This is a genomic window from Bradyrhizobium elkanii WSM2783, assembly GCF_000472865.1.
GTDB classification, from domain to species: Bacteria; Pseudomonadota; Alphaproteobacteria; order Rhizobiales; family Xanthobacteraceae; genus Bradyrhizobium; species Bradyrhizobium elkanii_A.
Genome location: NZ_AXAP01000001.1, coordinates 57,672 through 173,014, shown reverse-complemented (window position 1 = coordinate 173,014; position 115,343 = coordinate 57,672). Strand labels below are relative to the sequence as shown.

General features: G+C 61.6%; 88 protein-coding genes, 5 pseudogenes and 1 riboswitch (2 of these 94 cut by a window edge). Of the genes and pseudogenes, 42 read left to right on the top strand and 51 right to left on the bottom strand.

Annotation, left to right across the window (positions count from 1 at the left end; translation table 11 throughout):
* The 6 genes in view from YY7_RS64730 to YY7_RS0100730 are tightly spaced (at most 55 nt apart) and all read right to left on the bottom strand, a layout consistent with a single transcriptional unit that may run on beyond the window.
* Positions 1–219, bottom strand: partial view of a dihydroxyacetone kinase subunit DhaK gene (locus tag YY7_RS64730; protein ID WP_349642643.1) — the 5' portion only. It extends 117 nt beyond the left edge of the window; 219 of the gene's 336 nt are visible here — the first part of the coding sequence; its start codon is at positions 217–219; the stop codon falls past the left edge of the window.
* A gap of 27 nt (positions 220–246) precedes the next feature.
* Positions 247–1,296, bottom strand: coding sequence for an ABC transporter ATP-binding protein (locus YY7_RS0100750; protein WP_028161556.1), 1,050 nt, complete (start codon positions 1,294–1,296; stop codon positions 247–249).
* Between the two features lie 35 nt (positions 1,297–1,331).
* The gene (locus YY7_RS0100745) at positions 1,332–2,171 is read right to left on the bottom strand and encodes a carbohydrate ABC transporter permease (RefSeq protein WP_028161555.1); all 840 of its coding nucleotides are present in this window, start codon (positions 2,169–2,171) and stop codon (positions 1,332–1,334) included.
* Positions 2,161–3,120 carry a carbohydrate ABC transporter permease gene (locus YY7_RS0100740; protein WP_080663507.1) on the bottom strand — a complete coding sequence of 320 codons (960 nt, stop codon included), beginning with the start codon at positions 3,118–3,120 and terminating at the stop codon, positions 2,161–2,163. Before YY7_RS0100740 ends, YY7_RS0100745 begins: the two co-directional genes overlap by 11 nt.
* Positions 3,120–4,520, bottom strand: a complete 1,401-nt coding sequence (locus tag YY7_RS0100735) for an ABC transporter substrate-binding protein (protein WP_051396416.1) — start codon at positions 4,518–4,520, stop codon at positions 3,120–3,122. The genes YY7_RS0100740 and YY7_RS0100735 overlap by 1 nt, the downstream gene beginning before the upstream one ends.
* Positions 4,521–4,575: 55 nt before the next feature.
* Complete coding sequence (locus YY7_RS0100730; protein WP_028161552.1) at positions 4,576–5,475, bottom strand: dihydrodipicolinate synthase family protein; 900 nt, start codon at positions 5,473–5,475, stop codon at positions 4,576–4,578.
* A 228-nt stretch (positions 5,476–5,703) separates the two neighbouring features.
* Between YY7_RS0100730 and YY7_RS62525 the strand changes: the two genes are divergently transcribed.
* Positions 5,704–6,012 carry a helix-turn-helix domain-containing protein gene (locus YY7_RS62525; protein WP_051396415.1) on the top strand — a complete coding sequence of 103 codons (309 nt, stop codon included), beginning with the start codon at positions 5,704–5,706 and terminating at the stop codon, positions 6,010–6,012.
* Positions 5,970–6,509 (top strand): IclR family transcriptional regulator, encoded by a 540-nt coding sequence (locus YY7_RS50185; protein ID WP_051396414.1) that lies wholly within the window; start codon positions 5,970–5,972, stop codon positions 6,507–6,509. Before YY7_RS62525 ends, YY7_RS50185 begins: the two co-directional genes overlap by 43 nt.
* Before the next feature lie 127 nt (positions 6,510–6,636).
* Here YY7_RS50185 and YY7_RS0100720 read toward each other — a convergent pair whose 3' ends face one another.
* The 4 genes from YY7_RS0100720 to YY7_RS50180 form a co-directional block, all read right to left on the bottom strand.
* Positions 6,637–7,659 carry a dehydratase gene (locus tag YY7_RS0100720; protein WP_028161551.1) on the bottom strand — a complete coding sequence of 341 codons (1,023 nt, stop codon included), beginning with the start codon at positions 7,657–7,659 and terminating at the stop codon, positions 6,637–6,639.
* 109 nt (positions 7,660–7,768) lie between these two features.
* Entirely contained in the window at positions 7,769–8,776 is a 1,008-nt protein-coding gene (locus YY7_RS0100715) for a substrate-binding domain-containing protein (RefSeq protein ID WP_196237197.1), read from the bottom strand.
* 23 nt (positions 8,777–8,799) lie between these two features.
* Positions 8,800–9,789 carry an ABC transporter permease gene (locus YY7_RS0100710; protein WP_028161549.1) on the bottom strand — a complete coding sequence of 330 codons (990 nt, stop codon included), beginning with the start codon at positions 9,787–9,789 and terminating at the stop codon, positions 8,800–8,802.
* Positions 9,786–10,523: an ATP-binding cassette domain-containing protein gene (locus YY7_RS50180; RefSeq protein WP_196237196.1), complete on the bottom strand. Its 738-nt coding sequence runs from the start codon at positions 10,521–10,523 to the stop codon at positions 9,786–9,788. The genes YY7_RS0100710 and YY7_RS50180 overlap by 4 nt, the downstream gene beginning before the upstream one ends.
* A 79-nt stretch (positions 10,524–10,602) precedes the next feature.
* On the opposite strand from YY7_RS50180, the gene YY7_RS0100700 reads away from it, so the two are divergent.
* The 4 genes from YY7_RS0100700 (at position 10,603) to YY7_RS0100685 (ending at position 15,718) form a co-directional block, all read left to right on the top strand.
* Positions 10,603–11,034 (top strand): hypothetical protein, encoded by a 432-nt coding sequence (locus tag YY7_RS0100700; RefSeq protein WP_155254979.1) that lies wholly within the window; start codon positions 10,603–10,605, stop codon positions 11,032–11,034.
* Positions 11,035–11,060: 26 nt separating this feature from the next.
* A riboswitch (cobalamin riboswitch) is annotated at positions 11,061–11,261 on the top strand.
* Between the two features lie 250 nt (positions 11,262–11,511).
* Positions 11,512–13,662 carry a TonB-dependent receptor gene (locus YY7_RS0100695; RefSeq protein ID WP_245287138.1) on the top strand — a complete coding sequence of 717 codons (2,151 nt, stop codon included), beginning with the start codon at positions 11,512–11,514 and terminating at the stop codon, positions 13,660–13,662.
* 2 nt (positions 13,663–13,664) lie between these two features.
* Positions 13,665–15,113, top strand: a complete 1,449-nt coding sequence (locus tag YY7_RS0100690) for a PepSY domain-containing protein (RefSeq protein WP_028161546.1) — start codon at positions 13,665–13,667, stop codon at positions 15,111–15,113.
* A 134-nt stretch (positions 15,114–15,247) separates the two neighbouring features.
* Positions 15,248–15,718 (top strand): MarR family winged helix-turn-helix transcriptional regulator, encoded by a 471-nt coding sequence (locus YY7_RS0100685; protein WP_051396411.1) that lies wholly within the window; start codon positions 15,248–15,250, stop codon positions 15,716–15,718.
* A gap of 120 nt (positions 15,719–15,838) precedes the next feature.
* On the opposite strand, the gene YY7_RS0100680 is transcribed toward YY7_RS0100685, so the two are convergent.
* Complete coding sequence (locus YY7_RS0100680) at positions 15,839–17,443, bottom strand: porin (RefSeq protein WP_028161544.1); 1,605 nt, start codon at positions 17,441–17,443, stop codon at positions 15,839–15,841.
* Positions 17,444–18,102: 659 nt separating this feature from the next.
* On the opposite strand from YY7_RS0100680, the gene YY7_RS0100675 reads away from it, so the two are divergent.
* The 8 genes from YY7_RS0100675 (at position 18,103) to YY7_RS50160 (ending at position 29,282) form a co-directional block, all read left to right on the top strand.
* Positions 18,103–18,393 (top strand): hypothetical protein, encoded by a 291-nt coding sequence (locus YY7_RS0100675; protein WP_155254978.1) that lies wholly within the window; start codon positions 18,103–18,105, stop codon positions 18,391–18,393.
* 843 nt (positions 18,394–19,236) lie between these two features.
* Positions 19,237–20,244 (top strand): AraC family transcriptional regulator, encoded by a 1,008-nt coding sequence (locus tag YY7_RS57650; RefSeq protein ID WP_080663506.1) that lies wholly within the window; start codon positions 19,237–19,239, stop codon positions 20,242–20,244.
* Between the two features lie 161 nt (positions 20,245–20,405).
* Positions 20,406–21,272 (top strand): AraC family transcriptional regulator, encoded by an 867-nt coding sequence (locus YY7_RS57645; RefSeq protein WP_196237195.1) that lies wholly within the window; start codon positions 20,406–20,408, stop codon positions 21,270–21,272.
* Positions 21,273–21,438: 166 nt separating this feature from the next.
* Positions 21,439–22,182: a S1 family peptidase gene (locus YY7_RS0100650; protein WP_028161539.1), complete on the top strand. Its 744-nt coding sequence runs from the start codon at positions 21,439–21,441 to the stop codon at positions 22,180–22,182.
* Positions 22,183–22,465: 283 nt separating this feature from the next.
* Entirely contained in the window at positions 22,466–23,410 is a 945-nt protein-coding gene (locus tag YY7_RS57640) for a helix-turn-helix transcriptional regulator (RefSeq protein WP_155254977.1), read from the top strand.
* Positions 23,411–23,801: 391 nt separating this feature from the next.
* Positions 23,802–25,466 (top strand): arylsulfatase, encoded by a 1,665-nt coding sequence (locus tag YY7_RS0100640; RefSeq protein WP_155254976.1) that lies wholly within the window; start codon positions 23,802–23,804, stop codon positions 25,464–25,466.
* A gap of 228 nt (positions 25,467–25,694) precedes the next feature.
* Positions 25,695–26,753, top strand: coding sequence for an HAD family hydrolase (locus YY7_RS0100630; RefSeq protein WP_028161536.1), 1,059 nt, complete (start codon positions 25,695–25,697; stop codon positions 26,751–26,753).
* 207 nt (positions 26,754–26,960) lie between these two features.
* Positions 26,961–29,282, top strand: a complete 2,322-nt coding sequence (locus YY7_RS50160) for a tetratricopeptide repeat protein (protein ID WP_080663503.1) — start codon at positions 26,961–26,963, stop codon at positions 29,280–29,282.
* Between the two features lie 65 nt (positions 29,283–29,347).
* On the opposite strand, the gene YY7_RS50155 is transcribed toward YY7_RS50160, so the two are convergent.
* Positions 29,348–30,046, bottom strand: coding sequence for an enoyl-CoA hydratase-related protein (locus YY7_RS50155; protein ID WP_051396410.1), 699 nt, complete (start codon positions 30,044–30,046; stop codon positions 29,348–29,350).
* Between YY7_RS50155 and YY7_RS50150 the strand changes: the two genes are divergently transcribed.
* Both YY7_RS50150 and YY7_RS0100610 read left to right on the top strand, forming a co-directional pair.
* Positions 30,045–30,944, top strand: a complete 900-nt coding sequence (locus YY7_RS50150) for an aminotransferase class I/II-fold pyridoxal phosphate-dependent enzyme (protein ID WP_051396409.1) — start codon at positions 30,045–30,047, stop codon at positions 30,942–30,944. The two genes, YY7_RS50155 and YY7_RS50150, sit on opposite strands and share 2 nt — an antisense overlap.
* The gene (locus tag YY7_RS0100610; protein ID WP_028161535.1) at positions 30,941–31,321 is read left to right on the top strand and encodes a RidA family protein; all 381 of its coding nucleotides are present in this window, start codon (positions 30,941–30,943) and stop codon (positions 31,319–31,321) included. The genes YY7_RS50150 and YY7_RS0100610 overlap by 4 nt, the downstream gene beginning before the upstream one ends.
* A gap of 30 nt (positions 31,322–31,351) precedes the next feature.
* Here YY7_RS0100610 and YY7_RS0100605 read toward each other — a convergent pair whose 3' ends face one another.
* Positions 31,352–31,738, bottom strand: a complete 387-nt coding sequence (locus YY7_RS0100605) for a hypothetical protein (protein ID WP_155254975.1) — start codon at positions 31,736–31,738, stop codon at positions 31,352–31,354.
* Between the two features lie 653 nt (positions 31,739–32,391).
* Between YY7_RS0100605 and YY7_RS0100595 the strand changes: the two genes are divergently transcribed.
* The gene (locus tag YY7_RS0100595) at positions 32,392–34,953 is read left to right on the top strand and encodes an ATP-binding protein (protein ID WP_028161533.1); all 2,562 of its coding nucleotides are present in this window, start codon (positions 32,392–32,394) and stop codon (positions 34,951–34,953) included.
* Between the two features lie 43 nt (positions 34,954–34,996).
* Here YY7_RS0100595 and YY7_RS0100590 read toward each other — a convergent pair whose 3' ends face one another.
* Positions 34,997–35,746: a GntR family transcriptional regulator gene (locus YY7_RS0100590; protein WP_028161532.1), complete on the bottom strand. Its 750-nt coding sequence runs from the start codon at positions 35,744–35,746 to the stop codon at positions 34,997–34,999.
* Positions 35,747–35,887: 141 nt separating this feature from the next.
* On the opposite strand from YY7_RS0100590, the gene YY7_RS0100585 reads away from it, so the two are divergent.
* From YY7_RS0100585 to YY7_RS0100575, 3 genes are all read left to right on the top strand, one after another.
* On the top strand, positions 35,888–37,255 hold the full coding sequence (locus YY7_RS0100585) for a class-II fumarase/aspartase family protein (protein WP_028161531.1): 1,368 nt from the start codon (positions 35,888–35,890) through the stop codon (positions 37,253–37,255).
* A 90-nt stretch (positions 37,256–37,345) separates the two neighbouring features.
* Positions 37,346–38,659: a cation:dicarboxylate symporter family transporter gene (locus tag YY7_RS0100580; protein WP_051396442.1), complete on the top strand. Its 1,314-nt coding sequence runs from the start codon at positions 37,346–37,348 to the stop codon at positions 38,657–38,659.
* Between the two features lie 52 nt (positions 38,660–38,711).
* Positions 38,712–40,115 carry a class II fumarate hydratase gene (locus YY7_RS0100575; RefSeq protein WP_028161529.1) on the top strand — a complete coding sequence of 468 codons (1,404 nt, stop codon included), beginning with the start codon at positions 38,712–38,714 and terminating at the stop codon, positions 40,113–40,115.
* Between the two features lie 235 nt (positions 40,116–40,350).
* Here the strand turns inward: YY7_RS0100575 and YY7_RS0100570 are convergent, their stop codons facing one another.
* Together YY7_RS0100570 and nagA are read right to left on the bottom strand one after the other, a co-directional pair.
* Entirely contained in the window at positions 40,351–41,553 is a 1,203-nt protein-coding gene (locus YY7_RS0100570) for an aspartate kinase (protein WP_028161528.1), read from the bottom strand.
* A complete protein-coding gene (gene nagA / locus YY7_RS0100565) occupies positions 41,554–42,738 on the bottom strand; it encodes an N-acetylglucosamine-6-phosphate deacetylase (protein WP_028161527.1) in 1,185 nt (394 codons plus the stop codon).
* Between the two features lie 118 nt (positions 42,739–42,856).
* Between nagA and YY7_RS0100560 the strand changes: the two genes are divergently transcribed.
* The 3 genes from YY7_RS0100560 to YY7_RS0100550 are packed head-to-tail and all read left to right on the top strand — an operon-like array spanning position 42,857 to position 45,778.
* Positions 42,857–43,780, top strand: coding sequence for a BadF/BadG/BcrA/BcrD ATPase family protein (locus YY7_RS0100560; protein ID WP_028161526.1), 924 nt, complete (start codon positions 42,857–42,859; stop codon positions 43,778–43,780).
* A gap of 19 nt (positions 43,781–43,799) precedes the next feature.
* Positions 43,800–44,768, top strand: coding sequence for an N-acetylmuramic acid 6-phosphate etherase (locus YY7_RS0100555; protein ID WP_028161525.1), 969 nt, complete (start codon positions 43,800–43,802; stop codon positions 44,766–44,768).
* On the top strand, positions 44,765–45,778 hold the full coding sequence (locus YY7_RS0100550) for an SIS domain-containing protein (protein WP_245287137.1): 1,014 nt from the start codon (positions 44,765–44,767) through the stop codon (positions 45,776–45,778). Before YY7_RS0100555 ends, YY7_RS0100550 begins: the two co-directional genes overlap by 4 nt.
* A 112-nt stretch (positions 45,779–45,890) precedes the next feature.
* On the opposite strand, the gene YY7_RS50145 is transcribed toward YY7_RS0100550, so the two are convergent.
* Positions 45,891–47,459, bottom strand: coding sequence for an MFS transporter (locus YY7_RS50145; protein ID WP_035688728.1), 1,569 nt, complete (start codon positions 47,457–47,459; stop codon positions 45,891–45,893).
* 172 nt (positions 47,460–47,631) lie between these two features.
* On the opposite strand from YY7_RS50145, the gene YY7_RS0100540 reads away from it, so the two are divergent.
* The 3 genes and pseudogenes from YY7_RS0100540 to YY7_RS64945 all read left to right on the top strand — a co-directional run.
* Complete coding sequence (locus YY7_RS0100540; protein ID WP_028161523.1) at positions 47,632–48,489, top strand: LysR family transcriptional regulator; 858 nt, start codon at positions 47,632–47,634, stop codon at positions 48,487–48,489.
* Positions 48,490–48,901: 412 nt separating this feature from the next.
* Positions 48,902–52,063, top strand: a pseudogene (locus tag YY7_RS64950) (N,N-dimethylformamidase beta subunit family domain-containing protein); the annotation flags it as partial.
* Positions 52,064–52,504: 441 nt separating this feature from the next.
* Positions 52,505–54,622 (top strand): annotated as a pseudogene (locus tag YY7_RS64945) (DUF4082 domain-containing protein); the annotation flags it as partial.
* 65 nt (positions 54,623–54,687) lie between these two features.
* Here YY7_RS64945 and YY7_RS50135 read toward each other — a convergent pair.
* The 10 genes and pseudogenes from YY7_RS50135 to YY7_RS0100485 form a co-directional block, all read right to left on the bottom strand.
* Positions 54,688–56,888, bottom strand: a pseudogene (locus YY7_RS50135) (molybdopterin-dependent oxidoreductase).
* Between the two features lie 51 nt (positions 56,889–56,939).
* Positions 56,940–57,407: pseudogene (locus YY7_RS64940) on the bottom strand (aldehyde dehydrogenase family protein); the annotation flags it as partial.
* A 27-nt stretch (positions 57,408–57,434) separates the two neighbouring features.
* Entirely contained in the window at positions 57,435–59,495 is a 2,061-nt protein-coding gene (locus YY7_RS0100520) for a hydantoinase/oxoprolinase family protein (protein ID WP_028161522.1), read from the bottom strand.
* A 2-nt stretch (positions 59,496–59,497) separates the two neighbouring features.
* Positions 59,498–61,168: a hydantoinase B/oxoprolinase family protein gene (locus YY7_RS0100515; RefSeq protein ID WP_028161521.1), complete on the bottom strand. Its 1,671-nt coding sequence runs from the start codon at positions 61,166–61,168 to the stop codon at positions 59,498–59,500.
* Positions 61,169–61,262: 94 nt separating this feature from the next.
* Positions 61,263–62,579 (bottom strand): aspartate aminotransferase family protein, encoded by a 1,317-nt coding sequence (locus tag YY7_RS0100510; RefSeq protein WP_028161520.1) that lies wholly within the window; start codon positions 62,577–62,579, stop codon positions 61,263–61,265.
* 24 nt (positions 62,580–62,603) lie between these two features.
* Entirely contained in the window at positions 62,604–63,311 is a 708-nt protein-coding gene (locus YY7_RS0100505) for an ABC transporter ATP-binding protein (protein ID WP_028161519.1), read from the bottom strand.
* A complete protein-coding gene (locus YY7_RS0100500; RefSeq protein ID WP_028161518.1) occupies positions 63,298–64,035 on the bottom strand; it encodes an ABC transporter ATP-binding protein in 738 nt (245 codons plus the stop codon). The genes YY7_RS0100505 and YY7_RS0100500 overlap by 14 nt, the downstream gene beginning before the upstream one ends.
* A complete protein-coding gene (locus YY7_RS0100495) occupies positions 64,032–65,018 on the bottom strand; it encodes a branched-chain amino acid ABC transporter permease (protein WP_051396407.1) in 987 nt (328 codons plus the stop codon). The genes YY7_RS0100500 and YY7_RS0100495 overlap by 4 nt, the downstream gene beginning before the upstream one ends.
* A 3-nt stretch (positions 65,019–65,021) precedes the next feature.
* Positions 65,022–65,897, bottom strand: a complete 876-nt coding sequence (locus tag YY7_RS0100490) for a branched-chain amino acid ABC transporter permease (protein WP_028161516.1) — start codon at positions 65,895–65,897, stop codon at positions 65,022–65,024.
* Positions 65,898–66,028: 131 nt separating this feature from the next.
* Positions 66,029–67,180: an ABC transporter substrate-binding protein gene (locus YY7_RS0100485; RefSeq protein WP_080663501.1), complete on the bottom strand. Its 1,152-nt coding sequence runs from the start codon at positions 67,178–67,180 to the stop codon at positions 66,029–66,031.
* Between the two features lie 190 nt (positions 67,181–67,370).
* On the opposite strand from YY7_RS0100485, the gene YY7_RS50125 reads away from it, so the two are divergent.
* Positions 67,371–68,177, top strand: a complete 807-nt coding sequence (locus YY7_RS50125) for an IclR family transcriptional regulator (protein WP_051396406.1) — start codon at positions 67,371–67,373, stop codon at positions 68,175–68,177.
* A gap of 324 nt (positions 68,178–68,501) precedes the next feature.
* Here the strand turns inward: YY7_RS50125 and YY7_RS0100475 are convergent, their stop codons facing one another.
* Genes YY7_RS0100475 through YY7_RS0100445 form a run of 7 tightly spaced genes read right to left on the bottom strand, consistent with a single transcriptional unit; the run spans position 68,502 to position 74,861 of the window.
* On the bottom strand, positions 68,502–69,467 hold the full coding sequence (locus tag YY7_RS0100475) for a dihydrodipicolinate synthase family protein (protein WP_028161514.1): 966 nt from the start codon (positions 69,465–69,467) through the stop codon (positions 68,502–68,504).
* 29 nt (positions 69,468–69,496) lie between these two features.
* Positions 69,497–70,204 (bottom strand): ABC transporter ATP-binding protein, encoded by a 708-nt coding sequence (locus YY7_RS0100470; RefSeq protein ID WP_028161513.1) that lies wholly within the window; start codon positions 70,202–70,204, stop codon positions 69,497–69,499.
* Complete coding sequence (locus YY7_RS0100465) at positions 70,197–70,919, bottom strand: ABC transporter ATP-binding protein (protein ID WP_028161512.1); 723 nt, start codon at positions 70,917–70,919, stop codon at positions 70,197–70,199. The genes YY7_RS0100470 and YY7_RS0100465 overlap by 8 nt, the downstream gene beginning before the upstream one ends.
* The gene (locus YY7_RS50120) at positions 70,916–71,818 is read right to left on the bottom strand and encodes a branched-chain amino acid ABC transporter permease (protein ID WP_035688722.1); all 903 of its coding nucleotides are present in this window, start codon (positions 71,816–71,818) and stop codon (positions 70,916–70,918) included. Before YY7_RS50120 ends, YY7_RS0100465 begins: the two co-directional genes overlap by 4 nt.
* A 17-nt stretch (positions 71,819–71,835) precedes the next feature.
* The gene (locus YY7_RS0100455; protein WP_028161511.1) at positions 71,836–72,717 is read right to left on the bottom strand and encodes a branched-chain amino acid ABC transporter permease; all 882 of its coding nucleotides are present in this window, start codon (positions 72,715–72,717) and stop codon (positions 71,836–71,838) included.
* Positions 72,718–72,765: 48 nt separating this feature from the next.
* Positions 72,766–73,944: an ABC transporter substrate-binding protein gene (locus YY7_RS0100450; RefSeq protein WP_196237194.1), complete on the bottom strand. Its 1,179-nt coding sequence runs from the start codon at positions 73,942–73,944 to the stop codon at positions 72,766–72,768.
* 23 nt (positions 73,945–73,967) lie between these two features.
* Positions 73,968–74,861, bottom strand: coding sequence for an amidohydrolase family protein (locus YY7_RS0100445; RefSeq protein ID WP_035688720.1), 894 nt, complete (start codon positions 74,859–74,861; stop codon positions 73,968–73,970).
* A gap of 118 nt (positions 74,862–74,979) precedes the next feature.
* On the opposite strand from YY7_RS0100445, the gene YY7_RS50115 reads away from it, so the two are divergent.
* Positions 74,980–75,678: a GntR family transcriptional regulator gene (locus YY7_RS50115; RefSeq protein WP_051396405.1), complete on the top strand. Its 699-nt coding sequence runs from the start codon at positions 74,980–74,982 to the stop codon at positions 75,676–75,678.
* An 89-nt stretch (positions 75,679–75,767) separates the two neighbouring features.
* On the opposite strand, the gene YY7_RS0100435 is transcribed toward YY7_RS50115, so the two are convergent.
* The 7 genes from YY7_RS0100435 to YY7_RS0100405 all read right to left on the bottom strand — a co-directional run bounded on the left by YY7_RS0100435 (position 75,768) and on the right by YY7_RS0100405 (position 83,322).
* Positions 75,768–77,192 (bottom strand): amidase, encoded by a 1,425-nt coding sequence (locus tag YY7_RS0100435; protein ID WP_051396404.1) that lies wholly within the window; start codon positions 77,190–77,192, stop codon positions 75,768–75,770.
* An 87-nt stretch (positions 77,193–77,279) separates the two neighbouring features.
* Positions 77,280–77,990, bottom strand: a complete 711-nt coding sequence (locus tag YY7_RS0100430; protein ID WP_028161507.1) for an ABC transporter ATP-binding protein — start codon at positions 77,988–77,990, stop codon at positions 77,280–77,282.
* Positions 77,980–78,735 carry an ABC transporter ATP-binding protein gene (locus tag YY7_RS0100425; protein ID WP_035688713.1) on the bottom strand — a complete coding sequence of 252 codons (756 nt, stop codon included), beginning with the start codon at positions 78,733–78,735 and terminating at the stop codon, positions 77,980–77,982. The genes YY7_RS0100430 and YY7_RS0100425 overlap by 11 nt, the downstream gene beginning before the upstream one ends.
* Positions 78,729–79,784, bottom strand: coding sequence for a branched-chain amino acid ABC transporter permease (locus YY7_RS0100420; RefSeq protein WP_051396402.1), 1,056 nt, complete (start codon positions 79,782–79,784; stop codon positions 78,729–78,731). Before YY7_RS0100420 ends, YY7_RS0100425 begins: the two co-directional genes overlap by 7 nt.
* 30 nt (positions 79,785–79,814) lie before the next feature.
* Positions 79,815–80,675: a branched-chain amino acid ABC transporter permease gene (locus YY7_RS0100415; protein WP_028161504.1), complete on the bottom strand. Its 861-nt coding sequence runs from the start codon at positions 80,673–80,675 to the stop codon at positions 79,815–79,817.
* A 38-nt stretch (positions 80,676–80,713) separates the two neighbouring features.
* Positions 80,714–81,928, bottom strand: a complete 1,215-nt coding sequence (locus YY7_RS0100410) for an ABC transporter substrate-binding protein (RefSeq protein ID WP_080663496.1) — start codon at positions 81,926–81,928, stop codon at positions 80,714–80,716.
* 17 nt (positions 81,929–81,945) lie between these two features.
* The gene (locus YY7_RS0100405) at positions 81,946–83,322 is read right to left on the bottom strand and encodes an aspartate aminotransferase family protein (protein ID WP_051396401.1); all 1,377 of its coding nucleotides are present in this window, start codon (positions 83,320–83,322) and stop codon (positions 81,946–81,948) included.
* Between the two features lie 102 nt (positions 83,323–83,424).
* Between YY7_RS0100405 and YY7_RS0100400 the strand changes: the two genes are divergently transcribed.
* A complete protein-coding gene (locus tag YY7_RS0100400) occupies positions 83,425–84,021 on the top strand; it encodes a TetR/AcrR family transcriptional regulator (protein WP_028161501.1) in 597 nt (198 codons plus the stop codon).
* 396 nt (positions 84,022–84,417) lie between these two features.
* Here YY7_RS0100400 and YY7_RS0100395 read toward each other — a convergent pair whose 3' ends face one another.
* The 4 genes from YY7_RS0100395 to YY7_RS50110 all read right to left on the bottom strand — a co-directional run bounded on the left by YY7_RS0100395 (position 84,418) and on the right by YY7_RS50110 (position 88,509).
* Complete coding sequence (locus YY7_RS0100395) at positions 84,418–85,479, bottom strand: Gfo/Idh/MocA family protein (RefSeq protein ID WP_028161500.1); 1,062 nt, start codon at positions 85,477–85,479, stop codon at positions 84,418–84,420.
* A 208-nt stretch (positions 85,480–85,687) separates the two neighbouring features.
* Positions 85,688–87,100 (bottom strand): pyruvate kinase, encoded by a 1,413-nt coding sequence (gene pyk / locus YY7_RS0100390; RefSeq protein WP_433994482.1) that lies wholly within the window; start codon positions 87,098–87,100, stop codon positions 85,688–85,690.
* 164 nt (positions 87,101–87,264) lie between these two features.
* Positions 87,265–87,390, bottom strand: coding sequence for a hypothetical protein (locus YY7_RS64935; RefSeq protein WP_080663494.1), 126 nt, complete (start codon positions 87,388–87,390; stop codon positions 87,265–87,267).
* Positions 87,391–87,534: 144 nt separating this feature from the next.
* Positions 87,535–88,509, bottom strand: a complete 975-nt coding sequence (locus tag YY7_RS50110; protein WP_035688711.1) for a 1-phosphofructokinase family hexose kinase — start codon at positions 88,507–88,509, stop codon at positions 87,535–87,537.
* A 62-nt stretch (positions 88,510–88,571) separates the two neighbouring features.
* Between YY7_RS50110 and glk the strand changes: the two genes are divergently transcribed.
* The 3 genes and pseudogenes from glk to YY7_RS0100375 all read left to right on the top strand — a co-directional run bounded on the left by glk (position 88,572) and on the right by YY7_RS0100375 (position 92,843).
* The gene (glk, locus tag YY7_RS0100380) at positions 88,572–89,516 is read left to right on the top strand and encodes a glucokinase (RefSeq protein WP_210164673.1); all 945 of its coding nucleotides are present in this window, start codon (positions 88,572–88,574) and stop codon (positions 89,514–89,516) included.
* 48 nt (positions 89,517–89,564) lie between these two features.
* Positions 89,565–90,161: pseudogene (locus YY7_RS64930) on the top strand (HAD family hydrolase); the annotation flags it as partial.
* 162 nt (positions 90,162–90,323) lie between these two features.
* Positions 90,324–92,843 carry a glycoside hydrolase family 65 protein gene (locus YY7_RS0100375; RefSeq protein ID WP_245287135.1) on the top strand — a complete coding sequence of 840 codons (2,520 nt, stop codon included), beginning with the start codon at positions 90,324–90,326 and terminating at the stop codon, positions 92,841–92,843.
* Positions 92,844–92,873: 30 nt separating this feature from the next.
* Here the strand turns inward: YY7_RS0100375 and YY7_RS0100370 are convergent, their stop codons facing one another.
* Both YY7_RS0100370 and YY7_RS50105 read right to left on the bottom strand, forming a co-directional pair.
* Positions 92,874–93,884, bottom strand: coding sequence for a hydroxyacid dehydrogenase (locus YY7_RS0100370; protein WP_028161496.1), 1,011 nt, complete (start codon positions 93,882–93,884; stop codon positions 92,874–92,876).
* Between the two features lie 129 nt (positions 93,885–94,013).
* Entirely contained in the window at positions 94,014–95,519 is a 1,506-nt protein-coding gene (locus YY7_RS50105) for an L-lactate permease (RefSeq protein ID WP_035688707.1), read from the bottom strand.
* 342 nt (positions 95,520–95,861) lie between these two features.
* Between YY7_RS50105 and gap the strand changes: the two genes are divergently transcribed.
* Complete coding sequence (gene gap / locus YY7_RS0100360) at positions 95,862–96,869, top strand: type I glyceraldehyde-3-phosphate dehydrogenase (RefSeq protein ID WP_028161495.1); 1,008 nt, start codon at positions 95,862–95,864, stop codon at positions 96,867–96,869.
* Between the two features lie 296 nt (positions 96,870–97,165).
* On the opposite strand, the gene YY7_RS50100 is transcribed toward gap, so the two are convergent.
* Entirely contained in the window at positions 97,166–98,869 is a 1,704-nt protein-coding gene (locus YY7_RS50100) for a long-chain-fatty-acid--CoA ligase (protein ID WP_051396400.1), read from the bottom strand.
* Between the two features lie 503 nt (positions 98,870–99,372).
* Here YY7_RS50100 and YY7_RS0100350 point away from each other — a divergent pair.
* Positions 99,373–100,686, top strand: a complete 1,314-nt coding sequence (locus YY7_RS0100350; RefSeq protein ID WP_196237192.1) for an acyltransferase family protein — start codon at positions 99,373–99,375, stop codon at positions 100,684–100,686.
* A gap of 379 nt (positions 100,687–101,065) precedes the next feature.
* On the opposite strand, the gene YY7_RS62875 is transcribed toward YY7_RS0100350, so the two are convergent.
* The 3 genes from YY7_RS62875 to YY7_RS0100335 all read right to left on the bottom strand — a co-directional run bounded on the left by YY7_RS62875 (position 101,066) and on the right by YY7_RS0100335 (position 109,687).
* The gene (locus YY7_RS62875; protein ID WP_245287157.1) at positions 101,066–101,902 is read right to left on the bottom strand and encodes an autotransporter outer membrane beta-barrel domain-containing protein; all 837 of its coding nucleotides are present in this window, start codon (positions 101,900–101,902) and stop codon (positions 101,066–101,068) included.
* Between the two features lie 1,748 nt (positions 101,903–103,650).
* Positions 103,651–107,250, bottom strand: a complete 3,600-nt coding sequence (locus YY7_RS62870; RefSeq protein WP_245287134.1) for a hypothetical protein — start codon at positions 107,248–107,250, stop codon at positions 103,651–103,653.
* 373 nt (positions 107,251–107,623) lie between these two features.
* Positions 107,624–109,687: a sensor histidine kinase gene (locus YY7_RS0100335; RefSeq protein ID WP_028161491.1), complete on the bottom strand. Its 2,064-nt coding sequence runs from the start codon at positions 109,685–109,687 to the stop codon at positions 107,624–107,626.
* A 162-nt stretch (positions 109,688–109,849) separates the two neighbouring features.
* On the opposite strand from YY7_RS0100335, the gene YY7_RS60000 reads away from it, so the two are divergent.
* The 8 genes from YY7_RS60000 to YY7_RS50095 form a co-directional block, all read left to right on the top strand.
* The gene (locus YY7_RS60000; protein WP_028161490.1) at positions 109,850–110,536 is read left to right on the top strand and encodes a response regulator transcription factor; all 687 of its coding nucleotides are present in this window, start codon (positions 109,850–109,852) and stop codon (positions 110,534–110,536) included.
* A 687-nt stretch (positions 110,537–111,223) separates the two neighbouring features.
* Positions 111,224–111,517, top strand: coding sequence for a DUF3551 domain-containing protein (locus YY7_RS59995; RefSeq protein ID WP_155254970.1), 294 nt, complete (start codon positions 111,224–111,226; stop codon positions 111,515–111,517).
* Positions 111,518–111,555: 38 nt separating this feature from the next.
* Complete coding sequence (locus tag YY7_RS0100320; protein WP_028161488.1) at positions 111,556–112,065, top strand: Na+/H+ antiporter subunit E; 510 nt, start codon at positions 111,556–111,558, stop codon at positions 112,063–112,065.
* Complete coding sequence (locus YY7_RS0100315; RefSeq protein ID WP_028161487.1) at positions 112,058–112,348, top strand: monovalent cation/H+ antiporter complex subunit F; 291 nt, start codon at positions 112,058–112,060, stop codon at positions 112,346–112,348. The genes YY7_RS0100320 and YY7_RS0100315 overlap by 8 nt, the downstream gene beginning before the upstream one ends.
* Positions 112,345–112,638: a monovalent cation/H(+) antiporter subunit G gene (locus YY7_RS0100310; RefSeq protein WP_028161486.1), complete on the top strand. Its 294-nt coding sequence runs from the start codon at positions 112,345–112,347 to the stop codon at positions 112,636–112,638. Before YY7_RS0100315 ends, YY7_RS0100310 begins: the two co-directional genes overlap by 4 nt.
* On the top strand, positions 112,635–113,582 hold the full coding sequence (locus YY7_RS0100305) for an MnhB domain-containing protein (protein WP_028161485.1): 948 nt from the start codon (positions 112,635–112,637) through the stop codon (positions 113,580–113,582). Before YY7_RS0100310 ends, YY7_RS0100305 begins: the two co-directional genes overlap by 4 nt.
* Entirely contained in the window at positions 113,579–113,920 is a 342-nt protein-coding gene (locus YY7_RS0100300; RefSeq protein ID WP_028161484.1) for an NADH-quinone oxidoreductase subunit K, read from the top strand. The genes YY7_RS0100305 and YY7_RS0100300 overlap by 4 nt, the downstream gene beginning before the upstream one ends.
* Positions 113,920–115,343: the 5' portion of a complex I subunit 5 family protein gene (locus tag YY7_RS50095; protein ID WP_051396398.1), read on the top strand. 418 nt of this gene lie beyond the right edge of the window; 1,424 of the gene's 1,842 nt are visible here — the first part of the coding sequence; its start codon is at positions 113,920–113,922; its stop codon lies beyond the right edge, outside the window. Before YY7_RS0100300 ends, YY7_RS50095 begins: the two co-directional genes overlap by 1 nt.

The window sequence follows — 115,343 nt, the reverse complement described above, 5'->3', positions numbered from 1 at the left end:
GCAGGTGTCGAGCAGCCCCTTGCCGACATAACCGGTGAAGAGCGGCAGATGCCCCGAGCCTCCGCCCGAGGCGATGCCGACCTTCCCCTGACGCGCGCCTTCCGCCCGGCGCACCACGCGCCTTGCCTCTCCGCCCAGAGCAAGCGAGGGATGGGCCGCCACGAGGCCGGCAAGCATCTCGTCAACATAGTCCGAGGGTGAGTTGATGATTTTCTTCATGAGAAGCCCTCCTGGAATGGCACAAGGTCAGTTGGCGATACGCGCTTCGGTCCCGGGATCGAACAGATGAATGACGGGGTCGAACGCCAGCTTGATGACGTCCCCTACAGCAGCCGTGATGCGCTCCCGGACAACGGCCGTGACTGGCGTCGTGCCGACACGAAGCTGCAGCACCGTCTCGGCACCGGTCGGCTCTATCAGCAATATGGTCCCGTCCACGCCCGCTTTGCCGACGTGGATGTGCTCCGGCCGGATGCCGAAGATCACCTTCCGTCCGTCCTGCATGGGCGGCGCCGAACCGAGATCTCCCCCGCCGTCTGCGACGATGCGCCCGCCGCCCGCGATCGCCGGAATGAAGTTCATCGAAGGCGAGCCGATGAACCCGGCCACGAACTTGTTGGCCGGCTTGTCGTAGAGATCCAGCGGTCGTCCGACCTGCTCGACCGTGCCGCCGCGCAGCACGACGATCTTGTCGGCCATGGTCATCGCCTCGATCTGATCGTGCGTGACATAGACCGTCGTGGTCTTGAGCCGCTGGTGCATGTTCTTGATTTCGGAGCGCATCTGCACGCGCAGTTTGGCGTCGAGGTTCGACAACGGCTCGTCGAACAGGAATACTTGCGGGTTGCGCACGATGGCGCGGCCCATGGCCACGCGCTGCCGCTGGCCGCCGGAGAGCTGGCGCGGATAGCGTTCCAGATAATTCTCGAGGTCAAGAATGGACGCAGCCTGGCGCACCAGCTTTTCGATCTCTGCCTTCGGACGCTTCTGCAGCCGCAGCGCGAAACCCATGTTTTGAGCGACCGTCATCTGCGGGTAGAGGGCGTAGTTCTGAAATACCATCGCAATGTCACGGTCGTTCGGCGCGACGTCGTTGACAACGCGGCTGCCGATGCTGATCGCGCCGGAGCTGATGACCTCCAGCCCGGCGATCATGCGCAGCAGCGTGGACTTGCCACAGCCCGACGGCCCGACGAGCGTGACGAACTCGCCGTCTTCGATGTCGACCGAAATCCCGTGGATCACCTCAAGAGAGCCGTAGCGCTTGCGCACATCCTTGATCGTTACCGTACTCATTGCATGTTTATTCCTTCGCGAAGGGCGAGCCCGCGTCAGCCCTTGACCGCGCCCGCGGTCATGCCCGCGACGAGGTACTTGCGCATCAGCACCGAGAAGAGCAGCACAGGCATCATGATCAGCGTGCCGCCGGCGGCGATCTTGCCCCACTCCCAACCTTCGTAGTTCATGAAGTTCACGACCTCGACGGGAGCGGTCATGGCGCTGTTGCGGGTCAACGTCAGGGCGAAGAAGAAGTCGTTCCAGGAATAGAGGAAGCACAACATTGCCGTGGTGGCTATCGCCGGAGTGGACATCGGAAGAACGATCAGCACGAATGTCTTCCAGAGGCTGGCACCATCTATCCAGGCGGCCTCTTCCAGCGCGCGCGGCGTCCCATCAAAGAAATTGCGCATCAGCCACACGACCAGCGCGAGATTGAAAGTCAGGTAGACGATGATGAGGCCGGTCTTCGTGTCCAGTAGTCCAAGATTGCGGTAAACGAGGAAGTAGGGAATGGCGAAAGCGACCGGCGGCGCCATTCGCGAGGCCAGGATGAGCAGCGAGAACGTGCGCTCGCGACGCATGGTGGCGCGCGACAGCGCGTAGGCGCCGGGCGTTCCGATCATCAGCGCCAACCCGGTCGAAACCGTGCTGGTGACGATGCTGTTCCAGATCGACACCGAGAACCGGCCAGTCCACAACCCTTCGTAGTTCTTCAGCGTCGGCTTGAAGAACAAGCCATCTATTCCGGTGAAGAACTCGTCCGACGGCTTGAAGCTCATCACCACAAACCACAGGAAGGGCAACAGCGTCAGGATCGCGAGCACGATGACGAGCGTGTTGGCAAGAATGCGTTCGCGACGTGGGAGATAGGAGGGAGCGTCAGTCGACACGGGACTCTCCTGCAACGACGCGGATGATGATCCAGCTCAGCAACAGCGTGATCGCAAGCAGCACCATGGTGACTGCCGACGAGTAGCCGATATAGCTGTAGTTGAAGGACTGCGAGAAGACGTAATAGTTGGAGACTTCGGTCACGGTGCCCGGCCCGCCATCGGTAAGGATATAGATCAGCGGGAAGGTCTTGATGCTGTCGATCAATCGGAACAGGCCGGCAACCAGAAGCGTGTTGCGCAGATAGGGCAGCGTCACGAACCAGGTGAGCTGCCAGCTTGTCGCGCCGTCAATGCGGGCGGCCTCGCGCAGCTCCTCGGGCATCATCGAGAGCGCGGCCAGGATGATCAGCATCGTGAAGGGAAACCACTCCCAGGTATCGGCGATGATGATCGCGGTCAGCGCCCAATTGGCATCGGTGATCGGCGTCGCGACGGACCAGCCAAGCGCTTTGAATATCCACCACGCCGGGCTGATGTCGGGCGAGTAAAGCACCTTCCAGATGATCGCCACGACGATGGGTGGCAACACCATCGGCACGAGAAACGTCGAGCGCAAGGCCTCCATCAGCGCGGTGCGCATGTTCAGCAGCAAGGCGACGACGAGGCCGAGCAGGAGCTGCAGCACCACGGTGAAGAACGACAGCTTGAGCTGCACCCACAGGCTGTTGTGCAGCCTGCTGTCGCCGAACAGAACCTTGTAGTTGGCCAGCGGGTCCGAGAAATTCCAGGCCGTTCCCGGCGTCGCCAGGCTCAGCGGCGTAAAGCTGGTGACCAGAAGATAGATCGTCGGCAGCAGCGTGACGATGGCGAGGATCACGAGCACCGGCGTCAGCAGCATCCAGAAAAAGCGGATCCGCTGTCGTTCGAAATGGGGAAGCGCGCCGATAGCTGCGCCACGGCCATCGCTGGCCGCGGCGTAATCCGACACCTTGGTGGAGATCGACATTAAAGCGCAACACCGGCCTTGCGCAGATCGGCAACGGCTTCGGCCTGTGCCGTCGCCATGGAAGCCTCCGCGCTCTGCTGACGCGAGGCGATGCGCTCGATCGCCTTGTTGATCTTGTCGCCCACTTGCGGAAAGACCGGGACGGTACGGTAGCTCATGTAGTTGCCCTCGCCGGCGCGCTCCAAAATTTGAAGATAGAGCGCGGCGACATCCTGACCGTTGATGTTGAGCACCTTGCGGTATTCTGGATCGTCGATGATGGACCGGCGCGGAACGGCCAGGCCGCCGCGCTCGAACGCGATACGCCGGAATGTCTCCTTCGAGGTTGCCCACTGAATGAAGGCCCACGCGGCTTCCTTCTGCCGCGCACCGACCGGAATGCCGTAGCCATTGGCATTGCAGCCCGGGAAGCTGCCGCCGGCGCCCTTCGGGATCATGCCGAAGCGCGCCGTCTCCTTGACCTTGGAATCGGCGCGCTTGGCGAGCGGCAGCACCCAGGCCATCGCATTGGTGCGAATGTTGGCGCGCCCCTCCGTCTGGCTGCGCAGCGCCTGATCGTCGGTGAACGACAACACGCCCTGCGGGCCATATTTGCTGAGGAGATCCCCATAATATTGCGCGGCGCGCGCCGCTTCCGGCGTATCGAGCGTCGGCATCAGATCGTCCGGCGCCTTGCGAAACACCTTGCCACCCATGTTCATGAGGTAGGGCGGGAAATTCCAGTGATGCAGCTTGTCGTTCACGTAGGCCGCAACGCCATCCTTGCCATGGACGGCCGCGCAGACTGCCGCGAGTTCTTCGAGTGTCTCGGGGATATTAAGACCGGCCTTCTCGATCAGGTCGTAACGCGCGATCCCCATCATCATCGCGCCGGCCTCCCAGGCGAAGCCGTAGGTCTTGCCGTCCTTGCCGCGGAACGGGGTCTGGGTGCCGCTGACGAAGTCGTCGGGATTCCACTCCGCGGGGGTCTGGTTGCGATCACTGACGAACGAGTCCAGCGGCGCGAGCCAGCCCGCACCAACCCAGCGGCCCGAATAGGGGAAAGTGATGTTGATGAAGTCGTAGCTGGATCCCTGCGTGGAAAGCTCGAGATCCATGCGCTGGTTGTAGACAGGGAAGGCCTGGAGATCGATCTCGACCTTCATCCCGGTCGCCTTCTCGAACTCCGGCAGATAGGCCTTCACATTCTCATGGAAGACGTGCTGGAAGCAGGCGCCGCGAAGCGTGACGCCATCGAACCGCTTCGCCTGGGCCAGCACTGGCGGAGAGCGCAGGCCGACGGCGGCGCCGGCCGTCAGCGCAGCCATCGTCCTCAAGACGTCCCGGCGATTGATGGCGCCGGCCGCCGGGAGAGCAGCATCAGCCGCTTCGGGATTCGCCGCTTCGGGACTCCTGGACATGTTCTTCCTCCTCGCTAGGCACTTCGCGCGCCGATTTTGTAGATATGAGAGACGATCAGCGTCCCGGATCGAACGCGAGCAGCGCTTCGAGCGCCGGACGGATGACCTTCTTCTGCTCTTCACTTGCCGGCGGCATGGGATGCCGCGGCGCCAGGCCGACGTGATCGCCCTGAAGTTCGAGGCAATACTTGACGAGAGCCGGAAGATTCTCGTGGCCCATCAGGTTCCAGAATGGGACGAGCTTGTTATGGATCTTCAGTGCGAGCTCATGATCGCCGCGCTCGACCGCATCCCACAGCGCGACGCAGGGACCCGGCGCGGCCGTCGGCGAAGCAGCCAGAGTGCCTTGCGCACCCATCATGAAGCACGGATACAGAAGGTCATCGATGGCGGCGAGGATCGCCTTGCCCTTCGGCGCGCGGATTACCAGCTCGGCGGCGCGCTTGATGTTGCCCTGGCTCTGCTTGATGCCGATGACGCCCGGGATCTCCTCCAGAATGCGCAGGACGAGCTCGGTGCTGAGCAGATTCCAGGGAATGACGTTGTAGATGACAAGAGGAATGCCGACCGTTTCCCAGATGCGCTTGAAATAGTCGAACATCGCCTGTTCGCCGTAGTCGAACACGTAGAATGTCGGGGTGACCTGCAGCGCGGTGATGTTAAGACCGTTAAGCGCCTTGGCCTTGGCAACCACATCGCGCGTGCTGTTGGAAATGATGCCGGCTACGACCGGCACCTTGCCGTTGACCTCTTCGACAGCAGCCGCAGCGAGCTGACGCAGTTCGGCGGTCTCGAGCGTGAACCCCTCGCCGGTCGAACCGCCGAAGCACACGCCATGCACCTTCTTGCTGAGAATATAGCGGACATGAGACCTGAACTTGGCCTCCTCGATGTTGCCGTCCTGATCGAACGGGGTGACGAGCGCCGGGATGATTCCCTTCAAGGTGGTGCTCATGATTTACGATGACTCCGCAACTCTAGTTGATCCTGATAAATGGCACCGATAACGGCGCACCTTTTCCTTGTCAAAAATCATCAACAAATTGAAATGACATGATTAATTGCGTTTTCAGCGAAACGATATCCCGATAGTCGGGATAAAATACGAATTTCATCCGTTTGCTCGTAGAACGAGTATCCCATATATTGGGACGTCCAGAGATCATATTCAGGACGGGAAAACATGGACGCCGTGAACAGCGAGGCGGACAAAGACAGCGGCGCCGAAACCTCCGCGCAGAAGATGCAGAAGGTGCTTCAGTGCTTCTCCGTCCTGGAGCGCAGCCTCAGCGTTTCCGAGATCGCCGAACGAACCGGCATGCCGCGCAGCACCGCGCACAGATGGTGCGTCTCGCTACGCGAGATCGGCTTCCTCGATCAGGATCATACCAGGGACGAGTACCGGTTGGGCCTGAGCCTGCTTCAGCTCGCAACACCGTGCTGTCGAGCATGGATCTGCAGAAGCAGCAGCGGCCGATCGTCGAATCGCTGACCCAGGCTTCGCAGGAAGGCGTGCACCTGGGTGTATTCGACGGCATCAGCATGGTGTTCGTGTCGCATACTCCGGGTGGACCACTGGTCCGCAACAACTCCGCCACGCTCGTCGAGTCATCACCTTGTTATTGCACGAGCGTCGGCAAGGCCGCGCTGGCCTTCCAACCTGCCCCGGTCGTCCAGCGTATCATCGACATGGGCCTGGTGGCCTATACGCGCAACACGATCACTGATCCCGACAAGCTTCGCGAGGAGCTGCGGATCATCCGCGAGCGCGGCTATGCTCTCAACAATGGCGAGTTTGAACCGCATACGCGTTGCATTGGCGCCCCGATCCGCAATGCCAGCGGAAAAGTGATCGCCGCCATCAGCGTCACCGGCACGTCCAAGCGCCTGCACGATAGCCGCGTCAAGAACATTGCCCCGCTTGTGGTCCAGCACGCCGACGCGCTCTCCATTCAGCTCGGCTACCGCATCCGCGGCGTGGCCACCTAAAGCGTTTTCGAGCGAAGTGGACACCGGCTCGCGTGAAGAAAACGCGTCAACACAAAAATCTAGAGCTTCGGTTCTGATTCAATCAGAACCGAAGCTCTGAGGCAGCGCTGCTCGAACCGATAAAACGTCAGGCCGGCAACCTGCACGACGCCCAGCCGACCGCGGTGAGCTTGGCATCCGATGCGCGGCGCGCCCAGACCTCGAGCTCGACGACACGCACGCCATCGGCCAGCGTGCCCACAGCCGTCACCACGCCCGAGAACGACACCGGATCGAACACCTGCAGCGTGTTGATGAATTTCATCTTCAGCCAGCCTTTGGTAAACCAGGCTGCGCCGAACACCCGCGCCATCAGCGCCGCTGCGGCGCCGTATTCCTGCTGGCCCTGCACGATCAGGGGCGGCAGCTTGCCTTTCTTGGCAATCTGCAGATCGTTGTGCGTATTGCGCACGTATTCGCCGATGCGCGAGAAGACGGCGGTCTGCTCGGCCGTGAAGACCTTGGTGAGCGGCGTCAACACGTCGCCCACAGCCACATCGCTACCGGCCTTCTCGATCCGCCGCGCACAGTCCGCAACCTCTCCCGTCACGCTGCGTTCGGTCGTCTTGCTGCTGCCGCGGCCGGCGATGAGACCCGGCACCGTGCGCAGGATCTCGACGCCGCGGTGCCTGACGATGCTGCGCCCGTCCTCGGCGGTCGCCTGGGCTTCCATGACCACATAGCCTTGGCCGCGCCGCTCATAGGCCTCGACATACTGGCCGGCGAGCGTCACGCGTTCGCCCAGCTTCACCGGACTATCGAACCAGATCTGCTCCTCGGTGTGGAAACCCACCGTCTTGCTGGCACGATAACGCGTGGTGAAGAGCTGGACGAGATCATTGCCCAGCAGCGCCGGATGACCGATGCGCGCACCGTCGAACGGGCTCTCGCCCCGCAGGTACCAGGCACCATAGTCGTCCTGGGTGAAAGCGAAGCGCTTGATCTTGTGATCGTCGATGGTGATCGTCACCGGCCCCAGTTCCTCCGGGATCCGCAGGTTCTCGAACACCGGCTCCTTCAGGCCGGCTTCGAGGTCATCTACGGTCACGGCCCGGCGAGGGTCGGTCAGATCGCGCCAGGGGTTCGGTGCGGCGGCGGTCGATTGGGTCATGGTCACGTCCTGGAAGCGCTCTTCGATTGCTGCGCGAACGGCGGCCGGCTGCGGCTTCGGCCGAATGCAAGGAAACAACGGACCCCGGCCGGAGTCCGGGATCGGAGCATCAGAAGGTCAGGCGTGAAGGCAGGACCTTCCGCTTGCGGCTCTCCGGGTCATACCACTCGGTCACATTCGACTTGGTGATCAACGGGGAATCGAAGGCGATCGTCTTCTTGATCGGCTTGCCGCGCAGGATCTGCACCGCGGCCTCGATCCCCTCCGAGCCGAACGGAAGATACTCCCACACGCCGTCGAGATCGCCCTTGTAGATACCTTCCAGTGCCTCGACCGTGAGACCGTCATAGCCGGTGAACCACATCTGGTCCTTGCGCCCCGCCTCCTTGGCGGCGCGCGCAGCGCCGAGAGCCATGTCGTCATTATGGCAGTAGACCGCGTCGATCTGCTTGTTGGCCTGGAGCAGATCCTCCATGCCCTTGATGGCCTGGGTGCGGTCGTAGTTGGCGACGATGTGGCCAATGATCTTGATGTCCGGATGCTTCTCGATGACTTCACGCCAGCCTTTCCCGGGCTGCTGGTTGATTACCGATCCAGGCTTGCCCTCGATCTGCGCAATCAGACCTTTGCCGCCGAGCTTCTTGACGTAGTACTCGCTGGCCGAACGCGAGGTCGCCATGGTGTCGGTCGCGAGGTGACACGCGAAATCAACGCCGCCGGCCAGCGGCGAGCTGAGTACCACGATCGGAATCTTGGCTTCGTTGATCTGCTTGACCGCGGGCGTGACCGCCTCGGCGTAGTAAGTCGAGATGATGATGATGTCGACGTTGCGGACGAGCAGATCCTCGATGTCGCGGACCTGCTTGGCCGGCTGGTCGTTGGCATCATAGACGACGGTCTTGAGACCGTACTTCTTGGCGGTCTCCTCGATGCCTGCCTGTTGCTGCTTGATCCACTCGGTGTTGGAGAAGGACATCGTGAAGCCGACGGTCTTTCCCTGCACGGCCTGCGCAAACGAGTCTTGTCCCCAGATGGCGCCGGACGCGAGCGCCGCAGCGCCGGCGCCGAGCTTGAGGATGTCGCGGCGGTTCGCCCGCCGCGTTCCGTCGTGGGTCATGATTTTTCCTCCAATTGCGGGCTTCAGCGCCGCTTTCTCCATTCGCTCATGACGACCGCCAGAACGATGATCACGCCCTTGAGCAGCATCTGAGAATAAGGTGACACGTTGAGCAGGTTGAGGACGTTCGACAGGAACGCCATGATCAGCACGCCGAGCACCGTGCCGCCGACACCGCCGACGCCGCCATCGAAGGTAGTGCCGCCGATCAGCGTGGCTGCGATGGCGTCGAGCTCATAGAGCGTGCCGGCATTGGGCTCGCCGACAGTGAGGCGGCTCGCCAGGACCACGCCCGCAAGCCCCGCCAGCAGCCCGCTCACCGTGTAGACGAGCACCTTGTTGCGCTCGACTGCGATGCCCGAGAGGCGAGCCGCCTCCTCATTGGCACCGACGGCGTAGACGGCGCGGCCGAACACGGTGTAGCGGAGCGTCACAGCCGCGATCAGCCATACGAACGCGAACAGCACCACCGGCGCCGGAACAGGCCCGATGAAGCCGGACCCGAGAAAAGTGAAGGCCGTCGACGCATCGCGCACGATGACGTTGCTGCCTTCCGTATAGATGTAGACGAGGCCGCGCACGAAGATCATCGTGCTCAACGTCGCGATGAAGGGCTGCAGGCGCAAGCGCGTGATCAGCAGCCCGTTGACGATGCCGACCGCGACCCCCGCCGCGACCCCGACCAGCACTGCGGCGCCCACGCCGTAGTGCGCGAAGCCGGCCGTCAAGGCGGCCGAAATGCCGACGATGGAGCCGGCCGAAAGGTCGATACCCCGGTTCAAGATGACGTAGGTCATCCCGATGCTGACGAGGCCGATCATGGTCGCCCCGCGCAACACATTCAGGATATTGCGCGAGGACAGGAAGTACGGCGACAGCAGGCTCGCCACGACGAGCAGCAGCACGAGTGCGAGCACGTTGCTGTAACGCACCAGCAAGCCCAGGGCCCGGTTGTAACCGGAGTTGGCGGATTTGGGAGAGGCCGCGCCTTCCGTGATGGCGGTGTCGGTCATGCGTGAAGCTCTTGCTTGATGGAGTGAGCGGGGAGGGCGAGACCGAGCAGGCTTTCTTCCGTCGCACGGTCGCCCTCGACTTCGCCGGTGATCCGCCCGTCGCTCATGACGAGCACGCGATCGGTCATGCCCAGGATCTCGGGCAGTTCGGAGGAGATGAGCAGGACCGCGATTCCCTCGCGGGCGAGTTGATCGACGAGCGCGTAGATCTCGCGCTTGGCGCCCACATCGATACCGCGGGTGGGCTCGTCAAGGATGAGCACGCGCACGCCCTTGAGGAGCCATCGCGCAAGGATGCATTTCTGCTGGTTGCCGCCGCTCAGCACGGCGATCGGCTGCTCGGCATGAGGGGTCCGCACGTTGAGGCGGCCGATAAACGCCCACGCCTGCTCGGCCTGCTTGCGGCTGTTGAGCACGCCGAAGCGGCTGTGCTTCTCCGGAGCCGCGAACGCGATGTTCTCGCGAACCGAAAGCGGCATGAAGAGGCCGTCGCGGCGATCCTCGGCGATGTAGGACACGCCCTTTCTGATCGCGTCCGCCGGGCTGCGCAGGACGACCGGTTCTCCGTCGATCAGGATGCGCCCCGCCGAGATCGGGGCTGCACCGAACAGGGCGCGCGCCAGCTCCGTTCGGCCTGCGCCGACCAGGCCGGAGAGGCCGAGAATCTCGCCGGCGCGCAATGTCAGGCTTGCGTCCCTGAAGCCGTGACCTGAAATCTCCCGCGCCTCCAGCACCGGCTTGCCGGGCGCCCTCCCCTTGGCGGGGAAGCGTTCGCCGAGGTCACGCCCGACCATGAGGCCGATGAGCGCATCCTTGCTGGTCGACGCCACGTCCAGGGTTCGCCTCGTCGGCCCGATCCTGCAGCCCGAGCATATGACGCTGTTCCGGCGCGAATATGTGATGATGCCGCACCATGACCGGCGCAACTTCGTCGAGAAGGTCGATTACGTCTCCGGCGTGGGCTATCCGGGAGGGATCGAAGGACGCAGGAAGCTGGGCCTCGACTGGGGCGGGCCCTGCATGGTCGTCACCCCCAAATGTCTGTTCGACTTCGACCGCGAGGCCGGGCGCATGAAGGTCCGCTCAATCCACCGCGGCGTCAGCCGTCGGGAGCTGCAGGACGCCACTGGATTCGACCTCGGCGACCTTTCATCGGTGCCCGAAACCGAGGCGCCGACGGCGGAAGAGTTGCACATCCTCCGCCGCGACGTGGATGCGCGCGGTGTCCTGATGCCTACTCTGTGACAGGATTGACTTAGGCTCAGACAATCTCCTAGATCGCGACCGACGGTTCCCCTAACGGGGATCAAAAGGGAACGCGGTGCGGGGACTTTCTCCTCTATGCCGCGGCTGCCCCCGCAACTGTGAGCGGCGAATCTTTCGTCATGCGCCACTGGGAGCCTCGGTCCTGGGAAGGCGACGAAGGGTTGGGACCCGCAAGCCAGGAGACCTGCCGTCAGCCGTGGTCACACGCAAAAATGTCGGTCGGGGAGTACAGACATTGTTTTCGTCCGGCGTGCCATAGGCACGTTCGAGCGAGACCTCGTTTGCGGTGACGTGCCACTGACGTCATACCGAGGTCTGCTCGTGCTCTCTATCGTTACTATCGTAAGGCAGCGTGATGCTGCCCGGCTCGCTTTCAGATACTTTCTGCCGGTTCTCCTGCTCGAATCTTCTTCGGCAAAGGCCCAGCAGCCTGAGACGTCCCATGTCTTGCCTCCGGTGAGCGTTATCCAGCCGCAAAAGCCTGCGGCAAAGCGTCTCAATCATCAGCGTTCAACTTCCGCAGCGCGACCTGCGCAGTCTCAGTCGAGCCGGAGCCCGGCGGCGCGAAGCACCACGCCCTCGACCGCAACGTCCGACACGCCATCTCCGACGCTAAACCTGAACAAGCAGAACGCGAGTGGCAGCCGCCTCAACCTCACTCCGCTGCAGACGCCCGCCAGCGTCGAAACGATTACGTCGCAGACCATCGCAGAACGCGGCCAGCATAATGTCACGGACGCGGTCACCCAGAACGCAGTGGGCTTTACCGCGAGCCCGGCGCCGGGCAATGGCGGCCTCTCGTTCAGCACGCGCGGCTTCACCGGAAGCAATTCGGTGATGACGCTATATGATGGCACTCGCCTCTATGTTGGCGCAGGAACCGTGACCTTTCCATTCGATACGTGGTCGGCGGATCGCATCGAGGTCATGCGCGGGCCAGCCTCCGTTCTGTACGGGGAAGGCGCAATTGGTGGGATCATCAGTGTGATCCCCAAGAAACCGGTCACGACGCCCTACAACGATGCCGAGATATCGCTCGACACCAACACGACGCGACGCATTGCGGTGGATAGCGGCGGCCCGATCAATCCGAACGTATCCTATCGCGTCAATGCCGTCGGCAACATGTCGAACGGCTGGGTTGATCGCGACGAGACGTCGAATGTTGCGGTCTCCGCCGCAGTGCGGGTCCAGGCCGCCGAAAACCTCGCTTTCACACTCTCGAACGACTACGGCAATCGAAGCCCCTCGCGCTATTTCGGCACACCGCTGATCAACGGCGGGATCGACGACACGTTGCGGTTCAAGAACTACAACGTCCTCGACAGCGCGATCCGCTATCAGGATAACTGGAGCCAGTTCAAGACCGAGTGGGACGTGACGAAAGGAGTCAAGGTCCAGAACACACTCTACTACCTGACCAGCCGTCGGCATTGGCGTGATGTCGAGAACTATAGTTGGAATCCTGCAACACGGTTGATCGACCGAACCAGCTACATCGAGATCTTCCACGACCAGGCTCAGGTCGGTAACCGGATGGACGCAACGTTTCGTGGTCATCTGCTGGGCTTCGCCAACGAGTTCGTTGCGGGCTTCGACGTCAACCGGATCGATTTTACCCACACCAACAATTCGCCCTATGGCGGCGCATCTTCGGTTAGTCCCTATGCCGGCGACATGGGGTCTTTTGCGACCTCCACGACGCGAACCACGCCCGGCTACAATGCGATCGTCAATCAATATGCGTTGTTTGCCGAGGACCGGCTGTCGCTAACCGATCAGTTGTCCGTTGTAAGCGGCATCAGGTTCGACCGGCCGGATGTCGACCGTACCGATTACAGGACACCAGCGAATAATTTCGATATCTCGCTGTCGGGTACGAGCTGGCGAACCGGCGTGGTCTACACGCCCGTCTCGAACCTCGCCTTTTACGGACAATATGCGACAGCCGTTGATCCCGTCACCAATCTCATCTCGCTGTCGGCCACGCAGAAAACCTTCCAGCTTGCCACGGGCAAGCAAACCGAGGTCGGGGTCAAGCAATCATTCTGGGGCGGCCGTGGTGAATGGACGCTGGCAGGTTACGAAATCGTCAAGAACAACCTGCTGGTCCCGGATCCCAACAATCCTGGTGGCCTGGCGTTGCAAGTCGGCCAGCAATCGTCGCGCGGGATCGAAGCATCGATCGGCCTGGCACTGAATGATGGTTGGCGCGTCGATGCCAATCTCGCGGTGCTGCGGGCCCGGTACGACAACTTCAGCCAGGTGGTGGGCGGCAAACTCGTCAGCTACGCCGGCAACGTTCCGACGAATGTGCCGCAGCAGGTATCGAACGTGTGGCTGACCTGGGACTTCGCGCCGAACTGGTCCGTCTACGGCGGCGTGCAGATCGTAGGGCAAACGTTCTCCGATAATGCCAATACCCAGCTTCGCCCCGCCTACACCGTGGTCAACGGCGGACTGCGCTGGAAGCCTGACGGGCAAACCACGGTGGCGCTTCGCCTCTACAATCTCTTCGACACTGTCTACGCCACGTCCGCCCCTTCCGGGCAATGGTTGCTCGGCATGCCGCGCACGGCAGAAGTGTCCGTCAACGTGAAGTTCTGATCATGCGCCGCGCTTTGATCCGGAGAGGACGGCGGTGGCTTTACATCACCCATCGCTGGATCGGCATCGCGACCTGTCTGCTGTTTGCGATGTGGTTCGTCTCGGGCATCGTCATGATGTACGTGGCGTTCCCGCAGTTGACCGATCGCGAGCGCTGGGCGGCGCTGCCACCGATCGCCTGGGACCGCGTGCTCGTGGCGCCCGATCGGGCCATGGCCATCGCCGGTGTTGCGAACTATCCGCGCGATCTTCGCCTCGTCACGCTGAACGATATCCCCGTCTATCGGCTGCTGGACTGGAATGGCGCACGCAAGACCATATCGGCAACGGACGGTCATCCGATCGAGGACATCACGACCGAACAGGCGCTGGCGATCGCCCGCCATCATCCGAATGCCGTGCATCCAAGACTGATTGGCACAATCGAACGCGATCAATGGAGTGTCACGGCGCGCTATGATCCCTTGCGGCCGCTCCTCCTGGTGTCGCTAGGAGATGAAGCCGGAACCGAGCTCTATGTCTCGGCGAAGACCGGTGAACTGGCGCTCGACACTACGCGACGTGAGCGGATCTGGAATTGGCTAGGCTCGATCCCACACTGGTTCTATCCCACGGTCCTCCGCCGGGACGGCCGCACGTGGCGGCAAGTGGTGCTCTGGATATCCGGAATCTGCCTTGTGGTGGCAGTCACTGGCTTCTGGATCGGCATTCTACGGCTCCGATTGCGCCAGCGTTATGCCCGGAGCAGCGTCACGCCTTATCGGGAGTGGATGGCCTGGCATCACATCGCCGGATTGATCGGCGGCATCTTCGTCCTGACGTGGACATTCAGCGGTTGGCTGTCGCTTAATCCGGGCGAGTATTTTGCAGGCCGAGGCCCGAGCCGGGAGATGGCGGTCCGATATGCTGGGCATGATGCGCCGCGGATTGTCGCAGCCTTCCAGTCGATGCCTCCGCTCGGAGCGGTCGAAGCTCGCTTTGTCTGGCTCGGCGGCCATCCGCTGATGGTGCTCACCGACCGCGACGGCCATCAGACTGTTGCCGATCCGGCAAGCGGCGCCACGAAGGTGCTTTCCGACGACGAGATTTTCTCAGCGGCGAATAGCTTGTTGCCAAACGCCGCGATGACGGCGCGCCTGCGCCTCCAGCAGTTCGATGATTATTGGTATTCGCATCACAATGAGCGGCCTCTGCCGGTGTTGCGCGTGGGCTTCGACGACGCGGCTGAGAGCTGGTTCTACATTGATCCGCGCAATGGCGATATTCTCGGCCGCGTCGACAACAGCCGCCGGGCGTATCGCTGGCTGTTCAATGCGCTGCACAGTCTCGATTTTCTACCGCTGCTGCGTCATCGCCCAGCGTGGGATATTGTGGTCCTGCTCCTGTCGCTCATTGGAATGATCGTATCGACTAGCGGCATCGTCATAGGCTGGCGGCGACTGCGATCGTAGGGACAATGTCCGGCGCGCGGTGACAGCCAAGAGATCAGGACAAAGGCCGCAGAAGGCAAGCCGAATCTCCTTTACAAAACCTGAGCGCGAGATCAGTATCTGTACACGCGGAGATTTCACGTCGGCAGGTTTCCATGAGAAACTACGAGGCGAGCCGCAGGTTCATTTCGGAAGTCACCGCAATGGTCAGTCGTCTGGAGGCCATTCGCCACTACTGGGCGCGGCATCTAGGCATAACCGATGCTCAGTGGATCATTATTGTTGCCTTGGCCGAGTTAGACGGACGCGATGGTGTCTCCGTCGAGGCCATAGCGAAGGCGCTGCAGGTGAATACATCTTTTGTCGTGAGGCAATTGAATCTGCTGGAGAGAGCGGGTCTGCTTCAACGGAAGTCCCCCTCCTCGAACACTCAGCTAGCAACTCTCTCTTTGACAGAAGCTGCCTACTCGCATCTGGCGATGCTGTCGTCTGAGCAAGATGCGCTGCATGAACTGATTCTGGCTGAGTTTGGGCACCCCGAACTCGATCGGGTGATCGACAGGCTCGCCGGTTTGAACCATCAGCTTGAAAAGGCTGCGGCCGAAAAGGCCCCGCTATCTTCGTAGCGCAGTCTAATCCGAGGCCACGTCCTCACTGCCCCACATACTAAAAGCCTTGTCGCGCAAACAGAAACCCCCGGCAATCGCTTGCCGGGGGCCTTGATTAAGATTCCTTTGACGCGTGGATCAGAAGTTGCGCTGAACGCGGACGTTCAAGCTGTACGTATCCTGGTCCCTGAAGTCGTACCGAGCGGTCGGCATCGGCGCCGATGGGGTAAGGATAGCGGAGCCAGTGAACTTCTGGTCGAGATGGAACCACATGAATTCGGCCGAGAACGTCAGATTCTTGACCGGGGTCCAGCGGGTGATCGTACCGAGCTGCGAGACATTGAAGTCGGGGTTACAGCTAAAGTCGGCACTGAGCGCCGAGAGGCGGGCAGCAGTGAAGGTGGAGCAGACGAAGAATTTTGCCGTGTTATCGTAGCTGACCGCCGAGTAGCTGCCGAACAAGCTGCTCGACCAGTAAGGATCCCAGTTGTGGTTATACGCACCACGGACGCCCCATGCTGTCGTCAGATGGATTTTCCCATCAGCACCAAACAACGGGCCCGCAAGGCCGGCCGGTGCCCACACTCCGTCAGTCACCGCCCCGAAGCCGATGCTTCCGAAGGAGCCGAAATTATTGGCGCCACCGAAGATCGTGAAGGGGTTAGGTGATGTCGCCGACGTCGAGATCACCTGCTTGGTGTTACCTTTGGCAAAGGTGGCATCGATCTTGAAGTCGTCGCCGGGGCCGGTCGGGATGTTCTTGATCTGCAACGCAGCCATCACCGCACCACCCCACTTGGTGTCGGGGTGACCGGAGAGTTCCGAGAGGTTGGTCGGCGCCGCACCCGGCAGACCGGTGGCACCAGCGGGAGCACCGACCGTATTCAGGACGTTGTAGGAGCCGTTGACTTCATGTGCCGAAGCCGAAATCTGGAACAGACCCCAAGCCTGATCGATGCGGATGTTACCGACGACGTCCGGCGCATGCACACCGGCATAGGCGTTGGCGACAGCGCCCTGTGACGTGAGCGGCACGGTCAGGTTGGCCACGACGGTGCGGTCGAAGACGGTCGGATCATCAAGGCCGATGGTGCCCGAGATGCCGTTGCCGAACTGCGCGGTGTACTGGATGTTGTTCACGCCGGTGACGGTGTCATGACCGCCGAGCAGGAAGGACGAGTTGTTGCCCGGATAACCATGCCACGGCGTCGCGAAGGCCGAAGCCGACTTACCGAAGGTGAAGCCCGCGAACTGGATGAACACGAATTCGACCGCGACATAGCCGCCGCCGGGAGTGTCAAGCAGGTTGGCGCTTGCGACCGGCAGGCTCTGGTTGATCGAGTTCGGGTTGTAGGTGTTGTTGCCGAGCGTCGAGAACTGGAAGTCGGCCTGACCGAAGGTGCGGACGACGCCATATTCCGTTGCTGTGCGGGTATCGACCGTCAGCGCCATACGGGAGCGGGCGGAGAAGTAGTCTTGATAGCGGTTAGTTTGACCCGCATCACCGCTCCAGGCTGGCGCGTTGTAGATGCCGCCGTTGAACGTGGTGTCGACACGCAGGTAGCCACCGATCTTCATGCAGGTGTCGGTGCCGGGGATATACCAGAAACCGGCGCCGTAAAGCGAACAGATCCTCACGTACTCGACCGCTTTGGCCTTGACGGGAAGATCGGCCGCCTGTGCCCCGCCCATGGCGAGCAGACCCGCCGCTGAGCCGAGGATAAGGCTCTTAACCATCTTCATGTTAAACCTCCAAGTTGCTCTGTAAGGAAGAGCTGCGGATCCGCCGGGCAAACACCCTGAAGCTGGTTCCCTAGTCCCCCCAAAACCCGTCAAGCCGCTTCGCGCTTTCGGACTCCCGCGAAAACGCGAGGGACTTAAGCGAACCACCAAGAACGGGACGACTTCGGGATGCCCCCCTCCGTCGCTGTTCCATAAGAAACGAAGGTCTCCAAAGGCGCAACAAGAGAGAGAGGTGTCCGCAGGTACCTCCGCTTCTTTTCGGACGCATGTTGCACAAATATCACGGCCACGTGAGTGTGCGTGATCGACCAACATACTGAAATAATTGACTTATTTCTCCTCGACGCCCGACTGAAATTTAGGCACTCATCAGAAGGGAACTCGATCGCGCGTGCGCGGGGAGGTTTACGCTGGCGCGAAATGATCCCCGCAGGAGAGTCATCGGGAAGAATCATTCTTCCCTTAGATGTCGCCGATCCATTGATTGCCGGTCGCGCTGGACCCATGCCTCGCAGACCCGCCAAAACCTTACCAAGCCTCTGTATGTTCACGCCTGTTTGCGGATCTGTTATCTCTGGCATGGCCCCGGAACGTCATCCACCCCCCTTCCGGCGGCGATCGTAAAGCGCCCGCGAAGGGGCTGACGAAGACGCAGGCGTTTGACCAAGATCTTGGCCGAACGCGCCGCCGGAAAGCGCGGCGCCGGTGAGGCGCGAATCCGCGAGGCGGACGCTCTCGCCGCCCAGAGTTCGAACGAACGCATGTGGGCAAAATCAGCTGGCCGCTTCGCCATTGCCACCACGGCCGCGGTCACCGAAGCGGCTGGACATCGCTGGCTTCGCCCGCATCCCATGGTGCAAAATGGTCCGCAACGCAGCAACGCAGGCACTCTAGCTAGCGTTGCAGGACACATCACCCGGTCCACGCCATTGATCTACGTCAATATGTAGTTCTTGCCGTTCTTCCCTTTATTGCGGGCGGCCTTGGCGCGCGTGGGCGAGCCGAGCACCTTTCGGATTGTCGTAACGCCCGCCCCGATCGGATCGAGACCCGCGCTACGCTGCTATCCAACGTCTTCAAGGAGGAAAATATGCTGAACATGCGAACACTGTTGGCAGTCGCCATACTTCCATTCCTTGCAATCTCATCATCGGCACAAACAGGACAACAGATGGATAGGACTCGGGCCATACGCGCTGAGTGCTTCAGGCAGGCCAATGAGGCGGCAAGATCCCAAGTGGGCATGGCTTCTGCTAATCCCGCTGCTACTGCCGAAGGGAACGCTGTTGGCGCAGACGCCTATTACTCGTGCATCCGTAGAAACGGACTCCGAAGGTAAACACACCCCTCGCCGAGGATCGGTCTCATCTGCATCCATTTGCGCTTGGACCGCCGAAATGTCCCCGACCGCGAGATACTCACGCAAGTCCGGCGGATCGTCGATGAGTGCTGCAAGCAATGCACAAGCACTTGCCGTGCACGCTCTTGCGACCGCCGTCGTCTCAAGCAGTTGCTATAGCTCGAGTGACGCTGCGTCATCGGCGTACGGCTATCATCGACCTGCAGACACCAATATGTGTTTTGTTCCAAGTATTCGAGCAGTTGCCCACAGGTAATACTGGTCCTACAATACAACCGAGATCTCGGCTCGCCTCGGATCTCGAGTCGACTTGATGGCGTTGCCCGCTCTTCTTTTGCGACCGAAATCGCTCTTCCCGATTCCCAGTGTTCTCCTTGCTGTAAGCTTAGTTGTCCCGAGTGATTAGTAGCTCTGTTTTCGGGAGAGAACAGAAATGGCGTGGAGTAGAGTTTTTAATTTATCTGATCCGTCACAGTGCAAGGCAGTTACTTGGTCCGCGGACATAGAACTTTTTCCGACGGCGAAAGGAAGCTTTCATGCCGAAATTGCGCAGATCGGCATAAACAGGCTTTTAGTACAACGATATCAAGTGTCGCTTCCGCAGGTTAACACCCTCGCAATCAGTCCAGGCCGCAGATCAATTGGCTTTCTTACCGAACCCAATGGGTCGGCCTTCCTGCATTGTGGCCTGGAGGTCTTGGCCAGCGATCTCGTCGTAAACAGGTCCGACGTCGTACATCAACGATCTGGCGCAAACCTCCACTATGGCACGATCTCTCTTGCGGCTGATGACTTTGATGCTGCTGCCGAGGCAGTACTCGGTCGCGAGTTTGTCGAAATGCCGCAGAATCGAATTGTCCGCCCGCATTCCGCGGCGATGCTCCGACTGCTGAAACTGCACAAGAGCATTGGGCTGCTCGCTCATGACATGCCGGATGTTCTCGAAATCCCGGAAGTGGGGCGGGCACTCGAGAATGAACTCACTTATGTCATGGTGAGGTGCCTTGCCGAAGGCGCCGCTGTAGAGTCGAGAACCGGTAGCCGTCGTCACGACACCATCGTCGCACGATTTGAGGAATTCCTGGAGGCCAATCCCGACCGGCCGCTTTATCTTGCGGAAATCTGCGCTGCGATTGGCGTCGCGGAGCGCACGCTCCGCGCCTCCTGCGAAGAGCATTTAGGAATGGGGCCGATCCGTTATCTCGCCCTGCGCCGAATGCACCTCGTACACCGCGCGCTCCTGGGCTCGGACCATTCAAAGAGAACCGTCACCCAGATTGTCACCGACCACGGTTTTTGGGAACTCGGCCGCTTTTCGGTTGCCTACCACGCACTGTTTGGCGAGTCGCCATCGCATACCTTGCGGCGATCGGTCGAGCTGCCGGAAACGCGTCCCAATCGCCCAACATCGCTTGCAGCCACAAACTTGCGGGCAGCTTGAGCCAGACAGGGACTAATACAATGTCGTGGGCAAGAGTTCTCAGATTTACCGATCCGTTTCCCTGTCAGGCGGCCGTTCAAGCGACTGATGTCGAGATACTCCCTACAACGAAGGGAGATTTTTGGGCCGAGATTACACAGATCGGCATGACCAGACTTTGGATGCAGCATTTCACTGTATCTTTGCCGCAAATCAGCAACGTTGCGTGCAGACCCGACCGGCGATCGATCATCTTTCTCACCGAATCCAATTCGTCCCCGCTACAGCACTGTGGCCAAGACGTCTTGCCTGGTGACATCATCATTAACAGAACTGACGTTGCACATCATCGATCCGGCCATGATTATCATTTAGGGGCGATGTCTCTCCCGATCGATGAATTCGACGTCGCGGTCGAAGCGATAGCTGGCGGTGGTTTCAGCAAGCGGCTGGATGAGCGTAGCATTCACCCGAATCCTGCGTTGATGTCGCGGCTGCTGAAGCTGCACAAGGTGGTCGGACAACTCGCCCATGAAACCCCCGATGTACTCGCAATACCGGAAGTGCTTCGTGCCCTCGAGAGCGAACTGGTGCATGTCATGGTCCGGTGCCTCGCGGAAGGCGTCGTGCTGGAAACGAGCATGGGCGGCCGTCGCCATGACGCGATCGTCACGCGGTTCGAGGAATTTTTGGAGGCCAATCCCGACCGCCCACTTTATCTCACGGAAATCTGCGCGGCGATTGGTGTCGCCGAACGCACTCTTCGCGCCTCCTGTGAGGAACATTTTGGCATGGGACCGATCCGTTATCTCACCTTGCGCCGAATGCACCTTGTGCGGCGGGCGCTCTTGAGGTCGGACCCATCAACGGCAACTGTCACGCAAATCGTGGCCGACCACGGCTTTTGGGAACTGGGGCGCTTTTCAGTTGCCTACCGAATGTTCTTCGGAGAAACGCCCTCGTGCACCTTGCGGCGCCCGCCGGCGGACCCGAGGGTTCGGCTCGACCGCCCATCAACCCTTGCTTTCGCCGGGCCCGGCCTCGCCTGAACCCGGTGCGCGTAATCGCAAACGCGCGGTCGTCTGCGACAAAATCATGCCACTACGCGCGGAAAATCGCTAAATTTCGGAAAACCTCCGGGTAAGGCGGTGAGCTCTATTGCTCTCTTGCAGGCTTCGGTCTCCCCTGCAAGAGGGGAGAAGGAGGCCCTTTGGAATGCGCAAACGCATTTTTTACGGGGCACTCGTTGTTTTCGTTCTGCTCGCAAATACGCAGCGGATTTCTGCGGCTTGCGTCGATCCCACACAGGTTGCGCACTCAGCCGTCAGCATCTTCAGGCATTTCGATGACGCGGAGCGCGAGTCGCATCGGGGCCTCGTCGGCGTGCGAGGCACCGGTTGGTTCCTGTCACCAACAACGATCGTCACCGCTGAACACGTCACCGCCGGCATGGAGCTATCGACGCAGGACTGGAAGTCGCTTGAGATCGTGGACGGGAACGACAGTCAATTCATCGCCGCCCGCATCCTGCGCCTGGCTGGAGGGCAGATGGAAAAGCTGGCCGTAATCGAACTCGGGCGCGCCGTTCTCAACGCCCAGTGTGCGGCGATCCGCCACGAGCCACTCGTTCCGGAAGAGCAGGTCGTGGCCCTTGCCTATGGGGCAGGCCGCCCGCAACTCGTCGGAGGACGGTTCGTTCGATTTGGAGACGGCGGGAAGCTGTCGGGCATGGCACTCCTTGAAATGTATGAGGGCGAGAATCGCCTTATCATCGATCACGGTGCATCGGGAGCACCGGTTCTTGATTGCGGAGGTCGCGTTACGGCGGTCCTGAGCCACGTGTTTACCCAGAACGTTGGGTGGGCCCACCGGCAGATCAGGACTTCGACAGCATGGGGAATGCCCAACGTCGCATCCGTGCCGGTCCAGGCGTTGGAAGAATTTGCCGAGACGAGATGAGAGCCGGGTTATCGCATCGTCAGTGTCGCCACAAAATGGGCATCCGGCCACAATTGCTCCGCCAACTACGAAAGACCGCCCGCGGACGGTCTTTCCACTGAGGGGACACCTATGGTCGCAGCACCTGGTCGAGATTATCGGCCGGCTTGCCGGATTTGCATATTCTTCACATTCCACCCCTGCCATCGACCTTCCGAACCCGCATAGCCGACAGCGGCCGACTGCTTGATGCTGCCTCCCTCGATGAGACCGGACCGTGCACCGGTCCGACGGGACGGCGCAAATGGCAGAAGGCGCGACACTCACGTTTGGCGACGCTGACGGCTATGCCGCAGGATTCGGCGATGTCCGTATCAATCTAACGATAACGGGTGCCGGCGATTTCGAGGCACGGCTAACACGGTTGAGATTGAACCATCTCGAATTGTGTCGGTGCCGGGAAATCCTTCCGCGCATCGCATATATTTCGCTGCCCCCCGAACGGATATTCCTTTCTTTTCCGCTGGGTACCGCGTCCCTCGTGTCCGATGGGCTCGTCTTGCGGAACGGCGACATGGTTTTGCACGGTCGCGGCGAGAGCACCCATCAGCGATCCTACGGCGCATCCCAATGGGGCTTGATAGCCCTATCGCCGGACCAATTCGGGACTTGCAGCAAAGCCTTGACTGGACGGGAAATCGCGCCGCCGCCCGTGAGCAGAATGCTCCACCCTGCTCGCGCGGATATATCAAGATTTCGTCTTCTCTTCAGAGAAGCTTGCTACCTTGCAGAGGCTGGACGGAAATTGGTCGAGCGCCCCGAGCTGGCAAGAGCGCTGGAGCAGGAATTGCTCCACGCGATCATCAATTGTCTGACCGCCGACGACATCGACAACAATAACTCCAAGACAAGACACCATCACACTGCCGTCATGCATCGACTCGAAGATGGCCTAAGCAAACGCATCGATCAAAGACTCAAAATGCCTGCGCTTTGTGCCGAGATCGGCGTGCCGGAGCGCAGCCTGCGGATGTGTTGCGCGGAGTTCCTCGGCGTAAGCCCCGCACGATATATCTTGTTGCGGCGATTGAACCAGGCTCGTTCGGCACTGCGACGCGCCGATCCTTCGATAGCAACCGTCGCGGAGGTCGCGCGAAATCATCAATTCCAGGAGCTTGGGCGCTTTGCGGTGACGTATCGCACCACCTTCGGAGAGTCGCCTTCCGTCACGCTGCAACGCGATCCGTGATCTGATCCGCCGAAAGCGCATAGTCAGCCCTGCGAAGCCAACACTAGCCTCAGCCTCGTAGGCGAGGCTTTCAATCTTTTGTGCCGATTGAGGACTGCGGGCCTGGTCGCTGCGGAACGGCGGCAACGCGCTTTGGTGTACCGCTTTCCGTCACGCCCTCAATCTGCCGAATGTGCATAGCGCATTCAGGGCCTTTCGCCCAATTTGCCGTCGCAAAGCGTCCGACCGATTGCCGGTTGCGATCTCGCATGAACCGGCAAAGGCAAGTTGGTCGGCGGGTGGAGGTGGGCGAAGGCTGCGGCTCCGGGGCTTTCGGCAGCCGCCAACTAAGGAAGCAACCATGAGCTTGTTCCGACCAATTTCGGGCGCTCTTGTCTTGGCGTGCGCCGTCATGACAGTGGCAAGCATTCCTGCCTCCGCCCAGCAGGGACAAAAACCCAACATCCTCTTCATCATGGGCGACGATATCGGATGGATGCAGCCAAGCATCTATCACCCCGGCCTGATGGTGGGAGAAACGCCTAATATCGATCGCATCGGCAACGAGGGTGCCATCTTCATGGACTACGTCGCCATGCAGAGCTGCACTTCCGGCCGCAATGCGTTCTTCACTGGCATGTATCCGCTGCGCACTGGCATGATCCCGCCACAGCTCCCGGGGAGCCCGTCCTACCTGCGGCCCGGCACGCCGGCTCTGGCCCAGTTCCTGTTCGATCTCGGCTACACCACCGGCGAATTCGGCAGGAACCATCTCGGCGACCACACCGACGCCCTGCCGACGGCACACGGTTTCCAGGAATATTGGGGCTACCTCTATCACCTCGACGCCATGCAGGGCGTGAGCTTCCCCGACATCAACAAGACCGCGCTCCAGCAGACCGTTGCGCCGCCGTGCAAGAACACGCCGATCCCCGGCGTGCCGGAAGTGCCCGGCGCGGTGGATCCCAAGACGACGATCTGTCTAACGCCCCCGCGCAATATCCTGTCGTGCAAATCTTCGGACGGCACCAGTAAGAACCAGATGTGCAGCGACGAGGGTCCGCTGACCCTGGAACGATCGAAGACGGTGGACGAGGAGATCTCGGAAAAGGTCATCAGCTTCCTCGACCGTAACGACCCCAAGAAGACCAATAAGCCGTTCTTCGTCTGGTACAACCCGGCCCGCATGCACGTCGTGACCGTGCTGCCGCCGAAATACGAGGCCATGGAGGGCGAGCGCGGCGGCAAGGACTGGGGCGTCAACGAAGCCGGCATGAAGCAAATGGACGACAACATCGGCCTCGTCCTCAAGAAGCTCGACGACATGGGTCAGGCCGACAATACGATCGTCGTGTTCACCACTGACAATGGTGCCGAGCAGATCAGTTTCCCGGACGGCGGCATCACGCCGTTCAAGGGGCAGAAGGGCGAGGCGTGGGAAGGCGGCTACCGCGCGCCGATGGTCATCAAATGGCCGGGCGTCATCAAACCGGGCACGGTGAAGAACCAGCTTTTCGCCGCCCTAGACTGGATGCCCACCCTGGTCGACATCGCCGGCGGACCCAAGGGCGACGAGCTGAAGCAGCAGATCGAGGCAGGGAGGTATCCCGGCATCGTCAAGACCACCCTCGACGGCGTCAACCAGCGCGACTACCTCGAGGGCAAGTCCGAAAAGTCCGCGCGCGACTTCTTCTTCTATTTCTCGGGCGCGACGCCGTCGGCGGTGCGCTACAAGAACTGGAAGATGTATTACACGATGTCACAGCCCGGGCCGGCCGGCTGGATCATGCCGCTGATCCCGTTCCATTTCACGCTGGTCCAGAACATCAAGCGTGATCCCTTCGAGCAGAATGTCGGCATCGACCAGAAATCGGCGATGAGCCTGGGCGGCACGCTCGGCGGCCCGGCGACTGCCTTCCAGTACGACTGGAACATGCTGCCGATCGGTCAGCAGTTATGGCTGCAGCACCTTCTGACGTACGAGAAGTTCCCGCCGTTGCAAGCACCGGAGAGCTACAACCTCAGCGGGATCCTGGACGAGGTCAAGAAGGCCAATTCCCGCGCAGCGAGCGACTAAGCTGCATGAAGCGAGCGCGATGTGAACAGGCAGACGCCCTACGGGGCGTCTGCACACGACAGTTAGAGCGAAAGATGGCTTCTACGCCTGCCCAGAATATTCAACCTTCGCTCCGATCCGTTCGAGCGGGCTCAGCACGAGTCCGGCGACGACGTGCGCTGGTTCATCGAACACGCCTTCCTGCTCGTGCCAGCGCAAGCGATCATGGCGCAGAATTAGGAGACGATCATGCAGGCTCTCTTGCACTATCGCACGAACCGCCGCGTTCTGATTTCGATCTTGACGCTGTTGCCTGCCTTGTCCAGTCCGCTCCTGACGATCCCGGCATTGGCGCAAACAACGTCGCAGGCTCCATTACCTTCATGGAACGATGGGGCCGCGAAACAGGCGATCCTCGACTTCGTGCGCGTCACGACCGACACCGCGAGCCCGAACCACGTGCCACCGGAGAATCGAATTGCCGTCTTTGACCAGGACGGCACGCTCTGGGTCGAGCATCCGATGTACACGCAAGTGCTCTACTGCCTGGAGCGCGTCCCGGCGGTGGTCGAGAAAAAGCCGGAGCTCAAGGACGTCGCGCCGTTCAAGACCGTGCTCTCGGGCGATCGGGAGGCGATCGCCAGGCTTTCCTTGAGGGACCTGGAGGAGATCCTGGCTGCGACGCTGACGGGGATGTCGGTGGAGGAGTTCAAGGCCGAAGCGAAGCAGTGGATCGCGACCGCGCGGGATCCACGCTGGAAGCGCCCCTACACCGAGCTCGTCTATCAGCCGATGCTCGAAGTCCTGCAATTCCTGCGTGATAATGGTTTCAAGACCTTTATCGTGACAGGTGGAGGGCAGGATTTCGTCCGTGTATACGCCGAACAGGTCTATGGCATCCCACCTGAGCAGGTCGTCGGTACCGCGGGCGGAACGAAATACGGCTACGGCAAGGACGGCAAGCCGTTTTTGACCAAGGAGCCTAAGCTTATCCTGAACGACGACAACGCCGGCAAACCGGAAGGGATTCACCTCATGATCGGGCGCCGGCCGTATGCGGCGTTCGGCAACTCGACGGGCGATCGCGAGATGCTGGAGTGGACCGGTGCGGGTACTGGCGCGCGTCTGAAGATGCTGGTGCTGCATGACGATGCCGCCCGCGAATACGCCTACGGCCCGGCACAAGGTCTGCCGGACACCAAGGTCGGCACTTTCACGCCCGCGCTCTATGACGAGGCCAGGAAGGACGGCTGGACGGTGATCAGCATGAAAAACGATTGGAAGCGAGTGTTTCCGTTCGAGCGGTAGTACCGATTCTGAAGGGAGCGCGGCAGGTGATGGACCGGCTCAGCCGGCAAGGCAGCGACAAACATTTTGCCGAATCTGCATAGCTTGGGACAGCGCCGGAGGATTTGCTGGAATTCGCCCTTAGCCTGCAGCGGATAGCAATTCGTGGCGCGCAGCGACAACAGAGCAGATAGGAACCAGCGGTCACCGACGCGCGCCGCTACGTGGATGGCGACGGCAGTTCTCGCATTGGGTGGTTGTGCACTCCTGTTTGCCATCAATGGCGGTGTCGTCCGCCCTGCGGCTTTTCGTTCGAGCAAGGCTGCCTCTGCTGCCGTCTTTGTCGGCAGTGCAGCCTGCGCCGGGTGCCATCAGGCCGAAACCGCGTTGTGGAAGGAGTCCCAGCACAAGCATGCCATGCGGCACGCGACCGCCGCTTCCGTGCTTGGGAATTTCAATGACGCCCGTTTCGACTATTTCGGCGTCCATTCGCGGTTCTTCAAGAAGGAGAACAAATTCTTCGTCGAGACCGATGGTCCTGACGGCAAGCTTGCGAACTTCGAGATCAAGTACACCTTCGGCATTGATCCGCTCCAGCAATATCTGATCGAGTTCCCCGATGGCCGCATTCAGGCGCTTTCAATCGCCTGGGATAGCCGGCCGAAGGACAAGGGCGGGCAACGCTGGTTTCATCTCTATCCCAATGAGGAGATCAAGCACGACGACGTGCTGCACTGGACCAAGCTCAATCAGAACTGGAATTTCATGTGTGCGGAGTGCCACTCCACGGGCATCCGGAAGAACTACGACGCGGCCGAGGACCGCTTTCGCACGACCTGGACGGAGATCAGCGTCGGCTGCGAGGCATGCCACGGCAAAGGCTCGCGGCACGTCGCTTGGGCGCAGAGCCAGCGGAACTGGTTTGGGAAAGACGATGACCCGCGCAAGGGGCTAGCCGTCTTGCTGAACGAGCGGGATGGCATTAGTTGGCACCCCGATCCGAAGAACGGCAATCCGCAACGCAGCGTCGCTCCTGCGGTGACACGCAGGGAGGTCGAGACTTGCGGATTGTGCCACGCCCGACGCGGTGAATTTTCGGAAGACTGGGTACCAGGACAACCATTGTCCGACACGCATGCCGTTTCCCTTCTTGCTCTTGGCCTGTATCACGCGGACGGGCAGATGCTCGATGAGGTGTATAACTACGGCCCGTTCAAGCAGAGCAAGATGTTCGCAGCTGGCGTGACCTGCAGCGACTGCCATGACCCTCATGCCGCCAAGCTCCGCGCTCCAGGCGACGGCGTTTGCCTGCAATGCCACGCCTCCGACAAATATGAAGTTACCTCACATCATCACCACGAAGGCGTTGTGCCGGCCGTGGCTTGCGCGTCATGCCACATGCCCGTCAGCACCTACATGGTGATCGACAAGCGGCACGACCACAGCCTTCGAATTCCGAGGCCAGACCTCTCCGTAAAGCTTGGCACCCCGAATGCCTGCAACAATTGTCATGCCGACAGATCCGCACAATGGGCGGCCGACGCGATCGAGCGCTGGCACGGACCGGTCCGGAAAGGCTTTCAGAATTACGCCGAGGCTTTCCAGGCTTCCTGGACCGGCCGCGCCGACGCTGCCACACTGCTGGCTGTGGTGGCGGCCAGTCCCACCGCACCGTCCATTGCGCGTGCGAGCGCCCTTGGCGAACTTCATTCGCGGGTCTCACCTGCGAATATCGAGCTCGCGCGCAAGGGATTGGCAGATGCCGACCCGATGGTGCGGGTCGCAGCGCTTGACATGCTCGACGGCCTTCCGGGCGAGCGGATCTGGCCGTTGGTCGCGCCGCTTCTTGCCGATCCAAGCGGCGGCGTTCGTATCAGGGCGGTGTCGATCTTGGCCGCCGTTCCGACCGCGGCCCAGCCCTCGGCGGACCGCGCGGCCTTCGAACGGGCCGCTGCCGAGTTCATTGCGGCGCAACGTCTCAACGCCGACCGCCCCGAGGCACGATCGACCCTCGGAAACTTCTTTGCGCGGCGCGGATTGGCAGCCGATGCAGAGAGCGAATACAGGGCGGCCCTGCGGCTCAGCCCGCACTATGCGCCTGCGGCGATCAATCTGGCGGACCTTTATCGGCAGCTTGGCCGGGACCGCGACGGCGAAAGTGTTCTGAGAACTGCGATCACGTCTTCACGCCAGGACGCCGGCTTGCACCACGCCCTCGGGCTCAGCCTGACGCGGCAGAAGCGACCGGACGACGCGCTTGGCGAATTCCGCACGGCGAGCGAGCTCGAACCTGACCGGTCGCGCTACGCCTATGTCTACGCCGTGGCACTACATTCGTCGGGCCGCATCGGCGAATCGATTGAAGTCTTGAAGGCGAACCTGACCCGCCATCCGGACGATCGCGAGTCCCTGTCTGCTCTCGTCTCGTTCAGCCGCGATTCCGGCAACATTGCCGCCGCCCTTGAATACGCCGAGCGACTGTCCCGCCTCCTGCCGAATGACCGTGAATTGACCCGCCTCACCGACGATCTTCGCGCACGTTTGAAGTGAAGCGAATACAGCGATCACGCAGGAGATATGCCGGCTACGCCAGGCGTTGGCTCGATCGCTACAGGCTAGTTTCCACGAAAGACTGGCCTGCGCTTCTCTCGCTGAGCCGCTCGACCCTCCGCATAATCTTGACTGGCATAACATCGATCCGCCGCCCGCTGCGCACGTTCGAGATCCGGCGGTCCGTCGCGCCGAGCAAGTTCCTGGAATGCGATCCGCGCTGCAGCCAGACTAAGCGGTGCACCAGACAACAAATCTCCTACCGCCGCGTCCACGATAGTTGCCATCGCTCCGACGCTGTCGGCCAACCAGTTTACGAGCCCTAGACGAAGCGCATCCTCGCCTCCGTAGCGTCGCCCTAGCAATACCATCTCGCGTGCCTGAGCCAGCCCGACCACATTGAGGATGGTCGCGATATCTTCGAGCCGATAGGGCAGACCGAGCCTTACCGCAGGTACTCCAAACTGCGCGTTCTTCGTGCAGACCCTCATATCGCACATCAGAGCCAGCTCAAAGCCAGCTCCAAGGCAATAGCCGTCGATCGCAGCAATGCTCGGCTTGGTCAGTGCACGAAACCGAGTAGCCACATCGCGTTGCAGGGCGTTGTAAGCCGCTGCAGCGACAGGATCGGACCGAACCTTGTCGAACTCGCTGATATCGTTGCCCGAGCAGAAGCTGCGGTCGCCCGCGCCCTGAAGCACCAGGACACGGAGGGCGGCATCATCCTGCACGTTCGCCAGAAGCTCTGGGAAGGCGCGCCACATGTCCTGGTTGATGGCGTTCAGCCTGGATGGATTGGTGCAGGAAGGCGATCGTGTCGCTCTGATGGATCCGGACTATCTCTTCAGCGAACGGATTGTGCGTTTACTTGGCGCAGAGCCGGGCCACGTTCCGCTGCATCTCGATGCCGGCGACCCACATCCGGACTTCGACGTCCTGGAAGCCGAGTTTGCGAGCCGCGGCGCTCGGCTGTTCGTATTCTCTCATCCGAACAATCCGTCTGGCGCACTATTTTCGGAGGCAGTGATCGGCCGTATTGCGGAGCTGGCAAAGCGCTACGATGTCACTGTCCTTGTGGATGAACTCTATTCCAGGCTGATACACGAAGGATCTTTCACTCACCTGGCCGCGCAGCGCGGAATGTTTGAGCGTACAGTGACATTGCTGGGGCCGAGCAAGACCGAATCCTTGAGCGGCTATCGCCTTGGCGTGGTGGTTGCACCGGAGAAGATAGCTACGCGCATTGAGGACGTGCTGTCCGTCACTGCGCTGCGTGCGCCTGCTTATGCGCAGCACCTCCTCACTTGCTGGCTGCGCGAAGACCATGCCTGGCTGGCGGAGCGAATGACCGCCTTCACCGCGCTAAGGACACTCACCGAGCAGAAACTGCGTCAGCTTCCCTGGCTCAAGTGGCAGCCGCAACGTGGCACCGCCTATGCATGGGTCGACGTCAGCGCCCTTGAACTGCCCGGGCCGGCCGTGGCCGAGGCTCTTCTCTCGGAGGCTGGAGCGTTGGTCAGTCCCGGATACCAATTTGGCCCTGCAAGTGGCGGCCACTTTCGGGTTTGCTACGCGCGCGATGAGACCGAGTGGAGCTCAGCGCTGGATCGGATGGTTCGCTCGCTGGACACGCTGAAGAAAAGGCGCGGGGCGGTCGCATGACGACCCGCCAGGCGATCTCAACCGTCGTGGCGCCCGCACCGGCGGGTCCCTATTCGCAGGCCATCAGCGCAGAAGGACGATTTGTCTTTCTTGCCGGCCAAACACCTCGGACAAGAGACGGGCGGCGCATCAGCGATGCGCCGTTCGTTGAGCAAGCTCGTCTTGCGCTCGACAACCTCGAAGCCGTGGCGCGTGCATCGGGTCTTTCGCTTCGGCACGCCGTGAAGATAAATGTCTATCTTCGGTCTCTCGAGGACATCCCCGCGTTCAATCAGGTGTTTGCGGAATATATTGGTAATCCACCAGCGGCCCGCACGTTGACTCAGAGCAGCTTCATCGATTTCGCCGTCGAGATCGATGCCATCTTGCTGGCGTGACAAAAGATCGGTTCGAACAAAGAGGTGACATCATGATCCGATTCCGTCCGCACGCGCGCGAAGAATGATTGCTGGCAGCGGTCGGTCGAACGAGGATCCGGCTCCAGGGCCAAGTGAAAGAAGCGCGATATCGATCAGAGATTCAACGGTCGGCGCATCTGCAGGTGAACGATGCCCATGCCATAGCAGCGCCTTCGATCCTCCCGCGGCCGCCGCGAGCGGCCCGCTAGAAACGTGGGGCGCCCCCATCTTCTCATGCACCGTCTCTTGCCACGAACGCTTCCACATTGGGTCGAAGATGAGCACGAGTCCCTCATAACCTTCATCCATCTCAAGATGATAGGTCCAGGCCATCGAGGCAATCAGCATCTCACCCGGCTGCAATGCGAACGATCGGTGGGCATCCTCGTACCGCATTGTCCCCTTGAGCTGTCAAATAAGCTTAACGTACGTACCAAAACCAGCCAGCGCTGCTTTCTTACCCGAGGCGTCGACCATCGTCTGCGGAGCCAAAAGATGCGGAATCGAATGACCTTCGATTCGTCGGGACAAGACCGAGCGACGGACGCTGTCGTTTCGGAGCGCAACCGACAGATTCGGGAAAACTCGGTCGGCCTGAGCGCTTCCGCGCTCGAGTAACGGCATGAGGGCGTGCCTGCAAAGTTGGCGGAAATCATTGGATACGCAATCGACGCCATTAATGCCTACCCTCCAGCTAGGCCGATATCTTTCTATTTCAGCATCCGGCTCCTCCCAACGGCGCTCCGTTGCAACTGTAACAAACAACGCGAGGTGGGTCGTTGGCGCGACAAATTATGTCACCACGGCGACAAAACTCGAAACACCGAAATCGCGCCGTAACAAAGCCGATGTACTGCCCTCCCCCAATTGGAGCAGCAGAGAAGTAAGAGATGACACGAAGGCGACACGCACGACGTCCGCTGGTCGGTCGGACCGATTACCGTGATCGCGAAGCCAAGGTGTGCTGCGGGCATGACGCCCTGCACCGTCCTCGCCCGCCAAAGCTCTACAGCCTGCAACGTCAGATTTCTCGTCCTGGAAATTAGGCAGTGGCTTTATTGTTGCGGCTGTTTGCCCTGGTGGCCTTTGCCCTTCTGCCTGGAATCGCAATCCAGTTGTACAATGAGTTCGACCTCCGTTTCTCGCACCAAATGGAAGTGCAAGGGCTGGCGCTTGGTCTCGCCAAGCTCGCGGCCGCCGAGCAGCAGCAGATCATCCAAGGAATTCGCCAGGCATTGATTGCACTCTCGGAGCTTCCCGCGGTCAAGGCGAAGGACGCCCCCGGATGCGAGGCTTACCTCTCCAGAATCAAGGAGCGCGATCCGGAGTTCATTGATTTTATTGTGGTCGACATGAATGGCGATTCGTTCTGCGACTCGACCAGCGATTACAAGCCCTCGACCGCCGCCGGGCGCGCCTACTTTGCTAACGTCCTGAAAACCAGCAAGTTTACCGTCGGAGAGTTCGCGCACGGCCGAGCGACCGGCCGCAACGTCCTCCACTTTGCCCTGCCATTCTATGCCGACGATGGCCACATGGGCGGCGTCGTAATAGCCGCCCTCAGCCTCGATTGGCTGGCTCATTATCTCGCGCAGAAGGGCCCGCCCCCCGGCGTCGCCCTCGCCATTAGAGACCGCAACGGCACGTACCTCGCACGCTATCCTCGTAACGACCAGTTCGTCGGCCGGAGGATACCCGATGACCGTTACTTGCACTCGGATCACTCGGGCACAACAACCGCGCGCGACATTGACGGTGTGGAACGGATCGTAGGCTACACGGCGCTGCAAGAAGACGCCGGAGAGATTTTTGTTACCTTCGGCGTCGACAAGGCGCTGGCCTTCAGTCAGATCCAACGTCGTACGCGGCTAGGCATCCTTCTGATTGTCCTGGGCACGTCGGTGGTGCTGGCCTTGACCTGGTTTGGTGCCCGTCGGTTCATCCAGCATCCGCTGGGACAAATGGTTGATGCGGCCAACCAATGGCGGCTTGGCGACTACGCGCGTCGAGTGCATATCCGGGACAAAGGATCAGAGATTACCCGGGTCGCCGACGCATTCAACACCATGGCCGATGCGCTCGCGAACCGCGAACACGAGCTGCACGATGCCAAGGAGAAAGCCGAGCAGGCAGCGGCTCGGATCACGACAATATTCGAGAGCACGACCGACTGCGTCCTCATCGTCGATACAGAATGGTACATCACTTATCTGAACGAGAGGGCGAAGGCGCAGCTCGCTGTAGGATATGACCTCATCGGCATGAATCTGTGCGAGATCTTTCCGGATTGGACCGACAAAGACCTCTCGGCCCGAGCACATACGGCGATGTCGGAACAGAGCTCCGCGTCCGTCGAAACGTTCTTCCGGGATGTCTGGTACGCGGTCAATGCATTCCCATCCGGCGAAGGCATCGTCATCCTGTTTCGAGACATCACCGAACAGAAGCACGCCGTGGAGGCGCGGCGCTTGATGGAAGAACAGCTTCATCAGAGCCAAAAAATGGAGGCTGTCGGCCAACTCACGGGCGGCGTTGCCCACGACTTCAACAATTTGCTGATGGTGATTTCCGGCAACCTCGAACTTATCGAGAGCCGTACGGCAGACGACAAATGCGTCCAGAGACTCGCAGTAGCGGCGCGGAAGGCCGCCGACCGGGGTGCGAGCCTGACCGCGCAGCTTCTCGCTTTTTCCCGACGGCAGAAGCTGAACCCGAAGACGATTCACATTAATGCTCTCATTCGGGATTTTCAGGGACTGATCCTTCGCGCACTCGGAGACAGGTGCAAGATCAGCCTTGTCGCGGATGATCAACTGTGGCCATGCCATCTTGACCCTGCGCAGCTGGAGACAGCACTCCTCAACCTGGCCCTGAATGCGCGCGACGCCATGCCGGACGGCGGCAGGCTGGATATCGAGGCACGAAATATAACCCTTGACGAGGGCGCCATTGCCGGCGTCGCGTCCGGATCGTACGTCAAGCTCTCCGTCACCGACACTGGCTGCGGCATGCCGCAAGACACGCTGGATCGGGTGTTCGAACCGTTTTTCACCACGAAGGAGGTCGGCAAAGGAACCGGGCTCGGCCTCAGCATGGTTTATGGGTTCGTCCGGCAATCCGGCGGCCATGTCGCCATCGAAAGCACGGTCGGAATGGGAACCACGGTCAGTCTCTATCTGCCCAGATCCGGCCAAGCGTCCGATGTGGGGAGGGATATCACCCAACTCCAGGACATAGCAGCAGGGTCAGGCAGGGTTCTCATGGTCGAAGATGATCACGACGTCATGGACGTCACGTCAGCAATACTGAGAGAGCTCGGCTATGAAGTCCTCTGCGCCCAAGATGGCGCCGACGCCACCCGGATTCTGAGGGATAACAAGAAACTGGATCTGCTATTCAGCGATATCATGATGCCGGGAGGCATCAGCGGTGTTGAACTGGCTCGCGAAGCGAAGCACCTCTGCAGCGGCATCAAGATTTTGCTCACTTCAGGCAACGCGGCAGACACTTTGTCGCGCCACGGGGCAGAGGGCGAGTTTCCCGTTATCGGCAAACCCTTCCGTCGCGCCGAGCTGGCGCAATATCTGCGGATGGTTATGGGCGCAGCCTGAAATCATTGCCGGCTGGGAACGTTTCAACGCAATGCACGGGGCCTCACTCCCGCTCCGAATCCTTCCGCATCAACCTAGTCGTGTAACTATATCGATCGGCCGGGTGAATGCTGAGCGATACTTCGGCCATCTCGTTCGAGCTGAAGAGATATTGACGCCGGATCGCAAGCGCGTGCGCGCCCGGCGTGGCCTTCAAAGGCTCTGCCATGTCATGGGACACGCCGACCGCACGGATATCCTGACGAATTTCGCTGAATCGCCGGCCGGATATCTTTTCCACCAGCGTGCCGAAGATGTCGCGATGGTCCTCCATCCTGGATCGAACCTCGCGCGCAAAAGCGTCGTCAACGTAGACATCAGTCCAGCAGATCGGAGTCTTCGTTGCATCGCCGGGGATCATGCGGAGGCTCGATATGCGCAGCCAGCGACGCCCGGGCCGGCATCCGAGATCCCGTGCCAGCGCATCATCGGCGACGACCTCGGCAACCCGCTGGACGTGGCGTTCGGTTTCGACGCCGAACCGCTGCACGGCCTCTATGGATTCGAGCGCCTGGGTAAATCCGCCACCGCTGCGCTGCGGCGTCAGCGCTTCGACGCGGGTGCCTGCATTCCGCTTGCGGCTGACGAGGCCTGACGCCTGAAGTTCGCGCATTGCGGCACGCACCGTCGAGCGGCTCACGGCAAACTGTTCGGCCAGCTCGAACTCGTTGGGCAGAACCGAACCTATGGGATGTCGACCGCCCGCGATTGCCTCCGTGAGCAGGCGAGCAACGTAAGCGTAACGCGTTTCCACACCTGCCTCCGTTCTATCCGGTCAATGGAAGCCCAATGGGAGTGGGATTCGTCAAGAAAGGATGTTGACTCATCCTTTATGTACGTACATATTAATATGTAGGTACATAATATAACACAGGGATCCAAATGGAGTCGACGGATGGGCAGCACAGTTTTCGATTCGGCTTTGTTTCGCGACATGTTCGGGACTGCCGAAATGCGGGCGGTCTTTGCCGACGATGCGCTCATCGCGCGCTATATCGAAGCCGAAGTCGCCCTTGCCCGTGCCCAGGCCCGATTGGGCGTGGTGCCGAAAGCCGCCGCCGACGCCATCGAGGCGGCTGCGCGCTCCATCAAGATCGACGTCGAAAAGCTGCGTCACGAAACCGAGATCGTCGGCTACCCCATCCTTCCGCTTGTGCATCAGCTTTCGGAAGCTGCGGGTGAAGCTGGTCGTTACGTTCATTGGGGGGCGACGACCCAGGACATCATGGACACGGCCAACGTTCTGCAGATCCGGGCAGCGCTTCAAATCGTTGCGCGTGACCTGCGCGAGGTCCGTGACATCCTGGCGACGATGGCACGGAAATACCGCGACACGCCGATGGCCGGGCGAACCCATCTCCAGCAGGCGCTTCCAGTGACGTTCGGCTACAAGGCCGCGGTCTGGCTGTCCTCCATTGACCGGCATATCGAGCGCATCGATCAGGCGCTGCCGCGTATCCTGCTTGGCGAATTCTCCGGGGCCGCCGGCACGCTTGCCTCTGTCGGCGCCGCCGGCCTCGAAATGCAGAAACTGTTCTGCGAAGAACTGGGACTGCATCAGCCGTCGATCACATGGCACGTCGCCCGAGATGGCATCGCCGAGTCCGTGACTTTGCTGGGCCTCATCACCGGCACATTGGGGAAGATCGCGACCGACGTGATGCTGATGTCGGCGTCGGAATTCGGCGAGGTCTCCGAGCCGTTCGTGCCTGGGCGTGGTGCCTCGTCGACGATGCCGCAGAAGCGCAATCCCATTTCCAGCGAGCTGATGCTCGCGGCGGCGAAGGCCGTGCGGCAGCACGTCGCCGCGATGCTTGACGGCATGATCCACGATTTCGAGCGGGCGACCGGCCCCTGGCATCTCGAATGGGTGTCGCTGCCGGAGAGCTTCCTGCTGACGGCCTCGTCGCTGGCCAACGCCAAGTTCATGCTCGCCGGCCTTGTCGTCCATGAGCGGCGAATGCTGGACAATCTCGATCTCACCCAAGGCCTCATCGTTGCGGAGGCCGTGATGATGGCCGCCGCGCCAAAGCTCGGGCGGCAAAAAGCGCACGACGTCGTCTATGACGCCTGCCGCAAGGCCATCGAAGGCGGCGGACAACTCGCCGACATTCTCGCTGATGTGCCGGAGATCGCCGAAGCTCTCGGTGGCAAGGATGCGATCAGGCGTCACTGCGATCCCGCGAACTATTTGGGCCTGTGCGGCCCGATGGTCGATCGCGTTTTGGACATTTCAGGCGCGAACGCCGCTCGCGACGACTGATATCGCCCGCGCCGAGCACCCGATCTCATTAATGCGCCGCAGAGCGCCGCTTCAGCCCAACAGATGACCCCGGAGGACACCATGGCCGCCATGGCGACAACGCAGCGCGACGACATCGCTCTCGAACAGACCCTCAAGCCAACCAAGAAGGCCCTGTGGAAGAACCTCGGTCTCCAGGTTGCCGTCAGCATGGTGCTCGGAATCATCGTTGGTCTTGTGTGGCCCGAATTCGGCGCTTCCCTGAAGATCCTCGGTGATATCTTCCTGCGGCTGATCAAGACGGCGGTCGCGCCGCTGGTTTTTCTCACGGTCGCCGTCGGCGTCGTCGCGGCCGGAGACATCAAACGGGTAGGCAAGGTCGGGCTGATCGCCATGATCTATTTCGAGATCGTCTCGACGATTGCACTGGCACTTGGCCTGCTGTTCGGAAATCTCGTCGGGGTCGGCAAGAACCTCGATCATATCACTGCACCGGCAACAGCGACCAAAGGCGCCGAAGCCGCGACGAAGGCTGCGGCAACCTCGCACACGACATTCGACCAGTTCCTGCTCAACGTCTTCCCGGACAATTTCGTCGGGGCCTTCGCGCGCGGCGAGTTGCTTCAGGTTCTCGTCATCGCGTTGATCTTCGGCTTCGGGCTGATGGCGCTCTCGCCGGAGAAGCGCGCACCCATCGAGAGCGGACTGAACACGATCTCGACCGCGTTCTTCGAGTTCATCCACATCATCATGGCCCTGGCACCGATTGGAACGTTCGGCGCCGTCGCCTATGCCGTCGGCTCCAATGGAACAGCCGTACTCATTTCGCTCGCATACTTCGTGCTGACGTTCTACGCCTTGGTTATCCTCTTCATTGTGGTGGTCCTCGGCGCAGTCTGCGCCATGTTCAGTATCAATATCTTCCGGCTGCTGCGTTACATCCGCGACGAAATCATCATCATGCTGGGCACCGCCTCCTCGGAAAGCGTGTTGCCGCGCCTGCTGGAGAAGCTGCCGGCGTATGGAGCCTCGAAGCAGACGGTCGGGCTCGTCCTGCCGACCGGATACGCCTTCAATCTCGACGGCACCTCCCTGTTCATGTCGATGGGCGTGATCTTTCTGGCCAATGCTTATGGCGTGCCGCTCAGCTGGGAGCAGGAAATCGGAATTCTCGCGATCATGCTTTTGACATCGAAGGGCGCGGCCACGGTCTCGGGTGGTTCCTTCGTCGTCTTCGCCGCGACCGTCACGGCATCCGGAATTCTGCCGGTCGACGGCCTCGCGCTGATCTTCGGCGTCTATCGCTTTCTCTCAATCGCGCTTGCGACGTGCAACGTCATCGGCAACACGGTGGCAACGGTGGTCGTCGCGAAACTGGCCGGAGAGTTCGACGAGACCGCCTGGAAGCGCGTCGAAACTGCATAGCGCAAACTGAACTTAATCTCCGGTTTCGAGTCTCCACGGGAGGACAGCCAACGTGGTCCAGTCACGCATCGAACATGACGCATTTGGCGCCATCGAAGTGCCAGCCGATCGCTATTGGGGCGCGCAGACGCAACGCGCGCTTGGGGTATTTGAAGTCGGTGACGAGCGTTTTCCTGCGTGTCTGTTTCGCGCTTTTGCTGTGCAGAAGATCGCGGCGGCCCGTGCCAACGTTCGGCTTGGCGTGCTTGATCGGGCGATTGGCGAGCCGATCGAGCTGGCTGCCGTGGAACTGCGGGAGGGCCGCTTCGACGATCATTTTCCATTGACGATCTGGCAGACTGGTTCTGGCACGCAGACCAACATGAACGTCAACGAGGTCATTGCCAACCGCGCCAACGAAATACTGGGTCAGCCACTCGGCACGAAGGCACCGATCCATCCCAACGATCACGTCAATTGCTCGCAGTCGTCCAACGACAGCTTTCCAACGGTGATGCACATTGCCGCCTCGCTGGAGATACGCTACCGCCTGCTGCCGGCTTTGAAAACGCTGCGCGACGAACTCGCGGCGAAGGCCGTATCTTTTTCGGACGTCGTGAAGATCGGACGCACGCATTTGATGGATGCGGTTCCCATGACGATGGGACAGGCTTTTCAGGCCTTCTACACCCAGATCGATAATTGCATCGCCCGGATCGACGATGCGTTGCCTCGCCTCCATGTCGTCGTGCAGGGCGGGACCGCGGTCGGATCCGGCCTCAACGCGGCGGCTGGCTTCGACGTGACGTTCTGCGATGAACTGAGCGCATTGACCGGCCTGCCCTTCACGTCAAATCCGAGCAAGTTTGAGGGGATGGGCGCACACGACACTCTGGTTGAAGTTTCCGGCACGCTCAACACGCTTGCAGCGTGCCTTCTCAAAGTCGCGAACGACATCCGGTTTCTGGGTTCAGGCCCGCGCTGCGGCCTGGGTGAGCTCGTCATCCCGCATGACGGGCTGACCTCGTCCATCATGCCGGGCAAGCGGAACCCGACCATCGCAGAAGTGGTGACGCAGGCTGCCTTTCAGGTGATCGGCAATCACGCGACCGTCACGGCAGCGGGCGCGTCGGGTAACTTCGAGCTCAACGTCGCCAAACCCGTGCTGATCTACAACATCCTGCAGTCGATCCGGATTCTGGCGGACAGCAGCCGGACGTTTGCGGTGCGTCTCATTCATGATCTGGACATCGACCGGCAGCAGCTTGATCGGAACGTGTCGAACGCCCTTCTGCTCGCGACCGCTCTGAATCCGATCCTTGGTTACGACAAGGTCGCGAAGATCACCGCCAAGGCGTTGAGCGATTCCACGACACCGCGCGAATCTGCGGTGGCGCTCGGTTTTCTTAGTGCCGAGGACTATGATCGTCACGTCGATCCGCATATCATGGCAGGGATCGGAAACAGAAACCGATAGGTGGCGATTTTGATTCCAATGCGAACGATGAGCGCGATTCCGTCTCGCGGGCGATCGCGCTCCAGCGAGTCCACGCCTTCCCCAAATTCATAAGCGCGTCGCGGACACTAGCCAGCCAGTGTCACAATCCCATGTCGGGCATGGTACACACGGGTAGCTGCAATGCTGATATTATAATGTCGATGGTTTTGCGAGCGCCCGGCTGTTCGTGACCGAGCTTAGCTCGCGCTCGGCTTTATGCGTGCTGGACAAGCGAATGCAGCGCCTTGACCGCGGCCTCGCGGTTCTCCACGGGGACGAACAGACTGACCGAATGCGGCGACAACACGTAACTGTCGGGGACGATCCCGTGTTGTCCGAGAACCTGCAACGCCCTGAACGGCAATTCCGACGAAACGCCGCCGAAGCAGGTGAGACTGACCGAGCTTGAGGCTTCGCGCTGCTTGCGCAGGTCCTTGGCGTGCTCCAGCGTGCGGAGCAGAGCGTCGAGCCACTCTGTATCGCAGGCCACGGTCATGCTGGTTTTTCCGGCCGTGAAGTTCGAGGCGAGGAGCTGCGGCCAGGACAGGCTGTTTTGCTTGAGATGCTGCGCGAATACCTCGAAACCGTGATTGAGATCGTTGGAATCGATTTCCACGTGCTCAATGCGCGCCATCGAGTTGACGGCCAAAACCTTTCCGTTTTCCATGCCTGCAACCTCTTTCATCACTTGCGTGCTGTGCTCGACGCCAGCCCACTGCCTGATAACCAGAGGCACATCCTGACTTTGCGCCAGCTCTACGCTGCGAAAATGCAGGATCTTTGCGCCCCAGAAGCACATTTCGGACAGGGATTCGAAGTCCACTCGCCGCAGCGGCCTTGCATCCGGCACGATGCGCGGATCGGCCGAACAAATTCCGTCGACCTCTTTGATGATTTCACAGCGTTCGGCTTTCAGCGCCGCGGCCATCGCAACAGCCGTGGTGTCGCTGCCGCCCCGGCCGAGCGTGGTGATTTCCCTGGTCGCCGGGTTCACGCCCTGAAATCCTGCCAGCACCACGACGCGACCGCGATCAAGCTCCTCACGCACACGAATGGGTCGGACATCCAGAATGCGTGCCGAGGAATGCGAGTCGTCGGTCATCACGCCGGCCTGGCTGCCGGTGAAGCTGATCGCTGATACACCGAGGTCGGCAAGCGCCATGCTCATCAGGGACATGCTGATGCGCTCGCCGGTCGTCAGCAGCATGTCGAGTTCACGGCGATTGGGAGCAGGACTTACCTGATAAGCCATCTGGATCAACTGGTCGGTGGTCTTGCCCATGGCGGAGACAATCGCCACGACACGATGACCACGGCCATGCAGTTCGGCGAGACTGCGCGCAACCGCGCGAATTTTCTCCGGTGTTTCGAGACAGACACCGCCGTATTTTTGCACGATGATGGGATGGTTGCGCATCTAACCTCGGTGAGAAGCCGCGCCTGTCTCGTCCGTCGAACCGACACCGCTTATCCATGTGCCGATGACTTCAAAGTTCGGATTGAAGGCGACAAGGTCCGCGCGGCATCCAGGCGCGATCCGTCCAAGCTCGGACTCCAGGCCCAGAAATGAAGCGGGCGTCCGAGAGGCCATGATGAGGGCATCGACAAGGGAGATTCCGGCGAGCTCAACAGCGTTGCGCACCGCCTCGATCATGGTGAGGTGAGCACCCGCGAGGGTGCCATCGGGGCCAGTCAGGCGATTTTCGTGCAACGTGATCTGCCTTCCCTGCAGCGTGAATTGCCGGTCGTTCGTGCCCACGAGTGGCATGGCGTCAGTGACCAGCATCAATCGATCGCGTCCCTTGCAACGGAAGGCAACACGCAAACCGGCGCGGTCAACGTGGATGCCGTCGCAGATGATCCCTGCAAACAGCCGGTCATCCCAAAGCGCGGCGCCCACCAGGCCCGGCTCCCGGGCGTTCAACTGCGACATGGCATTGAACAGGTGGGTCACCCCCGAGACACCGCGATCGACCACCTGGCCGATTTCGGCTGCGGTGGCGTCGCTGTGGCCGGCCGCGATACGCAATCCGGCGCCAATCAATTCATCGATCATGGACGCGGGCACGCATTCCGGGGCCAAGGTCACAATGGAGCGGCCGCGGCCCCCAAAACTTTTGATCGCGGTGAGATCGCGCCGATCGGGCACGCGTATCTCGGCTTCCGGATGAATGCCCTTGCGAGACCTGTTGAGGGCCGGCCCTTCCAGATGAAAGCCGAGCACGCCGGGAATCGTCAGACAAGCCTGGGCGACTGCAGCCAATCGCTCGATGACCTCGCTGCGATCGGTGATGAGGGTCGGCAGGCAGCCCGTGGTCCCCTGCTTACGGTGCGCCTCAACGATGCGTCGAACGCCAGCCTCCGTCGGCTGGTCGTTGAGAAGAACGCCCCCGCCTCCGTTCACCTGGATGTCGATGAATCCGGGTGCAAGGATCGCGTCTGCGGGAAGGTGGATGGAGGCGCGTGCCGCCGCCTCGCCGAAGGTGATGCTTTCAATCCGCCCCTGCGATATCCTGACCGACCCCGGGCCGCGCATGTCGACACCATCAAAGATGTGTTGCGCGGCAATCGAGAGAGAGGCGGAAGACCCGGCGTGGCCCATCTGTATTGATCCGAGAATGGCAGTCACGGACTCGTGAGGCGAGTCTGGTACAACACCCCATATGTACACCAAGCGGCTTCGGGAGGGACCCGGAGCGAAACCCTGGCGTTAACTTTCCATGGGAACAAAAGGTACCACGTATCTCGGCATTGATGGCGGCGGAACCCGCTGCCGCGCCCGGATCGAGGACGAAAGCGGCAGGGCGGTCGGTGAAGCGAGCTCCGGACCTGCTACGACGCGGATCGGCTTCGAGAAGGCCTGGCGGTCCATCATGGAGGCCACCGAAGCGGCAGCCGCACAGGCCGGACTGACGCACGAGGATTTCGCGCGGATGCACGCCGGATTTGGCCTTGCCGGAATTGGTCGCCGGGGCGCGGAGGCGGCGCTCAACAAGATCGCGCATCCCTTTGCGTCTGTCGTCTTCATCAGCGACGGCCTCGCGGCCTGTCTCGGCGCCCATAGCGGCGCAGACGGGGCTATTGTGGTAGCCGGTACAGGCTCGGTGGGTGTCGGCCTGATCGACGGCCGCGAAATCCGTCTCGGCGGTTACGGCTTTCCCGTGTCGGACGAAGGCAGCGGCGCTGACATCGGCCTGCAGGTTGTTCGATTGGCGCTGCGGGCCGCGGATCGCCGCGGCGAGCTGACCCCATTGCTTTCAGAGGTGCTGGGCGCATTCGATCATGATCCCTATCAGGCGGTGGCTTGGTCTGAAGAAGCCAGAGCCACGGACTACGCTGCGTTCGCGCCGATCGTGATGCGCCACGCCAACCAGGGCGATCCGGTCGGCCGTCGCATTGTCGAACGCGCGGCCGATGCCATTGGCGATCTGCTCGATCTGTTCCTGGCGAGAGGAGTTGACCGGCTCTCGCTGGTGGGCGGACTCGCGGATGCCATTACCCCCTGGCTGACGCCTGACCTGCGCGCTCGCCTGAGGCGTCCCGACGCCGACGCGGCGGCCGGCGCGTTGCTGGTGGCGCGAGGGCGGCTTGACCTGCCCAAAAGAGAAACCGACCATGAACAGGATTCAAAGTTCCGCGTTTGATGGCGCACGGATCAACTATATGGCCACCGAAGAAGTCGATCCCCGCTTTGCCGATCTTGATGCATGGTCGCTGACGTCAGCGATGGAAGCGATGTGGGAGGGCCAGCTTGCGGCAGTCGCGGCGATCGGCCATGCCCTCCCCGCGATCACTGCGGCGACCGAAGCGGCCAAGGCGGCGCTGGGCGATCGCGGACGCATTGTATATGTCGGCGCCGGCACCTCGGGCCGCGTGGCGGTCCAGGACGGCGCCGAGTTGCTGCCGACCTTCGCCTGGCCCAACGAGCGCGTCCGCTTCATCGTCGCCGGCGGAGACAGCGCGTTCGTCACCAGCGTCGAGGGCGCGGAGGATGATGTCGATGATGCGGTCACGCAAATCAATGCCGCGCGGCTCACACCGCACGACGTGGTGATCGCCGTTGCCGCCAGCGGGACAACACCATTCACGGTCGCCGCGCTGCAGCAGGCAGGCTCTTTCGGTGCCGTGACGATCGGCGTCGCCAACAATCCCGGCACCGCACTGCTGGCATCGGCAAAGTTTCCGATCTTGATCGAGACCGGCTGCGAGCTGATCGCCGGCTCGACGCGGATGAAGGCGGGCACCGCGCAGAAGGTTGTGCTGAACCTGATCTCTTCAGGGATCATGCTGCGCCTTGGCCGGGTGTATCGCGGCATGATGGTGAACATGCAGCCGACCAATGCCAAGCTGAAGCGGCGCGCCGAGGCCATGGTGGCGCAAATCGCGCACTGTGATCCGTCCCACGCCACACGCTCGCTTGAGCAGGCCGAGGGAGACATCAAGACGGCTAGCCTTCTGGCGTTGGGTGTCGACAGGGTTGATGCCGAGACCATTCTGAAAAACTGTGACGGCAACCTTCGGCACGTGTTTGCCGAGCTCGCCAAGGATAGTGACAAGGATCGTAACAAGGATGGTGACCGGCATCCCAAGGAAGCAGCGGCGCGCAAGCAAGGCGGAGAGATTGACCCGTGACAACATCCGCGATGGCGAGCGAAATCGGGGAAAGCGCGGATGTCGTCGCCAAGATTGTTCGTAACCGCCCCGCCACGCACGACATCGCGCAGCGAATTGGGATTGGCTCCGCGCCCCTGTGCGTTGTGTGCGGCCGGGGAAGCTCCGGGCATGCGGGGGTCTTCCTAAGATACCTTGTCGAGACGCGGCTTCGCCTGCCCGTTTCCGCCAGCGCTCCTTCGGTGATCACGGCATTTCGTACGCCCTTGATGCTGCGCGATGCGCTGTTCGTCGTAATCTCGCAATCCGGGCGCAGCCCGGATCTTGTCGCGGCGACCAGGTCGGCGCGATCAGCGGGCGCCCGCACCGTCGCCATCGTCAATGCGACGTCGTCGCCGGTGGCTGACGCAGCGGAGTTCGTGATTCCGATCGAAGCCGGCAAAGAACACTCCGTAGCGGCGACCAAGACCGTGATCGGCTCGATGGCCGCCAGCGCCGGACTTGTTGCCGAGCTGGCGGAAGATCGTGCGCTGCGGTCAGCCCTCGAAAGGCTGCCCGAGCGCCTGCACCGCGCGCTGGCGCTCGACTGGTCCGGGATTGCCGATGATCTCGCCAAAGCGTCGGCCGTGTTTGTGGCGGCGCGGGGCCTCGGCCTGGGCTCGGCGCGGGAGATCGCGCTCAAACTTTCGGAAATCCTGCGCCTGCCTTCCATGGGTCTGAGCGCCGCCGAGCTGCAGCATGGGCCGCGGGCCGCGTTATCATCGCGCACGCCGGTTATCATGATGCGCCTCATGGATGAAACGGCGGCCACGGTGGACGCGCTGGCAGAAGAATTGCGCGAACAGAAGATCGCGCTGCATCTATGCGGCGGACCGCATGGCTCGCTGGCCTGGCTCGCCGAGGATGACCCCGCAACCGACCCGATCACCATGCTCGTTCCAGCCTATCGGATGATCGAGCAGACGGCGCGCGCGTGCGGATTTGACCCGGATCGCCCCCCTCGCCTGAGCAAGATTACCGAGACGTTTTGACGGCCGACTAATCGCTGGGTGGAATGCACTTACGTCCGCCCCAATCACGATGCCGCGATGTGCTCCGCTGGCCGATAGGACGTGAGCAGGTCGAACGAACGGAAGCTCGAGCTCACGAAGTGAGCGAGGAGGGGCATGGCTCATCCCGGCTCTGTGAGAGACGCTCGTGGCGCGCCTTTTGGCCGAAGATCAGGAAGCTCGACAGAGCCAGGATCCACACCGAGAGTCCTCCATAGAGCATCACCAACCTGAAGCCATGAACCAGTGCGTCTTGCACAGCAGTGTCCGCCGCCGGCAGGGAGTTCAGTTCCGGGAAGTCAGATACATGGGCACTCGCGCCCGCTATCCTTTCTGCAAGATGTTGCAGGCGCGGTGCATCAAGCACGCCAGGAAGCGCGCTCCTCAGCCAGGAGGATATGCCCGCGATCAGGATGAAGCCCATCAGGGCAATGTTGATCGCCAGCGAAATCATCCGAGCGCTCATGTCGATACCTGATGCCATGCCGGCGCGTGTGCTCGGTACCGATGCGGTCGTCGTGTTGGTCACCGGCGTGTTGGTCAGCCCCAGCCCGATCCCCGCAAGCAAACAACCAGGCAGCAGCGTCAGCCAACCAGGTTGTTCAACTCCGCTGCCGGCCCACATCAACATGAAGCCAAGGCCGATGACGAAAAGTCCGGTCGGGATAGCGATCCTGGCCCCGAAGCGCAGCAGGATCCGCTCGCCAAATGGTGGCACCACGAGAGTCGGTAACGTGTAGGAGAGCAGCGCCAGGCCGGCCGCGACATTGCCGTAACCGAGCGCGCTTCGGAAGAAAATCGGAAGATAGATCATGAAGGGCCAGAAGCTGAAGTTCATGCCTATCGACCCCAGGAGCGCGCCCGAGAAGATCCGAACCTGGAAAACGGAGAAGTCGAACATCGGGCGGACACTGCGCGTCTCGGCCAGCACGAAGCCTGCGAAACTCAGGACCGCGATTGCAATGATGGCGAAACCCGTCAGACTGGAAAAGCCCAGGTCAGGCCCTTGCGTAATATAGAAGGCGACGCAGAACACCGACGTCGAGAGCGTCACGATGCCTGCGATATCGAGGTGCTTCGCGTCGGGATCGCGCGATTCCTGCACCCCGGCCTCGGCGAGGACAGTGGTGACGATGGCGATGACGGCATGGACCAAGAACACCCATTGCCAGTTGGAGATCGCGACGATCGCCGCGCCTATGATGGGACCGAAGCCGAGTCCGATCCCGAAGATGATGCCCCAGGCCGCAAAGGCCCGTGCGCGCTCCGGTCCCTCCCGGAACTGGTGGGAGAGGACGGCGACCTGACAGATCAGCATCGCCCCACCGCTCATGCCCTGAAGAAATCGGCTCACTATGAGAACGAGGGCGTCCTGCGCCAAGCCGCAGATCAGGGAGGCCAGGCCGAAGACGACGATGCTGGCGACGAAGACACGCTTTCTGCCATATCGATCTGCAAGCGTGCCCGTCGCCATCAGCACGGTCGTGACCGCGATCGTATAGGCGTTCATGATCCACTGGAGCTGCTGGAAGTCGGCATGCAGCACCATCTCCAGCGTCGGCAGAATGGTCGGAACGCTGGAAATCTCCAGCCCGAACATGAGAGACGCGAGGCAGACGGCCGCCAGGGCGACGGTGTTTTGCTGTGTTGCTGAAATCGTCATGACTTTCACCTCCAAGCCTGGTGCCGATCGCTGACATGCAGGCAGGAGGTTCGAAGAAACTCGGGTCCCGGGTTCGCCGCCCACGTCAGATGCCGGGCGAACATAGGGGGCCCTTGACCACAACAAAATTGGATCAATATAGATTTCAGAGACAACAAATTCGGATGATGGAATGCTCTCGCTCGATGTGGATGCCGTAAGAGCTTTCGTGATGGTGGCCGACCTGCAGAGCTTCACGCGCGCGGCCGAAGCTCTGGGCACCACGCAGGGTGCAATCAGCGTGAAGCTCAAACGGCTTGAGGATCGCATCGGGCATCGGCTGATCGAACGGACTCCCCGATCGGTGCGGCCATCGGCGCAAGGGGCTGCCTTTCTGGAGGGAGCTCGCGAATTTATCGCGGCTCACGAGCGCGCGCTTGTCGGGCTCAATGCGCCCCCGAGACACTTTGGCCTCGGCATTGCTGCTCATGTCGCGGGACCGGAGGTTCCGAACTTGCTGGCGCGGCTCCACGCCCACGATCCGAAGCTGACGATTGAAGTGCAGCTCGACAGCTCGCGCAAACTTCTGGACCTGTTTGATCAGGGGCGGCTCGATGCCGCGATCATCCAGCGCGAGGACGATCGCCGGGATGGGGAAACGCTGGCACACGAGCGTTTTGGCTGGTTCGCGGCGCAAGGGTTCGAGCATCGACAGGGAGAGCCGCTGCGCCTGGCTGCGCTGGCTCCAACCTGCGGCGTCCGTAACATAGCAACTCATGCGCTCGACGCGGCCGGCATAAGATGGACCGAAGTGTTCCTTGGCGGCGGTTCTTCCGCTGTCCATGCCGCCGTCGCCGCAGGGCTGGCAATTGCCCCTCTGTCATATCGGATAGCGCCTGCCGGCACTGTCGATGTCGGCGAGCGGTTTGGCCTTCCTCCGCTTCCCTCATCCGAGGTGGTGCTCCATTCGTCCTTGACGGACCAGCGGTCGCGGGCAGCCCTGCGGGCGTTGGCGGCGGCGTTCCGAGAGCACCGTGCGCCGGTCCCGTAAGGACATCGCGGCACCGTCAACTTGGCACCTTGGTCGTGGGTGGTTGAGACGCCAATCCACGGGAACGGCACATGCGCTGGTCCCAAGCATGATGCCGGGTCCACAGCACGGCGCGTTGGCAGCTTGCCGGACCTGCCGGCGCCCCATCTCCAGCTCGGGCCCAGATCAATCGCTCAGCTCATGGAAGCCTCCCTGGCGCTCATCACAAACGCTGTGCCGAGGCCAAACGCAAAAATCTCATCGCCAGAAAATTTGCCTTCGGATCAAGTTATTAATTGGATTTTTAATCCCATCTCAATTTCGTGATTAATGTGTCAGATTATTTAATTGGCGTTTAAAAATTAAATAAATTAAATCTGCGACATTATGTCACTCCGGATATTACTAAATCGGTTTTTCGAGGGTGATTGCCATGCTGACACAGAAACCGAGCGCCTTATCTCAGAAGGCGCAGCCGCTCCTGTCCGCGGAAACCAGTTATTCCCTTCATGATCTGACCGTCACGGTGGCCGGCCTTCCAACTGCCGGAGTTGTCCTGAAAGCCGATCACGTCACGCGGGTGACTGTCGGCGACACGTTGACAGCCGCGGAACTCGCCGCATTGAGCTTCGCGCCGACACCCCTGCAGTCCGGAGACGTGTCGTCCTGGAACGGGGTGGTGATTTCTGTTCCCCAAGACTGCGGTCGGCTGCCGATCCCGTTGCTTGCCGACCTCCCTGCCGGCTTGACCGGGGACACACCTGTTGCGCTCGCGGAGCTGCCCTCTAACGGTTCAGTGTTCTTGGCCGACGGAGCGACCGCCGTCACCCGCGGTCAGGTCGTCACCGCTTCACAACTATGCGGGTTGACGTTCAGCCCGGCCGCCGACGCGATCGGACAGATTTCGTTGTTGCGTTATTGCAGCGCTGACCAGGGATTCATGGGAGAAGTTCTGCTGGTTGTTGGCCCCAGCACGCCTACTGCCAGTCCAACGGAGGTCGATACCGCTGAGGGCAGCAACTCGGTCGCGCCACTCGCTCTTGCCCTGCTGCTGGAGACAGGTCTTTCGTCGCTGAACTCGACGCAAGCTTCGGCTGCGGTCGATCCCAACGACGTCCTGCCACCCGATTCCCCGGCGCCATCGGGCCTGTCGGCCGGGTTGGCCGGTCAGGTCTTCGATCAAGCGGCAGCTCCTGTGCCTAGCGACATCGTCGGTGCGGCGCCCGCAATCCTGGCGCAGTCGGCGACTACAGACACAACTGGTTCGACCGAAACGAATGCGTCACCCTCCGACCAGACACCCCGCCATCGTATCGGTTCGAGCACTCCTCCGGATTCCGGCAGCCTTACATTGAGGCCGCTGCCGTCGAGCGATCTGCTGCAGACGACATTGCCTGCCCCGCTGACGACAACGACCACGCCAGCGTCGACGCTCAATCCCCCCGTGCCCGTAACGACGAGCGTCCTGAAGCAAGACCTGATGATGGGTCCGACGTTGCAGGCCACGTTGGCGAACAGCCCTTCGAGCACGACCGCTCACTGGACCAATTCGGGCGGCGGGTCTTGGAATGTCGCAACGAACTGGAGTGCCGGTGTCCCTCGGCTTACCGACAACGTGGTGATGGATGCGACAGGAGCTTATACGGTCACGAGCACGAGCAATGTCGACATCAATGGCCTAGTCGTCGGTACAGGCGTAACCTTGTCGTGCAATCCCGGCACGCTATTCACTGTCGAAGGCAGCGTCGTCGACAACGGGATCATCCAAGCTGGCCCGTTCAGTGGCAGTCAAATTTCCAACGTAGATATCAAAGGCAATATCAGTGGCACCGGTTCGTTGGATGTTTCAAACCAGGCTGTCCTCGAGATCGGAGGTGCTGTTTCCGGACAACTGACAAACGGATCGTTTTCCGGGATAACCGTATCTTTCGGTGCCGCAAATGGCGAGCTCGTCCTCGATCATTCGGCGCAATTCCACGGTTTGATCGCAAGCTCGTCACCGGGGGCACCGCTTTCTGCAAATCAGCTCATCGATTTGAAGGACCTCGCGTTCACATCGTCGATGTCGACATCCGTTCAGTACGACATCACCTCAAACACCAGCACGGTAAATTTCAGCAATGGTTCCACCACCGTCTCCTTGCTGTTTGCTGGAAAGGATCCGAACTGGACTCTGAATAGCGACGGACATGGCGGCACTGTTGTCGCCGATCCGTCTGGCACCAATCCAATTGTGCTGGAGAACCAGTTACCGGGCACGCCGATGAGCGTCTGGCAGGTTGCTCCCGGCGGCGATACGACCAAGCTCGAGGGATTCACCACCGCGATCAGCACCAGTATCGGCGGCACGGTGCAGTTCAAGATCGATAATCTGACGGGCAGCCCGAACTATCAAATCCAGATCTATCGACTGGGTTACTACGGAGGAGACGGTGCCCGTCTCGTCACAACCCTGCAGCATCAGGGCACGTCATCGATCGCGCAGCCGTCACCAATCACGAATACTGCGACCGGGGAGGTCGACGCCGGCAATTGGAGCGTCACTGATTCATGGTCCATTCCGACCACGGCCGTATCAGGCGTTTATGTCGCCAACGTCGTCCAAGGCACTCAAGTTTTCCAGATTCCGTTCGTCATCAAGGATCCCAATTCCACAAGCGACATCGTCTTTCAGACGTCTGATGAGACCTGGCAGGCTTACAACGGTTGGGGCGGCGCCAGCCTGTATGGAGGCAACGGTCCTTCCCAGAATGGCGCGGCCTACGCGGTCAGTTACAACCGCCCGATCATGACCCGAGATGGAGTAGGACTGTATGCGAATTCAGATGATAGTGTGTTTACAGGCGAATACCCCGCAATCTACTGGCTGGAAGAAAACGGCTACAACGTAAGCTACATTTCCGGCTTGGATACAGCGACCAATGGCGCGTTGCTGCTCAATCACAAGGTGTTCATGGATGTCGGACACGACGAATACTGGACCGATAGCCAGGTCGCGAATGTTCAGGCCGCGGCAAACGCGGGCGTCAACCTCACGTTCCTCAGCGGCAACGAGATCTTCTGGCAAACCCAGTTCACACCGAGCATAGACAGTAGCAAGACAGCCAATCGCACACTGGTCACCTACAAGGACAGCCACTTTGAGCAATTGATCAACCCTAGCGGGCAGGGGACGGGCACCTTTGAGGCCCCCACCAATTGGGGCGGTGCCGCCATGCCGTCCAATGCGCTGACGGGAACGGTGTTCTCGGTTGATGAGAGCGGGAGTCTTGGGACGATCAAGATTCCCTACAGCATGACCCAGTTGCGTTTCTGGCGCAACACAAGCGTCGCGGCCACGACACCCGGCCAGACAGCCTCGCTGGAAAGCGGCCTGTTAGGATATGAATGGGACTCCTCTCCTGATAACGGCTTCATGCCTGCCGGCCTGATCGACCTCTCTTCGACGACGGTCCAGGAATCGTCGGCGTTCAATACGGAGTTCGGGAACGTCGACACAAGCGGTACCGCAACCCACAATCTGGTCGAGTACCGTGATCCCACCAGTGGCGCGCTGGTGTTCGGAGCCGGCAGCGTGTTTTGGTCATGGGGCTTGTCAAACCAGCACGACCCTTCGCCGGACGGCAATCAGACAAACGCCGACCCGAACGTCCAGCAGGCAATGGTCAATCTGTTTGCGGACATGGGCGTCCAGCCTCAGACGCTGCAGGCAAGTCTGGTGATCGCGAGCCAGTCGACCGATCACACCGCGCCAACGTCCAAGATCACCAGCGTGTCATCCTCGTCCGTGATCGAAGGCCAAACCGTGACCGTAAGCGGTACCGCGACCGACGTCGGCGGTGTGATTGGCGGCGTTCAGATTTCGACCGACGGTGGAAAGACGTGGCACGTGACGAGCGGTCAAGTTGGCACGCAAACAGTCAATTGGACCTACACTTTCAATGCGCCGGCCAAGGGGTCGTACAGCATCGAAACCCGAGCGGTCGATGACAGCCTAAATCTCGAGACACCGGGTTCCGGCGTGTCGTACACGGTTTCACCGTCCACGTCCCTCAACCTGTTTGGCTCCAGCACCACGCCTGCTACGGCGGACATAAGTGACCCAAAGGGTGTGGAAGTCGGTCTCAAGTTCACGTCAAGTACCAACGGCCAAATCACCGGGATCCGCTTCTATAAGGGATCCCTGAACACCGGCGCCCATGTAGTTGATCTTTGGAGCGCCAGCGGCACACTGCTGGCGACCGCCACGTCCACCAACGAGACCGCCAGTGGCTGGCAGCAGGTCAGCTTCTCCAGTCCTGTGAACATTGTTGCAGGCACGACCTATGTCGCCTCGTACCACATGACCAATGGCCAATACTCCGATACGCCTTACTATTTCGACACGCTCCAAAATCCGACAAACGGATCTCTGTCCGCAACGGCTAACGGTCTGAACGGCGTTTACGCCTATTCTTCAGGGAGTATCTTCCCCACTAATATCCCTGCCTCCGGCGACAACTACTGGGTCGATGTCGTCCTTAACGATACTGGCTCGACGACCGAGACGCCGCCGGTGCTGGTGACCCAGACCGCCAACCAGAGTGCGGTCGTCGGCTCGGCCTTCTCGCTGACGCTGCCCGCCGGCACCTTCAACGATCCCGACGGCGGCGCTCTCACCTATTCGGCAACCGGCCTGAACGGCGCGGCGCTTCCCTCATGGCTGACGTTCAACGCGACGACACGAACTTTCAGCGGCACGCCGGCATCGGCCAATGTCGGCACCCTCGGCGTCCAGGTTTCGGCCACCGATCCCGCCGGCCTCTCCGCCAGCGAGACTTTCAATATCGCCGTGACCACGACGTCCACGACGGTGAGCCTGTTCACCGCGTCCAGCACCCCGACGCAGACCAGTTTGAACGATGGCTCCGCGCTCGAGGTCGGAGTGAAGTTCACCTCGTCCACTGCCGGCCAGATCACCGCGCTCAAATTCTACCGCAGTCCCGGCGATACCGGCACCGATCTCCTCGACCTGTGGAGCTCGACCGGCACCAAGCTTGCCAGCGCCACCTTCACCAACACCACCGCAAGCGGCTGGCAGACCGTGNCCTTGGCGACGCCGGTCTCGATCGCCGCCAACACCACCTATGTCGCGTCCTATCACACAAACGGCGCGTATGTAGCGACCAGCAATTTCTTCACCAACGCCGTCTCGAGCGGCGCGCTGACGGCGCCCTCCTCCGCCTCGTCCGGCGGCAACGGGGTTTACTCCTATGGCGGCACCAGCACCGCTGGGATCTTCCCGACCAGCAGCTTCAGCGCGTCCAACTACTATGCCGACGTGGTGTTCTCGCCCGGCTCGACGACCGACACGCCGCCGGTGCTGGTGACCCAGACCGCCAACCAGAGTGCGGTCGTCGGCTCGGCCTTCTCGCTGACCCTGCCCGCCGGCACCTTCAACGATCCCGACGGCGGCGCTCTCACCTATTCGGCAACCGGCCTGAACGGCGCGGCGCTCCCCTCATGGCTGACGTTCAACGCGGCAACGCGAACATTCAGCGGCACGCCGGCATCGGCCAATGTCGGCACCCTTGGTGTCCAGGTTTCGGCCACGGATCCGGCCGGCCTCTCTGCCAGTGAGACCTTCAATATCGCCGTGACCACGACGTCCACGACGGTGAGCCTGTTCACCGCGTTGAACACCCCGACGCAGACCAGTTTGAACGATGGCTCCGCGCTCGAGGTCGGAGTGAAGTTCACCTCGTCCACTGCCGGCCAGATCACCGCGCTCAAATTCTACCGCAGTCCCGGCGATACCGGCACCGATCTCCTCGACCTGTGGAGCTCGACCGGCACCAAGCTTGCCAGCGCCACCTTCACCAACACCACGGCAAGCGGATGGCAGACCGTGCCGTTGGCGACGCCGGTCTCGATCGCTGCCAACACCACTTATGTCGCGTCCTATCACACAAACGGCGAGTATGCAGCCACCAGCAACTTCTTCACCAGCGCGCTCACGAGCGGAGCCCTGACGGCGCCATCCAGCGCTACGTCAGGCGGCAATGGCGTCTATGCTTATGGAGGAACGAACTCGGCCGGACTCTTCCCGACCAACACTTTCAGCTCCACCAACTACTACGCCGATGTGGTGTTTCAACCTCAGCTCGCAGCGTGAGCTCGTCGATTCTCGCTCAGTCCGATGCGATCAGAGCTCAGACGTGATCAGGCATGTCACGTCCGCTACATCGGATCGACAGCGCGGATCGGCGGCAGATTGCCGCTGAACCGCTCCACCTCGACAGCCGTAAGCTGGCCGGTGCAGCCTTGCGCGAAGGACGAGGTGCCGACGTCGCGGGTGAGCACATTCGGATTGCCGTGAACGCAGAGTGGTGTCTCTTCCCCCGGATCCATCGGGTCGTACCACGCGCCGGTCGGTAGCTGGACAACACCGGGAGCGATGCCATCGGTGATGTGCACCGCGGCAAGGCAGGCGCCGCGTTCGTTGAACAGGCGGATGATGTCGCCATCCGCGATTCCGCGAACGTCCGCATCGCGCGGGTTCATGCGCGCGACCTCGCGGCCGCGATGCTTGGCCCCGGCCGAATGTCCGCCGAAGTCGAGCTGGCTATGCAGACGCGTCACCGGCTGATTGGCGACGAGGAAACACGGCGAGCCCGGCTTGGGCACATCTGTCTTCTCGAGCCAGACCGGATGGCCCGGACAGTCTGCGTCGCCATGGCCCGCAATCTTCGTCGAGAAAATCTCGATGCGTCCGCTCGGCGTCGGAAGGGGATGAGCGATCGGATCCTCGCGGAAGCGGCGCAGCCTGCCGCCGTCGTCGAGGTGTTGCGGCACGATCATGCTGCCGCGCTCCCAGAATTCCTCGAAGCTCGGAGCCGCGAGGCCGCGCGCGGCGAGCGAGGCGCGGGTCGGTTCGTAGAGATGTGCCAGCCACTGCCGTGCCGTGCGGCCTTCGGTGAAGGCCTCACGACTCCCGAGACGCTCGGCAATATCGGAGAAGATCTCATAGTCATCGCGCGCAAGGCCAAACGGTTCGGCGATCCGGTGCATGGCGATCATCAGCGGATCGTTGGTGGAATAGCCGATGTCCTCGCGCTCGAGCGTCATCGTGCAGGGCAGAACGATGTCGGCGTGCCGGGCCGTGGCGGTCCAGGCGAGCTCATGCACAACCAGCGTGTCGAGGCGAGCGAAGGCTTTGCGCAGGCGGTTGAGATCCTGGTGGTGATGGAAGGGATTGCCGCCTGCCCAGTAGACGAGCCGGATGTCCGGATAGACGCGTGTCTCGCCATTGTAGCGATAGGTGGTGCCGGGATTGAGCAGCATATCGGCGATGCGCGCCACTGGAATGAAATCCGCGACACCATTGCGGCCTTGCCCTAGCGTCGGCCCCGGCACGTCATTCACGCGGCGGCCGTAATAGCCGATCGCGCCGAGCGAATAAGCGTAGCCACCTCCAGGCAGGCCGATCTGGCCCAGAGCCGCCGCCAGCACCATGCCCATCCAGACCGGCTGCTCGCCGTGCTCCGAGCGCTGCAGGGAATGGGAAACGGTGATCAGCGCGCGCCGTCCGGCAAGCCGACGGGCGAGTTTCCTGATCGTGTTCGCGTCGACACCACAGATCGCGGCGGTCCACTCGGCGTTCTTGGGTTGCCCGTGTCGGTGCCGGGCACGAGCGTCATCCATTCGGCACCGGCCTCCGCGGGCAGATCGTCACGCAGCGGGCTGACCAGGATGAACTCGCAGCCGCGCCGGCGCGCCGCGGCCATGGCGCCGCGCTCGACATGCTTGCTGATCGAACCGCCGGCCACCATGGAGTTCTTCAGCGCCATGCCGCCGAACGCCAGCACGATCTCGCTTTCGGCCGCGATCTGCTCCCAGGTGACGTTGCGCTTGGTGATGTCTTCGTAACCCGTCAGGATCTGCGGCAGCAGCACCGAGGACGCACCCGAGGAATAGGTGTTTACCGAACGCACATAGCCGCCCATCGCGATGTTGAGGAAGCGGTGAACTTGGCTCTGTGCGTGATGAAAGCGGCCGGCGCTCGACCAGCCATAGGAACCGCCGAAGACCGCACCGGGGCCGCGTGTGTCGCGGATGCGCGATAGCTCACCGGCCAGGAGGTCGAGCGCCTTCTCCCAGCTGACGGACACGAATTCGTCGCGGCCGCGGCGATCATCGGGGCCGGGACCACGCTCAAGCCAGCCGCGGCGGATCGCCGGCTGGGCGATGCGAGCCTGGTGGCGCAACGCGCCGGGGAAGTTGCCGATGATGCCGTTCGGATCAGGATCCCCCGCATAAGGCCTGACTTCGAGTCCAGCCTCGCTGTGACGCGCCGAGAACACGCCCCAGTGCGAGGTGTGCGGCTTGAAGCCGTCCGACAGGTCGAGGCCGGGGTCGGGGTAACCAATTATCTCGTTCATCGCCTCATCCTTATGCTCCGCTGGGGTGCTCCGCCTCCACTTTCATGTCTATCAGGGCAACGTATATGCCGTCTTCACCGTGGTGAAGAATTCGGCGGCATATTTGCCCTGCTCTCTCGATCCGTAAGAGGAGCTCTTGCGGCCACCGAACGGTACATGGAAATCGACGCCCGCAGTAGGTAGGTTCACCATCACCATGCCAGCTTCCGCATTGCGCTTGAAATGTGTGGCATGCTTGAGATTCGTCGTGGCTATGCCAGAGGAAAGGCCGAACGGCGTGTCGTCCACGACGATGTTTTTGAGACGTTCACGGAGCGCGGCCATGAATTTGTCGTGGACGCCCTTCGTCACGATGAGGCGGGAAGAGGCCGTGCAGCGTTGGCCGGTCGAGAAGAAGGCAGAATTCACAGCAGCCTCCACGGCGACGGTGAGATCTGCGTCGTCGAGCACAACAAACGGATTCTTACCCCCCATTTCAAGCTGAAACTTGCGGCCATGCTCGATAGAAGCTCCCCCGAGCACCCCATGTGGCAACAAGCTTCGGCCCTAAACCTCTCCCGCGACCCCAAGCTCGATATCGAGCCATCCCAGCGCATTCACCGCCGCGCGATCGCCACTGTTGATGACGACTGTTGTCGTCTCGGCCTCGATGATCGCGGGGCCTTCCAGCACATGCCCCGGGCGCAGTCTTTCCAGGGCGTAGACTGGCACCTCGCGCCAACTGCCAAAGAAGGCCTGCCGTTTGGCGGCGGGTCGCGCACTTGGCTCGGTCGCCGGCGTCGGCGCATTGGCTTGCGCAGTTCTGGGAACTGCACCAACGGCTGCGGCTCGCGCATTGACGAACACAACTTCCTGATCGCGGGAGGCGTAGGTATAGAGCTCCTCGTGACGACGATGAAACCGCTCTTCAATGTCGGCAACCAGCGACGACGCAGTCAGGTTGACGTCACTGAGCGGTACGTCGACCTCGAACACCTGCTCGCCATAGCGCATTTCGGCGGAGCGTTCCGTTGCGATCGGCCCGTCAAACCAGCCGCGCAACCGCTCCGCGGCCTGCCCCTCGATATGCGCAAAAATCTTGCGAATGTCCGACGCGGTCGTACGGGTGCCTGCCTCGAAATGGGTACGGCTCACCTCGTAGCGCAGGTCACTGGTCAGCATCCCCCAAGCTGACAGCACTGAGGCTTCCGTCGGCACGATGATCCGCTTGATGTCGAGCTCGCGCGCCACTTCGGCGGCGTGCAGTCCCGCGGCTCCGCCGAAGCTGAGGAGTGCGAATCTCCGCGGATCGACACCACGACGCAAGGTCATCAATCGGATGCCATCGGCCATTTTCAGATTGACCAGTCGATAGATGCCGGCAGCCGCCTCGATGCGCGTCACTCCGAGCGAAGCCGCCAGGCGATCGACCGCCGTCTCCGCCGCAACTCGGTCCAGGGGACGCCGACCGCCCATGAAAGCTGCCGCATCGAGATAGCCTAAGACGATGTTTGCGTCCGTTACCGTCGGCTCCGTGCCGCCGTTGCCATAGCTGGCTGGCCCTGGCATTGAGCCGGCGCTTTCGGGACCGACGCGAAAGATACCGCCAGCATCAACACTGGCGATCGACCCTCCGCCCGCCGCGATGCTGGCGATATCAAGGCTGCGCAGCGCAATGCGCTGATCCGCCAGTCCTCCATCCGCCGAGAGCGTGGCGCGGCCGTCCGCAATCAGGGAAATATCGGTGCTGGTACCGCCCATATCGAAGGGCACAAGATCCGGCAGCCCGAGCAGTTCCGCACACCGCCGGCAACCGGAGATGCCGCCCGCCGGACCGGACAGCACAGTCGCCGCCGCGAGGCGCCCGGCTTCCTCCACCGGAGCCATGCCGCCATGGGAGAGGATGATGAACAGGCTGCCCTTGAAGCCCGCTTCGGCGAGGCGGCGCTCGAGCCCGGTCAGATAATGTCGCACGGCCGGGCCCACATAGGCATTCACGATCGTGGTGGAGACGCGCTCGTACTCCTTGATCTGCGGTAGCACGTCGCTCGAGCGCGACACGCTGACACCAGGCAGCTCGCGCGCAAGCCGCTCGGCTGCCGCGATCTCATGGGCGGGGTTGCGGTAGGAATGCAGGAAGCAGACCGCGACCGACGTGGCGCCGGAGGCACGGATCGCCGCGATAGGCTCGCCGAGCGAAGCTTCGTCGAGCGGGGCCAGCACCTCACCGTTGGGCCGCAGTCGCTCGCGCACGCCGAAGCGCAGCTCGCGCGGCACCAGCGGCTCCGGCGGCGGCGTCCGCAGGTCGTAGCGGTTGCCTTTCAATCCCTCGCGCATCTCGATCACGTCGCGGTGGCCTTCCGTGGTCACGAGTGCAACCTTCGCGCCCTTGCGTTCAAGCAGCGCGTTCGTCGCAACCGTGGTGCCGTGCACCAGTCGCTGTGTCATCGCCAGCATCTCAGCGCGCGACAGGTCGAGGCGGCGCGCGAGTTCGTCGAGCCCACTCATCACGCCGATCGACTGATCCTGCGGCGTGGAAGGCGATTTCGCGAATACGGTGCGCCCGGTCGCGTCGATGGCGACCAGATCGGTGAAGGTACCGCCAACGTCAATGCCGATCGTCAACATCGTTACTGAACCACTTCTGTCGTTGAGCTTGAAGTCACGAAGCCGCACACCTCATCGCGTCGGCGCGCCTGCTCCGTGCGTCGCTCCGGCAGCCCCCATCCTCCGCCGCCGGCAGAGCGCACTTCGAGGCAATCTCCCGGATGAATCTCGATGCCGACCTCTTTGGTTCGCAACACACGCGGCGGCCGTCCGGCGGACAGCAGACGGTAGTGATGCGGCGCACCGTCCTTCCCACCCAGCATGCCACACGCGCCGTGCCGGGTTCCGTCGCCCGCCGTGTTGCCGAGCGCGGTCTTCTCGACTTCGAAGACGAGGTCAAGCGCAACCCCGAGGCCGCCGCGGAACTGACCGTCACCGCCGGAGTCGGGCCGATACTCATGATGACGAAAGTGCAACGGGAAACGCGCCTCCGCGACCTCGATGCTGCCGAACTTGAGTCCGCCGACCGTGTGCCATTCGCCGATCGAGGACCAGCCGTCACCGCGCGACGAAGCGCCACCGCCCGGGCGCGCCTGAAACATATGCCAGATGAAGCTGCGCCCGCTGCGAGGATCCTCGCCCTGCACCGCGATACGGAATCGCCGGCTCCAGCCCCCCATGGCTCGGTCCGGACAAGATGCCGAGAGCGCCTTGATCACCGCCTCCACGATCTCGTTGGACGGATGGCTGGTGCACAGCGTCACCGGCCGGCCCGGATCGGCCCAAACGATCGTGCCCTGCTTGGCAACCACCGTGAGCGGCCGCAATGCGCCAGCGTTCTTGGGAATTTCAGCATCGATCAGATACGCAAACGCCATCACCACCGCCGCATGCATGTTGGCGTGCGACGAATTGACGAAGCTCGTGCTCTGCGGGTCGGATTCCGACAGATCGACCTCGATCTTGCTGCCTGACTTGGTGACCTTGGCAGCAATGCGGATATCACTGCGACCATGACCGTCATCGTCGAGGAAGGCTTCCCCATAGAACACGCCGTCCTTCCAGGTCGAGACCACCGCACGCGTCTGCTGCTCGGCGGCATCGAGAATCGATTCGATCGCAGCTTCGACGACGGGCGCGCCGAATTCGGCAAACAGCCTCCCCATCCGCCGCTCGCCCATGTGCGCAGCGCCGATCATGGCCGCAAGGTCACCCCGGAAGTCGTAGGGATTGCGCACATTCAGCGCCAGCATGTCGAGGATATCGTCGCGCAGCCGGCCGGCCTCATAGAGCTTGATGGGCGGAACGCGCAATCCTTCCTGCCAGATTTCAGTGGCATCCGGATTGTAGGCACCATGCGTCGCGCCGCCGATATCGCTCTGGTGCGCACGCACGATGCTCCAGAACAGCCGCCGATCGCCGTCGAATACCGGCACGAACGCGGTCAGATCAGGCAGATGGCTGCCGCCGTGATAGGGATCATTCATCAGGATGACGTCGCCGGGCGCGACCTTCTCGAAGCGCTCCTCCACCGCACGCGTCGCCCAGGGCAGCGCGCCGACATGGACGGGGATATGGTCGGCTTGGGCGATCAGCCGGGATTGGGTGTCACAGATCGCGAGTGAAAAATCACGGCTCGAGTTGAGGATCTGTGAATAGGATGTGCGAAGCATTGCTTCGCCCATTTCCGCCACGATCGAGCTCAGCCGATGCTGAACGACGGACCGAGTGATGGGATCGACCTTGTGGGGCATTCTCGCACCTATCTCAGACAATATTGCTTTGCGGCGTGATGGCCCGATTGGCTCCCACGCGGCGCCTTACCAACCTCAACAACACAAGGACGCGTCAGGCTTTTGCAGCAACCTGCGCCAGTGCGTCCGATGCCGCACCGATGATGATCTCGACATCAGCGTCCGTCATCGGCAGCGACAGCGCCATCAGGCCATAGCCGGCGGCGAGAATGCCGCGATTGAGAAACTCCAGATTGAACAGGGTCTGCCGTTTGGCCTCGCCTTCGGTCATGTAGGCCGACCGGTAGTCGCGGATTGGCCGTTCGGAGAAGTGGATCTTCAGCAGCGACCCAAGACCGACCGCGGTGCCCGGTAAGCCATGGCGACGGAATGCATCGTTGATGCCCTTTCGCACGGCCTCGCCGATCGCATCCAGACGCACGAATGCGTTCTCGTCCAGTAGCTCCATGGCCGCGAGGCCGGCGCGCATGGTGACCGGATTGGCCGAGAACGTACCGCCATGAGGCAGCGCGGGTTTACCCTTGCTCGGATCGAATACCGCCATGACATCCCTCTTGCCGGCGATCGCGCCGACCGGAAACCCGCCGCCGATGATCTTGCCGAGCGTGGTCAGGTCAGGATCGATGCCCCACAGTCCCTGGGCGCCGTGGTAGCCGAGGCGGAAGGAAATCACCTCATCGAATACCAGCAACGCGCCGACTTCACGCGTCGCCTGGCGCAGCGCCTCCAGATAGGCCCTGTCGGCAGGTACGAGCCCGGCGCGGTTCGGCATCGGATCGACCAGCACGCAGGCGAGATCGCGGCCGTGCTCGCGGATCAGGCTGACGGCCCCGTCAATATCGTTGAAGGGGATCGTCACGACATCGGCCAGCACGTTGTCCGGAGTGCCTTTCGCATAGGCAACGGAGACTGGCGCGTTGCCGTTCCAGTCTGCCGGCGCCGGATCGAGGCTGACTTCGGCATAGTCGTAGGAACCATGATACGCGCCCTCACACTTGGCGATCTTCGGTCGCCCGGTAAACGCACGCGCTGCCTTCAACGCCATCATCACGGCCTCCGTGCCGGAGTTGGCGAACCGCACCTGGTCCACCGACGGCAGGCGTGCGGCGAGTAGCTCGGCAAGATCAATCTCGGACTCGGTCGGCATGCCGAATGCGGAGCCGAGCGCGAGCTGCCGCGTGGCGGCCTCGATCAGCACCGGATGGGCATGACCGTGAATCAGGGAGGTGAAGTTGTTGATACAGTCGATCAGCTCATTGCCGTCCACGTCCCAGACCCGGCACCCCGCCCCTCTCGCGGCGTAGACCGGATAAGGCTTCATGAACACCGTTGTGCGGGTGTTGCCACCCGGCAGGCTCGTCAGCGCGCGCTCGTAGAGCGCTTTCGACCGCGAAGTCATGTCAGGATACATTGTCTTGTCTCCTTTTCCGAGAGGTCAGCGTCCGAGATAGGCTTCGCGGACGCGCGTGTTCTGTTTGAGATCGTCAGCGGTGCCGTGAAGGACGATGCGGCCCGTCTCCAGGACATAGGCCCGGTCCGCCACCGACAACGCCAGGACCGTATTTTGCTCCACCACCAGGATTGTGAGCCCGCTATCAGCGATCTGCCTGACACGCTCGTAGACTTCTTCGGCCAGGCGCGGTGCGAGGCCAAGTGACGGCTCGTCGAGCAGCAGCAAGCGCGGGCGCGCCATCAGTGCCCGTCCGATCGCCAGCATCTGCTGCTCACCTCCGGACAGCGACCAGCCGAGCTGCCGACGCCGCTCCTTCAGGCGCGGAAACAAATCGAATACCCGTGCGAGATCGCCGGAGATCGGCTGGCGCCAGCGCCGCCAGCTCACCGTGGCGAGCGCCAGGTTCTCCTCCACCGTCAGGCCGGGAATAATCCGCCGGCCTTCCGGCGCCTGGGCGATTCCAAGCGCGACGCGACGATCGCTGGCGAGCCGCGCAACCGATGTGCCTTCGAACATGATGTCGCCGGACTGAACCGGGTTCAGGCCCGAGATCGCGTGCAGCAGCGTGGTCTTGCCGGCGCCGTTGGCGCCGATCAGGGCGACCGTCTCGCCCCGCCCCACCTCCAGCGTCACGCTCTGCAGCGCGACGATGTCGCCATACGCGACCGTCAGATCCTTACACGCCAGCATGACGATGACCTTCGCCGAGATAAGCCGACAGCACTGCGGGATCGCGCTGGATCTCAGATGGCGTGCCCTCGGCAATCTTGCAGCCGAAATTGAGCACGACGATGCGCTGCGCCAGTCGCATCACCATGCCCATGTTGTGCTCGATCAACACGATGGCGAGCCGATGTTTCGCCCGCAGGTCCGAGAGCCGGTCGGCCAGTTGATCAACCTCGGCAGAGTTGAGGCCGGCGGCAGGTTCATCAAGCAACAGCACGCGCGGTTCGCAGGCGAGTGCTCGACACATTTCGACCATGCGCCGGCGACCATAGGACAGCGATCCGATCGCCGCCTGCGCGTCCGCCGCAAGACCCATCTGGTCGAGCACCGTCATCGCCCGCTTGCGCAGCTCCGCCTCGCTGCGACGGCTTCGGATGGCCGCGCCGGCCATGACGTTCTCCAGCACGCTCAACCTCGCGAACGGCCGCCCGTGCTGGAAAGTTCGCCCCAAGCCGGCGCGGACTCGCTTGTGAGCCGCGGCCCGCGTCATGTCGCGTCCTTCGAGCAACACTCTGCCCTTGTCAGGCAGGACCAGTCCGGTCAGGACATTGAGCAGAGTCGATTTGCCGGCACCGTTGGGGCCGATGACTGCGATGAATTCATCCTCGCCGACCGACAGCTCGACATCCGAGAGCGCGGTGAGCCCTCCATAACGCTTGGCGATTCCAGTGGCCTGCAGCAAGCTCATGGGCGCACCTCCTTAGACGCAGCGACCATCGCCGGCCCTTTCGAGCGCCCGTCCCGCCGGAGGCTGCCCGGCCAGCGGAAGCCGACAAGGCCCGAAGGCAGGAAGACGAGAATGGCAAGAACAAAAACACCAAAGAACGCCAGATAGGCTGAGCCGAGAAAGCGCAGCCATTCGGGCAGGAAGGTCAGGAGCAGCGCCCCCAGGATGGCCCCCACGATCGAGCCTTCGCCGCCGACGATCAGCATCGCAAGGTAAGTGATGGAGTGCGCATAACTGAAGTCCTCAGGCGAGATGAAGCGCATATGGCAGGCGAACAGGCCCCCGGCGACGGCGGCATAGATCGACGACAGCACAAACGCCGCGATCTTCACCCGCGTGACGTCGATACCTGTCATTGACGCCGCCGTCTCGTCGTCGCGCACCGCGATCATCGCCCGCCCGTGGCGCGAGGCATGAATGAGCCCGGCGACGGCAGCGGAGACCGCCAGCACCGCGAGCGCGAACCACAGGTAACTGCGCTCGTCAGCCAAAGCATGGCCTGCGACCTGCAGCTCGGGGATGCGCGAGATGCCGTTGGTGCCGCCGGTCAGCTCAATCCAGTTGGCGGCGACCATGGAGAATGAGACGTTGAGACCCAGCGTCGCCAGCGCGAGATAATGGCCCTTCAGCCGCAGGAGCGGAAGGCCGATCAGCACGGCGAAGATCGCTGTGCCGGCCACTGCGACGGGCAGCGCCAGCCATGGCGACCATCCCAGCAGCGTGGTCAGCAGTGCCACGCCATAGGCACCGGTGCCGACGAAGGCCGCATGGCCAAGCGAGATCAGCCCGGCATAACCGAAGGCAAAGTTAAGACCGATGACGGCGATCGCAGAGATCACCGCGAGATTGAGCAGCCGAAGATGATAGTCGGTCAGCAGCATCGACAGGCCGAGACCCGCGATCAGGATCACAATGCCAAGCAGGAGCGGAAAGCGCATCGACATCGATCAGCCCCGATCCTGGACGCGTTCACCGAACACACCCTGCGGCCGCACCAGCAGGAACACGATCATGATCCCGAAGGAAATCAAATCCTTGTAGGCCGAGGAGACGTAGGATGCGCCGAGCACCTCGCTGAGCCCCACGAACAGGCCGCCGACAATCGCGCCCGGCAGACTGCCGAAGCCGCCGATGATGGTGGCCGCGAACGCCTTGAGCGCAATTGGATCGCCCATGCTGGTGTCGGCAAACCACATCGGACCAAGCATCAAGCCCGCGATGCCAGCGAGCAGCGCAGCGAGGACCCACGACAGCGCCAGCAGACGGTTGACCTTGAGGCCCATCAACCGCGCCGCCTGGATGTCCTGCGCCACTGCGCGCATGCCGATCCCAAGCGAGGTACGAAAGAATAGGAGCCAAAGCAGAGCAACCATGACGGCAGTGACAACCACGACCGCGATGGCATGGGCAGATATCGTGGCGCCTGCGATCGTGAGATTCACCCCCTCCACCGGTGACGGCAACCGAAACGGCCAGGACCCGAACGCCAGCAGCGCCGCGTTCTGCATCGTGATGCCGATCGCGACTGTGCCGATGATGATGGTCACCACCGGGCTCTTGCGCAGCGGCAGATAAAGCACCGCAAAAAACAGCGCCCCGAACAGCGCCATCGCCAGTAGGGCCGCGCCGTAGCCCACTGGCCAGGGTAGCTCGGCATTGAGCAGCATGGCCACGCCGGCGAAAGTGCCGAACATCACGAACTGTCCGGCAGCGAAGTTCACGACGCCGGTGGCGGAATAGACAATGACGAACCCGATTGCGGCGAGCGCATAGACGCCACCGATCGCAAGTCCGTTGATGAACAGCTGGATGAAATCCGTCATGTCGTCCTGGTCGTGTGTTGCAGGGCGGCTTCGATGATCGCCGACGGTTGCGGGCGGAGGTTCAGCCCGCCCGCGGCATGATTTGCAGTGATCCGCAGCACGGGCGCGCCCGCGCATCGGCACTTCGAGCGTCAGTTCAGCTTGATGGCCTGAACCAGCTCCAGCGATTTGGTCCCCGTCTTGGATTTCACGACCGCCAGATCGAATACGCCATTGCCCTTGGCGTCGTAGGAGTAAACGTGGCCGATGCCCCGCCAGTCTTTCACGGCGGCCAGCCAGTCCCGCAGCGCTTTGGGATCGGTCCCCGCCTTGCGCAGGCCCTCGGCCGCGAGCATCGCGCCATCGTAGTAGGCAAGCCCGTAGGGATCCGGATCGGTGCCGAATTTCGTCTTGTAGCGTTCGACAAAATCCTGCATGCGCCCGCCTACCGCCGGGTCAATGAAGGTGTCGACCACCCCCCACACACCGTCGAGATCAGCGGGCGACAGAAGCTGCAGCGCCGCCGGCACCAATGCCGCCGACGACGTGACGAGCGGCATCTTGAGGCCGAGCAACTTCGCCTGCCGCAAAACCAGCGCGCCGTCCTGCGGATAGTTGAAGATCAGGATGACATCGACGCCCTTGCCGCGCAGACCGAGCAACTGCGCCGAAAAATCCTTATCGTTCTGTCCATAAGCCTCCATGCCAGCGACGGTCACACCGGCGGCTTCGAAACGCTTGGCCGCCGTTTGGGCGCCGCCTTGTCCGAAGTCATTCTGGATATAGAGAATGCCAGGCTTCTTCGCCTTCAGAACATTGAGCGCGCACTGCACCATGCCTTCGGCGGACACGCTGTCAGCCGGTCGCACGCGGAACATCCACTCATTGCCGCTTTCGGCCACCGCATCTGCCCCGCCCGCGTAGAACGCCGGCACCTGGACCTTCTTCAGCTCAGGCGCCACTGCCAGATTCTGTGTCGAATAGCTCGACAGGAAGAACAGCGCAGGCTTGGTTTCCTGTGCCAGCTTGACGAAGGCATTCACCGCTGTGCTGTTGGACGCCTGCGTATCCTCAAACATGATCTTGAGGTTGCGTCCGTTGATGCCGCCCGCCTTGTTGATGTCCTCTTCGGCCATCATCAGCGAGTTGTGATACTGCTTGCCGGTAAGCGACAGCGGTCCGGTCATCGGCACTGTCGCGCCGACGACGATCGGGCTTCCCTGTTGCGCGCGGGCTGCCGCCGCCCACGGCATCGCCGCCGCCGCGAGCAACGCTTTCAAGAACTCCTGCCTCGTCATCCTCATATTTGTCCCTTCTGAGCCCCCTGGGGTCGCTGATGCCCGCCGGGCCTCCCCTGCAATTTGCTATTGACTTTCGTTCCGTTTTCCGGAACAATATTCCGATATTGCGTAAGGCTAATCTGCTCGTATCGGCCGAGTCAAGCCGCTGGGTTAGGCACGCATGCACAAAGTTTCCGCCTCGAGGACATCCTGAATGGCAACGTCAGATGAAGCGGCGGGCCCGCTCGACCGCTACATGCAAGTGCTGGAGCTCGTGGCCACGTTTCCTGGTGCACTCACCCTGGCAGACGTGTCCTCGTTGCTCGATCTTCCGAAGACGTCTGCACACCGGCTGCTCAAGGGCTTGGTGCGCGCTGGGCTTGCGAAAGACAATGTCGGTGGCCGTGCTTATCAGCTTGGCGACCGTCTGCTGCGCCTTTTGCACGCAACCGCTGATGATGGATGGATCAGCGCGCTCGCCCGCGGACATTTGCAGCAGCTGACCGACGCGACGTCAGAAGCCTGCTATCTGACCCGCTTGATCGGCGCACGCGTCGTCGTTGCGATTTCCATGTCACCTGACGTGCGCTGGCGCAGCTATGTGCAGCCGGGGATCGAGATGCCAGTGCATGCGGCCGCGACAGCCAAGGCGATCATCGCATATCAAAGTGAAGCCGTATTGGCCGAAGCGATGTCGGCTGACCTTCCGATTCTCACGGCTAACACCCGGAACGACCGCGCTTGGGTCGAACAGGAGCTCGCGGCGGTCAGAGCTAGGGGCTATGCGACATGCATCGGAGAGATCGACGAAGGCCTGGCCGCGATTGCGGTGCCTATATTCCTGTCCGATCGACGCGTGTTTTATGCGCTCGGAATGACGGGCCCGCTGCAGCGGATCATGAATGAACAACTCCCCGACCGATTGACAGCTCTGCGAGACGTCGCGCAAGCACTGGGAAGATCACTCTCAATAGGTGAAAAGCTCAGGTCAAGAGACACACCGCCAGCCGATCAAACGTAGGTCGGCGTATTCTCATGTTCCTCTCCGGAAACGGCGGAGGGGTGTTGGCACGAACGTGGAGCGTTGCCGGCGCTGATGACATCGCGAACCTCTCTGTTCTGACTAAACTGGCTTAGCGGCGCTTTGATGGTCCGCCACATGTCACCTTTTGTGCGCGATCCAACTACGGCTTCGAAACCGACGAGCAGGTTCAAATCCTGGAGGCGCAACCACCGACACCGCCATTCACTGACGGCGGCCACATGAGGTGCGATTAGCGCATCGCTGAAACAAGCCGTACAGCGGAGTTATCAAATCCACTGTCGGCAAGCTTGCGCACTTCGTCTATTCGGCCGCTTGACGGAAAGCGCCTTCCTTCCGGAGCCCTGCCTCGGCAACCGCCTGCCGCAACCGCGCCAGCTCCTGGTCCGACAATTTGACGAGTGGAGGACGCACGACGGCCTTGTCGAGACGCCCCAACATCACGAGCATCTCTTTCATGCGGTTGTGCATATCCAGGAACGGTGGCGCGTATAACACCTGCTGCAATGGAACCATGCGATCATTGATCGCCTTTGCAGTGGCCAGATCATCAGAGCTGATCGCATCAAACAGGGCCGCCTGCAAATCCGCGATCACACTTCCGGCTCCCGAGAGCAAGCCTTTTGCCCCCATCGCAAGCGATGACATCAGCCAGGAGCTATGCGTCGTGAGGACGTTTACCGGCTTTGGAAGATTCTGGAAGGTTCGGATGTGGCGCTCGTGCAGCATTGGATCATTGCACCAATCCTTCATCGCCTTGATGCTCGGAATGGCGTCAAAAAGGCTCAGCAAGGTGTCGAAGGGATAGTTGACCAGGCTGGATGCCGGATACTGGAACAGGATCAGCGGCAGATCCGTTGCGTCCGCAATGCGCTTGAAATGAGCGAGCGCCATGTCGGGGCGGAGCTGGCCTCCGAGAGAGAATACCTGGCTGGGGAACACCAGGAGCGCCGAGGCTCCAGCGCGGTCCGCCATTTTGGCGATCCTTGCCGCCTCCTGCGATCCGTCGGCATAGACACCGCTGATGAGCGGTACCTTGTCACCAACTTCCTCAAGCGAGAACGTCAAGATCCGCTCCTGCTCCTCGAACGAACAGGCATGGACCTCGGACGCGTGGCCATTGACCGTGACCGCTGTGACACCCGACGTGAACGCACATTGCGCCAGATGCCGTCGTGTTTCCTTCTCGTTGATGGACAGATCATCATTGAAAGCCGCAAGCGTCGCGGGAATGACCCCGCTGGGCGTAAAATCCTTGAAGCGCGGCATGTCCTGTCTCCCTGGCTCGAGATCGTTGATTACGAAAGGCTAAGGAACGATTCGACAAATTTGGGATCGTCGAGGAGGCTCTCTGTGGTCCTCGCCATTTGGATGCGGCCAGCTTGCACGACGTAAATTCTGTCCGCAATGGCGGTCGCAAGCTTGGCATTCTGTTCGGACAACAGGATGGTCAATCCCTCGTCGCGCAGGCGACCAAGGGTTCGGCCGATTTCCTTGATGATAACCGGAGCAAGACCGATCGAAGGCTCGTCCAGCATCAACAGCTTTGGTGACGCCATCAGGCCGGAAGCAATGGCGACCATTTGCTGCTGTCCTCCGGACATGGTTCCGACCATTTGGGCCCTCCGGTCCTTGAGGATGGGAAAGAGCCGGTGCACGCGCTCGATGCGCCGCGCCACTTCCTGTGTGCTTCGACAGAGATACGCGCCGACGAGAAGGTTCTCATGCACGGACATCATCGGGAAGACGCCGCGCACCTCCGGAACGAGCACCAGACCATGGGCCAGCCGTACGTCGGGCGTTGCATCTTCCAGCAGGTCAGCACCGAAGCGGACCGAGCCTGAGAACGGCCGCACGAGTCCGGCAGCGGCATTCAGCAACGATGTCTTACCGGCGCCATTGGGTCCGATGATTCCAACGATCTCGCCCTGCTTGACCGTCATGTCGACGCCGTCGACCGCAAGGAAATCTCCGTATCTGATCACAAGTTTCTGGAGTTCAAGCATCGCCCGTCCCCAAATAGATATCGATTACCTCCCGGTGGCGCAGCACGGTCTGCGGACTATCGTCGACCAGCTTTTTGCCGTTGACCAGAACGACCACCCGATCGGCGAGCGAGGTGATGACCTTCATGGTGTGCTCGATAATGAATATCCCGCACTCCTCTCGAAGGGACTGAATCAGGCCGATCATCGCGCGGATCTCTTCCGGATTGAGCCCTCCGACCGGCTCATCAAGCATCAGAAGCTTGGGTCGCGAGATCAGGCGGGAAGCAAACTCCAGCCGACGTCGATCGTATAGACCAAGCGCACCCGCCCGCTGTTCGAGGTCGGCTGTCAGCCCGACGCGGGCCAATGCCTCTCTTGCCTCATCGACTTCCTTGGTGCCCATCGAACTGTGCCCGAGCGCACCGGCAAGCACGTTTTCGAGAACGGTTAACTTGTCGAAGATCTTTACGGCCTGAAAGGTCCGGGCGATGCCGGCGCGTGCGACGACGTGCTGCGGACGCCGGGCTATGTTGGCGCCATCGAGCAGGATCTCGCCGCTATCCGGCTTCAGCGTTCCGCTGATCACATTGACGAATGTCGATTTGCCGCTGCCATTCGGACCGATCATGCCCAGCAACTCGCCCCTGCGCTGGGACACATTCACGTTTGAAAGCGCCTTCAGCCCGCCGAACGCTTTCGAAATGTCGGTCGCCTCGAGCAGAAGATCATTCATGTCCGCGCCTTCCGCTTCAATACAAAGCCATAGATGCCTTGCGGCAAGAATAAGGTTACGAGAACGATGGCAACCCCATAGATGACGTCCTTGACCCATGTGTACTGCACAAGCAGGTAGGGAAGCGGCGCGAGCAGGAGCGCTCCGAGCAGCGGCCCGACCAGCGTTCCGCGTCCTCCCATCGCAACCATGAGCCACAGATTCAAGCTGATTAGCACATCGAAGGCGCGTGGTGAGGCGAAGCCGATGTAGTGCGCATACAAGCCGCCGCCCAGGCCCGCGATGAACGACGAGATGATGAAAGCCGCTGTACGGTTCAGCGTGACATTGATCCCAAGCGCACGCGCAAGGTCCTCATCCTCCCGGATGGTGATCAACGTCCGACCAAATCGGGAGCGCATGGTCAAGCCGATGCCGGCGACTGCTGCGATCACGAACAGCGCAAGCACGCACTCCATGTAAGGAGACGGAATCGCACCTCCATCGAAACCGGTGGGACGCGGCACCGATGCGATCCCGGTATCGCCATTTGTATATGCCGGAAAATAAACGAAAGCGATCGTAAACGCCGATTGGATCACCATGCCGGACAACGCAAAGTAAAAGCCACGAAGGCGAATGGCAGGAAGACTGAGAAGCAATCCGACCAGAGCTGCCGCGGCACTGCCGATCGGCAACGCAAGCCAGAACGACAGTCCCAACCGCATGACCAGATGAACCGTCATATACGCGCTGATTCCGGCGATGCCGGCGTAGGTCAGCGGGATCAGACCTGTGAAGCCGTACAGCAGATTGAGGCCGCTCGCCCACAACATATGGATCAGCGCGATGCCCGCGATGAACACCAGAAAGTCATTCCGCAGGCCGAAAATCGCAACCAATGGCGTCGCGATCACCATTGCAATCACAAGTATTCTCATTTGGCGAACAACCCGCTCGGGCGAATGAACAGCATCGCAAGCATTGCCAAGAGGTAAGCAAAGGTAGCGACCGTCGGATCGGCAAAGACGCTGACAATTGCCTGCGTGAACCCGAATACCAGGCCAACCACCAGCGCGCCGACGACGCTCCCCGGCCCACCGACGATCATGATTGAGAAAGTGATGAGTGAGATGGTCCAGCCGACGGTCAGGTCGAGCGCAAACGCCAGCGCGAACAGAATTCCGCCTGCCGTCGTGATTGCGGTACCCAGCAGAAAAGCGAACCGATAGATCTTCAAGGTATCTATACCGCGCAGGCGTGCTGCCTCGCGGTTCTGGAACACGGCGCGCAGCGCTCGGCCGATCCGGTGCAGCCTGAGAAAAGCGACCAATCCGCCCAAAACCGATCCAGCCAGGACAAACGCGATCAGCCGGGTATACGCAATCGGCACCGGTTCGATAATCGCGAATCCGTTGACGGGCGCCGTGACCTGAAATGTGTCGCTGATCCTGCCGAACGTGCCCGTATAAATCCCGCTCAGGATTTGTGCGATACCGAGGGTAATGATCAGATAGCTGATGTTGCGATCCTCAAGCGGATAGAATCGCTTCAGGATCGTTGCTTCGCACGCAAATGCCAGGAAACCGATGATCAGAAAGGTCGTCGGCACGGCCAGCCAGAGCGGCCATTCCCACTCCGTACCAAAAAGCCAAAACAGCAGGCCGGCGCCTAGAAAGACCTGCCCGTTGGCCGCTTGAGGGAGAAGAATGGTTCCGTGAATCAGCGACAGGCCGGCGGCAACCACCGAGAATATGGTGCCGACCAGCAGCCCCGACGTGATCACGGAAAAAACTACGAGCAGATTCTCTTCGAGCATTGAAACGTAACCCCAACTCGAATTGTCGCCCCGAACCGCCGTTCCTGGTCAACGCACCAGATCGTAGACGGGCAGGACCTCCGGCGACCATTCCATGTAGTTGACCTTCTCCGTTTTGAAGTCGTCCTTGCTCAGGCTCTTCAACTGCATGAGGTACATGTACTCGATACGTGCCCCGTTTTGATCGAAGCGGATGGGCACGCCGGTCGTCACCTCCTTCGTGTTGACCTCACGCAAGGCCGCGCGAATTCCATCCCTGCCCTTTGCCCCCTTGTCCACGAGTTCGTTGAGCAGATAGACCGTCGAGTAGCAGTAGTTCTCGGTGTATCCCGGCGGATAGTTCTTCACCTTGCGGAAGTTTTCGACGAAGGCTTTGCCCTGCTCGGTCAAATTGGGAAGGTTATGGTCAAAAAACGTCCCAAAGTACGAGCCGATCGAGCGCTCTCCCCATGTCATGATCTGCTTGGTCGACCCGTAAGGATGATACAGTTGCTCCGGCTTGAAACCAACGTCGAGCATCTGTCGCGTCAGCGTGGCGTCGAACGCGCCGCCGCCAGCCAGGATGACGAAATCAGGCTTCTTCGCCTTCATTTGCGCGGTTTGCACCGTCGCATCCGAGGCTGATTGCGGAAACAGCATTTCGGCCACGATGGCAATGCCGTCCCTCTCCGCCTGATACTTCAGGCCGGCGAGGATGGCCCGATTGACCGCAAAGTCGCTCATCATGACGCCGATCTTGGCATCCGACTTCATGGTCTTGATGAATTTGACCGCGGCATAGCCCCATCCTACGGCGTCCGGCTCCATGCGAAAGACCTGCTTGGTTCCGGGCTTTGTGAGTTGCGGGAATGCTGCGACAGGCATCAAGACGGGCAGTTTGGCATCTTCGGCGTATCCGTAGACCGCGAGTGACACGTCTGCATTGGTCGGACCGGACAGGAGATCGACCTTCTCCTGGGTGTCGAGCGATCTTGCTACGGCGGCAGCCTGCGCCGGATTGCTCTGATTGTCCTGGACGATCAGGTCTATCTTCTTGCCCTTTGCGTTGACTTCCGTCTCGGCAAGCCGTGCTCCGTCCAAGCAGGCGTTACCGAAGAACGTCCAGACGCCGGAGAGTTCGGAATTCCAGCCCACCTTCAAAGGCTGGTCGGCAGCGAGAGCGGGACCGGCCATCGCGGCCATGGCGCAGACCAACACCGACAGTTTCGGCAAAAAACGACCGAGCATGATTTCCCCCATTAACTTATTGATTAGATGCGATAGAGCTGTGCAGCGGTGTCGTGGAGGATCGCGCGCTGCTCCTCCAGCGAGAGATAGGAAATGGACTGACGGAAGGTCTCGTTCAGCGCCTTGTAGCTCGTCCAGAGCTTTTCGATCGGGAAATTGCTTCCATACATGCAGCGCCCTGCTCCGAAGATAGAAACGGTCTCCCTGATGATCGGAGACACGACCTCAGCCGGATAAGCATGCACAAAGGTGCCCAGACCGGATAGTTTGGTGAAAACATTCGGCTGAGCGGCAAGCAACTTCATGCCGCGACGCCAGAGCTCCCACCCCGCGGGCGAGAGATCTTCCAGCATGCCCGCATGTTCGAGCACGAAGTTGACCTTCGGAAATGCGCGCGCAAGCTCCGCACCATCCTGCATCTGGCCGGCGAAGACCTGAAGTTCGAAGATCAAATTGCGCTTGGCAAGCTCGGTCATGCCCTTGCGCCAAGCGGGATCGTTCATCACGTTGGGCCGGGACGCGAAGCGGTATTGAGGATTTTCGTGCCAGTGCAGTTGCTGGCGCACGCCGCGCACCGTGGGCAACTTGCAAAGCTTGTCGAGCAATGCGTCGACGTTCGGATCGGCAAGATCAGCGTAGGCAACGCAGGCGTGCGGCCAACCTGCCGCATCAGCCACTGACTGCACCCATTGCGCCTCCGTCAATTCGCCGCCGGGGGGCCAGTTGGTCTGGACGTAAATGGATTTGACGACGTTGGCGCCTTCCAGATCGCGCCGGAATTCGTCGACCGTGTAGTCTCGGCGAATGGCTTCGTAGGGACCGAAAATACGCGGCACTGGCGGCCCGGACAGCCAAGCCAAGTCAGCAAGACGCCAAATGTGATGATGCGCGTCGATCGCCTCGATGGGCTCAGCCATCCGCATTTCTCCCCCAATATCGTTGCTGGCACTTTTAGGACTGAATTATCGCGCGTCAAGTATTTTCGAAAATATGCGGTCTGTGGTAAAATCCAGCACATCTTGTACGGGAGCATCGATGACGGCGGTTGCTGGCACGGCAAAAACCCTGGCTGAAAGTGCCTATCTACGGATTCGCGATGCTATTCGTGGTGGGGCACTGCCGCCCGGCACGCGCTTACGCTTTGCAGAGCTCCAAGACCTCTGCGGGATGAGTGTCACCCCGGTCCGCGAGGCGCTGACGCGGCTCACGGCCGAGGGCTTCACAACCCTGGAAGAGAACCGCGGCTATCGGGTCGCGCCACTATCCATTGAAGAGCTCTGGGACATTGCGCGGAGCCGGCAACTTATCGAGGGCGAAGCGCTACGGCTCTCGATTGCGAAGGGAGGCGCGGATTGGGAGGGCGCGCTCGTATCGGCGCACCACTTGATGAAGCGTATCGCCCGAACAACTCAGCAAGCACCGACGGTGGTCGATGAAGACTGGAATCACCGGCACACCGTTTTCCACCGATCGCTTATCCTGGCCTGCGGATCACCCATACTCCTGTCCATAAGCGAGGGTCTCTATGATCGTGCCGATCGCTATCGTCGTCTGTCGTGGGCGATACCGGACAACCCTCGAGCAATCGAGGAGGAGCACGAATTGATCTTCAAAAGCGCGCTTGCCCGCGATGCCGAAGCCGCGGTGACCTACCTCCGTGTTCACTATGAACGCACGGCACAGCAGGTCGAGGCATTCCTGCTGAACAAGGCCCAGCCCGACGTTTCGATTTAGTGGACGTACAGCGATTTGCTTCGAGAGGATAGCCTATCCGGGCGCTTGGTTAGCCTAGTCTGCTAGGTCCTCGCATGAAGGAGGCGGTGTCACGCGGCCGGTTCAATGGGTGGACGCTGTCGCTGCATTGGTAGCGCCTCTTGGAAGGACGCCGCAGCTTGCAAGACCCCGAGATCGTTGAAACGCCGGCTTACGATCTGCAACCCGACCGGAAGCCCAGCCGCGGTCATGCCACAGGGGATGCTGGCGGCTGGGTGGCTGGACATATTGAACGGATAAAGGAACTCAGACCATGCAAGCCAGTCCCATGCATGTTCCGGCCAATGCTCGGGCCTCACGCGCTCGACAGGGAACGCCGCAACAGATGCAACCGGCGTTATGAGGTAATCCCAATTTTCGAGAAACGATGAGATCCTGGCCACGTAAGTCAGCTTCCGCTCTCGCATATTGATGTAATCGGCGGCCGAGAAGTTGGCTCCCGCGCGAATACAAGCCACAAGATCGGGGCTCATACGGCCTTCCCAATCAGCCAGTAGCCTGGCATGACGTCCGCAATAGACACTCCAGAAAAAGCGGCCGAGCTCAGGCCCGAGCGCACCCCAGTCGGGGATCACTTCTTCGACGTCCGCCTGGAGCGTGCCAGCAAAAGTCCTCGCTGCATTCCGGACGATATCGGCAATCTCATCGTCAACTCTTGCGTGACCGAGATCGAGGCTGAAGGCCACACGCTTACCCTTCATCGACCCCTTCAGCTCCGCAAGATAGGCATCGGGCCGCGCCTCACACGACGTATGATCGAGAAAGTGGGGGCCGGCCATGGTCTCGAGCATGAGCGCAGCATCCGCGACAGTTCGCGTCATCGGTCCAGGATGAGTACCGTAGTCGTTGTTCGTGACGGGGACGCAAGGCACGCGCCCGTAGGTCGGCTTCAACCCAAAGATGCCGCAGAAATGTGATGGCATACGGATGGAGCCAGCTCCATCAGACCCAAGATGCAGCGGTCCGAAACCGGTCGCCGCGGCAGCACCCGCTCCAGCCGAGGAGGCTCCCGCATTAAGTCCATGCCGCCAAGGATTGTGGGTAATCCCCGTCACAGGGTTGCGGCTCATGCCGGACCAGGCAAACTCGGACATTGTTGTCTTGCCGATGATCACCGCGCCGGCCTTGCGCAGACGTTCCACAACGACGTTGTCAGTCGCCGCGACCTGCCCCTTGATGGCGTACGAACCGGTCGACGTTTCTTGACCGGCAACATCGAAGGCATCCTTGATCGTGACCGGAATTCCCTCGAGCGGACCCGCCTCGCGCTCCCGGAGGCGGTGTTCCGATTGTCTTGCGGCAGCAAGCGCTTCCTCGTACATAACTACCGAGAAGGCGTTGATCCGTGGATTGATGGCGTTGATCCGTTCCAGGACCGCTCTTACGACTTCTACTGGCGTAGTATATCCGCGCGCATAGCTTTCCTTGAGCTCAATCGCGCTCGCGTATCCGATATCGGATTGAAGATTGGTCATCGCTTGTGATCCTTCGATTATATGGACGCGACCATGTGCAGGCGAGGCAAAGCCGGCACTGCACGGTCGGACTGTGGGGCACTGATGCTAGTGAATGCCGAGATATCGCTCGATGCGTTCTGGATGACGCTGGCTTTCGATCGAGCTTAGGCGGTCGACGACGATGCCGTTTTCCATCACCACCACTCGGTCAGCGAGTGAAAGCGCGAAGCCGATATTCTGCTCAACAAGGACGACCGACAGGTCTTCACCGCGCAACGCCGCAAGCGTTTCGCCCACCTTCTTGACCACAACGGGCGCCAGCCCCTGCGATGGCTCGTCCAGCAACAGCAGTCGCGGACCCGGTGCAAGTCCTCTTCCGATCACCATCATTTGCTGCTGCCCGCCCGATAGTTCCGAGCCGCGACGCCTCAGCAGGCCAGCGAGGTCCGGAAACCATTCGACGATGCGGCGCAGGTCGTAAGGAGACCCCCGGCGATGCCCGAGCATGATGTTCTCCTCGACCGTCAAGAGCGAAAACGGGTCGCGGGTTTCAGGCACATAGCTAATCCCGGATCGTGCGATCTGGTGCGACTTCATTCCGTCGATTCGAGTCGAATCGAACGAGATGGCACCGCTTTTGACCGGGTTGAGACCCATGATCGCTCGCAGCGTAGTCGTCTTTCCGGCACCGTTTCGACCCACAACCGCGACCACCTCGCGGCGGCCAACATCGAAACTCACGCCGAACAACGCTTGGCTTCGACCATAGTAGGCGTCGATGGCATCGACCTTCAGCAAAGCCTTCTCAACTACCAAAGTAGGCCTCCTGCACATCCCTATTCTCGCGAATTTCGAAAGGGCTGCCGTGAGCAACCACCGCGCCGCGGTTCATCACGGTGATCTCGTCCGAAAGATCCATGACGATACCCACGTTGTGTTCGATCATGATGATGCTGAACTCACCTTTCAGGGCCAGGATCACCCGCTTCACACGCTCAGCCTCTTTGCTTGAAAGTCCGGCAGTTGGCTCGTCGAGAAGAATGATCCTGGGCTCGCAGGCCAAGGTGACAGCGAGTTCGAGGAGGCGTTGATCGCCATATGAAAGTTCTCGCACCGGCACATCCGCGATCTCGACCAACCCAAGCCTCTGCAGACAGGAAAAGGCCCATTCGCGCGTTTCGGCGAACCGCGTCACTTGCCGCCAGAACACAAAGGGATTGCCGCCGCGGGCCCGGTACGCGGCAACCCAGACATTCTCTCGCGCACTCATGTCCAGATAGACGCTTGAGATCTGATAGGAGCGGGCGACCCCCATTCTCGCGACGCGATCAGGCGTCAGGTCGGTGATGTCGGTCGCTCCAAGCCGAATCGCGCCGGAGTCCGGGATAAGGTCCCTGGTCAAGAGATTGAATAGCGTGGTCTTGCCGGCACCGTTTGGTCCAAGAATGCTGTGCAGACGCCCTTTGGCGAATGCGATGCTCACCTGATCGACTACAGTGTTTCCGCCGAAGCGCTTCGACAATCGGTCTGCCGCCAATACGATTTGATTTTGCGCTAGCATTGTCGCTGTCCACGTCCCTTGACCGTCCAGCTCGAGAGTTTGGAGACGAAGCCGACCAGCCCATTCGGTAGAGAGGCCATGATGACTATAACGAATACCCCGAGGAGCAGCGGCCATCGAGTCCAGACCAAGCTGAACAAGCCCTGCAACCATATGAACACGGCGGCGCCGATCACCGGGCCAAGCATGTTCCTCTGCCCGCCAATGACGACCATGAACACCACGTACGCCGATCCGGTCCAATGTACGGAATCAATGGGCATGATCCGGTACAACATGGCAAACAGTGCACCCGCCACGCCTGAGATTGCCCCCGCGATCACGAAGGCGACGAGCTGGAGCATAGGCACAGGATACCCGAGGGAGACCGTGCGACGACTGTTCTGCCGGCTCGCCGCAAGTACAAGACCAAACGGGCTGTTCACCATCCGCACCAGAACAATCATCGTCGCAAGGAAGAGGACAGATGCAAGCGCGTAGAAACTTCGATTGTCGTCGAAACTGAACGACCCGACAAATGGCAGTTCAAGTACGGGACGACGAATGCCCGCCAGGCCATCCTCTCCACCGGTTACCGAGCGCCAGGAATATACGATGTAGTAGACCAGCTGGTTGAACGCGAAGGTGAGCATCATGAAGTAGATGCCGAGCCTGCGGATACTTAGAATGCCGACCGCTGCCGCGATTAGTCCTCCGCTCCCGCAGGCAACGACCAGGGCGAGCGGCAACGACGTCCAACCATGCGCCAGAAGGTACCCGGCCGCGTATCCGCCTGTACCAAAGAACGCGGCCTGCCCGAAAGAGTAGAGGCCAGCCGTTCCGATCAGCAGATTCGCTGCCATTGCGAAAATCCCAAAGATCAGGATTTCCGTCGCGATGTTGATCGGCATCACCAAGGGCAGGATCGACACGGCACCGATAATGCCGATGCTTCGGATCAGGTTCGCGGTCAGCGGTCCCGGTCTCGCGGTGGTGCCAACACTGCTGATTTCGACAGGTTCTTCGATACTCTTGGCCAGTACAGTTCCGTTGTGGTCCGATGATCTCATCGCCAATACCTCGCCAGACGGGCTTTGCCGTCAGCGCTCGCCAAAAAGCCCCTGGGGTCGAAGAAGCAAGACGCCGATCATCACTGCATAAATAATCGCCGTGCTCGCGGCAGGCGCCGCAATCGTCATGAGACTCTGGACCACTCCGACCAGCACCCCCGCCGCAATCGATCCGTAAAGAGATCCGAGCCCACCGATGACGAGTACGACGAAGGCAATGCCCAACATATCGCCCCCCATGGTCGATGTCGCTCCGACCAGCGGCAATGCCAAGCCACCCGCCAGTCCGGCCAGTCCGGCGCCAAGCATCATTCCCGCGGAGAGCAACAGGTCGACGTTGATCCCCAAAGCCTGAGTGGTCTCGGGTCGTTCGATTCCTGCCCTGACATAAGCACCGAACTTGGTGCGCTCGATCAATAGCCACACGGCACTGATCACCAGCGCGGAGAAAACGCTCGCAAAGGCGATGTATCTCGGCACGATCGTAAAGCCGAGATTGATCGCCCCTCGCAAGATGGGCGGTGGCGAATAGCTGAGTCCAACCGTGCCCCAGCCAATCAGGAGGGCCTGCTCGATCACAAGCGCGGCGCCGAACAACGTGATCAATTGGGGAAGATATCCGCTTCCGCTGACAGGCTGTATCGCAAAGCGGTCCAGCGCCAAACCGGCAAGCGCCGCGCCCAGAAATGCGACCGCCAATCCGACGGCAAAGGACATTCCAAGCGACACGACCGAATAGCAGAGGTATGCACCGAGCGCGTACAAGGCACCGTGAGCGAAGTTCGGAATGTTCAGCAGGCCTTTGATGATGGAAAGGCCGAACGACATCAGGGCGTAAATCATCCCGATCGCGATGCCGTTGACGAGTTGCGCTGAAATCAGCCAAAGCATCTGCCGTCCCTCTCGCGTCGCGTGCTCATATCGGTGAATTAGAGCGCAGGCATCTGCTTACATTCGTTGAGTTCGGGAGGCTGAGGCTTGTCGCCGTTCGCCACGATGTCAGCGAAGTCGGCTGCATGGCGCATGTCGGATGCCTGTTTGCAGCGCACGACGAAATACGGTCGAATAAGCTGATGGGTCTTCGGATCGATCGACATTCGACCAAGCACTCCATCCCAGGACATTTGCTCTAGAGTCTTGATGACGTCCGGAACTTCGGTACTGTTCGCCTTCTCCATGGCCATAAGGAGAGCCCGGACTGCGTCATAGGCATAGGCGGAGGAATATCCCGGAAGCGCCGAGAACTTCTTCGTGTAGGTTCCCACAAACTCCCTGTTGGCCGGCGTGTCGATGTCGGGATAGTAGTTTTGACCAAGGACCAAGCCCGTCCGCATTTCCGGCGCGAGCTCCGCAAGCTGATCGACTTCGAGCGACCAAGGACCAACGACCGCGATGTTCTCCGCGCCAAAACTCGCGAACTGGCGGACCGCCGTGACGGCATCAGCTCCGGCTGTATTCAACAGCAGAATATCAGGCCTCGCAGCGACCGCCTTTGTGAGGTATTGGGTATATTGACGCTCGCCGGACGGATGGTTGTCGTTGCCAACCAGCTCAAAGCCGAGTTCCGCCGCCACGATCTTGGTATATTTGAGAAGTGCGTGCCCGAAGACGTAGTCTGCAGTTAGAGTGTAGATCGTTTTCTTTTGAGGAAACGTCTTTCTTACGTACTCGAGCGTCGCGCGCATCGCGGTGTAAGGATGAGCCGACCATTGAAACGTATACCGTCCGCACCGACTACCCGTGAAGTCTTCGGAGCCGCCCGCGGCGAATTGCAGCAGCTTTTCGCGCTGCGCGACCTCGGATTCGGCAAGCCCGACAGCGCTGGAATAGGCTCCGATGAAATATCGCATTCCGTCGCTGGTTGCGGCCTCCTGAACACGGCGAACACCGGACGCCGGCTTGCCTTCATCATCCCGCGTCAGTAAGCGCACGGCGTTGCCAAGAACACTGCCGCCATGCATTTCCAGCGCCAGCGAGGCACCACGCGCAACTAGATCCCCGGCATACGCGAAAGTGCCAGTGGTTGGAGTTATAACGCCCATGGTTACCACACCGGCCCTTTGGCCCCAGGCCGGAAGGATCGGAGCTGCCGCGAGCGCCACGGCGGACAACAGAACATCGCGACGCGTTTGTGCAATGGGCATCAAGATCTTCTCCTGGGCTAAACAGATTGTTCAGGCCGCGTCTGGGCTACGACTTTCTCGAATTCGAAAAGGCTATCCCCCAGCCTCGCGGTCAGCTCGGCTATGTGGTCCGACGTGGCAATGAGGGGCGGCGCCACGATGATCGAATTGTTGAGCGGCGCGATCCCCGCGGGATATACGACAAGCCCATGATCACGACAGATCGACACCAGCATTCCTGCTGCATTCTGTTCCGCCTCGAAAGCCCTGCGGGTTGCCCGATCGCGCACGAGTTCGAATCCCCACAACAGGCCGCGGCCTCGGATGTCGACCATGCACGGATGTCGCTGCGAGAGCGCCAAAAGTCCCGCGTGCAACTCCTCGCCGCGCTCGCGCACGTTACGCAATAGGTCGTTCCGCTCGACGTAGTCGAGCACAGATAGGCACACCGCCGCACTTAGAGGATTGGCGCTGAATGTGTGGCCGAAGGGAACGATGCTGCTGCCCTCGGCAATGGCATGCACGATCCTCTGGCGCAGGAGGATGGCGGCCATCGGCGTGTATCCCGCGCTCAACCCCTTTGCGAGCAGGATGATGTCAGGAACAACCTGTTCTTGCTCCGATGCAAACCATGCGCCGGTACGTCCTGCGCCGGTGATCACTTCGTCAGCGATGAGCAGGATGTCATGACAATCGCAGATCTCCCGCAGCCGACGGAAGTAGCCAGGTGGGGGCGGCAACACTCCGCCCGCAGCACCAACGATCGGCTCAGCGATTACAGCCGCGACCGTATCGGGGCCTTGAGCAAGGATCTCCGTCTCCCAAGCATCGGCGCATTCCGTCGCGCAGTCTTCCGGCTGAAGCCCGAACGGGCATCGATAACAATACGCTGGGGGAACTTTGGCGAACTGGTGCAGCAGCGGACCGTAGTCGGGCCGGCGCCCCGAATGGCCCGAGATCGACAGGGCTCCCATCGTCATGCCGTGATAGCTGGTGATACGGCCGAGGACCTTGGTCTTCTGTGGGCGACCACACTCCTTCCAATAGTGGAGGGCCATGCGGACGGCGTATTCCGAGGCTTCTGAGCCGCTGTTCACGAAGAACGCACTGCAGATATCCCCAGGAGCCAACTCGCAAAGCTTCTGAGCCAGGCGCTCGGCCGGCTCATTGCTGAACTGGTTTCTGAAGGTAAATGCGATGGTAGCGGCCTGTTCCGCCATGACGTCGCCGATTTCGCGGAGACCGTGACCCAGGTTCGCGGTCATCGCACCGCTCGATCCATCGAAATAGCGTCGTCCTTCGCTATCGAATAGATAAGGTCCCTCGCCTCGCGTGACTTTGGGATAATGTGCAGCCAGATTCGGCTTGAGCAGGCGGCTGCCCTCCAGTCCACCAGTCCGCGACAAATCGATCATTTGGGAAACTGCCATGCCCCGAAATCTCAAAAAGAGAGACTGGCCTCCCGGCCAACGAACCAAATACAATACGAACCGTTGCGTATGTCAATAGGATGAATGATGGGAAAGAAGGCTGTTGCCCGCGCGGGGCGCCCCAGGGACGAAAACGTCCACCGCGCCATTCTCGACGCGGCCAGAGATCTCATTCGGGATGAGGGTTACGCTTCATTCTCGATCGAGGGCGTCGCAGCCCGGGCCGCGGTAGCAAAGCAGTCCATTTATCGACGATGGTCGTCGAAGGGCGCACTGCTCGTCGACTTGTACATGGATGGACTGGAGCGCCCGGCCCCGCTGCCTGCGCGCGGTCTTGTGAATGACTTGCTTGCCGTTCTGTTGCAGACGACAAAGCGCATTCAGGACGCGGCCTATGCAAATATTCTGAAGAGCGTGGTCGTCGAAGCGCAAAGCGACCCCGACATGCGAAAGCTCGTTCTTCAGAAGATTGTCGAGCCTCGTCGAGATGCTGCGAAGGCAGTCATCAACCGTGCCATCGAATCCGGCGAGCTGCCAAGCACGCTCGATTCAGAGATGATTGTTGACTTTGTCTTTGGCGCGGTCTGGTTCAATTTGCTGCTGGGCGACGCGAATCTCACCAGCCGATTTGCGCACCGGGTCGTCAAAATGGTCGAACAGCTCGGATCCAAGCAGGCCCCATAACCAATGCGCAGTCACGTCCGAGCCCACGAGCCGATGCTGGGAGAGACTCGAACCCCGGACGTCAGGGGTCGCTGGAGTGGGGAGCGCAGCCGAAGATCCGGGTTCGCTTCCCGCAGTCGCGACGTGTTGAAAAAGCGAACAGACGGGAGACTTGATTTATATGTGGGCGCACCAGGGCTCGAACCTGGGACCCGCTGTTTAAGAGGCAGCCCCGGGTTGAGAACGATCAATGACCTACTGGTCGCACCCAAGGGCTTATCCGGTAGAAGATGGGATCCGTCGCGCGGTCAGCCGTCGCCAAGCTCTCGGCCATAGAGATTGCAGAGCTCAACCACGACCTTCACGCCGGCGCTAAATTGCGCATCCCGTACGCCGATCCGATGTGCTCCGGCTGGTTTACGATACGACGCCCAGCCGGCCCAGACGCGGCGTGAAGGGAATCGCCACCTCCTGCGCGATCTCAATCGATTCATAGAGCGCCGAGATCAGTTCCAAGCTCTTGCGGCCCTCGAGGCCGTCGACCAGCGCCGCGCGCTGGTTCACCAGGCAATCGACGACGTTTTGGTAATAGGCCTGATGGCCGAAGCCGTAGACGTCAGGCGGGTCGATCGAAAATTTTTCGATCACGTCCTTGTCCGACGGCAGTTCGTCGACGAAACGCCAATGTCGGATCTGGTTGACCGCAAGGCCCGCAATTTCAACTATCCCCTTTTCTCCGAGAATGGAGAGCGAGCCTTCGATGTCGGTCGGCCGGGTGGCGGTGGTCGCCTCGATGACGCCGAGCGCGCCGTTCCTGAACTTCAACGTCGCGACCGCCGTGTCCTCGGCCTCGATCCGAACCAAGGCGGTGATCGCGCGGGCATGAACGCTGATGACATCGCCGAAGAACCATTCCAGCAGGTCGATATAGTGGCTCGCCTGATTGGTGAGCACGCCCCCGTCATAGGCCCAGGTGCCGCGCCAGCTATCCTGGTCGTAATAGGCCTGATCGCGACACCAGCGCACGCGCACGGTGCCGAGCACGAGCTTGCCGAAGCGGCCGGCCTCCAGCGCCTCCCGTGCCTTGAGCACGGGAACATTGAAGCGGTTCTGCTTGACGACGAAAAGCTTGACGCCTGCCTCGTCGCAGGCGCGGATCATGTCATCCGCGTCCCGCAGCCGCAGCGCCATCGGCTTTTCCACCACGACGTGCTTGCCGGCGTTCGCGCAGGCGATGACATGCTCGCGACGCATGCCGCTCGGGGTCAACAACGCGACCGCATCGACGTCCTTGCGGGCGAGAAAATCATCGATGTCGTAGTGGGCGTCAACGCCGAACTTCGCTGCGAGCGCATCCGCGCGAGTACGCACCAAGTCGCAGACAGCCGCGAGCGTTGCGCCCTCGATGCGATTGCCGCCGAGCAGATCGGCATGGCGCTCGGCGATACGCCCGCATCCCAGCAGGCCGAACCTGATCATTGAGCCTCCTTTTCGACGCGGAGACCACGCGGGGCGATAACGCTCCCGGTTCCTTATTAGCAAAGGTTCCAACAGATCAAGTCAATCGGGAGACAGTGCGTTCCCGGCTCGACCGGTTCGGGTGTCGGTTTTTGGTTGCCGGCGATCACTGGTACGGCTCTCGTCGCGCTCGGCCGCCACTTCGGCAATCTCCGCCCCACCGGGGGGATCAGGAGACCGAAACGACGCGCAAGTTGTTGGTTGTCCCGCCCTGGCCTAACGGTATGCCGGCAACGACCACCAAACTATCACCGGCGCCGGCGAACCCTTCCCGTTTCGCAAGCTCCGTCGCGCGGCTGACCATCTCCTCGTAGGCTTTCACATCGTCGGAAAGCACGCTGTGTGCACCCCAGAAGAGACAGAGGCGACGGGACACTTCCACACTCGTCGTGGTCGCCAGGATCGGCACCCTGGGCCGCTTCCGCGCGACACGTGCGGCCGTTGTCCCGCTTGCGGTATAGGCGACGATGACCGCCGCCCGGATCGCCGAGGCCAAGTCGGCCGCCGCCGCGGCCACCGCGTGCGGCGGAGTCTGCTCCTCATCAGGCTGGGTTGCTTCGATGATCGAGCGATACATCTTGTGCTGCTCTGTGCTGCGGATGATGCGGTCCATCATTTCGACGGCCTCGCGCGGGTACTGGCCGGTGGCCGACTCCGCCGACAACATCACGGCATCCGCGCCGTCATAGATTGCGGTGGCGACGTCTGAAGCCTCGGCACGCGTGGGTGTCGGGGCTGTCACCATTGAATCGAGCATCTGAGTGGCGACGATCACCGGTTTGACGGCCAGCCTGCAGGCGCGGACCAGTTCCTTCTGGCGAGCGGGCACCTCCTCGTGCGGAATCTCGACCCCCAGATCGCCGCGCGCAACCATGATCGCATCCGACAGCTGGATAATGTCATCGATCCGCTCGAGTGCCGCGGGCTTCTCGATCTTCGCCATGAGCCCGGCGCGCTCGCCAATCAGCGCCCGTGCTTCGATCATGTCCGATGGCTTCTGCACAAATGAGAGAGCTACCCAGTCCACGCCAAGGCGCAGGCCGAATTCCAGATCGGCGCGGTCCTTTGCGGTGAGCGGCGACAGATCGAGAATCGTTCCCGGCAAATTGACGCCCTTGTGGTTCGAGATCGCACCACCAACGATCACCTCGGCCTCGATGGTGTCATTGCCCAGTCTCGTCGCGCGAACGCGCACCCTGCCATCGTCGATCAGGAGATCGTCGCCGGGGGCAAGGGCTGCAAAGATTTCCGGGTGCGGCAAGGGTATAGCCCCGGCGTCACCTTCCGATCCGGAGCCGACAAAGCGAACGATCTCACCGGACCGAACTGTGATCTTCTTGTCGCGCAAGGTGCCAACGCGAATTTTGGGCCCCTGCAGGTCCATCAGAACGCCGATCGGGCGCTGCATTTCCTGCTCGAGTGCGCGGATCGCAGCATGGACGTCTGCATGATCCTTCTGGGTTCCGTGGCTGAAGTTGAGACGGAATGTGTCCACACCTGCGACAAACAGCGCTTTAAGCATCTCTGGCGAAGCGCTGGCCGGGCCAACGGTAGCAACTATTTTCGCCCGTCGACGACGCATGACCATGTGATCCCTTCCGTTCCGGCTCGATCAGGCAGGACTCGCATGCGGCTTCATCTAGTGACTTTTGTGCCGCAGTTAATCTCCTTCGAAGAGCATGGTACCCGCCCCGCGGCTTATTCGCTGACCTTTTGCGCCGCACTGGTTGCTCACTACTAGCATTTTTATACCGGATCGTACACTGCTGGGTTGTATGGCGCATACGGCTGCAGCCGCCTCGCTGCTTCAGCCGGATCGAGCCCTTTCCCGCAGTCGGTGGCAAGCAACTTCGCAACATCGCTGGCAGACATCGTATGCCAGCGATGTGACGCCACTCGTCAAAGTCGACTCTGCCGCTGCGCCCATGGTTGTCTCTGATTGGTCCGTGTTCATCCCGGGCATCCGGGAAGCTCGGTGCGGAGCGACTGCGAGGTCGAGGTTACGACGCCAGCGCGCTAGGTTGGCTGCATGGACAGGCGCTCGGCCATCACTTCGGCATGGAGACGCTCGACATCCTCCCGACGGCACAATTGGGTGCCTTGTGTCAGGACAGCAGCGGCACCCGCAGCCATGCCGAGCGTGAATGCATCTTCAGCACTTTTTCCGCGCGCCAGCGCAAAGGTCATGCCCGCTACAAAACTATCGCCCGCCCCTACAGCGCTCACAGGCTTCACCTTAGGGCCTCGTAGTCGCAACGTGCCTGACCGAGTTGCGAGCAATGCGCCATCGCGTCCCATGGTCACAGCAAGGTTTTCGACGGACCCGGTAGCGACCAAAGACGTCGCGGCATCGACAAGTTCCTCGGGTGACTCGAACTTTCTGTGTGTCAACGTCTCGAACTCCCCAACACTGGGCTTGGCGAGACAAATGCCTCCTGCCGACACGGCCGCTTGGAGCGCAGGCCCTGAGGTATCAAGGATCAAGCGTGCTCCATTGCTCCGCACGATGTCGGCCGCGCGGGCGTAAAAATCGATGGGAACACCCGGCGGCAAGCTGCCACTCGCGACGATGATGTCTGCGTCACATTCCTTAAGGTGCGATAGGGCCGATTGCCACTCTGCTTCGACAAGAGAACAGCCCTCGCTTACGAAACGATATTCGAGCCCCGAAATCTCTTCGAAGACCGTGAAGCTGATGCGTGTGCTGCCGGCTATATTGACGCATTTTGCTGGCACGTCCAATTTCGAGACAAGTTCATTCAAGACGAGTCCAGTAGCGCCGCCAGCCAGGTAAATGGCGTAGGCCTCGGCGCCCAGTTCCTTCAGCACACGCGCGACATTTATGCCGCCGCCTCCCGCATCCGTGCGCTGTTGTACCGCACGATTCTTACGGATCGGTCTGATCTCGTTCGACTGGAACGCGAGATCAATGGTCGGGCTGAGCGTCAGTGTAACGATAGGCTTTGAGGCTGTCTCCGGCTGCTGTATCATGTTGCAAGCCTTCTCGCCTGGAAATAGAAGTTGAACATTATCATCCTCAGGGGATGAACGCCATGCGGCTGGTCGGAGACATTGGCGGCACCAACGCAAGGTTTGCGATTGCAGAGCCTGGTTCGCATCCATCGAATGCGCGCAAGCTACCGGTCGCCCACTATCCCGGCCTTGTCGAGGCGGTGGAGGACTATCTGTCCGGCGTCCCGATGCTGGAAGAGGCGGTGCTCGCTGTGGCGGGCCCCGTCCTGGGCGATGAGGTGACCTTCAGCAACAGCTCCTGGCATTTCTCGATAGCGGATGTGCGGCGGCGGCTCGGCTTGCGCAAGTTGATCGTGATCAATGATCTTCTCGCCCAGGCGTTGTCCGTTGCTGCACTGCAACCCGATGAGATCCGTTCCGTAAAAGCGGGAACACGTGATCCAAGCCAGCCTTCCCTCGTCATTGGCCCCGGCACCGGCCTCGGTGTTGCCTTTCTGCTGAATAATGCGGGAACCCTTGTCGGACTCCCGAGTGAGGCCGGGCATGCCACATTCGCTCCGGCGGACAGTGTCCAAGTCGAGATCCTGTCGCATCTCCACAGGCACTATCCGCATGTGTCAGCCGAACAGTTGCTGTCCGGAAAGGGGTTATTGGCGATTGCGACAACTCTGGCCAAGATGAATGGGCAGATCATCGATCTGCAGGATCCCAGAGACGTTTCGGCCCGCGCCGCAGCGAACCAGTGCCCTACTTGCTGTGAGGCGATAAGGATCTTCTCGTCCATCCTCGGTGCGACCGCCGGCAATCTCGCCCTGACCCTTTTGACCAGCGGCGGGGTCGTCATTACTGGCGGACTGTGCCGCGGACTGCGGCCACTCTGGGATGTCGAAGCGCTCAAGCAGGCTTTCACTGCAAAGGGACGGTTCAGCTCGTATCTGGACGGGATACCGATCGACCAGATCTTACGTCCTCATGCGGGCCTCCTCGGCGCTGCCTTGTATGTGGAGCCGAGCCACTCCGTTTAATTTGAAATCAATGCTGGCGTACGTCGCAATAACTCCGTGAGCCGAGGCATGTCTCGCAAAGCCGGTCTTGTTCCGTCGCAATTTGATGCCGTCGCCTTCGATCTCGATGGCGTGGTGACAGATACCGCGCGCATCCATTTCCAGGCTTGGACGCAAACCTTCGATGTTTTTTTCGAAGGGCACACCCGTCGCACCGGCGTTGCCTTCGCGCCATTCACGCTTGAGGACTACCGCAAGTACATCGACGGGCGTCCGCGCGAAGAGGCCATTCGTGCCTTCCTGGCCGCGCGCGGCGTGGGCCTCGCGGAAGGCGATGAGCGCGATGGTCCCGAGGTCGAAACCATCCAGGGCCTCGCCGTACGAAAGGACGGACTGTTCCTGGAGAGGATGCGCGGCAAAGGGGTCGACGTCTATCCTTCCACGGTGGCCCTGATTCGGCGTCTGCGCGCGCTCGGCCTGAAGACGGCGGTGGTTTCGGCGAGCCGCAATTGCCAGGAGATTCTGCAAACTGCGCGGCTCGATCATCTGTTCGACGCTCGCATCGACGGACGCGATGCCGCGACCCTGGGGCTCCCGGGCAAGCCAGCGCCCGACACTTTTCTTGCGGCGGCGCAGCGCCTTGGGAGCTTGCCCGATCGCACGGTCGTCATCGAGGACGCGATCGCCGGCGTGGCGGCGGGACGAGCCGGCGGTTTCGGCCTCGTCATCGGCATCGACCGGGTCGGCCATAGTGCGGACCTGAAGAACGCCGGTGCCGATATCGTCGTCGCCGACCTCAACCAGATCGATTTGGAATTGGACGATCGAGTGACGCCGCGCCCGCTTGTCGCCAAGCCCGACGTGCATCGGCTTGACCCGTTCATCGCGCAACAAGGAACCGAGACCCGCCATCCCGCGGCCCGCGCTCGGCCGGACCCTTGGCTGTTTGTCCATGAGGGGTTCGATCCTGCCCTGGAAGGGCGTCGCGAAACCCTGTTCGCCGTTGGCAACGGATACTTCGTGACCCGCGGAGCCGCCGCCGAAGCGCGCGCTGATGATCTGTATTATCCCGGCACGTATCTCGCCGGCGGCTACAACCGGCTCACCACCGTGATCGATGGTCGCCCGATCGAGAACGAGGACCTGGTCAACCTCCCCAACTGGCTGCCACTGACCTTCCGGATCGACGACGGAGACTGGTTCGACCTGCGTCGCGTCGAAGTGCTCGAGTATCGGCAAACGCTCGATCTGCGCCACGGTCTGTATTTGCGGAGTTTGCGGGTACGCGACCCGCTGGGGCGGGAAATCAACCTCACTGAGCGCCGCTTCGTGCACATGGACAGCAAGCACCTCGCCGGCCAGCATGTCACCGTCACCTCGCAGAATTGGTCCGGCCGGCTCACCGTGCGCGCCATGCTGGACGGCGACGTCGCCAATACCGGCGTGCCGAGATACAGAGCGTTTGAAAGCCGGAATCTGCGCGTGTGCGAAGCCGCCGCCTTCGCACCTTGCTCCATGCTGCTTCAGGTGGAGATGACGCAGTCGCAGCTACGGATCGCACAGGCCGCACGGTTGGACGCACGTGCGCGCGGGCTTGATGCCGCCGTGCACAAGCACCCGATCGAGGAAGCGGCGCGTGTCGGCTATGACATCGCCCTTGATGCCGTGCCGGGCGCCGGCATCGAGATCGAGAAGATCGTCGCGCTCTATACCTCCAGGGACCGCGCCATCGCCGATCCGGAAACCGCAGCGCGCACCGCCATCGCACGCGCCGACAGCTTTGATGCACTTCTGCAAACCCATCAGCGTGTCTGGGGACATTTGTGGGAGCGCTGCGACCTGGATCTGCTCGATATCGCCAGTGACGAAGCGGATGAGACGCATTTGGCCGTGCGTCTGCATCTCTTCCATCTGCTCCAGACAGCTTCCAGCCACAGCATGGAACTGGATGCTGGCATCCCCGCCCGCGGCTGGCATGGCGAGGGCTACCGTGGCCACATCTTCTGGGACGAGCTGTTCATCTTCCCGCTGCTGAACCTGCATTTTCCGATCCTCGCGCGTGCCTTGCTGCTCTACCGCTACCGGCGCCTCGATGAGGCGCGCTGGGCCGCGCGGCAAGCCGGCTTCCGCGGCGCGATGTACCCATGGCAGAGCGGTAGCGATGGGCGCGAAGAAACCGACGTGATGTACTTCAACCCGCGTTCCGGCAACTGGATCAAAGACGACACACATCTGCAGCGCCATATCGGCGCGGCCGTCGCCTATAATGTCTGGCAGTACCATCAAGCCACTGGCGATGCCGAGTTCCTTTACTCCTTCGGCGCCGAGCTGATGTTCGAGATTGCCCGCTTCTGGGCCAGTCTTGCGCAGTGGAACGAAGCACGCGACCGCTATGATATCCGCGGCGTGATGGGGCCGGACGAATTCCATGACGGCTATCCGGATCGGGATGAGGCAGGCCTGGACAATAACGCGTACACCAATGTCATGGCCGTCTGGTGCATTGCCCGCGCGCTAGACCTCTTTGAGCTGCTGCCCAAGGAACGCTGTCACGAATTGTGCCAGAACCTGCGAATCGAGCAGGAGGAACTCGCACATTGGGAGCATGTCAGTTGCAAGTTGTACCTGCCATTCCACGATGACGGCATTCTCAGCCAGTTTGAAGGCTATGAGCTGCTACAGGAATTCGACTGGGACGCCTATCGCCGCAAATACCCGAATATCATGCGGCTAGACCTGATCCTCGAGGCGGAGAGCGACTCGCCCAATCGCTACAAGCTCTCCAAGCAGGCCGATGCGCTGATGTTGTTCTATCTGTTTTCCGCAGAAGAACTGGCGGAGCTCTTCAACCGCCTTGGTTACACTTTCAATCCTGCCACGATCCCCAGAACCATCGACTACTATCTGCGGCGCAGCTCGCACGGCTCCACCCTGAGCGCCCTCGTGCATGCCTGGGTCTTGGCGCGCTCCTGCCGGCAACGCTCCTGGTCACTTTTCACGGAGGCTCTGCAAAGTGACATTAGCGACGTTCAAGGCGGGACCACGCGCGAAGGCATTCATCTCGGCGCCATGTCCGGCACGATCGACCTGTTGCAACGCTGCTTCACCGGGCTGGAACTGCGCGGCGAAGAACTGCATTTTCACCCGGCATTACCGGATGAACTGCGCCGGCTTGCATTTCGGCTCCGCTACCGCCAGCACTCGCTCAGCGTGGATATAACCCAGGATGCGCTGACGCTGGCGAGCGATCCAAGTGGAGCGGACGCAATCTCCATCGCGGTCGACGAACGGCATTTCGTTCTGTACCCGGGCGAGCGAACCAGCGTGCCGCTTCACCGTGCGTCCTGATCGCGCGAGCACTCGCGGCGCCGCGAACTTTCAATGCGCGGACACGACGTTCTGCGGCGTCCCGCGCGCAAACGCCTCGATATTGGCAAGCGTCGTCGCGGTGATGCGCTGCAGCGCCGACTCGGTGTTGTACGCATTGTGCGGCGTCACCACCACATTGGGAAAGCGCAGCAACACATGGTTCGCAACCAGTGCCTTGAAATCATCGGCGTCCCGAACTGCGTCCTGGTGGAAGATCGCCGCCTCCTCGCGGATCAGGGGCTCCTGCGGCAGAACGTCGAGGCCGGCGCCGCGGAGCCTGCCGTTAGCCAGCGCCCGCACCAGCGCTTCAACGTCAACGATATGGCCGCGTGCCGTATTGATCAGGATTGCATCCGGCTTCATGCGGGCGAACTCGCGATCCGAGAGCATGCTGGCCGTGCCGGACGTTGCGGGCACGTGCAGCGTCACGACGTCCGAATCCGACAACAGTTTGTCGAGGCTCGCGTAGGAAAACTTGAGCCGGACGGCGGCCGCTTCGTCCGGTCGGAGGTCGTAAGCAAGAACATTCATGCCGAAGCCGCGTGCGATTTCGATCACGCGAATCCCGATCCGGCCGGTGCCGATGACGCCGATTGTCCCGTCGCGGAGCTCAAAGCCGCGTAGCCCGGTCTGTGTGAACTGCCCGCGCCGCGTCCGCTCCACCGACTCCACGAGATTGCGCGCAACTGCCAACAGCAGAGCGAAGACGTGCTCGGCCACGGTCGAATCGCCATAGTCAGGCACGTTCGACACGATGATGCCGTGTGCGGCGCAGTAGCTGAGATCGATGTGATCGTATCCCGTCGATCGCGTCGCTATCAGCTTTAGCCTTGGGAATTTTGCGAGGGCTGCTGCGTCAAACCGCGAATTGATGAATGGGCTGGCAACTTCGGCCTCGGAGAAGTCAGCCGCGTTCCGTTGGTCCAGCGGCTCAGCAACGCAGCGCACGCGATGGCTTGGCTCAAGGCGCAGGAAGGCTTGTCGCTCCCATTCCTCGGTTTCGAACACGACAATGTTCATGACGGCCTCCCGGGTCTGAGCACGGGTTCATAGCTCCGATGAGCTTATGCGGTCCAATCCAGATGCAACCTTACATGACGGCGGGAATCAGTCCAGCCGCTGCCATCTGATGGAACAACGCGGCCGCTTCTAAAACGGGAACCATCGCGCGAACGTCAGCGCAAGAACGCCTCCGAGCGCAAGGTATCCAAGACAAACTGGTCCCGTCTTTCTCAGGATATCGCCTTCACGTCCTTGCAGGCCGACCGTGGCAGCGCCCGTGATGATGTTGTGCAGCGCCGCACAATTGCCGACGGCAGCTCCGAATCCCTGGGCGGCGATCAGTGCCAACATCGGCAAGCCGAGCCCGGCAGCGGCTGCCTGCTGAAGATCCGTCAGGAGGATGTTGGAGACGGTTGTCGATCCCGTGATGAAGGAGCCGATTGCCCCAACTGAAGGCGCAAGCAGCGGCCACGCCTGACCGGTCCGTGTAGCCGTTTCCGCCAGTGCCTCTATCATGCCCGCATGGACCATCAGCCGCGCGATCGCGAGCATCGAGAACAAGGCAGCGGCGACGGGAACCAGTCGACGGATAGCAGCAGTGACGGCACCGGCCAGATCGGCAATCTTGCATCCCTGCAAGAGCCCGCCGAACAGAAATCCTGCGAGCAGCATGGTCCCGGGATGATAGAGGAGCTCGACGCGTCCGCTGAACGGTCCGGGCAACCCCCATTCGAGCACAACCTGCCGGAGCGGATCGCGGATCTGCGGAACGAGACGCGTCACGAGGATCAAGCCGACCAGCACGGCATATGGTAGAGCAGCAATGGCAAGCGATCTCGCATCCAGAGTTTCAGCTTGCTGCGGATGCATCCGTCTGAGGACAAAAGCAAATGCCAATCCACCGGCCAGCGCTCCGCCGATCGTCGGCAGCTCTGGTCCTACCCACATGGCCAAGACCAGGTACGGCAGCAGGAAACAAATGGCGGCGACGATGGCCCATGCCGCGTATTTCACCTGGAATCGCGCTTTGCTCGCGATGAACACGATCGAAAGCACCAGCAATGGCGCCAGGCTCGCATGCAGCAAGGCCGTCGGCGGGGCGATGCTGCTGCCGCTGATGCCTGACACGTCGGCCTGCGCCAAGATCGGAGTGCCGAGCGCGCCAAACGAAGTGCCTGTGACATGACCAATGAGCGGCAAAGCGACCGCCACGACGGGTGTGTAGCCGAGACTGACCAGAAGAGGCGCAGCCAGGGCGATAGGTGTGCCGAACCCCGCCGCTCCTTCCATGAATGACGCAAAGAACCAGGCGATGACGAGGGCAAGCAGGGTCTCGTCCGAGGACAAACTCATCAATCCCCTGCGGATGGCATCGATCGCGCCTGAGCGCTGCTGCAGCTCATAGAGGGACAGAGCCGGCAGGATGATCCACACGATGTCAGCGGCCGAGAAAGCTGCCTCCGCACCGGTTCCGATGAGCACTCCGGCGATGCCCTGCTCAGCGTAGATGCGCGTTCCGAAGCCAAAGAATCCGATTGCGCCAGCCGCGGCCGCCACGAGTCCGACCAGTCCCGCGCTGGCCGCCGACCACCGCAATACGGCCATGAGAAGAACGATCAGAGCGAGTGGGGCGATCGAGACGAAGGCTGCCATTCCGCTTTCCGTGCATTTGATTTGGTTCGCTGCAAGGAACCATCAATCGCGAGCCCGATTAAATGCCATTATACAGGCCATCTCGGATAGCCCACAGTAGAGCCGCAGACGGGCGCCACGCTGATAATCGACCTTGAAGCGTCAGAACTCATACGGCCAGCAGACACGCCTAAAGCGAGTTCCATCATGCCCCGGGGCCAAGTGTCCGGATCAAAAGGAGGCAGGCAGTCGCATAGGGCCGTCCGCACGACAATGCCCACTGTTTGAAATCATCGAAACTAGTATCGTCCCTATCCCGACAGGAAACAGTGTCGGAGCGTAGTGCCAAGAAGGGAGCCGAAAATGACCGTTCGCGTCGCCATCAACGGATTCGGCCGCATCGGCCGTAACATTCTCCGCGCCATCGTCGAGGAGGGCCGCAAGGATATCGAGGTGGTCGCTGTCAATGATCTCGGGCCCGTGGAGACCAACGCGCACCTTCTACGATATGATTCCGTGCACGGCCGCTTCCCGGGGCAAGTCAAGGTCGAAGGCGACGCCATCAGCGTCGGCAACGGCAAAGTCAAGGTCACCGCGATCAAGGATCCCTCGGACCTGCCATGGAAGGACCTGGGCGTTGACATTGCGCTCGAATGCACGGGCGTCTTCAACTCAAAAAGCAAAGCTTCCGCTCATCTCAAAGCAGGTGCAAAGGCCGTCCTTGTCTCGGCGCCGGCCGACGGCGCCGATCTCACGGTGGTTTACGGCGTCAATCACGACGGGCTGTCGAAGGAGCACAAGATCGTCTCCGCCGCCTCATGCACGACCAACTGTCTGGCGCCGGTTGCCAAGGTGCTCAACGATGCGATCGGGATTGAAAGGGGCTTCATGACAACGATCCATGCCTATACTGGCGACCAGCCGACGCTGGATACATTGCACAGAGACTTGTACCGCGCGCGAGCGGCGGCGATGTCGATGATCCCGACATCAACAGGCGCGGCAAAGGCGGTCGGCCTCGTGCTACCGGAACTGAACGGCAAGCTCGACGGTGTCGCCATTCGTGTCCCGGTGCCGAATGTCTCGGTGGTCGATTTCAAATTCGTCGCCAAGAAGGCGACATCGAAGGACGAGGTGAACGCCGCGATCAAGCGCGCCGCCGACCAGCAGCTCAACGGGATTCTCGGCTATACCAACGATCCAAATGTTTCCATCGACTTCAACCACGATCCGCACAGCTCCGTCTTCCACATGGATCAGACGAAGGTCATGGATGGCACGCTGGTACGCGTGATGTCATGGTACGATAACGAGTGGGGATTCTCGTGCCGCATGGCGGATACCGCCGTAGCGATGGGGAAGCTGATCTGAACCGAGACTGAGGGCGGATCGCGGAGCGAAGGTGCCCGACGAGATTGCTCGATATGGGACTGTCCCCATTTCTCGCGGCTCAGGGCCGCGCGTATCGTTTGCAACTCCATTCTCTTCTCAGGATCGATCATCGGGTAAGTGAGGTCGAGTTTCTCCACCGCCTCGACGATGGCGGCAGCAAACACAAGCCGGGTGAACCATTTGTTGTCGGCGGAATGCCCGATGCTGCGCGTCGCGCTACGCACCTGCAATCCCCTGCAGGCGCAGGATCGAAGCTGGCGCTGCCAAACGGGAGGTTAACCAGAGAAGCCGACGGTAGTGAAGCCTGCCGACTCGTCGCGCAACTGCCGGCGCAAGATCTTGCCGACATTGGTCTTCGGCAGCTCGGTCCTGAACTCCACCAGCCGCGGCACCTTGTAGGGTGTGAGCCGCGTTCGGCAGTAGGCGATCAGGGCCGCTTCGGTGAGGTTTGGATCCTTCTTGACGACGAACAGCTTCACCGCATCGCCGGAGCGCGGATCGGGGACGCCGATCACTCCGCATTCGAGCACTCCCGGGTGGCTCGACACCACCGCCTCGACCTCGCTCGGATAGACCTTGAACCCGGACACCGTGATCATGTCCTTCTTGCGATCGACGATCCGAGTCCGGCCGGTCTCGTCCATGATGCCGATATCGCCAGTGAGGAAGAAGCCGTCGGGAGCAAAGACGTTGGCTGTCTCATCCGGACGGTTCCAGTAGCCCGGCATCACCTGCGGGCCGCGCGCGCAGATCTCGCCCGGCTCCCCAAGCGGCACCTCGTTGTTGTCGTCGTCGCGAATCGAGATGTCCGTTGACGGCATCGGCAGCCCGATGGTGCCGTCCCATTCGGGAGCGGTCGGCGGATTGCAGGTCAAGACCGGCGACGTCTCCGACAGGCCATAACCTTCCCACAGCGGCGAGCCCGTGGTCCTGAACCAACGGTCCGCCACTGATTTCTGCACCGCCATGCCGCCGCCGACAGCGCACTTGAGCATGCTCCAGTCGATCTTGCCGAAATCCGGATGATTGAGCAGCGCGTTGTAAAGCGTGTTCACCGCCGGAAAATGGTTGACCTTGTACTTGGCAAGCTCCTCAATGAGGCTGGGAATATCGCGCGGGTTTGGGATGAGAATGTTTTGGCCGCCGGTACGGACGCTGAGCAGGAAACATGCCGTCAACGCGAAGATGTGATAGAGCGGCAGCGCCGCCATGACGGTCAGACGATCGACCTTCGGCTCGTTCTCCAATACCGGCTTCAGCCATTCGTCGATCTGCAGCATGTTGGCGACTACGTTGCGATGCAACAGCATCGCGCCTTTGGCGATGCCCGTGGTCCCGCCGGTGTATTGCAGGAATGCGAGATCGTCGGATCCGAGCTGCGGCTTGGTCAACGTCATGTTCTTGCCGGCCGCGAGGGCCGCATTGAACGGCGTTGCGCCCGGCAGCGAGTAGGCCGGCACCATCTTCTTCACCCACCGTACCACCAGATTGACGATCGTGCCTTTCATCAAGCCCAGGAGGTCGCCCATGGAGGCAACGACAACGTGTTTAATGCTGGTCTTGTCGATCGCCTGCTGCAGGGCATGCGCGAAGTTCTCAAGCACGATGATGGTTTCGGCGCCGGCATCCTTGAGCTGAGTCTCGAGCTCATGCGCCGTGTACAAGGGGTTGATGTTCACCACGGTGAAGCCGGCACGAAGGACGGCGCAGATCGCCACCGGATACTGCAGCACGTTCGGCATCATGATGGCGACGCGAGCACCCTTCGCCAGGCCTCTGGCCTGCAGCCAGGCCCCGAAAGCGCGTGACATCTCGTCGGTTTCACCGTAGGTCAGCTCCTTATCCATGCAGATGAAGGCGGTGCGCTCGCGATATTTGGCAAAACTTTCTTCGAGCATCGCAACGAGCGATGCGTATCGCGACGGGTCGATCTCCGCCGAAACCCCTGGCGGGTAGTGCTTGAGCCAGATGCGCTCCATGGCACTCCTCCCGACGGCCGTTAGATACTGCGCCCCGGCCGGTCAGGGCTCTGGAAGTGTCGGCTTTCCATTGGCTGCCGGCAAGTGCGGCCAGTGCCTCACTTCCGAAGTTCGTAAAACACGACAACAATTTTGAGACGAACCTCGGAAGTAACGTGCGTCAACAAATTCATGATTCTAATGCCGTTTTCTGATTTGAAGTTCCTGAACGAGCTTGCGGCAAATGCTGCAGGGAACTTCAAATTGGCGGCATTGGCCCACAATCAGTGGTCCATGCCACCAATTTGACCGTAGTGCTTATTCGGCGATTTCAGGCTTACGGTCCCGCAGCCGCGATGGACTATGCATCCAAGCAGCAAACGTCGAGAGAGCTCCGGACCTGTCCGCATTTGCAACCCGGTTCGGTCGAGCTAAGGTCGCGGAGGATGCTCACGAGCGCCAATCCGTTGACTTGCTCATGTTGACTTGGTCACACAGGCTGGACGGCAGGTTGGAGAATGATCATGGCGGCTTGGTCCCGTGCTGCCGAGCTTGCTGACCGGACGCCCGCGTCCCGAAACCGCTACGTCGACTTCCTGCGAGCTATGTCGATGCTGGTGGTGATTGTCGGGCACTGGCTGGCCGCCGCGCCCTATTTCGACGCAACCGACACGTTGAAGACATCCCATATCCTGACGGTCGTCCCTTGGACCGCTTGGCTCACATGGATCGTGCAGGTCATGCCGATCTTCTTCATGGTCGGCGGATACGCGAACGGCATCAGTTGGCGTGCCGCGCGACGGGACGACAAATCATATGCAGCCTGGCTTGAAGGCCGGTTGCGGCGTCTCGTGTGGCCAATCCTCCCACTGCTCACGGTTTGGGTGGCGATCGTTGCAATTGAGTACGCCCGCGGCGTGCGGCCGGAGCTGATCAGCTATGGCTCGCAGGCTGCGTTCATACCAATCTGGTTCCTCGCGGTGTACATCGGAATTGTTCTGCTCGTGCCGGCCACGGAGGCTGCATGGGCCCGATTTGGTATGGGATCGTTCTGGGCTTTGACAGCCGCTGCAGTTGCTGTCGATGTCATGTACTTTGCCGTCGGTTTGCGCTGGCTTGGCTTCGCGAACTATCTGTTCGTCTGGGGTGCAATCTCCATGCTCGGTTATGCGTGGCTCGACGAGCGATTTTCCGAGCTCAGGACACTGCTAGTCGGCGCCGCTTTGGGCTTTGCCGTGCTACTTTTGCTGGTACACATCGGGCCTTATCCTGTCTCGATGATTGGCGTCCCCGGCGATCCGGTCAGCACCACGACACCGCCGAAGGTCACGCTGATAGCGCTCGCAATCATGCAGGGCGGGTTGCTGCTTGCCGCGCAGGTACCCGCGCGCCGCTGGCTGGCTGGCCGCATAGCGTGGACGGCAACCGTGGCGATGAATGGCAACATCATGACGCTGTTTATTTGGCACCTGACGGCCACCACCCTTGTGATCCTCGCAGCCTATCTCGCCGGCGGCTTCGGTCTACGGCTTGAGCCGGGAAGCTCCGAGTGGTGGTGGTCGCGGTTCCCGTGGCTCGCAGCGAATGCGATGGCGCTTATTCCTCTTGTTATAGCATTCGGACGCTTTGAGCGGCCGCGCGCGACTGCGGGCGCACCGGCGCCCGCGTGGCGCTACGTGCTCGGCGCCCTCCTGACCGGCACCGGCCTTGCGCTGCTTGCGGCGCAGGGAGTTGGTGGATACGGGAGGCTTGGATTGAACGTGTGGGGTCTCGCGCTCGCGCTGATGGGCATCGGCCTTATCGCAAGCAGGATCGGTGCGTCGCGCAGTGTAATCTAACCCTGCGGCAACGCGCAGAACAGATTGTCCGTTTTTCTCGCTCTAATATCCTGTCCTACGACGAGCACGTGATCGGCCTGTGCCAGCGGTTCTGCGCGCTGTATCGAATGGGGTGAAGATACAGAAACAAAACGAGAAGCCGCACGGCAATTTGGCCGTGGCGCGTCCGACCACAAAAACGTCGCGCGAGATCCGCTTTGTTCTCGGCGACCGCTCCCGCAAATTAATAAGACGCCTTCTCGCGATGGTGGGCGCACCAGGGCTCGAACCTGGGACCCGCTGATTAAGCAGTCGCGGATCGACGCCACAGCGGCCTGCCGATATCAGGCTTGGCCCTTCACGTTGGCAGCATCGAGTCCAAATCCCGCCGTGTCGTAATCTAGAACGGTACAGCGAGGCGAAGGCTGGCCTCCTGGCTAATATAGTTCCTGCTGAAACCGGCCGAGTATTCCGTGCGCAGCTCGTAGCCCTTCGTCGAGAAGATCTGCAGCCCCGCGGTAACATTGACCAGCGTTGCGGGAAGCTTCGCCTGGGTGATGAAGCCCGCGTCAGCCGCATTGCCGAAGGTGACGCCGATATCCATGCTGTCCCTGGCGAAGAAAGTCATACCCACCGACGCATAGGGCCGCAGCCAAGCCTGCGGATCGACGTCCAGCCGGCCGCCGATTTCGAGCGATGGGCTCACTGCCACATTCCATTGGCGTGCGGACGAGAAATGAAGGTCCATGCCCCCCATGCCGTGCTCATTATAGCCCGGCATGGCAGTGTAGAGCAGGTCGAGGTCGGTATAGGGCTTGATGTACCAGTTGGAATAAGCCAGCTCGTAGCTGGCGCGGACGCGGGCGGCGGCCGTCCAAATGTCCGAGGTGCCGTTCGCGAGCCAGACGCTCGGTCCAACGTCGAGAAGCCGTTGCGTCTCGAACGTACCGTAACCCATGTGGCCGGACATCGCGAGCAGCCATGGGCCGATCTGATGCTTCAGCGAGACCGCAACGTCGCCAGCGACGCCGTTCGTCCTCGACAGCCTGTCGCTGTCAGACAGAGCGGATTGCGTCAGGCCGGCGGTCGCGCCAAGAAACCAGCCGTCGGCGATCTCGCGCTGCGCGCCGACGCGGTAGGTCTCGGCATTCTGGTGATAGCCGCTCGCATCAGCACTTTCGGTCTGCCTGGTCCAGGCGCCGGTGACACGGGCCCAGCCGCAATCGGTCTCCTGCATCATCGTGCCCGCGCCGGTGAAGATCGGACAACTGAGCGACATCTTGATGGATGTAAGGGCGCCCAGGGTCTGGTTGGACAGCGCGCCAAGCGACTCCTCAGGTGTAATGCTGTCGATCGAGCGGGTATAGTCGTCCACTGAGCTGACATTGGCCAGCTTTCCAAACAGCGATGCATTGGACTGCGAGATCCTGCCGGACTCCCAGGCCCGCTGGAGATAGGCCATGGCGGCATCCTCGCTGGCGGTCATATCCGCCCCCTGGGGGGCCCGGATATTCGCGGCGGGGTCGATGAAGATCCGGCTTCCCTCGCGTTGGACAGACCAGTTAAAGGGGCTGAAGTTGCCATGCGCCCCGGCCGCTTTGAGGTTGTTGGTGGTCCCGCTCACCTCGGCCACGGCGAAACGGCCCGGCATGAGGCCGTCCACGACGTTCACCTTGATGGTGCCGCCAAGCGAGCCCGTCAGCTGTACGAGATCGTTTTTGGCCCCCGCAGGGGTGCGGCTGACATCCATCAGCAACGAGCCGGCCTCGGTCTGTACATAAGTGCCAATGACATTCGCGGTGGCAATGGCATTGATGCCGCCGATATTGAAGGTCCCCTCGTTCCGGAACGTCCCTGCGGCTCCAACATTTACGATCCCACGGGCGGAGCTGGTATAGGTGCCGCCAAGGCGGTTGTTGAATGTGTTGACCTCTCCGGTGTTGCCGACGGCAAGGTTCACGTCGCCGGATAACAACCCCCAGTTGTCCAGCCGGTCCTGGCCGTGGCTGGCCAACACTGCCACGCCCGAGCCGGCGCTGACGTCGGACCCGGCCTGGAACTCGATCGCATTGGCACCGCCGCCATCGATCTGGACCGCAGCACCGGTCCCGGAGCCACCCGCGAGCACGCCCTGGAAGTTGACTCTGATGTCCGAACCCGTGCCGGCCACGACCCGCCCCGCGCCGCCCTGCGCGCCGCTCTGGGCGTAGATGCTGACCGAATTTTCGCCGGTCGTCCTGATCGACCCCTTGAGGTCGATCTCGATCAGACCACCGCCGCGGGTTGCCTTGTTGCGGTTGGTCGTGTCGCCGATCTGCGTCGGCAACACGATCCCCTCGGCCGTGCCGACCGCGCCACCACCGCCGCCGACGCTTTGCGCGAAGACGCCATGCGCGTTCTTGCCCTGTGTTTGGATCGACATCCTGGCAGCAGTGTTCGCCATCGAAACCAGGATGCCGCCGCCGCGTCCGGATGACGGATCCCTCTGCGCCAGGAGATTCGCATAGGTCGCATCCACCGAATTGAGTGCACCGGTATAGCCGCCGCCACCGCCAATGCTCTGCGCGAGGATGCCGACAGAGCCCACGCCCGTCGTCTGGATGCTGCTTCCCGCGCCGAGTTTGACATAAACCTCGGAGCCGTCCCCGAAGCTGTTGGCGGACCCGCCCAGGCGACCGGACACTTTCAGCGTGTTGATGCCGGGCCCCGATCCGTCTGACATGAAACCGCCGCCGCCACCGATGGACTGCGCGAGGATGCCGAAGGCATTGCCGCCAGTCGTCGTGATGGATCCCGCATGTTCGATTGTCACCGCGGCGGCGTTGCCGTTCGCACCGCCCGTGCCGCCAAGTTGAAGGGTGAGGGTGTCGGTCCCCGGCTTGGCTGCAGCCTTCGCGGATTCGGCTTCCTTGATGGCTTGGTCGACGTCCAGGCCATAACGCTTCAGTGTATCTTTCTCGGCCTGGGTCAGCGCAGTCTTGAGGCTCAGAACCTCGAAGGCATCCATGGAGTTGAGCGCCACGAGGCCGCCACCGCCGCCGATGGACTGGGCGACAATGCCGTCGGATTGCGCGCCGCCGGTGACGATGCTCCCTGCATTGGTGACCTTGACCGCGCCGCCATTTCCACGCGACCCGTTACCGCCGGCCAACAGCGCGGGCCGATCGAGTGAGAAACCCGAACGGTCCACGCCGACGGTCGCCTGACCGCCACCGCCACCGATGGATTGAGCAAAAATGCCGTACGAGGAGGCCCCCCTGTGCTGATCTTGCCGGTGAATCCATTGGTCACCGTGACGGCGCCGCCATCGCCGCCCACGCCGCCGCTGCCGCCGCTGGCGATCTTCATGTTCGCGAGGAGCGCACCGCCACCAACCGTGGAGGCGCCGCCATTGCCGCCGCCACCGCCGATCGACTGCGCGAACACCGCCGTGGCCACCTGGCCATTGGTGGAAATCTCATCCCAGTTGGTGACTGTGACGGACTTGCCGTTGCCGCCCGAACCTCCCGTACCTCCCACGGTATCGTTGCCGGCGACGGAGATCGGGAAGGACGGCTTGATACCGTGCTTGGCGGAGAATTTGGGCAGTACCTTCTGGGCGAGCGCCTTGAAGCCGTTTGCGGCGAGCGTCTTGCCAAGCAGAGCCAACGTGGAATCTCCCGCATCGGCAGAGGCCGAGCCGCCGCTGCCGCCACCGCCGCCGACCGACTGCGCCTGGATGCCGTAGGCGCCGTTGCCGTAGGTGGTGATAGCTGTGGCCGCGGTCCCGCCGTTGTTCACGACCACGTCGCCGCCGTCGCTCGCGCCGCCGCCAGTCGCACCGACCGCTACGTTGACCTGCACGTTGTTGGCACTGTGCGCCGTGCCCGCGCCGCCTACGCCGCCGCCGCCGCCGATGCTCTGGGCCAGGATGCCCCTGGCATCAACCCCGCGGGTCGTGATCGCCGTGTTGTTCGTGACCTCGACGAGTCCTCCATTCGAGCCGCTGCCACCGGCGCCACCGACGCCCACATTGACCGCCGCGGTGATGCGCGCTGAGTCGCTGGGTTTGGGCTGCGACGAATCCGACCCCGCGGACCTGGCCATCCCGGCGCCGCCATAGCCTCCGCCCCCGCCGGCGCTGAGCGCATGGATCGCGGACGCCGCATAGCCCTGGGTCTCGATCGTTCCATTATTGGTGATCTTGACGGTGCCGCCGGTATTGCCGCTGCCGCCCTTCCCACCGACGGCAACGTTCACCGCGACCGAGAAACCCTTACCGGACGTGGTGCCGGTCACGTCGGCGCTGCCGCCGGCACCGCCGCCACCGCCAATGCTGTAGCCGACAATGCCGATGGACTGATCTCCGGACGTGGTGACTCTGTTGCCACTGACGATGGTTACGGCTCCTCCAGTACCGCCGCCGCCCCCGGTTCCACCGACGCCGACGCCCACGGCCACGCCGACAACCGAGGACCCGCTCGCCGTGGCGCTGACGTCGGAAATGCCGCCGTCGCCGCCACCACCACCAATGCTCATGCCCATGATGCCGAACGCATCATTGCCACTGGTCGACACGGCCCCGGAATTGGTCACGGTGACGGCGCCGCCCTGGCCACCCTTGCCACCCGAGCCGCCGATCGCGACCGCGACCGCGATATTGGGCAGCCGCTTCTCGACTGCCTTGGAATAGGCTGCCGCATACGAGGCGCCGCCATCGCCTCCGCCGCCACCAATGCTCATCGACTCAATGCCATGGGAGCGTACTCCCGAGGTGGAAACGGCCCAGCCGCTGTCGATGAGAACCGTGCCGCCGGAGCCGCCATCGCCGCCCGAACCGCCGAGAGCCGTCGCGGACGTGACCAAGGTGCCGCCCACGACGGTGACGGCTTCGCCGCCCGAGCCGCCCCCGCCGCCGATGGATTCCGCGATGATGCCGGCAGCATCGGCACCACGGGTATGAATGCCGCCCAGGAAATAGCCGATGCTGCCCCGACGGCTGTTGACCGTGACGGTGCCGCCATTACCGCCGCCGCCACCGCTGCCGCCCCGTGAGACGCCGAAGCCAAGGCCGAAGGCCGTGGCCTCGCCACCACCTCCACCGCCTCCGCCGATGCTCTGCGCCAGGATGCCGGCTGCGCCTGCGCCATCGGTCCACAGATCGCCGTTGTTGTTGACCGTCACTGCGCCGCCATCGCCGCCCGTTCCGCCGACGCCACCGCTGCTGAGCCAGAGGAATAGACCCGACCCGCCCGCACCGCCTCCACCGACCGGCGGTGCCAGAAGATCGGACTGGAAGGCCTGAACGGCTTTGCCGCCGCCGACCGATTGCGCCACGACCGCGGTAGCGCCTTTGCCGGCCGTGCGGATCTGGTCGGCGACGGTGAGGTCGATGCTACCGCCGCTGCCCGCCGCCCCGCCTGCCCCGCCCGATGCCAGACCGTTACCTCCTGCACCACCGGCACCGCCGACCGACTGCGCCACGATGCCGTAGCTGTAGGCCCCTTTGGTGTCGATCCTGCCGGTCTGGAGCGCTATGATGTTGCCGCCATGGCCACCGGCGCCGCCCGGCGTTCCGCGTCCGGACACCGCCGCGATGCCGCCCTTCCCGCCGGCGCCGCCGACGCTCTGCAGCAGCACGCCGGGCGCAAATTCCCCCGCCGTCGAGACCGCGCCAGCATTGCTATAAAGAATCGATCTCCTGTCAGAGCCTGCATAGGCGTTGCCCGCGACCCCGCCGCGGGTGTCCTGCGCATTGGCCGAATTGGAGCCGTCGCCCCCGATCGACTCCACCACGATCGCCGCTGCGGCCTTGCCGGTCGTAGTGAGTTTGGCGTCTTTGCCGAGCGTCACCGAAACGAGACCGCTGTATCCGCCAGTGCCAGCACGGGGCGTCTGCGGCTCGTCCTCGTCAATCCGGCCGTGATCACCGCCATTGCCCCCGCGGGACATCACATGAAGCGCTCCGACATAGTCCCCCTGGGTGTCGATACCCTTCTGGACGGTCGCCGTGACGTCGCCACCCGCCCCGCCCCCACCGGCCGAGGCATAAAGCTCGGACCGACCGTCGAGATCGCCGACAACGCCGGCGCCTCCCTTACCGCCCCGGGAGTAGATCGACACCAGGGACGTCAGCATGGTCGCCTCCGCCGTGCTGAGCGCCATGCTCGCATTGTGGACGACCGTAACGTTGCCACCGGCTCCGCCGGCCGCGGCCTCCGCATCCCGCTTCAGGCCGTCACCGCCTTTGCCGCCCTCGGAGCCGATCACCACCGAGGGTGCGATCGCCTGCCGCCAGATAACCTGGGTTGGATCTTTGTTGAGAATCCAGGAATTATTGATGATGTTGAGAGACGGCCCCGCCTGACCGGAGGTCGCCTGGTACAATGTCTCCCAAATGAAGCCTTCCGTATAGGCGGCACGACCGTTCACCGGCGCGGGGATGACGAACAGGCTGTTGCGCTGTCCGGGATAATAAGTCTGCGCCCCTGCAGGCTGCAGCGCCAGAATGAGCGCCAGCGAGCTGACGCCGGCGCTGAGACTCAAGCGATGCCCGGAAACGAGGGGCCGATGACAAAAATTGTGCCGATAGGCGATCGTCTGCAAGATCATCTCCGCGGTCGCGAAACCAATAGGGTGTACGAAACCTTCGCGCCGCTGCTTGGAGAGGTCCGTTGCATCTGGCGCGTACGCGGTGGACAGCCGAGTTGTTGAACGAAACCCCAACGCGGCGCTCGATCGTCTCTCAGGCGAGAAGCTGTCTGCGAGCTTGCAGGAGGTTAAAGCTGCGGGCGTGAGTGCAACAGAAGCGAGTTGGAGCGATTTGTAACGCATTGAAACATGCGGAAACGTCTTGGAACGAAACCTGTTGCCTCGTCGCAACGCCACGAAACTTCTGCAACGGGTGACCGACAGGGCACATGTTCAGCGTGATCAGGAGAGCTGCATCGAACCGCTTCTGAGGCGTCGCGGCGCCGAATCAGGTCGAAGGCAGCGGCACGATGATTCGGATCGTGGTGCCGACACCGACCTTGCTGTCGATCTCAATCGTTCCACCGTGGGCGCCCGCGATGCGGGAGACGAGCGATAGGCCGATGCCCGTGCCCTCGACATGTCGAGCATTGGAGCCGCGCACCGATCGGCGCATGATTCCGACGATCTCGTCGGGCGGGATGCCAATGCCCTTGTCGGTGACAGCGATCACGCCGCTATCTCCCGCGATCGAGCATGAGAGGATCACAGGATCCCCCTTCATGTGGATAGAGAATTTCACCGCGTTCTCGAGGAGATTGATGATGGCGATGCCGAGCATCTCGGGATCGGCCATAATCGATGCATGCGCCGCTCGTGGGGCAGCATCCGTCAGAATGTCGGCTTGAAGCAGGTCGTTGGCGCGAGCTGCGCTGGCCAAGACGACCTCCTGCAAGGACGTCCGAACCAGTTGCGGTGAGAAGGACGGCCCCTGCAAACGGCTGCGCGTCAGGTTCACCTCGAGCGTTTCGATGAGCCGTACGATGCCGCGGCGTACGCGTTTGAGGCGGTCGTGATTGGCTTGGTCCTCCACGGGCAAGCTGAGGCCGATGCCGTCGATATTGGAGCGGATCGTGGCGAGCGGCGTGCGATACTGATGCGAGATCACCTCCATGAACCGTACCTGTTGCTCTTGCGACTGCAATTCGGCGCGCAGGGCGTCCTCGGCGATCTTCTTGGCTGCGGCGAGCTCCCGGGTCTTCTCCTCGACCATGGCGACGGCGCGGCGTTCCGCGGCCTGCGCGGCGAGCAGCATCTCGGTGCTCATGGCGGCGTTCATGGCTTCCGCGGAGCGCAGGCGCACCGCCACCGCTCCCGACAGCAACACCATTTGCAGGAGGACCGGCAGCGCATAGGTATGCGCAACCCAGTCTGGCAGCTCCACGAAGCCGGCGCGCTGGACCACCGTTCCCGCCACGCCAAACCAGAGAACCCAGTAGGCTGCGGCGCGCAGCCGCGTGTCGACGCCATTCTCGTTGGCACAGAACAACGCGAGCACCAGGGCGAGCGTCACCAAGATCAAAATGACGACGCCGCCAAACGGCGCGAAGACGAGGTTGGCGTTGAAGCCGACGAAGACGATCCCGATAAAACCCACGCCGGCTCCGGCGAGAAATATCCGGTTCATCCAGGGAAGGCGTTGGGGCAATTCGAGAATGCTGGCGGTGGCGAGCGAGCTGGCCAGCAGCCCGAGCCAGGCCGCAGCTCCAGTGAAGTAGTCGTTGCCGTAGCCGCCGTTCGGAAACAGCAGCATGCGGGACAGACCGAGATTGCCGACATAGACCAGCGTCGCGCCGAGGATGCTGAAGGCGAGCAGCGGATAGGACGGCTTGCGGTCGAAATGAAAGAAGACGAGCTGGATGATCAGCAGGACGGCCATGCCGCCGAACCAGGCGCCGGCGACGAGACCTTGGATAGTCACACGGAACGTATGGACCGTGGGAGAGTAGAGCACCGCCGAGAGATTGAGCGACGAATTGACGCTGGCCAGCCGGATATAAACGAGCATCGCGGTATCCGGCTGCAATTGCAGCGGAACCACGTTGTCGAGCCCGGAGAGCGTATCGTCCGCCGAGAAAGGACGATGATCGCCGGTGGCGTAGTGCTTGAAATCGTCGGCAGCGAGGCCGGGACGGTCGGCTGCGACATAGACGTCGACCAGATCGACGAAATTCGGAGTCAGCGACAGGAGGACACGTTGCCACTCCCCCGCTCCCACGCGAATCCTGAGCCACGCTGCATCCGTCGTATAGCCGAGATTGATGCCGTGGCCTGAAATAGGGAGAAACTGCGCGCTCGCCCTCAGCACGTCCCCCAGGTCCAGGGTCCGCGACGGATCGACGAACAATTCCATGTATCCGTCCAGCGGCAACTCGCCGCTCGGCCCGACGATGGCCGTCGGCTGCAGTTCCCGCGCATCGCCCTCGCGCGCGAAGACGCAGAGGGCGAAGAGACAAACCAGGATAGCAAGGAGGTCGCCAAGGCTGGCGCATCCCTTCGGGCGATCGATCATCGGCAACCATCCCCTCAGGCGTTGTCCACTCGGCGCTGCTGTGTATATGCGATGATTCGAGACGATTGACCTGATTCGTTGCAGTCTATGACGACAAGCTCCCTGCCCCGACAAACCGCTCACCAGCCCAAGTCCGATGGTCAGCCGATTCACGTCGTTCTCGTGGAGGACGATCATGATCTGCGGCAGGGCTTGGCAGAATACCTGCGGCTCAGCGGGATCACTGTGACCGACCTGTCCTCGGCCATCTCATTTTACAAGGCGTTGCGGACGGACGTGTTCGACATCGCCATTCTCGATGTCAACCTCCCCGATGCGAGCGGCTTCGAGCTTGCGCGCGATCTCTCGGCTGAAAGGCGCCCAGGCATCATCATGCTGACGGCCCGGACCGGCCGCGACGACCGCATCCGAGGCTACGCAGAGGGTGCTGACCTTTATCTGACCAAGCCGGTCGATGGTGAAGAGCTTCTGTTCGCCGTCAGAAATCTTGCTCGCCGCGTCCACACTGCCGCAGTTACAAAAGCCGAGCGCATCGATGCGCGGCAGCCGGCGGTTTGGCAGATCGAAACGCAGCGCCGTCTTCTCGTCGCCCCCGGAGGCGTGTCATTGCAGCTCTCGGGACGCGAGTTGCTGCTGCTGGAATATCTCGCACAGGCCGAGGGCGCGACGGTCGCCCGGGCCGGGCTTGCCAAGCACCTCGGCTACGGCGAGATGGACGTGGAAAGCCGAAGCCTCGACGCCGTCCTGCGCCGTTTACGGCAAAAGGCGCAGGATTGCAGCATCGAGCTGCCGTTGCTCGTCATTCATGCGGTCGGGATTCGCTTCTCCGCTCCGCTCGTCAGGACCTGAGCAGGCCCGATCTGTTCAAAAGCCCACGTGTCCGATCCGCCGTGGGTAGATGCGCTTTCCGAGAATGCCTGACTTCCGGGTCGACTTCGTCGCCCATAAGGCGGTCAAGAGCCGGATCTCACATCTGAATCTGCGCAGCGGCCAGTCGCACCAAAGCGATCAGCGGATCCGACTGAGAAGTCGAAGCCAGGTTAGGGCGAGCAGGTGACCGCGCCGTGAACAGTTATGCTGACGCGGCCATCATCGCGGTCACCTTTGCTACAATGTGCGGTTCGCGGTGGGCGGTATGAGGAGATTGTTCACCTCTGCAACACGCGATGCACCGCGGCATCTTCGATGGCGACCTTTTTCCAACGCGGCTCCATATTTCATTCGCTGCGGAAATTCCGTAGAGCATTGGTCACACGTGTTCGGAAAAATGGAATCATTCTCGGCCACGGACCACGGGGCGGCGACCACTGGCTGAAATGGCCGCGAAAAACCGGGCCCTAACCCATGCAGTGGAGAAGGCTTTCCCGCCCGTTCGTCGAGCAGGCGCTTGAGGACGCGCACTTGCCATGATGGTCAGGCCGGCCAGTTTCTCGCCCGCGTTTCCAGACTGAACAGCAGTGTAACGACAAGGCGCCGCCGACCGTGGCAAAGTGCATTGTCCAGATCTCAAAGACGAAGTCCGACCGGCTCATCTGAATGAGGATGCGAAAGTTGATGTTGGCGGCAAGTACCATCGCACTCACGTTGAGCATGATGGGCCTGGTCACGCCGGGGAATACCCCGGGGGGACGCGACTGGTGCGCCAAAATGAGAGGAAGCCTCCGTTGCGCGTATGCCACCGAACAACAATGCCGCGCATCCGCCGGCGGAGGAGGCACTTGCGTTCACCGGCCATCGAGCGCTAGGAGACAGTACGCAATCGACCTCCTCACAACGCCGCGCCGCCAACGATGCCAGCCGATCCTGATCGAGGGATTCCAATCCCGATAGGTGTTTGAGAGGAGGCCTTCGGAGCGGGAGATGCGCTTATGAGCGTTCCCGGAAACGAAGCAGAAGCGACCTACAGGGGATTGTGGTCGAGTGCCGCTTCGCGAGCGGCATTGTTCCTCTGCATCTGGCTCGTGCTTGCTGGGGCTGACGCCTGGGACTTTCCTGCCGCGGCCGGAGCCGTCGCCGCAGCGACCTGGACGAGCCTGCGCTTACTGGCGCCACGGGCCTCGCGCGGCTTAGCTCGTGCCATCGCACAACTGGCGTTGCCCTTCCTGTACGAGTCCGTCGTGGCCGGTGCGGATGTCGCACGGCGCGCGCTCGATCCTCAGCTGCCCCTGCAACCTGGGTTCGTGGCCTACCCAATCGGTCTTCCGCGCGGTGCCGGTCGTAATCTGTTCACCACGCTCACCAGCCTGCTGCCAGGCACGCTGCCGACTGGAACCGAGAAAGGACAGCTCGTCTACCACTGTCTCGATGTCGGACAGCCGGTTGTAGCACAGCTTACGGCAGGGGAAGCGGCATTGTCCCGAGCGCTTACCAATGACTGAGTTCCTGACCGCTGCGCTCGGCTTCATTCTAGCGATGCTGGCGCTTGGCTTGGTGCCCATCCTACGCGGTCCGGGAGACGCAGACCGCATGATGGCGGCGCAGCTGATCGGGACCGGAGGTATCGCGGCGCTGCTCCTGCTCGGGGCCGTGACGGGCGTACCTGCGGCTGCCGACGTCGCATTGACTGTCGCCCTTCTCGCCACCTTCGCTTCCATCGCGTTTGTCAAAAAGGGACTTCCCCATCTGGACGCTGATGAGGCCAGCTCGACGGAGGATAGATGAGCTTCGCACTGGATATTCTGACTATCGCCGCCGTATCGGCGGGCGCGTTCTTTTTTCTTGCAGGCACCGTCGGCCTTCTTCGCTTTCCCGATACCCTGACGCGGCTGCATGCGCTGACCAAGGCAGACAACCTCGGCCTGGGTCTCGTTGTGCTCGGGCTGCTCCCACAAGCGGGCAGCGTGCGCCACGGGTTGAAGCTGGTCGGCATTTGGCTGCTTGTGTTGCTGGCGGGCGCGACGGTCTCTCAGCTGATTGCGCGCGCCGCACGCCAAGGTGGACCTGCGAGATGACCGTAGCGACCATCCTAGAGATGGTGCTCGGCGCAGTGGTGCTGGGCTTGGGGGCCTGGACGATAGCGGCGCGCGAGACCTTTGCGGCAACCGTGGGCTATGTCGCTTACGGGCTGTTGGTCCCGCTCATTTGGGTGCGTCTGGACGCTGTCGATGTTGCGTTGACCGAGGCCGCAATCGGCGGAGGATTGGGAGGCGTGCTGCTACTAGGTGCGGCTGCACGTCTGCGAGCCAGCGAGCCGGCGGCGGCGGCGGAAACGCCGGGCAAGATCGTGCGTCTCGGCGCGGCGGGAGCCTCCGTGATGGTCGCGGCGGCGCTCTCGGCCGCGGTCCTGCTCCTGCCTGATCCCGCACCGACGCTCGCTCCGGCGGCCATCGCAAATGCCTCGGCGACAGGCCTGGCCAATCCGGTCACCAATGTCCTCATGGCCTTTCGCGCCATGGACACCATGCTCGAGAAAGTCGTGCTTTTGCTGGCGATCGTGGGTGTTTGGTCGCTTGCATCCGACCAGGCCTGGGGAGGGCGCCCGGGGCCGCGGCACCAAGCCGATCCGCACGGCGTCTTCGCCTTTCTGGCGCGCTTGTTACCACCGGTCGGCATCGTCGTGGGCATCTACATGTTCTGGACGGGAGCGGACCACCCCGGCGGAGCCTTTCAGGGCGGCTCGATGCTCGCGGCCATGTGGCTGCTCGTCATCATGGCCGGATTGACGGACACACCTCCCGCAAGCGGCCGATGGCTACGGCTCGTCCTGATCGCCGGTCCTGGCGTGTTCCTTGCCGTCGGTCTCGGTGGGGTCTGTTTTGGTCTGGCATTCCTTGCCTATCCGCCGACGAACGCCAAGCCGCTAATTCTCGGTATCGAGGTCGCCATGGTCCTGACGATTGCGGTCACGCTCGGCCTGCTGGTCGCCGGTGCGCCGGAACGGAGCCCCCAGCGATGACCGACACGACGATATTTGGCCTGTACGCCGCGGCTGCTGTAGGGTTCGGACTCTACGGCCTCATCACGAATCCGCAGCCGCTTCGCAAGATCGTCGCCTTCAATCTGATGGGTAGCGGCGTATTTCTCCTGCTCGGCGTCGTCGGCCGACGGGGCGCGGCAGCGGGTTTTGGCAATGATCCGGTGCCGCAGGCCTTGGTCATCACCGGTATCGTCGTCGCGTTTTCCGCAACGGCTTTGGCCGTCGCGTTGTTGCTGCGGCTCTTTCAGACCGCCGGTTCGGCTACGTTGCGCGATGACGCGCCGGCGAGCGCGAGCATCAATCAATCCGGTGACTGATGTCGTATCCCGCCACAGTTCTGGACGCGGTGACGACGACGCGCGGGTTCCTGCTGGTGCTGTCGATCATCGTCCCCGTGGCAGGCGTCCTGCTCGCCTTCGTTGTCGGTGGCCGGCACATCGAGCGGCTCGCGTTCGCAACCATCCTGTTCGGGCTCGCGATAGCCGCGGCGATCCTCGTGGCCCTGCAGCAGAGCGACGGCCCGCTTGTCTATCTGCTCGGCGCCTGGGCGCCCCCGCTCGGCGTGGCCTTGCGCGCGGACGGATTGTCGGCAGTGATGATGATGGTAGCGGCGGTCGTGATCTCTGCGGTTGGTGTTTTTGCCGGCGCCGATTTTCGTCCCGCCGCTGCGGAGTCCCGCGCGCCCTTCGCGTTCTGGATATTGCTCCTGGGCATCTGGGCAGCGCTCAATATAGTCTTCCTGGGCGGAGACCTCTTCACTCTCTATGTCGCTCTGGAACTGGTAACATTCGCCGCCGTTCCGCTGGTATCCCTGGATGGCCGCGCGGAGACGCTTCAGGCTGCGCTGCGATATCTGCTGTTCGCGCTGACCGGTTCGGTCCTCTATTTGCTCGGCACGACACTCTTCTATGGTCTTTACGGCACCCTTGATATCGTGCTGCTGTCGCACCGGGTTCGCGCGCAGCCTGCTACGCTCGTCGCTGCGGCATTGATGACGACAGGTCTTCTGGCCAAGACCGCGCTCTTCCCACTGTATCTCTGGCTGCCGCCTGCCCACGCCGGCGCGCCGGCTGCCGCCAGCGCAATCCTGTCCGGCCTTGTTGTGAAGGGATCTTTCTTCATCCTGGTGCGGCTCTGGTTCCAGGTCATGCCCGGACTGCCTGGCTTCGCCGCCACGCAGCTGCTCGCGGCGCTTGGCGGGGCAGCGATCGTGTTCGGTAGCGTTGTCGCTCTTCGACAAGAACGACTCAAGCTTGTGATTGCTTATTCGACGCTGGCCCAAATCGGGTATCTGTTTCTGATGTTTCCGCTCGCGCTCAGTGCTTCGGGACAGCTCGAGAGTGGCGGAGCCTTGGCGGGCGGTTTGCTGCAGGCAGTCTCTCACGCCACCGCAAAAGCAGCGATGTTCCTGGCGGCCGGGTCGATCTACGCAGTCCTGGGTCAGGATCGCATCGCAGGACTCGGCGGTGTCTGGCGGGCGCTGCCCATCGCGGTCCTGGCCTTCGCGCTGGGCGGCGTTGCATTGATGGGCATACAACCGAGCGGCGCATATCTGGCGAAGGAGCTGTTGCTCCAGGCCGCAGCAGAGAAAGGGCAGTGGTGGTGGGCGGTCGTGCTCCAGGCAGGCGGAATTTTCACCGCCGCATATGTTCTGCTGGTGCTGGCACACGTGCTCGCACCCGCAAAGGCGCCGATCGCTTCGGATCGCCCCGCACTGCGCATTCAGGAGACGGCAGCGCT

Excerpts from the sequence above, each read along its gene's own strand:
- YY7_RS0100750 (WP_028161556.1), bottom strand. The coding sequence starts at position 1,296 with ATGAGTACGGTAACGATCAAGGATGTGCGCAAGCGCTACGGCTCTCTT.
- YY7_RS0100740 (WP_080663507.1), bottom strand. The coding sequence starts at position 3,120 with ATGTCGATCTCCACCAAGGTGTCGGATTACGCCGCGGCCAGCGATGGC.
- YY7_RS0100735 (WP_051396416.1), bottom strand. The coding sequence starts at position 4,520 with ATGTCCAGGAGTCCCGAAGCGGCGAATCCCGAAGCGGCTGATGCTGCT.
- YY7_RS0100730 (WP_028161552.1), bottom strand. The coding sequence starts at position 5,475 with ATGAGCACCACCTTGAAGGGAATCATCCCGGCGCTCGTCACCCCGTTC.
- YY7_RS62525 (WP_051396415.1), top strand. The coding sequence starts at position 5,704 with ATGGACGCCGTGAACAGCGAGGCGGACAAAGACAGCGGCGCCGAAACC.
- YY7_RS50185 (WP_051396414.1), top strand. The coding sequence starts at position 5,970 with ATGGATCTGCAGAAGCAGCAGCGGCCGATCGTCGAATCGCTGACCCAG.
- YY7_RS0100720 (WP_028161551.1), bottom strand. The coding sequence starts at position 7,659 with ATGACCCAATCGACCGCCGCCGCACCGAACCCCTGGCGCGATCTGACC.
- YY7_RS0100715 (WP_196237197.1), bottom strand. The coding sequence starts at position 8,776 with ATGACCCACGACGGAACGCGGCGGGCGAACCGCCGCGACATCCTCAAG.
- YY7_RS0100710 (WP_028161549.1), bottom strand. The coding sequence starts at position 9,789 with ATGACCGACACCGCCATCACGGAAGGCGCGGCCTCTCCCAAATCCGCC.
- YY7_RS0100690 (WP_028161546.1), top strand. The coding sequence starts at position 13,665 with ATGCGCCGCGCTTTGATCCGGAGAGGACGGCGGTGGCTTTACATCACC.
- YY7_RS0100685 (WP_051396411.1), top strand. The coding sequence starts at position 15,248 with ATGAGAAACTACGAGGCGAGCCGCAGGTTCATTTCGGAAGTCACCGCA.
- YY7_RS0100680 (WP_028161544.1), bottom strand. The coding sequence starts at position 17,443 with ATGAAGATGGTTAAGAGCCTTATCCTCGGCTCAGCGGCGGGTCTGCTC.
- YY7_RS57650 (WP_080663506.1), top strand. The coding sequence starts at position 19,237 with ATGGCGTGGAGTAGAGTTTTTAATTTATCTGATCCGTCACAGTGCAAG.
- YY7_RS57645 (WP_196237195.1), top strand. The coding sequence starts at position 20,406 with ATGCAGCATTTCACTGTATCTTTGCCGCAAATCAGCAACGTTGCGTGC.
- YY7_RS0100650 (WP_028161539.1), top strand. The coding sequence starts at position 21,439 with ATGCGCAAACGCATTTTTTACGGGGCACTCGTTGTTTTCGTTCTGCTC.
- YY7_RS57640 (WP_155254977.1), top strand. The coding sequence starts at position 22,466 with ATGGCAGAAGGCGCGACACTCACGTTTGGCGACGCTGACGGCTATGCC.
- YY7_RS0100640 (WP_155254976.1), top strand. The coding sequence starts at position 23,802 with ATGACAGTGGCAAGCATTCCTGCCTCCGCCCAGCAGGGACAAAAACCC.
- YY7_RS0100630 (WP_028161536.1), top strand. The coding sequence starts at position 25,695 with ATGCAGGCTCTCTTGCACTATCGCACGAACCGCCGCGTTCTGATTTCG.
- YY7_RS50160 (WP_080663503.1), top strand. The coding sequence starts at position 26,961 with ATGGCGACGGCAGTTCTCGCATTGGGTGGTTGTGCACTCCTGTTTGCC.
- YY7_RS50150 (WP_051396409.1), top strand. The coding sequence starts at position 30,045 with ATGTCCTGGTTGATGGCGTTCAGCCTGGATGGATTGGTGCAGGAAGGC.
- YY7_RS50155 (WP_051396410.1), bottom strand. The coding sequence starts at position 30,046 with ATGTGGCGCGCCTTCCCAGAGCTTCTGGCGAACGTGCAGGATGATGCC.
- YY7_RS0100610 (WP_028161535.1), top strand. The coding sequence starts at position 30,941 with ATGACGACCCGCCAGGCGATCTCAACCGTCGTGGCGCCCGCACCGGCG.
- YY7_RS0100605 (WP_155254975.1), bottom strand. The coding sequence starts at position 31,738 with ATGCGGTACGAGGATGCCCACCGATCGTTCGCATTGCAGCCGGGTGAG.
- YY7_RS0100585 (WP_028161531.1), top strand. The coding sequence starts at position 35,888 with ATGGGCAGCACAGTTTTCGATTCGGCTTTGTTTCGCGACATGTTCGGG.
- YY7_RS0100580 (WP_051396442.1), top strand. The coding sequence starts at position 37,346 with ATGGCGACAACGCAGCGCGACGACATCGCTCTCGAACAGACCCTCAAG.
- YY7_RS0100570 (WP_028161528.1), bottom strand. The coding sequence starts at position 41,553 with ATGCGCAACCATCCCATCATCGTGCAAAAATACGGCGGTGTCTGTCTC.
- nagA (WP_028161527.1), bottom strand. The coding sequence starts at position 42,738 with ATGGGCCACGCCGGGTCTTCCGCCTCTCTCTCGATTGCCGCGCAACAC.
- YY7_RS0100560 (WP_028161526.1), top strand. The coding sequence starts at position 42,857 with ATGGGAACAAAAGGTACCACGTATCTCGGCATTGATGGCGGCGGAACC.
- YY7_RS0100555 (WP_028161525.1), top strand. The coding sequence starts at position 43,800 with ATGGCCACCGAAGAAGTCGATCCCCGCTTTGCCGATCTTGATGCATGG.
- YY7_RS50145 (WP_035688728.1), bottom strand. The coding sequence starts at position 47,459 with ATGACGATTTCAGCAACACAGCAAAACACCGTCGCCCTGGCGGCCGTC.
- YY7_RS0100540 (WP_028161523.1), top strand. The coding sequence starts at position 47,632 with ATGCTCTCGCTCGATGTGGATGCCGTAAGAGCTTTCGTGATGGTGGCC.
- YY7_RS0100520 (WP_028161522.1), bottom strand. The coding sequence starts at position 59,495 with ATGTTGACGATCGGCATTGACGTTGGCGGTACCTTCACCGATCTGGTC.
- YY7_RS0100515 (WP_028161521.1), bottom strand. The coding sequence starts at position 61,168 with ATGCCCCACAAGGTCGATCCCATCACTCGGTCCGTCGTTCAGCATCGG.
- YY7_RS0100510 (WP_028161520.1), bottom strand. The coding sequence starts at position 62,579 with ATGTATCCTGACATGACTTCGCGGTCGAAAGCGCTCTACGAGCGCGCG.
- YY7_RS0100505 (WP_028161519.1), bottom strand. The coding sequence starts at position 63,311 with ATGCTGGCGTGTAAGGATCTGACGGTCGCGTATGGCGACATCGTCGCG.
- YY7_RS0100500 (WP_028161518.1), bottom strand. The coding sequence starts at position 64,035 with ATGAGCTTGCTGCAGGCCACTGGAATCGCCAAGCGTTATGGAGGGCTC.
- YY7_RS0100495 (WP_051396407.1), bottom strand. The coding sequence starts at position 65,018 with ATGTCGATGCGCTTTCCGCTCCTGCTTGGCATTGTGATCCTGATCGCG.
- YY7_RS0100490 (WP_028161516.1), bottom strand. The coding sequence starts at position 65,897 with ATGACGGATTTCATCCAGCTGTTCATCAACGGACTTGCGATCGGTGGC.
- YY7_RS0100485 (WP_080663501.1), bottom strand. The coding sequence starts at position 67,180 with ATGAGGATGACGAGGCAGGAGTTCTTGAAAGCGTTGCTCGCGGCGGCG.
- YY7_RS50125 (WP_051396406.1), top strand. The coding sequence starts at position 67,371 with ATGGCAACGTCAGATGAAGCGGCGGGCCCGCTCGACCGCTACATGCAA.
- YY7_RS0100475 (WP_028161514.1), bottom strand. The coding sequence starts at position 69,467 with ATGCCGCGCTTCAAGGATTTTACGCCCAGCGGGGTCATTCCCGCGACG.
- YY7_RS0100470 (WP_028161513.1), bottom strand. The coding sequence starts at position 70,204 with ATGCTTGAACTCCAGAAACTTGTGATCAGATACGGAGATTTCCTTGCG.
- YY7_RS0100465 (WP_028161512.1), bottom strand. The coding sequence starts at position 70,919 with ATGAATGATCTTCTGCTCGAGGCGACCGACATTTCGAAAGCGTTCGGC.
- YY7_RS50120 (WP_035688722.1), bottom strand. The coding sequence starts at position 71,818 with ATGGTGATCGCGACGCCATTGGTTGCGATTTTCGGCCTGCGGAATGAC.
- YY7_RS0100455 (WP_028161511.1), bottom strand. The coding sequence starts at position 72,717 with ATGCTCGAAGAGAATCTGCTCGTAGTTTTTTCCGTGATCACGTCGGGG.
- YY7_RS0100450 (WP_196237194.1), bottom strand. The coding sequence starts at position 73,944 with ATGCTCGGTCGTTTTTTGCCGAAACTGTCGGTGTTGGTCTGCGCCATG.
- YY7_RS0100445 (WP_035688720.1), bottom strand. The coding sequence starts at position 74,861 with ATGGCTGAGCCCATCGAGGCGATCGACGCGCATCATCACATTTGGCGT.
- YY7_RS50115 (WP_051396405.1), top strand. The coding sequence starts at position 74,980 with ATGACGGCGGTTGCTGGCACGGCAAAAACCCTGGCTGAAAGTGCCTAT.
- YY7_RS0100435 (WP_051396404.1), bottom strand. The coding sequence starts at position 77,192 with ATGACCAATCTTCAATCCGATATCGGATACGCGAGCGCGATTGAGCTC.
- YY7_RS0100425 (WP_035688713.1), bottom strand. The coding sequence starts at position 78,735 with ATGCTAGCGCAAAATCAAATCGTATTGGCGGCAGACCGATTGTCGAAG.
- YY7_RS0100420 (WP_051396402.1), bottom strand. The coding sequence starts at position 79,784 with ATGAGATCATCGGACCACAACGGAACTGTACTGGCCAAGAGTATCGAA.
- YY7_RS0100415 (WP_028161504.1), bottom strand. The coding sequence starts at position 80,675 with ATGCTTTGGCTGATTTCAGCGCAACTCGTCAACGGCATCGCGATCGGG.
- YY7_RS0100410 (WP_080663496.1), bottom strand. The coding sequence starts at position 81,928 with ATGCCCATTGCACAAACGCGTCGCGATGTTCTGTTGTCCGCCGTGGCG.
- YY7_RS0100405 (WP_051396401.1), bottom strand. The coding sequence starts at position 83,322 with ATGATCGATTTGTCGCGGACTGGTGGACTGGAGGGCAGCCGCCTGCTC.
- YY7_RS0100400 (WP_028161501.1), top strand. The coding sequence starts at position 83,425 with ATGGGAAAGAAGGCTGTTGCCCGCGCGGGGCGCCCCAGGGACGAAAAC.
- YY7_RS0100395 (WP_028161500.1), bottom strand. The coding sequence starts at position 85,479 with ATGATCAGGTTCGGCCTGCTGGGATGCGGGCGTATCGCCGAGCGCCAT.
- pyk (WP_433994482.1), bottom strand. The coding sequence starts at position 87,100 with ATGCGTCGTCGACGGGCGAAAATAGTTGCTACCGTTGGCCCGGCCAGC.
- YY7_RS64935 (WP_080663494.1), bottom strand. The coding sequence starts at position 87,390 with ATGTCTGCCAGCGATGTTGCGAAGTTGCTTGCCACCGACTGCGGGAAA.
- YY7_RS50110 (WP_035688711.1), bottom strand. The coding sequence starts at position 88,509 with ATGATACAGCAGCCGGAGACAGCCTCAAAGCCTATCGTTACACTGACG.
- glk (WP_210164673.1), top strand. The coding sequence starts at position 88,572 with ATGCGGCTGGTCGGAGACATTGGCGGCACCAACGCAAGGTTTGCGATT.
- YY7_RS0100370 (WP_028161496.1), bottom strand. The coding sequence starts at position 93,884 with ATGAACATTGTCGTGTTCGAAACCGAGGAATGGGAGCGACAAGCCTTC.
- YY7_RS50105 (WP_035688707.1), bottom strand. The coding sequence starts at position 95,519 with ATGGCAGCCTTCGTCTCGATCGCCCCACTCGCTCTGATCGTTCTTCTC.
- gap (WP_028161495.1), top strand. The coding sequence starts at position 95,862 with ATGACCGTTCGCGTCGCCATCAACGGATTCGGCCGCATCGGCCGTAAC.
- YY7_RS50100 (WP_051396400.1), bottom strand. The coding sequence starts at position 98,869 with ATGGAGCGCATCTGGCTCAAGCACTACCCGCCAGGGGTTTCGGCGGAG.
- YY7_RS0100350 (WP_196237192.1), top strand. The coding sequence starts at position 99,373 with ATGGCGGCTTGGTCCCGTGCTGCCGAGCTTGCTGACCGGACGCCCGCG.
- YY7_RS62875 (WP_245287157.1), bottom strand. The coding sequence starts at position 101,902 with ATGCAGGAGACCGATTGCGGCTGGGCCCGTGTCACCGGCGCCTGGACC.
- YY7_RS0100335 (WP_028161491.1), bottom strand. The coding sequence starts at position 109,687 with ATGATCGATCGCCCGAAGGGATGCGCCAGCCTTGGCGACCTCCTTGCT.
- YY7_RS59995 (WP_155254970.1), top strand. The coding sequence starts at position 111,224 with ATGAGGATGCGAAAGTTGATGTTGGCGGCAAGTACCATCGCACTCACG.
- YY7_RS0100320 (WP_028161488.1), top strand. The coding sequence starts at position 111,556 with ATGAGCGTTCCCGGAAACGAAGCAGAAGCGACCTACAGGGGATTGTGG.
- YY7_RS0100315 (WP_028161487.1), top strand. The coding sequence starts at position 112,058 with ATGACTGAGTTCCTGACCGCTGCGCTCGGCTTCATTCTAGCGATGCTG.
- YY7_RS0100310 (WP_028161486.1), top strand. The coding sequence starts at position 112,345 with ATGAGCTTCGCACTGGATATTCTGACTATCGCCGCCGTATCGGCGGGC.
- YY7_RS0100305 (WP_028161485.1), top strand. The coding sequence starts at position 112,635 with ATGACCGTAGCGACCATCCTAGAGATGGTGCTCGGCGCAGTGGTGCTG.
- YY7_RS0100300 (WP_028161484.1), top strand. The coding sequence starts at position 113,579 with ATGACCGACACGACGATATTTGGCCTGTACGCCGCGGCTGCTGTAGGG.